Here is a 114,673-nt window from a genome sequence, read left to right on the forward strand (position 1 = left end):
AGCCCTTGGCGATGTTCTGGAAGCCGTCAGGGAAGGGGGCGAGCGACTGCCCCTCCAGGACGATCTGGGTGAGACCGCGGAAGAGCAGCATGCCGGCCAGCGTCACGATGAACGACGGGATGCCGACGTAGGCGATGAAGAAGCCCTGCCAGGCGCCCGCGACCGCGCCGATCAGCAGCGAGAGGACGAGGGCGAGCACCCACGGCATGTCGTGTTTGACCATCATCACCGCCGACATGGCGCCGACGAAGGCGACCAGCGAGCCGACGGACAGGTCGATGTGGCCCGCGATGATGACGATCATCATGCCGATGGCCAGGATGAGGATGTAGCCGTTCTGTTGGATCAGGTTGGAGACGTTGTTCGGCAGCAGCAGCGTGCCGTCGGTCCAGATCTGGAACAGGGCGACGATGAAGGCCAGGGCGATCAGCATGCCGTACTGGCGCATGTTGGAGCGCATGCTCTCGATCAGCAGCGCACCGGCCGACCGCACGGCGGGCGGCGGCGCGGAGGACGAGTCCCGTGGGGGCGTGGTCGTGGTGGTCATGGCGGGCCTCAGCTCTTGCTTCCGGTGCTTCTGGTCTTGGTCATATGGCGCATCAGGACTTCCTGGGTGGCCTCCGCGCGCGTGACCTCGCCGGTCAGGCGGCCCTCGGCCATCGTGTAGATCCGGTCGCACATCCCGAGCAGCTCCGGCAGCTCCGAGGAGATGAACAGGACCGCCTTGCCCTGCGCGGCGAGCTGGTCGATGACGGTGTAGATCTCGTACTTGGCGCCCACGTCGATGCCGCGCGTCGGCTCGTCGAGGATCAGCACCTCGGGGTCGGCGTGGATCCACTTGCTCAGGACGACCTTCTGCTGATTGCCGCCGGAGAGCCGGCCCACCTGCTCGAAGACGGTGGGGGTCTTGATGTTCATCGACTCGCGGTAGCGCTCGGAGACCTGCCGCTCGTGGTGTTCGTCCACGAAGCCGCCGATGCCGCCACGCCGCCGCATGCCCGGCAGCGAGGCCAGCGACACATTGCGGTTGATGTTGTCGATGAGGTTCAGGCCGTAGCGCTTGCGGTCCTCGGTGACGTACGCGATGCCGGCGTCGACCGCGGCCGGAACCGTCTTGGTGACCACCGGGCGGCCGTTCACCGCCACGGTCCCGGCGACGTACTGCCCGTAGGAGCGACCGAAGACGGACATGGCGAGTTCGGTGCGGCCCGCGCCCATCAGGCCCGCGATGCCGACGATCTCACCGCGCCGCACCGTCAGCGACACGTCGTCGACGACCGTGCGCTGGTGGTCGACGGGATGGCGCACCGTCCAGCCCTCCACCGCCAGGGCGAGTTCGCCCGCGTCGGCACCCTCGTACGGCGTGCGCTCGGGGAAGCGGTGGTCGAGGTCGCGGCCGACCATGCCCCGGATGATCCGGTCCTCCGACAACTCCGGCTCATGGTCCGGGCTCTGGCGGACCGTCAGCGACTCGATGGAGCAGCCGTCGCGCAGGATGGTCACGGCGTCGGTGATCTGCCGGATCTCGTTGAGCTTGTGCGAGATGATGATGCTGGAGATGCCCTGCTCGCGCAGTTCCACGATCAGGTCGAGCAGCTTCGCGCTGTCCTCGTCGTTGAGCGCGGCCGTCGGCTCGTCGAGGATCAGCAGCTTCACCTCCTTCGACAGCGCCTTGGCGATCTCCACCAGCTGCTGCTTGCCCACCCCGATGTCGGAGACCGGCGTCTGCGGCTTCTCGCGCAGCCCGACCCGCTTGAGCAGGGCGCTCGCCCGGCGCAGGGTGTCGTTCCAGTCGATGAAGCCACGCCTGGTCTGTTCGTTGCCGAGGAAGATGTTCTCGGCGATCGACAGATAGGGGACGAGCGCCAGTTCCTGATGGATGATCACGATGCCATGGCGCTCGCTGGCGCGGATGTCCTTGAAGGACATCGGCTCGCCCTCGAAGAGGATCTCGCCCTCGTAACTGCCGTGCGGATACACGCCGCTGAGGACCTTCATCAGCGTCGACTTGCCCGCGCCGTTCTCACCGCAGATCGCGTGGATCTCCCCCGGCCGCACCGTCAGGTCCACACCGGAGAGCGCCTTGACACCGGGGAACGTCTTGGTGATGCCCCGCATCTCCAGGATGGGCGCGCTCACTTGAGCTGCCCCGCCGTGAAGTACCCCTCGTCCACGAGGAGTCTGGTGTTGGACTTGTCGACGCTGACCGGCTCCAGGAGGAAGGCCGGCACGGTCTTCTCCCCGTTGTCGTAGTCCGTGGTGTTGTTGACCTGGACCTTCTTGTCCGTGAGGACCGCGTCACCCATCTTCACCGTCTGCGCGGCCAGCTTGCGCGTGTCCTTGAACACCGTCTGCGTCTGCTCGCCCCGGATGATCGACTTCACTGACGCCAGCTCCGCGTCCTGCCCGGTGATGACCGGCAGCGGCTGGCTCTTGCTGCCGTAACCCGCGCTCTTGAGCGCCGAGATGATGCCGATGGAGATCCCGTCGTAGGGCGAGAGCACCGCGTCGACGCGCTTGTCGCCGTAGCTCTTGCTGATCAGGTCGTCCATGCGCTTCTGTGCCGTGCCGCCGTCCCACTTCAGCGTCGTGGCCTGGTTCAGCCGCGTCTGCTTGCTGCGCACCACGAGCTGACCGGACTCGAAGTACGGCTTCAGCACCTTCATGGCGCCGTTCCAGAAGTACTTGGTGTTGTTGTCGTCCGGGTCGCCCGCGAACAGCTCGATGGACCGCGTGTCGTCGGCGTCCTTGTCGGGCTTGCCGAGCTTCAACTTGTCGACCAGGTACTGGCCCTGGAGCCGCCCCACGCGTTCGTTGTCGAACGACGCGTAGTAGTTGACGTTCTTCGTGCCGAGGATGAGGCGGTCGTACGAGATCACGGGGATCCCCGCCTCGTGCGCGCGCTTCAGTACGTCGGTGAGCGCCGAGCCGTTGATCGCTGCGACCACCAGGAGCCGGTGCCCCTTCGTGATCATGTTCTCGATCTGGGCGACCTGGTTCTCCACCTTGTCGTCGCCGTACTGGAGGTCGGTGTCGTAACCGGCCTTCTTGAACTGCGCCGCCATGTTCTTGCCGTCGGCGATCCACCGCTCGGAGGACTTGGTGGGCATGGCGAGACCGATGGTGCCGCCCTTGCCGTCGTCCGGCTTGTAGCGGCTGCCGCCCTTGGCCTCCTGCCCGCAGGCGGTCAGCGAGGCGGCGAGCAGCGCGGTGGTGACGGCGATGCCGAGAGTGCGGGTGCGCATGGGTCAGTCCCCTTCCGGGACGGGGAAACGGCACAGCTCGCCCGGCAGCCGCGAGCCGAGCGGCGACATGCCGCCGTCCGCGCCGTGCCGGACCAGCAGATCCAGGGCGAGACGGCCGCGCCTGACCCGCTCCCGGGCCGTGGCGAGGGCGTGCTCGCGCAGGTGGGCGCCGTACGGGTAGATGCCGGTGGCCTTGGCGAGGCCGAACTTCACATACAGCGGGGCGCCGCGCCGGATCAGCTCGGCGACCTCGTACATCCGTACGTAGCCGCCGAGGTCGTCGGGGGCCTCGACGTACATGTCCATCGGCGCCCGGCTGACCCGGCGGATCTCCGTGAGGTGGGCGAGGGTCAGATCGGACGGCACGTTCAGGGAGTCGGCGCCAAGACGCTCGTACACCGCGTACGAGGCCGGGTTGACCGGACCGGTCAGCGCGGACAGCTTGAAGGTGGTGTCGGCGGGGAGCACCCCGGCGGCGCGGAGTCTGTGCAGCGTCCACAGCACGCCCTCGTCGGCGACGAGCAGGCACTTCACGCCGAGCCCGGTGGCGCGCACGGCGTCCTCGACGCAGCCCGCGAGCGCGTCGTGGCCACGGGCGCGCAGCCCCGCGCCGCCGGAGTCGGTGCGGGTCGAGCCGCCGATGTCCCAGGTGCCGCGCGGCCCCGTGAACAGGCACAGCTCGATGTCGCGCTCGGCACAGGACTCCACCATCTCGGTGATCTCGTCGTCACCGAGCATCCAGACACCGCTGCCCTGGCTGATCCGGTGGACGGGCAGGTCCAGGCGCGCGCTCTCCTTGAGGACGACGGCGAGCGCCTCGGGACCCTCGACGGAGGGGATCTCGGTGCGCCACGTGCCGCCGTCGGGGAACGTGTGGGGGGAGGCGTCGGCCGGGTCGGCGGCGGGCACCGGATGACCGATGCGGGCGAGGGCGTCGGCGCCGGGGCGCCGGGTTGCTGACGGGGCGGTCACGGGACTCCAATGATCGGTGTGTCGATGTGGTTCGGGTGGATCGTCGTGCTGTGCCGCCCGGTTGGGTGTACGGCGGCACGGGGCGGTCAGGCGCGCCCGTACCGCCGTACGTACAGGGGGAAGGACCGCCGGGGACATGGCCCGGCCGGGCTCAGGGCCGCAGCAGCACCTTCCCGGTCTTCTGATCGCCGCCGCCGACCAGCGCGACGGCCTCGCCGAACCGCTCCAGCGGGAACTCGTGCGTGATCAGCGGCGCCGGGTCGAGCAGTCCGAGGCCGAACGCCCGCACGGCGTCCGACCAGGCCGAGGAGGACGCGCCGAAGACGGAGCGCACCTCCAGCTGGCTCAGCGACAGATGCACCGGGTCGATGCCGACCGCCCCCGGCGTGAACATGCCGGTGAGCACGACCCGGCCGCCCCGGCGGGCGAGCAGGCACGACGAGGCCGCGGTGGTCGGCGCGCCCGCCGTCTCCACGACCAGGTCGAAGCGGCCGTGCGCCGAGCGGGCCTCGTCGGGGGAGAGGGCCGCGGTGGCCCCGAAGTCCCGTGCCTGCTCGCCGCGGGCCGCCCGCGGGTCCACCACCGCCAGCTCGGCGGGGCTCGACGCGGCGAGCAGCTGCACCGCGAGCAGCCCGAGGGTGCCCGCGCCGACCACCGCGACGCGCTCACCGGGCGCCGGACGCCCCGCCCGCACCGCGGCGGCGATCACCGCGGACGGCTCGAGCAGGGCGGCCGCGCGCAGGTCGGCGTCGTCCCGCAGCGGGTGCAGGAGCCGGGCGGGCACGGTGAGGTGGTCGGCGAAGGCGCCCGGCTCGGTGAACCCGGTCTCGGCATAGCCGCCGGTGCACAGGCTGGTCTCCCCGCACCGGCAGCGCTCGCAGACACCGCAGGCCCGGAACCCCTCCGCGACGGTCCCGCGGCCGACGAGGGCGGGGTCGACGCCCGCGCCCACCGCCGCCACGGTCCCGGACCACTCGTGGCCCGGCGTCACGGGGTAGCGCACATACGCGGCGTCGCGGTGGCCGTCGTACACCTCGCGGTCGCTCATGCAGATCCCGGCGGCGGCCACCCGCACGAGAACCTCGCCGGGGCCCGGCTGCGGCGTGTCACCGGTGACGAGGCGGTGTTCGCCGGGCCGGTCGACGACGATCGCGCGGCTGCTCACTTCTTGGCCCCGCCGGGGGAACGCTTCTCCCAGCCCTCGGCCCACAGGTCGAACCGGGCCTGCTGCTGCGGGAACTCGGCGGCCGCGTCGGTGTCGAGCTCGACGCCGAGGCCGGGCTCGTGCGACAGCTCGAAGCAGCCCGTCTCCGGGTCGACCTGGGGCGCTCCCTTGACGACCTTCTTGATGTCCGCGTCGGCGAAGTCGTTGAAGTGTTCGAGGATCTTGAAGTTCGGCGCGGTGAAGCCGACTTGGAGCGAGGCGGCGGTCAGCACGGGCCCGCCCACGTTGTGCGGGGCGACCAGCATGTAGTGCGTCTCGGCGGTCGCCGCGAGCTTGCGGGTCTCCCAGATGCCGCCGATGTGACCGACGTCCGGCTGGATGATGTCCACGGCCTGGCTCTCGAACAGCTCCCGGAACTCGATCCGGTCGTGGATCCGCTCACCGGTGGCCACCGGCATGTCCACCTTGGCGGCGACCTTCTCCAGGGCCTTGAGATTCTCCGGCGGCACCGGCTCCTCCAGCCAGGCAGGGCGGAACGGCGCGAGGTCGCGGGCGAGGCGGACCGCCGTGGCGGGCGAGAAGCGGCCGTGCATCTCCAGCATCAGCTCGGCGTCAGGGCCGATCGCGTCCCGCACGGCCTCGATCAACGACACGGCGTACAGGCTCTGTTCGTGGTCCAGCTCGTAGTGCCCGGTGCCGAAGGGGTCGATCTTCAGCGCGCGGTAGCCGCGCTCCATGACCCCCTGGGCCGCCTTGTGGTACGCCTCCGGGGTGCGCTCCGTGGTGTACCAGCCGTTCGCGTACGCCTTGACGCGGTCGGTGACCTTGCCGCCGAGCAGCTGCCACACGGGGACGCCGAGCGCCTTGCCCTTGATGTCCCAGCAGGCCATCTCGATGACCGCGATGCCCGACATGACGATCTCGCCGGCCCGGCCGTAGTCGCCGTACTTCATCCGGCGCACGAGGTCCTCGACCGCGAACGGGTCCGACCCCTTGATGTGGTTGGCCTCCGCCTCACGGAGGTATCCGATGAGTGCGTCGGTGTGGCCGAGCATGCGCGTCTCGCCGATGCCGGTCAGGCCTTCGTCGGTGTGGACCTGGACGTAAGTGAGGTTACGCCAGGGGGTTCCGACCACATGCGTGCTGATTCCCGTGATGCGCAAGGCAGTTGTCCCTTGACTTGTTCGGTATTTCGTCACACGTTCGAAATGTTGGCGTGACGGTATTCACGGTGGCCGGAACGTGTCAATGGTTCGCGCGAAACGGTCTTGAGAGGGTGGTGAGGACGAGCCGCCGGAGCCCCGAAGCGGCCCGGCGGCCATTGCGCCGCGAACGGCACCATGCCTAACCTGTGTTCGTCATACCGATCAGCGGCCGAGGTTTCGGACGCCACAGGGTGGGAGGCCTCATGGGACGACTGGTTCCCGCGGTGACAAGGTCGCTGGACATACTCGAACTGTTCCTGGAAGGGGACGGGACGTTCTCCGCGCCAGAGGTGACCCGCAGGCTTCAGCTGCCGCGCACCACCGTGCACGAACTGCTCACCACCCTGGCGGCCCGTTCGTACCTCGCGCAGATCCCGGACCAGCCGGGCCGCTACCGCCTCGGCGTGCGCACCTACCAGCTCGGCAGCCGCTACGCCGAGCAGCTCGACCTCGCGGCCGAGGGGCAGCAGGTGGCCCGCGAGGTCGCCGAGACCTGCGACGAGACCGTCCACGTCGCCATTCTCGAGGACACCGACGTCATCTACATCGCCAAGGTCGACTCCACGCACGCCGTGCGCATGGTCTCCGCGGCGGGCCGCCGGCTTCCGGCGCACTGCACCTCGGTCGGCAAGATGCTGCTGGCCTCGCTGCCGCAGCCGGAGCTCGAATCCCGCCTCCAGGGGCGGGAGTTCGTGGCGATGACCCCCGCCAGCATCACCGACCCCGACGAGCTGGCCGCCGCGCTCGCGGACATCCGGGAGCGGGGCGTCGCGGTCGAGCATCGGGAGTCCAACCCGGACGTCAGCTGCGTGGCCGCGCCGGTGCGCGACAGCGCGGGACGGGTCGTCGCCGCCCTGTCCATCTCCGTGCCGATGATCCGCTGGAGCGAGGAGCGCGAGCGGGAACTGGCCGAGCTGGCCGCCAAGGGAGCCGGTGACCTCTCGGTCCGCCTCGGTCACCGGGGCCGGCGATGAACGGCGGGTACGAGGTGGCGGTGCGCGAGCAGGCCCTCCTCGGCGAGGGCCCCACCTGGGACGCGGCCGGCGAGCGCCTCATCTGGGTCGACATCCTCGCCGCACGCGTCCATACGTACGCACCCGGCGACGGCCGCCGTACGGTCATGGCCACCGAACAGCACGTCGGCGCCGCGAAGCCCCGGGCGGGCGGCGGCCTGGTGGTCAACCTCCGCGACGGGATCGGCCTGTACGGGCCCGGCGGCGCGTCCTTCTCCTGGCTGGTGCGCGACCCCGTGCCGGGCCGCCGGGGCAATGACGCCGCCGTCGCGCCCGACGGCGCGCTCTGGGCGGGCACCATGCGCTACGACGAGGCGCCGGGTGGCGGCGGCCTCACCCGCGTCGACCCCGACGGCACCGCCACCGAGCAGTCCGCGTCCCTCGGCGACGTCGCCGTCAGCAACGGCACGGGCTGGAGCCCCGACGGGCGGCTCATGTACTACGCCGACAGCCCCACGCGCCGTGTCGACGTCCTCGACTTCGACGGCCGGCACGCGCGGAACCGGCGTCCGTTCGTGGTGATCGAGGACGGCGCGGGCGACCCCGACGGACTCACCGTCGACGCCGACGGCTGCGTCTGGATCGCCCTGTGGAACGGCGGAGCCGTCCGCCGCTACACCCCCGACGGACGGCTCGACCGCGTCATCGCCCTCCCGGTGCCCCGGCCCACCGCCTGCGCCTTCGGCGGCCCCGGCCTGCGCGACCTCTACATCACCACGGCCCGCGCCGGCCAGGAGCGCCCGCACCCGCTGGCGGGGTCGGTGCTCGTGGTGCCGGACGCGGGCCAGGGGCTGCCGGGCACGCCCTTCGCGGGCTGACCGGCCGGCCGCAAGAGGGTCAGCGCTTCAGCTCGCGCAGGTACTTCCCGAACTTCTCCAGGCCGTCGATGTTGCGGGGCCCGCTGATGCCCTCGTTGTAGTCGAGGACGAAGAAGTTGTTCTTCTTGACGGCGGGCAGCTCCTTCGTGTGCGGGGACTTCTTCAGGAACTCGATCTTCTTCTTCGCGGGCTGGTCGCCGTAGTCGAAGATGATGACGACCTCGGGCTCGGCCTTGGTGACCGCCTCCCAGTTCACCTGCGTCCAGCGCTCGTCGAGCCCGTCGAAGACGTTCTTGCCGCCCGCGGTCTTGATGATGTCGTTCGGCGGGACCTGGCTGCCCGCGGTGAAGGGCTGGTCGGTCCCTGAGTCGTAGAGGAAGACCGGCACCGGATCACCCTTGGGCGCCTTCTCCTTCACGGCCGCCACGCGCTTCTTCAGGTCCCCGACGACCTGACCGGCCTTCTTCTCGACGTGGAAGATCTTCCCGAGCCGCTCAAGGTCGCTGTAGAGCGCGTTGAACGGGGTGACCTTCTGCGGATACCCGGGATAGTTGAAGCAGCTCTCCGTGTGCATGAAGCTCTGGACGCCGAGCTTGTCCAGGATCTTCGGGGTGATGCCGCGCTGGTCGCTGAAGCCGGAGTTCCAGCCCGCCACGACGAAGTCGGACTTGGCCTCGACGACGATCTCCTTGTTGAGCAGGTCGTCGCTGAGCATCTTCACCTTGGCGTACTCCGACGCCCAGGGCGACTCGCTCACCGGCGGATTGGCGGGCGGCATCACGTACCCGTGGACGTGCTTCGTCAGGCCGAGGCTGAACAGCTTGTCGGCGCTGCCTCCCTCGTAGGCCACGGCACGCTCGGGCACCTTGTAGGAGACGGGCTCGCCGCACCGCTTGACGGTGACCTTCTCGGACGCCTTGGCGTCGCCGTCCGCCTCGACCTCCGCGCCGCAGCCGCTCAGCAGCAGCGCGGCCGCGAGCGCGGAGCCCAGGGCGATGGACCGGGTGTGTGACATGGGTATGTGGTGCCTTTCGAATTCGAAGGGTGGGGCGGGGCGGGGTGGTCAGAGGGCGGGGTGGAGGGAGTAGAGCAGCTGGGGGCCGCCCGTCAGCGGATGCGGTACGACGGTGGCCTTCACGCCGAACACATCGGCGACCAGCTCCTCGGTGAGGACTTCCTCGGGCGTCCCGGCCGCGACCAGGCTCCCCTGGGACAGGACCCCGAGCCGGTCGCAGGCGGCGGCCGCGAGGTTGAGGTCGTGCAGCACGACGAGGACGGTCGGCCCGGCGCCCCGCAGATGCGACAGGACCTCGATCTGATGGCGCACGTCCAGGTGATTGGTCGGCTCGTCGAGGACGAGCACCCGCGGCTCCTGGACGAGCGCCCGGGCGAGCAGCACGCGCTGGCGCTCCCCGCCGGACAGCGTCAGGACGCCGCGCTTGGCCAGATGCCGGATGTCCAGCCGCTCCATGGCGCGTACGCACAGCTCCCGTTCGCGCCCGCTGAGCGCCTGGTTGCCCCGCTGGTGCGGGGCGCGGCCGAGCGCGACGACCTCCTCGACGGTGAAGTCGAGCTCGACGGCGCCGTCCTGCGTCATCGCAGCGACGAGCTGCGCGCTGCGCCGCATCGACAGTCCCGCGATGTCGTCACCGCCCACCCGCACCGCCCCGGTGGCCGGCCGCAGCGCGCGGTAGACGCAGCGCAGCGCGGTCGACTTGCCGCTGCCGTTCGGGCCGACGAGGCCGACGACCTCGCCGCTGCCCGCGTCGAGCGAGAGGTCCCGCACCAGGCTCTTGCCGTCGATGACGACGCCGAGCCCCTCGATTCGCAAGTCCATCTCAACGGCCCCCGAACACATAGCCCTTGCGGCGCATCAGCGCGATGAACACCGGCACTCCGACGAGCGCGGTGATGACACCCAGCGGCAGTTCGCGCGGCGCGACCACCGTCCGGGACAGCAGATCGACCCAGACCATGAAGAGGGCGCCGACCAGCGGGGCCACGGCGAGGACCCGGGCGTGCCCGGCGCCGACCACCATGCGCACCAGGTGCGGCATGACGAGCCCCACGAAGCTGATGGCGCCGCTCACCGCCACCATCACGCCGGTGACCAGCGAGACAAGGACGAGCAGCGACCTGCGGTGCCGGTCGGGGCTCAGGCCGAGGCTCGCCGCGGTCTCGTCGCCGAGCGCGAGCACGTCCAGGGCCCGGCCGTGGCGGTACAGCACGACGAGGCCGAGCAGGACGACCGCGGCGACGACGGGCAGCGCGGCCCAACTGGCGGCGCCGAAGCTGCCCATGGTCCAGTACAGGACCATGCCGGTCGCCTCGCTGTCCGGCGCGAAGTAGATGATGACGCTCATCACGGCCTGGAAGCCCAGGGACATGGCGACACCCGTCAGGACGAGACGCAGCGGTGACAGGACGCCCCCGCTTGACGAGGCGACGTACACGAGGAACGACGCGACGAGCGCGCCGATGAACGCCCCCGCCGACACCGCGTACACCCCGAGCGCGGCCAGGCCGCCGGTGACCGTCACCGCGACGGCGCCCACCGACGCCCCGGAGGAGACGCCGAGCACGAAGGGGTCGGCGAGGGCGTTGCGCACCATGGCCTGGATGGCGACGCCGACGGCGCTGAGCCCGGCGCCCACCAGCGCGGCGAGCAGGACACGCGGCGTGCGGATCTGCCAGATGATCTGGTACGTCGTCGTCTCGTCGGCGCCGATGCGCCCGCCCGTGAGCGCCGCCCACAGATAGCGGGCGGTCTCGGCGGGCGTCACGAAGGCGGCGCCGAGCCCGATGGCCACGACGACGGACGCGACCAGGACGAAGAAGAGCGCGACGCAGGTCAGGACCAGGGCGCCGGGTGAGGCGAGCCGGTCCCGCACGGCGGCCCTGGGGCGCGCGGGTGCCGCCTCCGTGACGGTGCTCATGCTGTTCCCGCCTCCGTTTCGGCTTCAGCTTCGGCCTCGTCGTCGCTCGGGGACCCGCGCCGCACCAGGACGGCCGCGCCGAGCGCCGCGACGACCAGGGCGCCGAAGACGGCGGCGGTGCCGGGGTATCCGGCGAGGCCGAGGCCCGCGCCGCCGAGCGCCGCGCCGACGAACACGCCGAGGCTCTGCCCCGCGGCGTTGAGACTCAGCGCCGAGCCGCGCAGCGTCGTACCGCAGCGCCGCACGATGAGGCTGACCACGCACGCGGCGACGACCGCGTGGCTCGCCGCGTGCAGCGCGGTCATGGCGAGGGCGAGCGGCAGCCAGTGCGTGAAGTAGAAGCCCACGACGGAGACGAGGGCGGCGACCAGACCGATGCCGAGCATGCGTTCCGTGCTGACGCGCGGCGCGGCGGAGTTGGTGATCCGGCCGGTGAGGAGGTTGCTGACGAAGAACGACGCGCCGCTGAGCGTCCACACGAACGCGAAGAGACCGGCGTCGAGGTCGAACCGCTCCTCGTAGAAGGCCGCGAGGTACGACAGGTAGCCCATGAACACGGCGGTGCGCAGAAAGCCGATGAGCAGCAGCGGCACCGCACCACGGACGGCCGCCAGGGCCTTGAACGAGGCGAGGTAGCCGAGGCGTCGCGCGTCGGGGGCGTCCTGCGGGGAGGTGTCCTTCTTGCGGCGGGCCACGAAGACCACGGCGAGCAGCAGCGACACCACCGTCACGCCGAACAGGTCGCCCTGCCAGCCCCAGAACAGCGCGGGCAGCGCGATGACGGGCGCCGCGAGCATGGCGGTCATCGACTGCGTGGCCGTGACGAGGGTCGCCGCGCGCCCGGCGGCCTTGCCGGTGCCGAAGCGGTCGGCGGCGGCGGCCGTCAGCGCCGGGTTCAGGACGGACGTACTCGCGCCGATGAGAAGGCAGAAGACGGCGAGCAGGACGAAGTCGCCGCTGGCGCCGAGCGCGGAAGAGGCCCCGAGGGCGACCAGCGCGCCCGCCGCCGCCCACTCCTTGGGCACCCGGTCGATCAGCGGGGCCAGGGCCGTGCCCACCAGCAGGGCGGCGAGGCCGCCGAGTCCGCGCAGGCCGCCCATCGCGGCGACGCTGCTGTCCGCGTCGTCGGCGATCGGCACGAGGTAGGTGCTGAAGACGGTGAACGGCAGCAGGCCCACCGCCGAGGCGAGCAGGACCGGCCACAGGGTGCGGGCCATGCGCAGATCGCCCGGGACCGGCTCCTCGGCCCTGTCCGTCGCGGGGCCCTTCACGGCGTCGACGCTCACGCACCCGCTCCGTCCGCGAGGGCGGCGCGGTAGCGGTACATCGGCGTGGCGTCCGCGCTGAACTGGGAGAACGTGAACGGCTCGGCGTTGAGGCCGGTGACTCCGGCGCCGAGGAACGCGCGGGCGACAGCGCTGCCGCTCTGGGCGTAGACGGTCAGCGGGACGCGGTGCTCGACGCAGTGCCGCAGGATCAGGTCGAAGGTGCCGTTGCTGAGCGTCATGCCGGTGGCGACCACCGCGTCGGCCTGCGCGAGGACCTCGGTCATGTCGTCGGTGACGGGGTCGCCCCACGCGGTCGTCCGCAGGTTCAGGTCGCAGGGCAGGCAGACGCCGCCCCGCTCCCGGATCGCCGCGACCAGCGGGTTGACGACGCCGATCAGGGCGACCTTGGCGCCGGGCTCGATGTCGAGCAGCCCCGCCACGGCGGCGTCGCGCGCCTCGGCGCGGACCTCCGGCGTGCCGGTGGGCAGCATGACGCGCTCGGCGTCATCGGCGTCCCGGTGCGGGAGCACCCGGGCCAGATAGGCGTCGAGTGCGGCGGTCCGCACCGGCGCGGACTCGTCGCGCAGCAGCTTGTCCAGACAGTGGCCTGAGGCGTTCTCGCAGAATTGCGGGGCGAGTTCACCCGCCTCGAAGGAGCACGCGCCGAAGGAGTCGCCGACGCGAAGCAGCAAGTAGTGGTTGTGGTAGGTGACATCACCGCCGGCAAGGCGGGTCGTGTTGTACAGCCAGAACGCGCTGGTGACGGTGAGGCCGGCCGGGTCGGGGCCGAGCTCGCCCGCGAGGACGGCCTCCGTCAGCTCCGCGACGGATGTGTGGGATATGGGACGCGACATGGTTTCTCTCTTGGTCTACAGGGGTGTTGAAGGCGGGGCGGCGGCACGCTGCCGGGACGTCAGGCGGTGGCGGGCCAGGCCGTGGTGGACCAGGGGTGGCGCAGCTGGTCGAGCGAGGTGATCTCGTGCGGCTTCAGCGTCTCGATGTCCAGGGCCTGTTCGTGCCGGGCGTAGGCGCTCTCGACGTAGCGGTGGCCCGTGTCGGCCGCGATGAAGACGTAGGTGCGCGAGCCGTCCCCGCGCCGCTCCCACAGGGCGCTCAGATACGCGGCGCCCGCGGAGAGCCCGGCGAAGATGCCGCTGGTGCGCAGCAGGGCGACGGCTCCGGAGACGGCGCTGTCGAAGTTGACCCAGTGCACGCGGTCGTACAGGTCGTGCCGGACGTTCTGGAACTCGATGGCGCTGCCGATCCCGGCGATGATCATGTCCGGGTCCGCGACGTGCTCGGAGCCGAAGGTGACACTGCCGAAGGGCTGCACGCCGATGAGCGCCACGTCACGGCCGGCCTCGCGCAGATACGTGGCGAGGGCCCCGGTGGAAGCACCCGACCCCACGCCGCCGACGAGGGCGAGGGGGCCCGTCGGGATGTCCGCGTCGATCGACTCGGCGACCTCGCGGTAGCCGTAGTAGTGGATGGCGTCGTGGTACTGCCGCATCCAGTGGTACGAGGGGTTGGCGGCCAGGATCTCGGCGATGCGCCGCACCCTCAACTCCTGGTCCAGGAGCAGGTTTTTGGAGGGGGCGACCTGTTCCAGGGTGGCGCCCAGTATCTCCAGCTGGACGCGGGTCGAGCGGTCCACCGTGGTGGAGCCGACGATGTGGCACTTCATGCCGTAGCGGTGACAGGCCAGTGCCAGGGCCTGCGCGTAGATGCCGCTGGAGCTGTCGATGAGGGTGTCGCCGGGTCGGACGGCTCCCGTTTCGAGCAGATGGCGGACGGCTCCGAGAGCCGAGTAGATCTTCATGGTCTCGAACCGAAGGCAGGCGAGGTCCGGTTCCAGGGATATGAGATCGGGTTTCTTCACCGCTTCGGCGATGTGTGGGTGCATGGCGTGGATCCCCCCGTTGGGACGTCGGAGCGGAAGACGCCGAGAGCATCACACTAGATGAAAATGATTGTCAAGACCGGGTAAGGTCGTCACACTGTCCCTGAGGGCGGTGCGTCCCGAGGGGCGGTGTGTCCATGAGAGGCGGTGCGCCGTGCTGTGCCCCGCCGTGTCGAGAGGAGCCGCGTGAAGCTGTCCCAGGAGCCCGGAGCCAGGGCTCGCCCGCCGCGACAGGGGGTGCGTCCGGGAGGGGTCGGGCCGGGGGTGGCCACCGGTGTGGGCACCGCCTTCGGCACCTTCGGTGAGCTCCTCCAGGGCGTGCTGCCCGAGGAGGACGGCGACTTCCTCGTGACGCTGCCCGTCGCCCGCTGGAGCATGGCCACCTACCGGCAGGAGTCCGACTCCGGCGAGCTGGAGGTCTGGCCGCCGCGCAAGACGAAGGCGCTCCAACTGGCGCGGATGATCGCCGACTTGGCGCCACGAGGCGCGCGGTCCGCGTGTGGCGGGACCCTCACCGTCAGCAGCGTGATCCCCGAGGGCAAGGGGCTCGCCAGCTCCTCCGCCGACCTCGTCGCGACCGCGCGGGCGGTCGGCCGGGCCCTCGGCGTCCCCATGCCGCCCGTCCGTATCGAACGGCTCCTGTCCCGCATCGAACCCACCGACGGCGTGCTCTACCCCGCGATCGTCGCCTTCCACCATCGCAGCGTGCGGCTGCGCGCGGTCCTTGGGTCGCTGCCCGCCATGGCCGTGGTCGGCGTCGACGAGGGCGGCTCGGTCGACACCGTGGACTTCAACCGCATCCCCAAGCCGTTCACCGCGGCGGACCGGCACGCGTACGCCGCCCTGCTCGCGCGGCTCACCGACGCCGTGCGCGCCCGGGACCTCGCGGAGGTCGGCCGCGTCGCCACCTGCAGCGCCCTGATGAACCAAGGCCTGCGGCACAAACGGCTGTTGGAGCCGATGCGGGCCGTCTGCCGTGAGGTCGGCGGCCTCGGCGTGGCGGTCGGGCACAGCGGCACGACCCTCGGCGTCCTGCTCGACGCCACCGATCCCGCGTACACGCGCCGTGTGACGGCGGCCTCGCAGGCGTGCGCGGAGCTGGCGGGCGCCGTCTCGGTCTACCGGACGCTGAGCTTCCGGGGCGCCTCGCGCGCGGCGGTGACGGCGGGGGAGGGCGTGCCGTGACGGGCGGGTCGGCGGGCGGGCGCGCGGCGACCGGCGTACGCAGGACACCGCAGCGCGCCGCCGTGCTCGAAACCCTCGGCCGCTGCCGGGAGTTCGTCTCCGCCCAGGAACTGCACGCCCTGCTCGCCGGACTCGGCAGCACGGTCGGACTCACCACCGTCTACCGCGCGCTGCGGGACCTCGACCGCGCCGGCCTCGTCGACGTCGTACGGGACGAGTCCGGCGAGCGGCTCTACCTCCGGCGCCCCACCGGCGAGCACCGCCACTACCTCATCTGCCGCAGCTGCGGCCGCAGCCAGCCGGTCGACGCACGCGAGGTCGAGACGTGGGCGGAACGCCTCACCGAGAGCACGGACTTCGCGGAACTGGAACACACCCTCGAACTCACCGGAGTCTGCGGGCGGTGCCGCCGTCCTCCCGGGTGTGGGTCAGCGGATGGTGAGGCTGCCCCGACCCTCGATGTAGCTGACACCCCTGCTGTAGCAGCGGCGCACGTTGTTGGTGGGCACCGCCGTGCCGGAGAAGGAGCGGTTGGCCATGCGGCCGGAGGCGACGGTTCCGTTGAGGAAGGAGTCGGCCGCGGTGTATCCGCGCGTGCCGTGCGGGGCCGGGCGGAGTGTGGAACGTCCGAGAATCCGACCGGTGCGGTGGGGGCCGGAGTACCAGGTTACCGTGGCCTTGCCCTTGATCGACCTGGCACGCGAGCAACTGGCCCGCGCACTGCCCTTCATGGTGAGCCGGCCGGAGCTGATGCGGGGCTGGCGGCCGTTGGGAGAAGTGCAGTTGTCCAGATTCGCGCTGCCACGGGCCGAGATCTTGCGAGGGGTGCTGGTGACGGCGGGGCTGAAGGTGATGCGCTGACCGGGGCCGGTCCGCAGGGAGCACTTGAGGGTGGCCCGGGGGGCGGCGACGGCGGCTGACGGGGCGCCGGCCGTCTGCGGTCCGGCCTGGCTGGTGGTGCCCGTGGCGAACAGGGTCAGGACTGCGGTCGCCGTCACGGCGGCGGCTCGCAGGTGATGCACGGCACGCATGCGGTTCTCCTCTGGTCGGGGTGACAACACGTGGTGTGGTTCCCATCGTTCGCGTTCTATGCGAGTAAATCTCCCTCAACGTGAAGTTCGGTGCTACTCGTCACTCTTCAGGCCTAATGAGTGTTTGACCCTTGAATGCCGCTTTGGCCAGGATTGCCGCGTCGAGGAAAGGACCGTCATGCGATGGTTTCCCGGAAGCGGTCTGCTCGGCCGGAGGCGAGATACCGCTCGCGGGTGGTGCGGGACGGTTCCACGGAGCGCGCGGCGCCCGTGGTGGGTGCTGCTCGCCACCGCCGGCATCGGCACCGTGCTGGCACTGACCGCGTTCGCGGCGCCGGGCCGGCTGTCCAACGGCGGTTACATCGCCGAGGGGACCGAGGCCACCCGCACGGACGCGCTGATCCAGCAGCGCTTCGGCGCGGGGATTCCCGACCTGGTCCTGTACGCGCGCGCACCCCAGCCTGCCGACGCCCCTGAAGTGCGGCGCGCGGGACAGGAGTTCGCCGACCGGGTCGCCCACGAACCAGGCGTACGGGAAGTCGTCTCCTACTGGGCCGTGGGGGACCGCAGGCTGCTCAGTGAGGACGGCAGGGCCGCCCTGGTCACCGTGGACCTGCGGGGGAACGAGGACGCGGCGGCGCGCCGGGCGGCGGACCTGGTGCCACGGCTGACCGGTGGGCAGGGTCCGTTCACCGTCACGGCGACCGGGCCGGCCTGGGTGATGGCCGAGGTGACCGAGTTGAGCCGCGAGGAACTGATCCGCGCCGAACTCATCGGCGCCCCCCTCGCCGTCCTCGTGCTGCTGTTCGCCTTCGGATCACTCACGGCGGCGCTGCTGCCCGCGGTGGTCGGCGCGCTCTCCGTGGCCGGCACCTTCGCCGTCCTCCAGGTGCTGGCCGCGTACATGCCGCTGTCGGCGTTCGCCTTCAACCTCACCACCGCCCTCGGCTTCGGACTGGCCGTCGACTACGGCCTGTTCGTGGTCAGCCGCTACCGCGAGGAGCTGGCCGCGGGCGCCACGCCGCCCGAAGCGGTCGGGACGACCATGCGCACGGTCGGCCGGACCGTGCTGTTCTCCGCGGGCACGGTCGTGGTCTGCCTCGCCGCGCTCCTGCTCTTCCCGCTGGGGTTCCTGCGCTCCTTGGCGCTGGCCGGCATCAGCGTCGTCGTGCTGGCGGCCGTGGCCACGCGTGTGGTGCTGCCCGCCATGCTCCTGGTCATCGGTGGTCGGATCGACCGGCTCGACCCGTTCGCTCCCCTGCGGCGCGGCGCACGTGCCGACCGGAGCCCGTCGTGGTCACGCGTGGCACGCCTCGCCACCGGCCGACCGGTTCTGGCGGGCGGCTGCGCGGCCCTGTTCCTGCTGGCCCTGGCTGTGCCGTTCACCCACGCCCGCTTCGGTGTCACCGACGAGCGGGTGCTGCCCGAGAAGGCGGAGTCCCACGCCACGGCCACGCGCGTCGGCCGCGAGTTCCCCCTGCCGTGGACCCGGACGCTGGCCGTACTGCTGCCCGACACCGACGCCGTCGACCAGCGGCAGGCCCTGGACGCCTATGCCCGCAGGGTCTCCGCCCTGCCCACGGCGGGCGAGGTCGGCACCGCTCTGGGCACGTACCGCGACGGACGCCGCACGACCGGGCCGTCCATGGACGCGCTGCTCCACGTCACCAACGGATCGACCTGGCTCTCGGTGACCGCCGACGGGCCGCCTTCGGCCGACGAACCGCTGGTGCGGGAGCTGCGCGCACTGCCCTCTCCCGGTCGGCATCAGGTCTCCGGACGCCCGGCCCGCGTACTGGACACCAAGGACGCCGTCCTCGGGGCCCTGCCCGCGGCCGCGGCCCTCGTGGTCGGAGCGGTGCTGTTGCTGCTGTTCCTCTTCACCGGCTCGGTCCTCATCCCCGTGAAGGCCGTGATCATGGGCGCGCTGAGCCTGAGCGCCACCTTCGGGGCGATGGTGTACGTCTTCCAGGACGGACATCTGCGCGCTCTCGTGGGGGACTTCACCGTGACCGGTGAGCTGGAGACGTCGATGCCGATTCTCGTCTTCGGCGCGGCGTTCGCCCTCTCCGTCGACTACGAGCTGTTCCTCATCTCCCGTATCCAGGAGGAGTACCGGAGCACCGGTGATCACCGGACGGCGATCGTCACCGGGCTCGCCCGCACCGGCAGAATGATCACTGTGGCGGCGGTGATCTTCGCGGTCGCCCTGCTGCCCCTGATCTCCTCCGGCATCACCCTCCTCAAACTCGTCGGCTGTGGGCTCGCGCTCGCGGTCCTGGTCGACGCCACCGTCGTACGCGGCGTGCTGGTCCCGGCGTTCATGCAGCTGACCGGGCACGCCAACTGGTGGGCACCGCGCCCTCTCGCCGCACTCCACCGGCGCGTCGGCCTCGACCGCCGGCACCACCACGCGAGCTCCGGCACGCACGCGCGGCTGCCCGCGGCGCGCGACCGCGGACCCGAGCCCGCGCCTGTGCCCGACAAGTAGCCGACACATCCGCGTGACGGGGAGAGCCGCATGTACGCCAACCCAGTGGACGCCGTTTACCACCGGTCCCAGAGCTCGCACCCGCAGATCGTGGGGACCTTGCTGCGGTTCCGGGGCGCGGCTCCCGGTCTCGGCCGGCTCCGGGACCACTTCGCCGCGCACCTCGCCGACCAGCCCGTCCTGCGTCACCGGCTGGAGGACGTCGGGGGCCGTACCTGTCGCGTGCCGGCCGATGTGCGTCCGCAGGACCATGTACGGCACCATGCGGCGCCTTCCGGCCGGTCATGGGAGGAGGTGGCCGACGCACTGCGTGCCCTGCCCCTGCCGCCGTCTCCGGCTGCGCCATGGGATGTCTGGCTCGCCGACGGTCACCGCGCCGACGAGTGGCTGCTCTTCTTCCGCTCCCACCATGCGCTCACCGACGGGACGGGGCGCGCACATCTGATCAACAGCCTGTTCGGGAGCGCCCCGCGGCCCGGCCCCGCGGTGTCACGGGGCGGGGTCTCCCTCAGGTGCGCGGTGCGGCTGCTCGCCGATGCCGTGTCCGGGCTGTTGCCCGGCCCCGGCCCCGCCGTCGCCCCGGTCTGGCGGTGGCTGCACGGGCCCGCCAGCGGCTCCTCCCGCCTGACCTGCGTCTCGCTTCCCTACGAGCGGCTCTCCCAGGTGGGTCGGGCCGCGGGGGTCACCACCAATGACGTCTACCTCGCGGCCATGGCCGGCGTGCTGCGCCAGTTGGCGCTGGACCGGGGGAGCGGCCCCGACCAGTTGTGCGACCTGCCGGTGTCCATGCCCATGTCGACACGGCGCGCGGACGAGGAGAGCCTGCCGGGCAATCATCTGGCGATGGCCCGTGTCCTGCTGCCCTGCCACCTGCCCGACCCGTGGGAGCGGCTGGCCCGGGTCCACCGGGCGACGGCGCGTGCGAAGCGGCAAGGCCGTGCGGCCACGTCTCGCTTCCTCCAGGAGCACGCCCCGCACCGGATCTCCGAGGCCACGGCCAGGGCGCTCATGGACGCGCGCACCGCGCCGGTGTGCTGCAACTACGTGCCCTACCGCGAGCCGGAGCTGTCCTTCGACGGCAGCCGCGCCCTCGACGTCACCTCGGTGGGGGCGCTCATGGACGGGCATCTGCTCTATACGGCCCTCACGTATCACCGTTCGGTCGCGCGGCTCGCCGTGGTGCACGATGCCACCCTGCCGGACGCCGCCCGGGTGGGAGAACTGTGGAACGCGCAGGTCGACGCCCTGTGCGGGGCCCCCGGCCCAGGGACTCACACGTGCAGCGGCGCCTTGGCTCCCCCGAAGGCGCGTACCAGGTAGTCGTGGTCGACGGGGTCAGGGGCGGGAAGGTCACCGACGGCCGCCAGGAGGTTGCTCCGGTCGTACGTGCGCCGGTGGGCGCTGAACGTCAGCAGGCGCGTGCCGTGCTTCGCGAGGAGCCGCTCCGGCATCGTGGGGTGCGGCAGTACCGGGGTGAAGTGGACCAGCAGGCCGGGGAAGCGGGTTCGCAGGGCGGTGGCCATCGTCGACAGCCTTACGCTCTGCGGATGGGTGACGTGCAGTGTGCGGACGCCTGGCGCGGGTTCGTCGCGTGATGCCGCCAGCACCATGGCATGGGCCGCGTAGTCGGCCTGGAGCAGGTTGAGAGCGCCCTCGGGGTCGCCCTCGACGCGGTACTGCATGATCTCGGGCCGCCGGGTGTCAGCGCTGCGCGGGCCACCCAGCAGCGCCCGCATCGCGTCCTGCTCGGCCGCACGGCCGAGCAGGACGTTCTCGATGAGCCGGACCGCCACGTCGGTCGGCTGTCCGGGCAGTCCCTCGGGCGCCGGGCGGTCGGTGACCAGCAGGCTGGGGCGGAACACGGTGGCGTCCCGGCCCCCCTCGCGCGCCCAGGCGTGCAGCAGGCGCTCGGCGGTGTACTTGGACTCCTCGTACAGTGTCTGGAACCCGTCCCCGTCCCGCAGGTCGGTTTCCCTGACGTGCCCTGCGCGGCGCCGTCCGGCCACGTACGCGGTGCTCACGAAGAGCACGCGCGCCCCAGGAGCCTCGTCCGCCAGTTCCAGGACGCGCCGGGTGCCGATGACGTTGACATGGTGCAGCGCGGCCGGCTCCGCCTCGAGGGCGATCATCGCGGCGCAGTGCCACAGAGCGGTGAGGCCTTCAGTGACGCGGGCCCGGTCCCCCGGTGTCAGGCCGAGGCCCGGCTGTGTGAGGTCACCGCTGACGTAGCGGACGCCGGCGAGGGCGTCGGCGGCCAATGGCGGGGCCTCCAGCCACGTCACGGCGGCGTCGACGCGGGCGCGCAGTTCGTCGGGTGTGCCACGGCCCAGGACGGTGACCTCCTCGCCGTGGGCGAGGAGTTCGCGCAGGATGCGGCAGCCGAGGAAGCCGGTCGCGCCGGTGAGCAGGACGGACAACGGGGTCTCCTGAGGAAGAGGGGGGGGAGTGACGGCACCCGACGCTACGGCGCCGCCTCGGGTCCGAACCGCCGCTCAGGTCGCGCCTCGACACAGTCACTCGGACGAGTGGTCGGCGTCGGCGCGGGGCCGCCTTCACTCGTAAAGGTGATTGCGAGGAATAGACCCGAACTCCGGTGATTTCTAGCAGCGTTCGAGCCGGAGGTGGCTACGGTGCTGAACGATCTGTGGCGTTTTGCCGCCTGTTGCCGTTCATTGCCGCCCATTGCTTCCCGTTGCTGCCCGCTGCTCGCTGAAAGGCCGCCCCGTGACCGAGGATCTGGTTTCTGCCGCACCCGAGAGAGCCATCGCCGTCGTCGGCGTCTCCTGTCGCCTGCCGGGCGGCATCCACGACATGGACGGGCTGTGGACGGCTCTGTGCGAGGGGCGGGACGCGGTCGGCGAGGCACCGAAGGACCGGTTCGACGCCCGCCGGTTCGCGTCCGGCGACATGCCGCGCACCGGCCGGAGCTACACCTCGGCCGGCGGTTTCCTCGACGACATCGCCGGCTTCGACGCCGCGTACTTCGGCATCTCGCCCAAGGAAGCCGCCCACATGGACCCGCAGCACCGGCTGCTGCTGGAACTGGCGGCCGAGGCGCTGGACGACGCGGCCATCGCGCCCGAGCGCATCGCCGGCACCGACACCGCCGTCTACGTCGGCATCTCCGACGCCTCCTACGGGGCGCTCCAGATGATGTCGCTGGAAACGGTCAGCCCGTACACGATGGCGGGCGCGGCCTCCTCCATCGCGGCCAACCGCCTCTCCCACGCGTTCGACCTGCGCGGCCCCAGCATGGCGGTGGACACCGCCTGTTCCTCCTCCCTCGTCGCCCTGGACCGTGCCTGCCACACCCTGTGGGCGGGCACGAGCCGGGTGGCCCTGTGCGGCGGAGCCAACATCCTGCTCAGCCCCTACCACTACGTGGGGTTCTCGCAGGCGTCCATGCTGTCGAGGCGGGGGCACTGCGCCGCGTTCTCCGCCGAGGCCGACGGATTCGTACGCGCCGAGGGTGGCGGCATGGTGGTCCTCAGACCACTGGCGGACGCCCTGGCCGCCGGTGACCGGGTGCTCGGCGTCATCCTCGGCAGCGGCAGCAACAGCGACGGCCACACGATGGGCCTCGCGCTGCCGAGCGCCGAGGCCCAGGAGGAGCTGCTGCGCCACGTGTACGCGCAAGCGGGCGTCGACCCGGACGAGGTCGTCTACTTCGAGGCCCACGGCACCGGCACCCCCGTCGGCGACCCCTTGGAGGCGCAGGCCATCGGACGGGCGCTCGGCGTACGCCGCATTAGCGGGGCGCTGCCCGTCGGTTCGGTGAAGACGAACCTCGGCCACCTCGAACCGGCGTCGGGCATGGCGGGGTTGTGCAAGGCCCTGCTGGTGCTGCGGCACCGCACCATTCCTCCGATGCTGCACGCCGACACCCCGCATCCGGACATCGACTTCACGGGTCTCGGCCTCGGTCTCACCACCTCTCGGACGCCGCTCCCGGCGAGCCCGACCGGCCGGCCCGTCGTCGGCGTCAACTCCTTCGGTTTCGGCGGGGCCAACGCCCACGTCGCGCTCACCTCGGCACCGCCGCCCCCGGGTCCCGTGGCGTACACCCCGCCGGCCGAGGGGCTGCCCCTGGTGGTCAGTGCCCGCACGCCACGGGCGCTGTCGGCCGCCGCCGCGGCCATGGCCGAACGGCTGCGCGACGCGGACGACGACACGTTCTACGACCTCGCCTACACCTCGTGCCTGCGCCGTGGCGCGCACGAGCATCGCGCGGCCGTCCTCGCCCGGTCGCCGCGGGAAGCGGCCCGCGGCTTCGCGTCGCTGGCCGGGGACGCGCACGCGGACGTGCGGGAGGTCGACGAGGTGCCTGGAGCGGGCGGCGCCGACGCCGTGTCCGCCGCCGTCGCCCAGGCCGCGACGTGCGGACGGGTCGCGTTCGTCTTCTCCGGCAACGGCTCGCAGTGGGCGGGCATGGCGACCGACCTGCTGCGCGAGGAGCCGGTGTTCCGCAAGGCCGTCGAGGAGGCGGACGCCGCACTCGCGCCCCGGCTCGGCTGGTCGGTCCTGGACGAACTCGCGCTGCCCGCCGAGAAGTGGTCCCTGGCCGCCACCGAGGTGGCGCAGCCGCTGCTGTTCGCCGTGCAGATCGGCATCGTGGCCGTTCTGCGCGACCGGGGGGTCACGCCCGCGATGGTGCTGGGGCACAGCGTCGGCGAGGTGGCCGCCGCGTACGCCGGCGGCGCCCTGACGCTTGCCCAGGCGGCCCGGGTGATCGCCGAACGCAGCCGGGTCCAGGCTCGGACGGCGGGCCTCGGGCGCATGGCGGCCGTCGGACTCGGGCCCGAGCAGGCGGCCGAGGAGATCGCCCCCTGGGGCGGTGCGCTGGAGATCGCCGGTGCCAACGGTCCCAAGGACGTCACCATCGCCGGTGACGCCGACGCGCTGGCCGACCTCGGCGCCCGACTCACCGAACGCGGCGTGTTCGTCCGTGACCTGGGCCTCGACTACGCCTTCCACACCCGGGCCATGGACGGTCAGCGCGAGCCGCTCGACACCGCGCTCCAGGGACTCGCCCCCCGCGAGAGCGACATCGCGCTGTACTCGACCGTGACCGGAGGCCGCATCTCGGGCACCGCGCTGGACGCCTCGTACTGGTGGCACAACGTACGGGAGCCGGTGTGCTTCACGGCCGCCGTCGAGCGGGCCCTGGACGACGGCGGAGACGTCCTCGTCGAGATCGGCCCGCACCCCGTGCTCCGCACCTACCTGCGCCGGATCATCGCCACGCGGGCCGGCACGCAGGCGGTCGTCGTGCCCACCCTGAGCCGCGACACGAGCGGCGGTCGGCAACTGGCCGCCGTCCCCGCCGCGTTGGTCGCCGCCGGAGCCACCACGGACTGGGACCGGTACTTCCCCCGGCCCGGACGCGTCGCGACCCTGCCCGCCTACCCCTGGCAGCGCGAGCGGCACTGGAACGGCGACGCGGACGCCTGGCACCGCAACGGCGCCCTCGTGCACCCCCTGCTCGGCGGACGTGTCACCGCACCGCACCCCGTCTGGGAGGGGAGCATCGAACCCGCGCTCCTCCCGTGGCTGACCGACCACCGCGTCGCCGGCTCCGTCGTCATGCCCGCCACGGGCTATGCGGAGATGGCCCTCGCGGCCGGGAGAGCCACGTTCGGCCACGCGGTCGAGGTGAAGCACCTGGACATCCTCACCGCTCTGGTCGTGCCCTGGGCCGAGGCGCCCGGCACCCGGACCCAGGTGGCGCTGCACCCGGACGACGGGATGCTGACGGTCACCAGCACCACCCACCACAACCCGGAGCCACGCGCGCACGTCAGGGCCCGCGTGCGGGCGTTGCTGGGCACCCGCCCCACGCCGCTGGAGCTCGACGCGCTGGCGGAGCGCTGCCCGCGGCACCTCACGGGCGAGGAGCACTACCGGGCCTGCGCGGACGGTGGTCTCGACTACGGGCCGACCTTCCAGGTCCTCACCGGCCTCGACACCGGCACGGGCCACGTGCTGGCCCGCTACCGGCACGACGCGCCGGGCCGCCCGTACACGGCCCACCCCGCCCTGCTCGACGGGGCCCTGCAGGCGGGGGCTCCGCTGCTCGGGGACCTCGTCGAGGACGGGGCCGCGTTCCTGCCCGCGGCCATCGGCGCCGTCCGCGTGTGGGACGAGCCGTCACCCGAGGGCGTGGTGTGGGTCAGCGAACGCAGCCGCACACCGGACGAGGTGTGCTGGGACATCGTCCTGGCCGATGAGAACGGCCAGGTGTACGTGGAGTTGGAGGGCTGCCGGCTGAGGCGCGTCGCGGCGATGCGGCGCGTCCCGGTCCTGGTGCACCGCACCGAACTGCGCGCGGCCCCCCGCCTCGACAGGCCGGCCGCGCCCTCTCCACTGCCCCCGCCCCGGCGCATCGCGGAAGGGGCGGCCAGGACGATCGATGAGTTGACGGAGCGGCGCGCAGGCCTGGCGGTTCCGTCGGAGCTGGTGAAGGAGCACTTCGCGCGGCGGACGGCACAAGCCGTCGCCGGGCTGGTGTCCGACCCCGCGCAGCCCTTCACCACGGCGGACCTGGTGGCGGGAGGAGCCCTTGAGAAGCACGCGCGTCTCTGGCCGATCCTCTTCCCCCTGATGGAACAGCATGGACTGCTCACAGCCGTCGGTGCCGGGCGGTGGCAGTTGACCGCGTCGCGGTTCCCGACCGAACACCTGGCGCGTCGGGCGGTCGCGGACAGCCCGGGCTTCGCCTGCGCGCTCGGCCTCGCCGCCCACCAGGGGCGAGCGATGGAGCGTGTCCTGCGCGGGCAGGCCGACCCCATGGAACTCTTGGTGGCCGATCACAGCGCCCAGGCGATGGAACAGTTCTACGACGTCCTGCCGGTCACCCGATTCCTCAATCAGGTCGCTCAGGCCCTCGTCCGTGAGATCGTCGCCCAGTGGCCGCGGGGACGGACCCTGCGCGTCCTGGAGGTCGGTGCCGGGACGGGCGGCGCCACCGCCGCGCTGCTGCCGCTGCTGCCAAGCGACCGCACGCACTACTGCTTCAGCGACGTCTCCAGCTTCTTCTTCCCCCGCGCCCAGAGCCGTTTCGCCGCCTACGACTTCGTCGAGTACCGCACCCTGGACCTGGCCCAGGACCCCGCGGGGCAGGGGTACACACCGCACAGCTACGACCTCGTCGTCGCCGGATACTCCCTGCACACGGCACCGGACCTGGCCGACGCCCTGCGCAACGTGGCCACGCTCCTGGCACCCGGCGGGCACCTCCTGGCCATGGAACCCCACGACCCGGTGGAGCTGGTGAGCTACTTCGGGTTCCTGGACAGCTTCTACGGCAACACCGACACCGAGCTGCGCCCTCACTCCTTGCTGCTGCCCAGCGAGGCCTGGCCCACCCTGTTGCGGGACTGCGGCTACAGCCAGGTTTTCCAAACGGGCCACGAGACGCCCTCGGGACAAGGCGACATCTCCGTCCTGCTCGCCGCCACCCCCTTCGAGGGCGCGGCCGACGCCCCCGCGGCCACCGGTCTGCCCGCCGAGGCCGCCGCCGACACCGCCGACACCGAAGCAGGGACGGAACCTCCGTATCGGAGCGGCACCGCCTTCGTCGTGGCCATCGAGGCGGAGGCCGAGCGGGACCTGGCCGCCGCCACCGCCGACGCGCTGTGCCGGCACGGCAGCCCGGCCCGCGTCATCGCCATGACCGACGACGGTCCGACCTGGACACAGGTGCTACGGGAGGCGCACGGTGAGCCCGGCACGGACACCGTCGCCGTCGTCCTCGTCCTCGGCGACACCTCCGGAACCGCACCGCGCGAACTGACGGCCCAGGCCGTCCACCGTGCCGAGATGCTGCGCTCGCTGACCGCCGCGACGGACGAAGCGTCCTCCGCGAACCCTCCGCAGCTGTGGCTCGTCACCCGGCCCTGCGGCGCCATTCCCTCACCCGAGGTCACGCACGAACTGGACGCCGCCCTGTGGGGGATGACCCGCAGCCTGGTCAACGAGGTGGTCGGGCTGGTCAGCCGCCGAGTCGGTCTGGAACGCACCGCGGACCCGGCAGCCGACGCACAGCGGCTGGCGCGGGAACTGCTGCGGCCCACGGAAGAGGACGAGGTCCTGCTCACCGTCGCGGACCGCTTCGTGCCCCGGGAGCTGCCGCGTCCCCTCGCCCAGCCCTGTGACGGCACCGTGCCGTTCGCACTGCGGGTGGACGACCCCGGCCTGTCCTACCGGCTCGCCTGGGAAGAGCGCCCGCTGCCGCAACCCGGCCCGGGCGAGGTGCTGGTGGCCGTGCGGGCCACCGCGCTGAACTACCGCGATCTCATGCAGAGCGTCGGCCTGCTCCCGATGGAAGCCGTCGAGGGCACACCGACAGCCGACGGCCTCGGCATGGAGTGCTCGGGCACCGTCATCGCCTGCGGAGAGGGCGCCACGGACCTGGCACCCGGCGACCGGGTGGTGGGCCTGGCCCCCGCCTCGCTCGCCTCCCACGTGGTGGCCGACCAACGCGCGTTGTGGCCGCTGCCCGACGACATCGGTTTCGCCGAGGCCGCCACCTTGCCCGTCGCCTGCTCGACCGTCCGCTACGGTCTTGGCACCCTCGCGCGGCTTCAGCCGGGTGAAACCGTCCTGGTGCACGGCGCGGCCGGTGGCGTCGGCCTCGCCGCCCTCCAGTACGCGGAAGCATGTGGCGCCCACGTGATCGCCACCGCGGGCAGCGAGGTCAAGCGCGACCTCCTGCGCTCACTCGGCGTGCGGCACGTACTGGACTCCCGCACCCTCGACTTCGCCGCGGAGGTCCAGGAGATCACCGAAGGCCGCGGCGTCGACGTGGTCCTCAACTCGCTGGCCGGGGAAGCCATGGTCCGCAGCCTGGAACTGCTCAGGCCGGGCGGCCGGTTCGTCGAGCTGGGCAAGCGGGACATCTACGAGAACAAGTCGCTGCCGCTGCGCCCGTTCCGCAAGAACATCGCCTTCTTCGGTCTGGACCTCATCCAGGTGCTCCAGGACGAACGGGAGGCCGAACAACTGCTCGCCACGACGAAGAAGGAGCTTGCGGACAAGTCCTTCCGTCCGCTGCTGCACACCGCGTACCCCGCGACACGCGTCGATGACGCCTTCCGCCTCATGCAGCACTCCCGGCACATCGGAAAAGTCGTCGTCACCTTCGACCCACTGGACGAGCCGCCTCTGATCGAACGGACACCGCCGGTCACCCGCCTCGACGCGACGGCCACCTATCTGGTCACCGGGGGCACCGGCGGATTCGGCGCGGCCACCGCTCAGTGGCTCGCCGGACTCGGCGCACGCCACGTCGCGCTGGTCAGCCGCCGGGGCGCCGAGGCACCGGAGGCGGCGGACGTGCTGGCGGCGCTGACCGGGCGGGGCGTGACCACCACGGCGTACGCGGCCGACGTCACGGACCCGCACGCCATGCGTGAGGTCGTGGCCCGCGTCGATGCCACCGGGCATCCCCTGCGCGGCGTCGTGCACTGCGCGATGCACCTCGACGACGCCCTGCTCACCGAGCTGACCGGGGAGCGCCTGGCCGCGGTCATGGCACCCAAGATCACTGGGGCGGCGGTCCTCGACCTCCTGCTGCGGGAGCGGGAGTGCGACCTGTTCCTGATGTACTCCTCCGAGACGGCGACCTTCGGCAATGTCAAGCAGGCGCCGTACGCGGCGGGCAACCTCTACCTCGAAGCCCTCGTCCGACGCCGGCGCCGCGACGGTCTGGCCGGCCTGGCCCTCGCCTGGGGAGCCGTCGGGGAGACCGGTTATGTGGCCCGCAACGGCCTGGGCCACTCCCTGTCCACCATGGGCTTCGGACTGCTCCGCCCGGAGGAGGCCTTCACCGTCGCCGGGACCCTCCTGGGGAGCGATGCCGAGGTCACCGGCGTCTTCCGGGGCGAGTTGGGCCGGTTGATGAAGGTCATGCCGTCCGTCTCCAGCCCACGCCTGTCGCCACTGGTACCGGAACAGGGCGAGGAAGGGGACATGGACCAGGAGGAGATGCTGCGCACGCTCTCCCAGATGTCCGGCGAAGAGGCCATCGCCTACCTGACCGAGGCCCTCGCCAGAGTCCTGGCGGGGATCTTGCAGATGGACGCCGACCAGATGGACCCGCACCAGCGATTGGACTCCTACGGGATGGACTCCCTGATGGGGACCGAACTCCTGCTCACCCTGAACCGGCGCTTCGGAGTGGACATCCCGCCCATGGATCTGCTGCGCAGCAGCACGGGCACGCTCACCGACGTCGCTCAGACGCTGTACCTCCGGTTGGGCCTGCGCTCCTGCGAAGGGCCCGCGCCGAGCCTGCCCACCGTCCCGCATCAGGCACGTAAGGCCCGCGTGGAGGAGACGAGCGTGCCGGCCACCTGAGGGCGCCCGGCACGCGCGGCCCGGCCCCCGTCAAGGGGCCGGGCGCCGGGTCAAGGTGTGGTCCTGCGGGCGGAAGGTGCGGAGCAGGTTTCGGTACGCGATGACGGATCGCGGCCACAGCGCGGTGTTGTGCCCTGTCCGCGGGTCGAGGTACCAGCTGTCGCAGCCGGTCGTCCACGTCGAACCGGACGTGTGGTCGCGCAGCTGCCGTCGGTACGTGTGCCACGCCTCCCGGGTGGCTTCGATCGCCTGGGCTCCGGTGCGCTCCAGGTGACCCAGGCAGGCCAGCACATGGTCGAGTTGCGCCTCCAGCATGAGGACCAGGGAGGAGTGGCCCAGTCCGCTGTTGGGGCCGAGCAGGAGGAACAGGTTAGGGAAGCCGGGCACGGTGACGTTGTTGTGCGCCGCCATGCCCTCGCCCCAGTGCTCCGCCAGCGTCCGGCCGTCCGTACCGGTGACGCGGTGGGAGACCGGAGGGTCGTAGGCGCGGAAGCCGGTGGCGAACACGATGACGTCCGCGGGCCGCCGGCTGCCGTCGGCGGTGGTGATGGTGCGGGGGCCGATCCTCTCGACGCCCTGGGCGACGACGTCGACGTTGGGCTGCCGGAGGGCCGGATAGTAGTCGCTCGCGAGCAGGATGCGTTTGCAGCCGACGCGGTACGAGGGGCGGGTGGGCCCGCGCAGTGCCGTGGCCCGCAGTTGCAGGAGCCGGTGCAGATGGGCCGCGGTGGCGGCCAGCACGCGCGCCCAGGGGTGACCCGGGACGAAGGCGAGGGTCCACAGTTCCCGGCTCCAGTAGGCGGTGTGCCGCAGGAGGCGCGGCAGGCCGGGCACATGCCGCAGCGCGGCCCGCTCCAGGGCCGTGGTGCTGCGGCGCAGGCGTGGCAGGACCCAGGGAGGTGTGCGCTGGTAGACGTCGAGATGAGCGGCGCGGCGCTGAAGGTGGGGGATGCACTGGACGGCGGAGGCGCCGGTGCCGATCACGGCCACGCGCTTGCCGGTCAGATCGGCTTCGTGGTCCCAGCGGGCGGTGTGGAACGCGGGGCCCTGGAAGGTCTCCAGGCCGGGCAGCCCGGGAATGTGGGGGGTGCTGAGCAGGCCGGTGGCGACCACGAGAACCGAAGCGGTGTAGGTCCCCCGGGTCGTGTCCAGTCGCCATCGGCCCTCGTCCGGGTGCCAACGAGCCGAGATCAGTTCGCAGTTCAGGCGCAGATGGGGATGGAGGGCGTAACGGGTGGCGCAGTGCTCCAGGTAGGCGAGGACTTCCGGCTGCGTGGGCAGTGTGGTGCGCCAGGCGGTGTTGGGCGCGAAGGAGAACGCGTACAGATGGCCCGGTACGTCGCAGGCGGCGCCGGGATAGGCGTTGTCGCGCCAGGCGCCGCCCAGCTGTGGGGCCTTCTCCAGAATGACGAAGTCGTCGGTACCGCTCTGTTTGAGGCGGATGGCGGTGCCGATGCCGGAGTACCCGCTGCCGATCACGGCGGTGTGGACATGGGGGTGGTGGGCGGCGGCGGTCATGAGGCGGCGGCCGTGGTGCGGCGGCGCGAACGCGGCCTTTGGGAGGTGGGAACGAGCACGGGACGGCACTCTTTCAGGCCCTGTCGCGGGCGGGGCCGTCCACTGGTGCATCCGGGCGACATACGGTCGGCGCTTCGCTCGCATGGAGCAGGCACGCACGGCCGGGCCGCCCCCCGCCGGCGCCACCTCGAACGACACGGCGCCCCTCAAGTCGTGGCGCCCCCCTGCCGCCACGCCGAACTCCGCAGCAGCCGCAGGCCGTTGAGGCCGACCAGGATGGTCGAACCCTCGTGGCCCGCGACGCCGAGCGGCAGCGGCAAATGGCCCGCCAGGTCCCAGATCACCAGCGCGCCGATGCAGACGGAGGCGATGACCAGGTTCTGCACCACCACGCGGCGGGCCCGCCGGGAGAGGGCCACGACGGCGGGGACCGTGGCGAGTTCGTCCCGGACCACCACCGCGTCGGCGGTCTCCAGGGTCAGGTCGGAGCCGGTCCTGCCCATGGCGATGCCGCTGTGCGCGGCGGCGAGCGCGGGCGCGTCGTTCACGCCGTCGCCGACGACGAGCACCCGCTCGCCCCGCTCCTCCCACTCCCGTACGGCCGCCACCTTGTTCTGCGGCAGGAGCCCCGCCCGGATGTCCTCGATGCCGGTCTCCCGCGCGAGGCGCGCCGCGGCGTCGGAGGTGTCGCCGGTCAGCAGTACCGGTGAGGAGCCGGTCAGTCCACGCAGGCCCGCGACCGCCTCCGCGGCCCCGGCGCGCGGCAGGTCGGCGAGGCGCAGCAGGGCCGCGGGGACGTCGTCGACCACGACCAGGACGACCGTGCGGGCGTCGCCGTCCGCCGCGGGCCGCGTCATCGCGTCCACGGCCATGACCGACGTACGGGAAGCCTCGTCGGCGGTGGCGAGGAGCCGGTCCGGGCTGCCGACCCGGACGACGCGGCCCGCGACGACCGCGCGCACGCCGCGTCCCGGAGCGGCGGCGAAGTCGCCCGCGGCCGGCAGGGAGAGACCGCGCTCGCGGGCGGCGCGGACCACGGCGCGGGCGAGCGGGTGTTCGCTGGGGTGCTCGGCGGCCGCGGCCAGCGCCAGCACCTCGTCCTCGGTGAGGCCGGCGCCCGGCAGCGTCCGGATGTCCGTGAGGCGGGGCGCGCCTTCGGTGAGCGTCCCCGTCTTGTCCAGGGCGACCTTGGTCACCGCGCCGAGCCGCTCCATCACGACGGCGGACTTCACGAGAACGCCGTGCCGGCCCGCGTTGGCGATCGCGGAGAGCAGCGGCGGCATCGTCGCGAGCACCACCGCACAGGGCGAGGCCACGATCATGAAGGTCATGGCGCGCAGCAGCGTCTCGGTGAACGCGGCACCGAGGGCGAGCGGCACGGCGAACAACGCCAGGGTGGCCACCACCACGCCCACCGAGTACCGCTGCTCGACCTTCTCGATGAAGAGCTGCGTGGGAGCCTTGGTCTCGCTGGCCTCCTCGACCATCGTCACGATGCGGGCGATGACGGAGTCCGCCGGGTCCCGGCCGACGCGTACGCGCAGCGCCCCCGTGCCGTTGAGGGTGCCCGCGAACACCTCGTCGCCCACCTCCTTCGCCACCGGCAGCGGCTCGCCGGTGATGGTGGCCTGGTCGACCTCGCTGCCGCCGTCGAGCACGGCCCCGTCGGCGGGCAGCCTCTCGCCGGGCCGTACGAGAACGATGTCGCCGATCCGCAGCGCGTCCGCCGCCACCCGTTCCTCGCCGCCCGCGGCGCCCACCGCGCTGTCCGCGCCGTCCGCACCGCCCGCGCCCTCAGGGCGAAGCCGCACCGCCATCGCGGGCGCGAGGTCCAGCAGCCCACGCACGGAGTCCGCCGTGCGCCGGGTCGCGAGGGCCTCCAGGGCCCCGGAGACCGCGAAGATCACGATGAGCAGGCCGCCGTCGAGGAACTGCCCGATGGCCGCGGCGCCGAGGGCCGCCACCACCATCAGCAGATCGACGTCCAGGCTCCGCTCCCGCAGCGCCCGGAGCCCCGCCACGCCCGGCTCCCACCCGCCGGCCGCGTAACAGAGTGCGTAGAGGGGACCCCACGCCCAGGCGGGGGCCCCGGCGAGGTCCAGCGGGAACGCGAGCAGGAACGCGGCCGTGGCCAGCGCGGCCCAGCGGACCTCGGGCAGGGCGACGAGCCGGGTGCGGCGCGCCGGTGCGGGCGCGGCGGTGGCGGCGGCCGGACCGGGCCGGTCGCCCACCAGGGCGGAAGACATCGGGGCACACCTCGTCTTCGGGGACGCTTCGGGGGACGGTCCTTCCACCATAGCGGAACACATGAAGAGGTCTTCAATTATGCGACGAGTAGGATTGCCGCATGGGACACGGAGCCGACAGCGAGATCACCCCTGCGACACACCTCGACGCGGACTCCGCCGCCACGATCGCCGCCACCCTGCAAGCGCTCGCCACACCGTCCCGCCTGATGATCCTCACCAAGCTGCGCCAAGGCCCGTGCGGCGTCGGCGCGCTCGCCGAGGCGGTCGGCATGGAACAGTCGGCGGTCTCCCACCAGTTGCGCCTGCTGCGCGCCCTCGGCCTCGTCACCGGCTCCCGGCAGGGCCGCCGCATCGTCTACAGCCTCTACGACAACCACGTGGCCCAGCTCCTTGACGAGGCCGTCTACCACATCGAGCACCTGCGCCTCGGCGCGCGGGACCTCCCGTGACCAGGGAGCCGACGGCCTCAGCGGTGTACGCCGACTCCTGACCGGCCCGGGGCGAACTCCGGCCGCAGCACCAGATCCTCGTCGTACGCCCCCGCGTTCTCGTGGTGGAAGGGCAGCGGCCGCTCGGTCGGCAGTGTGCGCAGGCGTTCGCGCAGGGCCGCCGCGTCCCGCGCGTGGTCCGCCGCCGTGAGCCGGTCCGCGCTGTACACCACGAACGGCGGGAGCGCCGCCATGCCGGTGTACCAGAACGTCCCGTGCAGCAGCGGGAACAGCACCTCCTCCAGATGCCCGTGGATGCCGCGCGGGCCGAAGCCGGACTCCCGGGCGCCGACCGACGTGACGATCAGCGCGCGCTTCCCCGCCAGGCCGCCGTCGCCGTAGCGCAGGGCACGGCCGTCGGGCCCCGCGACGCCGAAGCCGAAGCCCTGGACAAGGACGCGGTCGAACCAGCCCTTGAGGATCGCGGGCGGCCCGAACCACCAGAGCGGGAAGTGGAAGACGAGTGTGTCCGCCCAGGCGATCTTCTCCTGCTCGCCGACGATGTCCGCGCTCAACGTCCCGGACGCGTGGGCGCGTTCCTGCTCCGCCCCCACGAAGAGACGCTCGCGCGGCGGGTTCCCGAAGTCGTCGGCGTCCACGGTGGCCTTCCAGCCCATGGCGTACAGATCGGAGACGCGGTGCTCGTGCCCGAGCGCCTCCAGGGTGCGCAGCCCGTCGCTCATCAGGGAACCGTTCAGGGAGTGCTGTTCGGGGTGGGCGAAAATCCAGAGAACCTTCATGCCCCGATCGTGCGGCGGCCCTCTCGGCGGCAACGAGTGGCCACAAGGCCAGGTGCTGCAAGGATCTGGCCACTCCCGCCGTGCCGCGTGCCCCACGTGCGGCCCTGGTTAGGGTTGGTGTTCGACCGGCAGGTACGAGACACGGCAGTGAAGAGAGGGACGGGTGAAGATCCTCATCAGCGCCGACATGGAGGGCGCCACCGGAGTGACCTGGCCGGCCGACGTGCTGCCGGGCACCGCGCAGTGGGAGCGGTGCCGGACGATGTTCACCTCGGACGTGAACGCCGCCGTGCTCGGGTTCTTCGACGGCGGGGCCGACGAGGTGCTCATCAACGAAGCCCACTGGACCATGCGCAACCTGCTCCTCGAAGAGCTGGACGAGCGGGCCCAGATGCTCACCGGACGGCACAAGTCGCTGTCCATGGTCGAGGGCGTCCAGCACGGCGACGTGGACGGCATCGCGTTCCTCGGCTACCACGCGGGCGCCGGCATGGAGGGCGTCCTCGCGCACACCTACCTCGCCAACCAGATCACCGGCGTCTGGGTCAACGGCGTACGCGCCAGCGAAGGGCTGCTCAACTCCCATGTCGTCGCCGAGTACGGCGTCCCCGTGGTGCTCGTCACCGGCGACGACCTGGCCTGCGAGGACGCCCTCGGGTACGCGCCCGGTGCCTTGAAGGTCGCCGTCAAGGACCACGTGTCACGCTACGCCGCCGTCTGCCGCACTCCGGCCCGCACCGCCGCCGACATCCGGGCCGCCGCCAAGGACGCCGCCGCACTCGCGGTGCGCCACGAACCGGTCGTGGGCGGACCGTTCACCGTGGAGGTCGAGTTCGACGCCGAGCACCTGGCGATGGCCTCGACGGTCGTGCCGGGAGTGCGCCGTACGGGGGAGCGCAAGGTCGCGTACGACAGCGAGACGATGTACGAGGGGATCCGTACCTTCAAGGCGGTTACGACGATCGCCTCCGCCGCCGTGGAGGAGCAGTATGGCTAGCCAGCAGCAGGAGCCCGGGGATCAGGCCGACCACGACCAGGTGGACGCGCGGGCGCTCGACGAGGTCGTCACCTTCACCTCCGAGCTCATCCGCATCGACACCACCAACCGCGGCGGCGGCGACTGCCGCGAGCGGCCCGCCGCCGAGTACGCCGCCGAACGCCTCGCCGAGGCAGGCCTCACCCCCACACTCCTGGAACGGGCCCCGGGCCGCACGAACGTCGTCGCCCGCATCGAGGGCACCGACCCGGGCGCCGACGCGCTGCTCGTCCACGGCCACCTCGACGTCGTACCCGCGGAGGCGGCCGACTGGAGCGTGGACCCGTTCTCCGGCGAGATCCGCGACGGCGTCGTATGGGGCCGCGGCGCGATCGACATGAAGAACATGGACGCGATGATCCTCGCGGTCGTACGGAGGTGGGCGCGCGCCGGGGTGCGGCCCCGGCGGGACATCGTGGTCGCCTTCACCGCCGACGAGGAGGCCAGCGCCGCCGACGGCTCCGGGTTCCTCGCCGACCGGCACGCGCCGCTCTTCGAGGGCTGCACGGAAGGCATCAGCGAGTCGGGGGCCTTCACCTTCCACGACGGGCGCGGCAACCAGCTGTACCCGATCGCGGCGGGCGAGCGCGGCACGGGCTGGCTCAAGCTGACCGCCCGCGGCAAGGCGGGCCACGGCTCCAAGGTGAACCGCGCCAACGCCGTGAGCCGGCTGGCCGCCGCCATCGCCCGCATCGGCGAGCACCGCTGGCCGGTCCGGCTCACCCCGACCGTGCGCGCCTCGCTCGTCGAACTGGCCGCGCTCTACGGCCTGGAGAGCGACCCCGAGGCGCCCGGCTTTGACGTCGACGCCTTCCTGGAGAAGCTCGGCCCGACCGCCGCGCTCGTCGAACCCACCGTCCGCAACAGCGCGAACCCGACGATGCTCCAGTCGGGTTACAAGGTCAATGTGATTCCTGGGGAGGCCGTGGCCTACGTCGACGGCCGCTTTCTGCCCGGCGGCGAGGAAGAGTTCCGCCACACGCTTGACCTGCTCACCGGCCCTGACGTCGACTGGGAGTTCCACCACCGCGAGGTGGCGCTCCAGGCGCCGGTCGACTCGCCGACGTACGCGAGGATGCGGGCGGCCGTCGAGGAGTTCGCGCCCGAGGGGCACGTCGTGCCGTACTGCATGTCGGGCGGTACGGACGCGAAGCAGTTCTCGCGGCTCGGCATCACCGGCTACGGCTTCTCGCCGCTGAGAACACCGGAGGGCTTCGACTACCAGGCGCTCTTCCACGGAGTCGACGAGCGCGTCCCCGTCGACGCACTGCACTTCGGCGTCCGTGTCCTCGACCGCTTTCTGCGCACGGCCTAGGAAAAATGGGGGAAGTACAGGACATGATGCAGACCCGCGCGTACGGATCATGGCCGTCGCCGATCGACGCCGAGCTCGCCGCCACCCACGACGGCGCGCCGGGGTACGTGGGCTTCGTCGGCGGCGAGGCGTGGTGGACCGAACCGCGACCCACCGAGGGCGGCCGCCGCGCCCTGGTGAGACGGCTCCCCGACGGCGCTGAGCGCTCGGTGCTGCCCCCGCCGTGGAACGTGCGCAGCCGCGTCGTCGAGTACGGCGGCCGCCCCTGGACCGGGGTCGAGGGCCCCGAGGGCCCGCTGCTCGTCTTCGTCGACTTCGCCGACCAGCGCCTGTACGCGTACGAGCCCGACGCCCCGGACGCCGCGCCCCGCCCCCTGACGCCGCTCGGCGACATCGGCGGCGGCCTGCGCTGGGCCGAACCGGTGCTCCGCCCCGACCGGGCCGAAGTGTGGTGCGTCCTGGAGGAGTTCACCGGGCCGCACTCCACCGACGTGCGCCGCGTCATCGCCGCGGTGCCCCTCGACGGCTCGGCGGCCGAGGACCGCGGCGCGGTACGCGAACTGTCCGACGGCGCCCACCGGTTCATCACAGGCCCGCGTCTGTCGCCGGACGGGACCCGCGCCGCCTGGATCGGCTGGGACCATCCCCGCATGCCGTGGGACGGCACGGACCTGGTCCTCGCCGACGTGCGGGACGACGGCACCTTCACGGCGGCCCGCACCTTCGCCGGCGGCCCCGAGGAGTCCGTCGCGCAGGTCGAATGGGCGCCGGACGGACGCCTGCTGTTCTCCAGCGACCGCACCGGCTGGTGGAACCTGTACCGCGCGATGCCGGACGACGCGGGCAGCGTACGCCCGCTCTGTCCGCGCGAGGAGGAGTTCGCCGGGCCCCTGTGGCAGACCGGCCTCACCTGGTTCGCGCCGCTGGACAGCGGACTGATCGCCGTCGTGCACGGCAAGGGCGCCACCGCGCTCGGCATACTCGACCCCGAGACCGGCGAGGTCGTCGACGCGGCGGGCCCCTGGACGGAGTGGGCCTCCACCGTCGCCGCGCACGGCCCCCGCGTGCTCGGCGTCGCCGCCAGCCCGCGCAGCGCGTACGAGGTCGTGGAACTGGACACCGGCACCGGCCACGCCCGCGTCGTCGGCGCCTGCCACGACGACCCGGTGGACCCCACGTACTACCCCGAACCCCAGATCCGCACCTTCGAGGGCCCCGCCGGACGCACCGTCCACGCCCACATCTACCCGCCGCACCACCCCGGCCACGTCGCGCCCGACGAGGAGCTGCCGCCGTACGTGGTCTGGGCGCACGGCGGCCCCACCGGCCGCTCGCCGCTCGTCCTCGACCTGGCCATCGCCTACTTCACCTCGCGCGGCATCGGCGTCGCCGAGGTCAACTACGGCGGCTCCACGGGGTACGGGCGCGCCTACCGCGACCGGCTGCGCGAGCAATGGGGCATCGTGGACGTCGAGGACTGCGCGGCCGTCGCCCTGGCGCTGGCCGACGAGGGCACGGCCGACCGCGCCCGCCTCGCGATCCGCGGCGGCAGCGCGGGCGGCTGGACCACGGCCGTGTCCCTGGCCACCACCGACGTCTACGCCTGCGGGACCATCATCTACCCCGTGCTCGACCTCGCGGCGTTCGCCTCGGGGGAGACCCACGACCTGGAATCGCGCTACCTGGAATCCATCGTCGGTCCGCTCGACGAGGTGCCGGGCCGGTACGCGGAGCGGTCGCCGCTGGAGCACGCCGAGCGCGTCACCGTCCCCTTCCTGCTGCTCCAGGGGCTCGACGACGTGGTCTGTCCGCCCGCCCAGTGCGAACGGTTCCTCGCCAAGATGGAGGGGCGCGGCATCCCGCACGCCTACATCGCCTTCGAGGGGGAGGGGCACGGCTTCCGCCGCGCCGACACGATGGTCCGCGCCCTGGAGGCCGAACTCTCCCTCTACGCCCAGGTGTTCGGAATCGACCTCGCGGGACCGCCGCCGACCCTGGAGCTCGCCAAGTGAGACCCCTCGTACGGCCCGCGCGCCTGACCCCCGGCGCGCGCGTCGCCGTCGTCGCGCCGAGCGGCCCCGTCCCCGAGGAACGCCTGGAGGCGGGCCTGGACATCCTGCGCGGCTGGGACCTGGACCCGGTCGTCATGCCCCATGTCCTTGACCGCCACCCGGAGTTCGACTACCTCGCGGGGACGGACGCCGACCGCGCGGGCGACCTGGAGCGGGCGTGGTGCGATCCGGCCGTCGCCGCCGTGTTCTGCGCCCGCGGCGGGTACGGCGTCCAGCGCATGGTCGACCTCGTCGACTGGACCGCCATGCGGGCGGCCGGGCCGAAAGTGTTCCTCGGCTACAGCGACATCACCGCGCTGCACGAGGCGTTCGCCACGCGGCTCGGGCTCGCCACCCTGCACGGCCCGATGACCGCCACGGCCGACTTCCTCAAGAACGCGGACGCCCAGGACCACCTGCGCGCCACGCTGTTCACCCCCCAGGACGTGCGGGTGATCACCGCGCCCGCGCGCGCCACGGCCCTGGTCGGCGGCCGGGCCAGGGGCGTCACGCTCGGCGGCTGCGTGTCGCTGCTCGCCGCCGAGATCGGGACGCCGGGGGCGCGGGCCGGCGCGCGTGGCGGCCTGCTGTTCCTGGAGGACATCGGCGAGGAGGCGTACCGCCTGGACCGCATCCTCACCCAGCTCCTGCGCGCCGGCCGGCTGGACGGTGTCGCGGGGATCGCCCTCGGCTCCTGGGAGCGGTGCACGCCGTACGACATGGTGCGCCGCCTCTTCGCCGACCGGCTCGGCGGACTCGGTGTGCCCGTGGTCGAGGAGTTCGGCTTCGGGCACTGCGACGGGGCGCTGACGGTGCCGTTCGGGGTGGTCGGCGAACTGGACGCGGACGCGGGGACGTTGACGCTGGACGTCCCCGCGCTGGTCTGACACGCGCGCTCCGGAAGAAACCGTTGTCACGGTCGTTGACCTGGCTCTGACACGTGTCACAACATGAGCGGGGCCGGCACTTACCGGTCAGTAGTCGCCGGTCAGTGGTCGTCAGGCCCGTAGTCGTCACTCCGTAGTCGCCAGCTGTCGGATGTCCTCAGCGTGGAGGTCCCCTTGTCCCGTCGCCGTGCCCTGACCCTCGCCGCAGCGGCGGCGCTCGCCGCGCCGCTCGCCGTCGCCGCGCCCGCCCCGGCCGGCGCGGCGGGGCAGTACACCGTCACCGCGCTGAAGTTCACCGTCCAGGCGGGCGGCAGGAGCTGCACCGTCGACGCCGACCTGTACCGGCCCGCCGGGGTGGACGCCGCGCACCCCGCCCCCGCGGTGCTCTCCACCAACGGCTTCGGCGGCAGCAAGTCCGACGGTTCGACCGCCGCGGTCGGCAAGGCGTTCGCCGAGCGCGGCTACGTAGGTCTGGTCTACTCCGGCCTCGGCTTCGGCAGATCCGGCTGCCTGATCTCCCTCGACGACCCGGAGATCGACGGCAGGGCCGCCTCCGGGCTCGTCGACTTCCTCGCCGGTGAGCGGGCCGCCGACGACGGCACCAAGGTCGACTACGTCACCGCCGACCGTGCGGGCGACCCGCGTGTCGGCATGATCGGCGGTTCGTACGGCGGCGCCGTCCAGCTCGCGACCGCCGCCGTGGACCGACGGGTCGACGCCCTCGTCCCGATGATCACCTGGCACGACCTGGCGTACTCCCTCGACCCGAACAACGCCGCCGACCGGAGCGTCCCCGGCGCCGCCAAGTGGCAGTGGATGAACGGCTTCTACCTCATCGGCGAGGGTCAGCCGCTACTCGTCCCGAACCTCGATCCGTCGCGCGTCAACCGCCTCGGCTGTCTGCACTTCGTCACCAAGGCCTGCGAGACGATCCGCACGCTCAACTCCGGCCGCTATCCGGCGGACCGCACCAAGGCCCTCCAGGAGTTCGCGCGCGGCGTCTCCCCGGTCTCGTACCTCGGCAAGGTGAAGGCGCCCACACTCCTCGTGCAGGGCCAGGCCGACACTCTCTTCAACCTCAACGAGGCCGAGGCGACGTACAGGACGCTCACGGCCCAGGGCACCCCGACGAAGATGATCTGGCAGTCCTGGGGCCACAGCGGCGGCGTGCGGGACGCGGCAGCGGGCGAACTCAACCTGGACGAGGGGAACTTGGAGACGTCGTATGTGGGGCGGCGGATCCTCGCCTGGTTCGACCGCTACCTCCAGAAGAAGAAGGGCGTCGACACCGGCCCCGCCTTCGCCTACCGCCGCGACTGGATCGGCGACCCGGACACCACCTACGCCACCGCCTCCAAGGTCCCGCCGCTCAACCGCGAGCTGTACCTGTCCGGCGACGGCAAGCTGGTCGACAACCGCGCGAAGGTGGCGCGCGGCAGCCGCGAGTACCGCAACCGGCTCGTCCCGACGAGCCATTCGGAGTCCTCACTCGCGGGACTGATCGGCCTGCCCGACCCCGCCCCGTACGACATCAGGGGCACCTACCTGGACTGGACGACCGAGCCCCTCGCGGAGGACATGGACGTCGTCGGTGCCCCCAGGGCCACCCTGAAGGTGATCTCGCCGAGGACCGAGCGCGTGCAGCACTCCGGTGACGCGGCCGACAAGCTGGTCCTCTTCGCCAAGCTCTACGACGTGGCGCCCGACGGCAAGAAGACACTCGTCCACCGGCTCGTCTCGCCCGTGCGGGTGCCGGACGTGACGAAGCCGTTCACCCTGTCGCTGCCGGGCATCGTGCACCGCTACGAGAAGGGCCACCGGCTGCGGTTCGTGGTGGCGGCGAGCGACGGCGCGTACCTCGGCAACAAGGGCGTCAAGCCGGTCACGGTGACCAGCGCGCCCAAGGACACCGGCGTCCTCGAACTGCCCGTGGTCCGCCACTGACGCCACCCGCCCCGCCGTGGAGGACGCGGGTCAGGTCGCGGCGACGCGGCGGTCCACGTACTCGAAGACGGCGCCGTCCGGGTGCATCGCGATGAGGTTGCGCCCGGCGGGGGTCGGGACCGGGCCCGCGATGACCCGGGCGCCGGAGGCGTTCAGCACGGCGTACGCCTCATCCACGTCCCGCACCGCGATGGTCGCCGCGACCTTGCGGAGCACTTCCAGTTCCTGCTCGGGACCGCTCATCAGCAGGAAGCAGCCGACCGCGGCCACGGACACGCCGCCGCGTTCGAAGCGCATCGCCTTGCCGCCCGCGAGGCGCTCGTAGAACGCGACCGAGGACTCCAGGTCCTCGACGCAGACGCGCAGCGTGGTTCCCAGGATCTCCATGATTGGAACGCCCTCACCTCTGTGACCGGCCAACGGCTCAGCAACGATTTCATGATTGCCCACCCCCTCGCCACCGCCTCCGGCGAGGAAGCCGCCCCAACTCGCCGGTCCGCCGGGCGCGATGGAGGGCGGCACCGTCCGGTGCCGCCCTCCGACCGTCTCGCCCGCCGTTCAGGACTGGGGACGGCTGCCGTGGTTCGCGCCGTTCTTGCGGCGGGCCTTCTTCTTGCGGCGTCGCTTCGAGGACATGGATACCTCCGTGTATCTGTGGTGCTTCCCGGGTGCGGACCCAGGCGATCACGCGCCGCCTACCCAGTCGGCGAACCCGCCAAGGTGTGGCCTGCGTCACGCCGCCGCGTGCCGCGCCGTGGCGTGCCGTTACCGGCCGGGGCCTTCGGGTACCCGGCGGCCATGACTGGCCCCGAGAAACCTCTGACCGGCCTCGACAAACAGCCGTTCGACAAGGCCCTGACCGACGAGCTGGTCCGTACGATCCGCAGCGAACTGCGCGAGGAATTCCGCGAGCAGACCAAGAAGCAGCGGCGCAAGGCCACGCTGTACGCCGCGTCGGGCGCCACCGCGCTCTACGCGGGTGCCGCGGTCGCACTCGCCGCCGGGCTCGCCCTGGCCCTCGCCCTGCCGGGCTGGGCGGCGGCCCTGATCGTGGCCGCGCTGCTCGGCGTCGCGGCGCTGCTGCTGCGCAACGCGGCACGACCGCGTGCGGGGCGCCCCGACGCCGGCCGGTACGCGGACCCCGCGGCCGGCATACCGGTCGCCCCCGGCCTCGCCCCGGACGGCCTCACCGCCCCCGGCGCCCCCCAGGGCGGTCCCTCCGCCCCCGAGGCCCCGCCGATGCCGTCCGCGGCCCCCACCGTCCCCCGGCAGACGCCGGGCGGAGGTGACGGGGAGCGGGGGGAGCGCTGAACAGACACTTCCCGCGGGCGGCTGCGGCACGCATCGCACGCCCCGGACCGGCCCCCCGGGTGAGCGGGTGTTCACACCACCCGGAACTCCTCCACCTCGTCCGTGCGCAGCTCCAGGCCGAGCCCGACGCCGCCCTCGGGGCGGACCACGCCGCCGGTCGGGTCCAGCGCGCCGTCGAAGAACATCGACTCGATCCGCACATGGTCGTGGAACCACTCGACGTGTCGCAGATTGGGCACGCACGCGGCGACCGCGGCATGCGCGTGCGGCGCGCCCAGTGCCGAGACCTCCAGGCCGTGCGCCTGCGCCAGGGCCGCCGCGCGTAACCACTCCGTCAGACCGCCGCAGCGCGTCGCGTCGACCTGAAGGCAGTCCACGGAGGGGATCATGCGCGCGAAGTAGGGCAGGTCGTAGCCGTACGCGCCCGCCGTCACGTCACACACCAGCGCGTCCCTGACCTGCGCGAGCCCTTGCAGGTCGTCCGAGGACACCGGTTCCTCGAACCAGCCCACGCCGTGCTCGGCGAGCACCCTGCCCACCCGCACCGCCTGCTTGCGCGTGTAGCCGCCGTTGGCGTCGACGTACAACTCGGCCTGGGGCCCGATGACTTCACGCGCGGTGCGGACCCGTGACACGTCACGGGCCGCCGCCCGCCCCCAGCGCTCCCCGACCTTGATCTTGACGCGCGGGATGCGCTGACCGTGCACCCAGCCGTTGAGCTGCGCCGCCAGATGCGTGTCGTGGTACGTGGTGAAGCCGCCGCTGCCGTAGACGGGCACCTCGTCGCGGGCCGCCCCGAGGAGGCGTACGAGAGGCAGCTCCAGGAGGCGGGCCTTCAGGTCCCACAGGGCGATGTCGACCGCCGAGATCGCGCAGGCCGCGGCACCGGGGCGGCCGGTGTTGCGGACCGCCTGCACCATGGCGTCGTGCGCGGCGGGCACGTCGAGGGCGTCGCGCCCCACGATGACCGGGGTCAGCTGCTCGTCGACCAGGGCGGCGACGGAAACGGGTGCGTAGGTCCAGCCGGTGCCCGTCGCGTCGCCCGCGGTGATCTCGACGATGACGACCGTCGTCGTGTCCCAGGCGAAGGTGCCGTCCGCCTCTGGCGCGTCCGCGGGCACCGTGTACGCGGAGACGACGGGCCGTTCGATGGAGACTGCGTCCTTCATCTGGACTTCCTCGGTTCATGGTTCATGGCGCGGGGATGCGGTGGCCGTACGGGGCGAACACCCGGAGGAGCGGGGGAGGGGGGCGGGCAGGGCGCGGCGGCCGAGGGCACGGAAGGGTGCCTCCGGTGCGGTGGGCGGAGCTGGTCGGATACGGCTTCGGGTAACCCCGAGGAGCGGCGACAAACAGCGTCCGCAGCGGTGCCGACCTCGGATTTCGACACCCCCGCGGGCAGGCCCGAACGCGCACCGCCCCGGCCCCCCGCGCGCCTGCCCGCCCCCGAGTTTGGTGCCCGCCGGGCCGGGCACGCGGGAGGTTCCGACCTCCCACCTGGGCGGCCACGCCGGGCGAGCGTGTGAGCGCCCCCGCAGACTGGCTCCTGGAGCCGTACCTCCGCGCCCCGGAGGCCGCCGCACACCAAGGAGACCCCCCATGACCAGCAGCGATCTGAAAAGCAGTGAACTGAACAGCGATGAACTCGCCGCCCTCGCCCAGCAGCTGCGCGTCGACTCGGTCCGTGCCGCGGCCGCCGCCGGCTCCGGGCACCCCACCTCCTCGATGTCCGCGGCCGACCTGATGGCGGTGCTCCTCGGCCGCCACCTCCGCTACGACTTCGACCGCCCCGACCATCCGGGCAACGACCGCTTCATCCTCTCCAAGGGCCACGCCTCACCGCTGCTCTACGCGGCGTACAAGGCGGCCGGCGCCCTCACCGACGACGAACTGCTGACCTTCCGCAAGGAGGGCAGCCGCCTCCAGGGGCATCCGACGCCCCGCGCCCTGCCCTGGGTCGAGGTCGCCACGGGCTCGCTCGGGCAGGGCCTCCCCGTCGCCGTCGGCATGGCGCTCTCGGGCAAGCGGCTCGAACGGATCCCCTACCGCGTCTGGGTGATGTGCGGCGACAGCGAACTGGCCGAGGGCTCCATCTGGGAGGCGGCCGAGCACGCCGGGTTCGAACACCTCGACAACCTGACCGCGATCGTCGACGTCAACCGCCTCGGCCAGCGCGGCCCGACCCGCCACGAGTGGAACCTCAAGGCCTACGCGGACCGCTTCAAGGCCTTCGACTGGCACGTCGTCGAGATCGACGGCCACGACGTCGACGCCATCGACCGCGCCTGCCAGGAGGCGGGCTCCACCGCAGGGCAGCCGACCGTGATCCTCGCCCGCACCCGCAAGGGCAAGGGCGTCGCCGCCGTGGAGGACCGCGAGGGCAAGCACGGCAAGCCGCTGCCGGACGCCGAAGAGGCCATCGAGGAGCTGGGCGGCGTACGCGAGGTGAACGTGGAGGTGCGCAAGCCCGCCGCGGCGCGGACCATGCACACGGTGCGCAGCGGCCACCTCGAACTGCCCCGCCACGAGGTGGGCGAGGACGTCGCCACCCGCGACGCCTACGGTCAGGCGCTCACCGCGCTGGGCAGCGCGCGCGGCGACGTGGTGGCCGTCGACGGCGAGGTCGGCGACTCCACGCGCACGGAGTACTTCGCCAAGGAACACCCCGAGCGGTACTTCGAGTGCTACATCGCCGAACAGCAGCTCGTCGCCTCCGCCGTCGGCCTCGCGGCGCGCGGCTGGGTGCCGTACGCGACGACGTTCGCGGCGTTCCTCACCCGTGCCCACGACTTCGTACGGATGGCGGCGATCAGCGGTTCGGGCATCAACCTCGTCGGCTCGCACGCGGGCGTCGCCATCGGCGAGGACGGCCCCTCCCAGATGGGCCTGGAGGACCTGGCGCTCTTCCGCGCGGTACACGGCTCCACCGTCCTGTACCCGTGCGACGCCCACCAGACCGGGCGGCTCATCGCCCAGATGGCCGAACTCGACGGCGTGCGCTACCTGCGTACGTCGCGCGGGGCCACGCCCGTCATCTACGGCCCCAACGAGGAGTTCCCCATCGGCGGCTCCAAGGTCCTGCGTTCCAGCGACGCGGACCGGCTCACGCTCGTCGCCGCCGGAGTGACCCTCCACGAGGCGCTGTCCGCCGCGGAGCTGCTCGAAGGCCAGGGCATCGCGGTGCGCGTCATCGACCTGTACTCCGTCAAGCCCGTCGACCGGCGCACCCTGCGCGAGGCGGCCGAACAGACCGGCTGCCTCGTCACCGTCGAGGACCACCGCGAGGAGGGCGGCCTCGGCGACGCGGTCCTCGACGCGTTCACCGACGGCTCTCCCGTGCCGCGCCTGGTGCGGCTCGCCGTCCGTACGATGCCGGGCTCGGCGTCGCCCGAGGAGCAGCTGCGCGCGGCGGGCATCGACGCCCAGTCGATCGCGGCGGCGGCGCGGCTCCTGGTGGAGGAGGCGGTGGTGCGCTGACACGGCCGCCGGGCGGCGCCGCCGTCAGGGGCGGGGGCGGCGGGCCGCCCTGAACCACGCGTTCGCCGAGGGACGGAACATCAGGGCCACCGCAGCGAGTACGGCCGCCACATGCAGCGCGCGGCTCCCGCCGAACAGTACGTCGACCGCTCCGAGGTCGCGGATGGCGGCGCCGAGCGCATGCCCGTCGGCGAGCCACCGGACGGGTTCGATCACCAGGGACAGCGTGCCGAAGACGCCGAGCACGCCCGCAAGGGCCAGCCGTGCGCCGTTCCCGCCGCGCCGCATCCGCACCGCGACCAGTACGACCGCCGAGTACACAGCGACGCGCAGCGCGAGGCCGCCCGCGAGGTCGCCGGTGGACGCGTCGCCGTCCGTCATCGCCCTGATGACCGCGAGCACTGTCTCGAAGACGCCGGCGGCGACCGCGGTGAGCCAGAGCGCGAAGGCCGCCCTGACGGTGGTGGGCGCCGACGGCTCGTCGGCTCCCGGCAGCATCCGGGGCAGCGGGCGCGGGTCCTGGGAGCGCGGGCGGGGGCGAGGCGGGCCGGCGTGGCGGGGGCGTGACTCGGGGGCGTGTGTCATGGCGTTGCCTCACTGCGGGGTCGCTGTTGGGTGGCGTGATGGCGCGATGGCGTGGTGCCGAGGTCCGGCGGTCGCCGAACCGGGATGCGACGACTGTGCGATGCCGTCGATCCTTCCGGGCCGGGCGCCTTGGGACACGCCCGCCGCCCCCCGGATTCCGGGTAGGGCCAGCCACCCTCCCGACCTGGGTGAACACCACCGCGCCCGGGGGGCCAGGGCGACTACCGGGGCGGCCTCCGGGTACCCGCCCGGCCCGTCCGACCTGACGGACCGAGCGAAGGGAACCTCCCATGAACGACGCACGGACGGTGCGGGTCGGCCGCCGCACCGTGGCACTCCACCGGCCGGAGAAGATCCTCTTCCCGGCCCGCGACGCCGACGCCCCGGCCCGCACCGACCCGGGCTACACCAAAGCGGATCTCTTCGACTACTACCGGTCCGTCGCCCCTTTCATGCTGCCCCACCTGCGCGGCCGCCCCCTGATGCTGGAGCGCCACCCCGACGGCGTCGACGGCCCCCGCTTCATGCAGAAGGAAACCCCGGAGCACTACCCGGACTGGATCACCCGCGCCGAGGTCGCCAAGCAGGGCGGCACCGTCACCCACACCGTGTGCGACGACACCGCGACCCTGCTCTTCCTCGCCGACCAGGCCTGCCTGACCCTGCACCGCTGGCTCTCGCGCACCGGCAGGATCGACCACCCCGACCGGCTGGTCTTCGACCTCGATCCCGCCGAGGACGATTTCGGCGCCGTGCGCGACGCGGCCCGGCTGCTCGGTGAACTCCTCGACCACATGGGCCTGTTCTCGGCCCTGATGACGACGGGCTCACGCGGACTGCACGTCGTGGTGCCCCTCAACGGCCACCAAGACTTCGATGAAGTACGCGACTTCGCCAAGGACGTCGCCGACACCCTCGCCGCCGCTCACCCCGAGCGCTTCACCACGGCCGCCCGAAAAGAGGCGCGCGGCGACCGGCTCTACCTCGACGTGCAGCGCAACGGGTATGCGCAGACCGCCGTCGCCCCCTTCTCCGTACGCGCCGCGCCGGATGCGCCGGTGGCCGTACCGATCGCCTGGGAGCAGCTCGACGACCCGGCCGTGCACGCCCGCCGCTGGACCATCGAGAACGCCGTGGAGCAGGCCCGCTCCGACCCGTGGGCCGGCGTCCCACGTACCGGACGCGCCCTTGGACCGGCCCGCCGCAAGCTGAGCGCCCTGCGCGGCTGAACACGCCCGTCCCCCGGCCGCGGATACGGAACGGCGGGGTTTGGCCAAGGGCCGTCGGGACACACGTACCGGGAGGTGGACATGGCCAATACACCACGTAAGACGACAGAGCAGAACCAACAGAACCAAGAGAACGAACAGAACCAAGAGAACGAACAGAACGAACAGAACGAACTGCCGGGTCCGATGGCGGTTCTGCGGGCCGCCCAGACCCAGCTCGCCGAACTCACCGGCATGACGGCCGAATCGGTGTCGTCCTTCGAACGCACCGAGGAGGGCTGGCTGTTGGAGATCGAGGTCCTCGAACTCGCCCGTGTCCCCGACACGATGAGCCTGCTCGCGAGCTACGAGGTGAGGCTCGATCCGCAGGGTGAACTCACCGGCTACCGGCGGATCCGCCGGTACGAGCGCGGACGTTCGGACCCGCACAAGAAATAGGCAGAGCAAGACAGCCAGGCAAAGAGAAGCACGGACAAGCAAGGAGGCACAGTCGGTATGACCGTGGTCCCGGCACAACAGTCCGGCGGCGGAGGCGGCTCCAGCGGCCTGTACGACGTCGTGGAGCTCATCCTCGACCGAGGACTCGTCATCGACGCCTTCGTACGCGTCTCACTCGTCGGCATCGAGATCCTGAAGGTCGACGTCCGTGTCGTCGTCGCGAGCGTCGACACCTATCTGCGTTTCGCCGAGGCGTGCAACCGCCTCGACCTGGAATCCGGGCCGAAGAAGGACCCGGGCCTGCCCGACCTCGTGGGCGAGATCACGGAGTCCGGCGCCAAGGGCAAGTCCAAGGGCGCGCTCTCCGGGGCGGCCGAGACCATATCGGACGCCTTCAAGCAGTCCCGTGAGGAAGGCCAGCGCCAGACCGAGGACCGTCCGAGGGCCCGGCGTTCCACGACCTCTCGCCGGAAGGAGGAGAAGGAGTGACGACCTACGTCTACGGCATCGCCGCCGCATCCCATCCGGGCCTGCCGGACGGCATGGAAGGCATCGGGAAGCCGGCGTGCCCGGTGCGCATCCTCAAGCAGGGTGACCTCGCCGCGATCGTCAGCGACGCCCCCGAGGACCTCAAGCCCAAGCGGCGTGACCTGCTCGCCCACCAGAACGTGCTGTCGGAGGCGGGCGCCGCGGGCTCCGTGCTCCCCATGCGCTTCGGCAGCCTCGCGCCGGACGACGAGACCGTCGTCAGCGTCCTCGGAGAGCGGGCCGACCACTATGCGGAGCGGCTGCGCACCCTCGACGGCAGGGTCGAGTACAACGTGAAGGCCTCGCACGACGAACAGGCCGTGCTGCACCAGGTTCTCGCGGAGAACCCGGAGCTGCGGGCCATGGTGGAGGCCAACCAGCGCGAGGGCGGCGGCAGCCACGAGCAGAAGCTGAAGCTCGGCGAGGCGGTCACCTCCGCGGTGCGGGCCCGCGAGGCCAGCGACTCCGTCGAGGTGCGGCGCGCGCTGGAACCGGCGGCCGAAGCGGTCGCCGAGGGCCCTGAGGGCACCGGCTGGCTCGCCAACGTCTCGTTCCTTGTGAGCCGCAAGGCAGCCGACGGCTTCGTCGCCGCGGTGGAGGAACTCAAGTCCACGCAGCCGCACCTGGACCTCAAGGTGCACGGGCCGCTGCCGCCGTACAGCTTCGTCGACCCGGGGCCCGCCGAGCCCGCGGAGTGACAGCAGTGACGGGAGTGACGGCATGGGACTGCTCGGAGAACTGCTCCTGCTGCCCCTGGCCCCGGCCCGCGGCTCCCTCTGGGTGCTGAGGCAGGTGGTCGACGAGGCGGAGCGGCAGTACTACGACCCCTCGGCCATCCGTCGTGAACTCGCCCGGCTCGAGGAACTCCTTGAGTCGGGCGAGATCGACGAGGACGAGTTCGAGCGGGCCGAGGACGAGCTCCTCGACCGGCTGCAACACAGCACAGGACAGGACTTCAGACAATGAACCGAATGGCAATGGGCCTGGCCGTGGGCGCGGGATATGTCCTCGGCCGCACGAAGAAGGCGAAGTTCGCGTTCGCCGTGGGCACGATGGTCGCCGGCAAGAAGCTGAACCTGAGCCCGAAGGCGCTGGGGTCGCTGGTGACCCAACAGCTGGAGAACAACCCGCAGTTCAAGGAGATCGGCGACCAGCTCCGGCAGGACCTGCGGGGCGTGGGCAAGGCGGCCACCGGCTCCCTCCTCAACCGGCAGCTGGAAGGTCTCGCCGACCGGCTGCACGACCGCACGCTCGACGTCCAGGACCGCATCTCCGGTGTGGTGCCGGAGGGCGCCAAGGGCGCGACGACGAGGGATGAGGACGAGGGCGAGGACGACGAGGCGGACGGCGAAGCCGACGCCGAAACCGACCCTGACTTGGACGAGGACAGGGACGAGGATCAGAGCGAGAGCAGGGACGAGGACCAGGGCGACGACTCGGACGGCGACTCGGACGGCGACACGGACAAGAAGCCGTCCGCCCGGAAACCGGCGTCACGCGCCGCGCGCGGAACCGCTGCGAAGAAGACGGCCGCGAAGAAGGCCCCGGCGAAGAAGACCGCCCAGCAGACCGCCCGGAAGTCCACCCGGGAGACGGGCCGCAAGACGGCCCAGAAGCCCGCGCGCAAGACCGCCGCGAAGACCGCCCAGAACGCGAAGACCGCCCAGAAGAAGACCGCGTCGGCGGCCCGCACGGGCGGCAGGGCGAAGGGAGGCCGCGACCATGGCTGAGTCACCCCTGAAGGACATCACGCGCAGCCCCGCCGCCGACCGCCTGAAGGAGGAGGCACAGGCCTACCTCATGGCCCAGGTCGAGCGCGTGCTCGTCGGCGTGGGCCACCGGCTCGGCGACGCCACCGTCAAGCTGAACGACATCGCGGACGGCAAGAGCCCCGGCTTCGGCAAGCTCGCGCTGAACGCGGGCAAGAAGGTCGCCGAGGGCAAGGGACCGGTGCGCGGCGCGCTCGAACTGGGCGGCAGCCACCTCAAGGACAAGGTCACCGAGGCCGTCAAGGGCATCGGCGGCGGCAAGCGCAAGAAGGGCGGCGCGGGCCAGAAGCCCACGGTCATCCTGGAGTACGTCGATGTCGGCGTCCCGGTCCGTGAGGCGTACGACCAGTGGACCCAGTACCAGGAGTTCTCCACCTTCGCCAAGGGCGTCAAGAGCGTCACCGTGGCGAACGACACGGACTCCGACTGGAAGGCCAAGGTCTTCTGGTCCAGCCGCAGTTGGAAGGCGCACACCACGGAGCAGGTGCCGGACCAGCGGATCACCTGGACGTCGGAGGGCGCCAAGGGGTCCACGAAGGGCGTCGTGACCTTCCACGCGCTCGCGGAGAACCTCACCCGGGTGCTGCTGGTCATCGAGTACTACCCGAAGGGTCTCTTCGAGAAGACCGGCAACATCTGGCGCGCCCAGGGCCGCAGGGCACGCCTGGACCTCAAGCACTTCGCCCGGCACATCTCGCTGCGCGGCGAGGCGAGCGACGGCTGGCGCGGCGAGATCCGCGACGGCGAGGTCGTCCGCAGCCACGAGGACGCCGTGGCCGAGGAGGAGTCCGAAGAGCCCGAGGAGTCCGAGGAGTCGTCCGAGGAGTCCATGGAGCCCGAGGGCCGGGACGAACGCGACGCCGACACGGACGCCGAGTACGAGGAAGAGGACGGCGAGCCGGACGAGGAGTTCGAGGACGAGCCGGAGGGCGAATACGACGACCAGGCCGAGGACGAGGCCGAGGCGGACGACGAGCCGGAGGACGAGTACGACGACGACATCGAGGCCGAGGACGTCGAGGCCGACGAGGCCGACGAGCGCGAGACCGACGCAGACGCCGAAGCCGACGCCGACGAGTATGAGGACGAAGCCGAAGCCGACGCCGACGAGGACAAGCATCGCGAGTACGCCGATTCGGCCGGTGCCGGACGGGGGCGTCGATGACTTCGTCCGCGGGGGGACTGCCCGGTCCCTACGGCGGCGGTGGCAGCGGAGCCAACCTCGCCGACATCCTCGAACGCGTCCTGGACAAGGGTGTGGTCATCGCCGGCGACATCAAGATCAACCTGCTCGACATAGAACTGCTCACCATCAAGCTGCGCCTCATCGTCGCCTCGGTCGACAAGGCCAAGGAGATGGGCATCGACTGGTGGGAGCAGGACCCGGCGCTGTCGTCCGGCGCGCGCCACAAGGAGCTCTCCCAGGAGAACGCCGAGCTGAGGCGGCGGCTGGAGGAACTGGAGTCCCAGGCAGCCCTGGCCCCCGCCGAGAAGGAGTCACGTGAGCCTCGCGAGTGAGGAACTGCGCTACGTCTACGCGGTCTGCCGCCCGCTGGACGCGCCGCTCGCCGCCGACCTGACCGGGGTCGGCGGCGTGCCGCCCCGCCAGCTCGCCCATGAGGGCCTCATCGCCGTCGTGGGCCCGGTGCCGGAGCGGGACTTCGCGGAGGAGCCGCTGCGCAGGCACCTGGAGGACCTGGACTGGCTCGCCGACACGGCCCGCGCCCATCAGCGGGTGATCGCGGCGCTCACCAGCGTCACCTGCCCGCTGCCGCTGCGGCTCGCGACCGTCTTCCGGGACGACAGCGGCGTACGCACCATGCTCCAGGAGGGCGCGGACCGCTTCCGGCGTGTGCTGGAGCGGATCGACGGGTGCGTGGAGTGGGGTGTCAAGGTCCATCTGGAGAGCGAGGATCCGTCGCGCGAGCGGTCCGCCGGGACGTCGGCTCCGGCGCCGGACAAGCCGCGTACGGGCCGCGACTACCTGCGTCAGCGGCGCAGCCGCCAGACGGCCCAGGAGGAGGGCCGGCAGCGGGCCGAGGCCTTCGCCCAGGGGCTGCACGAGAAGCTGGCGCGGCGGGCCGACGATGCCCGGCTGCACGCCCCGCAGAACTCGGCGCTCTCCAAGGCGCCCGGGCAGAACATCCTCAACGCCGCCTATCTGGTGCCCCGTGCGCACTCCGAGGAATTCGTCGAACTCGTGGACGAGACGAAGGACGAGGAGCGGGAGTCGTCGGGCCTGCGGGTGGAGCTGACGGGACCCTGGGCGGCCTACTCCTTCACCACCGATGACGCGACCGGCGACGAGCCCGCCGCCGGGGGAACGGAGCGCTCGCGATGACGGTCGTCGAGCGCCGGGAGATAGCCCTGGTCGACCTGCTCGACCGCCTCCTCGCGGGCGGGGTCGTCATCACGGGTGACATCACGCTGCGGATCGCGGACGTGGACCTCGTACGCATCGACCTGAACGCCCTGATCAGCTCCGTGAACGAGCAAGTGCCCTCACCGTGGCCGGAATTGGAGTGACCCATGGAGTCCACTGAGCCCGAGCCCGAGCCCAGTGACCTCACGGACGAGCGCACGGACGCGGAAACGGAGACGGGCCGCGGCAACCGCACCCGCATGGACCTCGACCCGGACACGGTGGAGCGGGACCTGGTGAAGCTGGTCCTGACCATCATCGAGCTCCTGCGGCAGCTCATGGAGCGCCAGGCCGTGCGCCGCTTCGACACCGGTGACCTGACCGAGGACCAGGAGGAGCGCATCGGGCTGACCCTGATGCTCCTGGAGGACCGGATGGCGGAGCTGCGGGACCGGTACGGGCTGCGGGCCGAGGACCTGAATCTGGACCTCGGCCCGCTGGGCCCCCTGCTGCCCCGGGACTGACCGCCGTCCCGCCCACGGCCCCGCCGCATCCCGGGTGCTACGTCCAGCGTCGGGGGGCCTGGCGCGTCACCCGGTGCACCGCCCACACGGCGAGCGCCCACTGAGCCGCGGCGCCGTAGCCCCCGAGGGGGCCGCCGCGCCCCGCACCGCCGGTACCGTGACGGGGCGAGGGGTTCCCGCGCACGGTGCTCTCCTGGCCGCCGAGCACCCGCAGCGCGGCCCGCGCCTCGTTCATGGCGCTGTCACCGACCGCCAGCAACTCCACCCCCCGGCGGGCCACCTGATCCTGTGACAGGTGCTGCCGGGCCAGTTCGCCCATGACGTCCATCAGCGCTTCCCGGAACACCTCGGTGGCCGACAGGCCCGGGGCCATGCCGCGCACCGTGCCCTCGACGTTGGCCATGGACTTGCCCAGCATGCCGATCATGGGGTTGGTGTGGATCCCGCGCCGGGCGGCGCAGCGCAGAATCGTGGACAGGGCCGCGCCGAAGTCCATGTCTTCGAGCCGGCTCATGGCCAACCGCGGTACGAGACGCGTGAGATCGTCACGGAAACCCGGCAGGTCCGTGCGCGGGGTCGACCGGCCGAGTTCGAGCCAGGCGGCGGCCAGCCCGCGCGCGTCGTTCTGGGCGATGGCGGCGAACGCGAGCGCTCCCAGCGTTCCGGTGTGCCGGTCGATGCGTCCGGCCATTCCCCAGTCGATGAGGGTCGCCCCTGTCCCGGGGTGCAGGAAGACGTTGCCCGGGTGGGGATCGGCGTGAAAGAAGTGCTCGACGAAGTAGCCCCGGTACATGTACTTGAGGAGTTCCGCGCCCACCCGCTCACGCTGCTCCTCGCACAGGTCGCCCGCCGCCCCCGCGCTGAGCGCCCGCCCGGGGGCCACGCTCTGGATCAGCACCCGCCGCCCGGCCCGCCGCACCTCGGGCACCGTGAGGTACGTGAAGCCCTCGGCCGCCCGGCGCCCGGCCTCCATGTGGGCTGCCTCGGCGGTGAAGTCCAGCTCGGGGCGCATGCAGTCGAAGATGCCCTGGAGAACCGCGTCCAGGTCAAGCACCTCCGCCAGCCGGGGGACCGCCCGCCCCGTCATGCGGGCCGCCCGCCTCAGCGCCGCCATGTCCGCCCGCATCCGGCCCTCGATCCCGGGCCGCTGCACCTTGAGCACCGCATGGCTGCCGTCGTGCAGCACCACCGGGTACGCCTGCGCCAGGGACGCGGAACCGCAGGGCCGGCCGGTGTCGACCTCGCGGAACAACCGCCGCCAGCCGCGGCCCAGTTCCCGCTCCAGGACCGGCTCAAGAACGGCGAACGGCGCGGCCGTCACCGTGCCGTGCAGCCGCTCAAGCTCCGCCGTCAGGGCGCCGGAGACCAGATCCGGCCGGGTGGCGAGCACCTGCCCGACCTTGACGTAGAAGGGCCCCAGCGCCTCCATCGTCTCCCGGATCCGCCGCGCCCGGCGGCGGTGCGCCTCCTCCTTGCCCGCGGCCGCGTCGGCTCCGTCCCGTGCCGTGAGCACGTCGTGCGCGAGCAGTCCGGCAAGCCGGACCACATGAACGCCCCTTACCGCCTCCATGACCGCTGCCCCTCGCCTCAGGCCCGCCCCAGCAATTGGGCTCCGGACACATTCGACTCCCGGGCCATGAAGAACGCGGTGAAACCGTCCAGGAGTTCGGAGAGGCTGATCGTGCCGTCCTTGTCGACGTCGAGTTCGTCGAAACCGCGGTCGAGGTCACCGGGGTCGATGCGGCCGCCCGAGAACACCGTGCGGTATTCGTGCCGGTCGATACCCCCGCTGCCGTCGGTGTCCACCGCCTCGAACATGGCGCGCACTGCGTGGTGCACGCCGTCGCGCACATACGCCGGGTCCGCGTCGCAGTTGCGGAGGGTGGCCGCGACCCACTCCTCCTTGCTGATGTGCGCGTCACCGTCCGTGTCCATGGTGGAGCGCATGTGTTCCCACCACGCGGTGAAACCGGCGTACACCCTGTCCTCCTGTTCCGGGGAGAGCTCCAGCGGCCAGCACACGGCACGGGCCATCGCCTGGAGGTCGTGGGCGTCGATCCTGCCGTCGCCGGTCTGGTCGAGCACCTGGGAGAAGAAGCGGCCGAGCCGGTCCGCCCTGGAGTCGCGCTCCGGCCCGCGGACGGCCGCGGAAGCCACCGCTCGGACCAGCCCGAGGGGTCGCGCCAGGAGGCCCGCGCCGGGCAGGCCGAAGCCGCCGGAGCGGACGTCCGCCGTCTTCTCCAGAGCCCGGCCCGACATCGCGGCGGCGGCGATCGGCATGTACCGGCTGCGCACGGGCAACGGCTCCATCGCGGTGCGCGCCGTGCGGTGCACGGTCCGCGACAGCGTCAGATCGGCCTGACCCACGTGCAGGTGGAGCCGCTCCCGGTAGGTCCGCGGCAGTTGCGCGGCCACCGCGCCGGGCATCAGCATCGCGGCCGAGGAGCGCATCAGCGCCCACAGAGACGGACACCACTCCAGTACCGACGGTGTCGCGGCGCCCCGGTACATGTCCCGCATCAGGAAACGGACCTCGGTGTTGTCCTCCAGCACGTCGCGCTGCATCCGCTCGAAGTACTCCCAGAACCCGTCGAGATCGGGCGGCAGCAGGTCGTGCTCCAGACCGAAGGCGCCCAGCGTGGCACGCCACTCGCCGTACAGCCTCGTCTCGTCGGCGGCCGTGAGCGGCCGTCCCGCGAGCCGCTCCATGCTGCTCATCGCCTCGAACACGGTGCCGAGCACCCAAGCCCGAACCTCCGGCTGCCCGGCGGCGTAGGCGCGGCCCCGCTCGTCGGTGCCCTTGATGCGCCGGTGGGCGCGCAGGATCCGCTCCACCTCCTTGTGCCGCTGCTCGGGCGGTGCGTAGACGAAGCGCTGGAGGCTGATCAGGGTGTGATCGACGCGCCGCCAGGGGTGGGTGCGGTAGGTGGAGTGCTTGGCCAGACCGGCACCGACCACGGGGTGCGCCGCTTGCAGCACCAGCAGGCGGGGCATGACCAGCGCCATCCGCCACTGACCCAGCAGAGTCCAGGTCACCGACCCCGGGCCGGGGAAACCGCTCAGCTCGATGGGAGCGTCGGACGGGGAGGCCGGCAGAGGTGCGGTCATGACAGGGCGCCTTCCATGTGCTGTCGCCGGGCGGCGAGGAGGACCCTCAGCGAGGGCATCAGGGGGGTCCGGACGGTGTTCCGCGTCAGGCGGGGTGCGGCTCGCTCGACCGCCCGCAGCTGGATCCGGTGCACGTCGAGGAAGGCCGTCATGACGGGGACGAACTCGGCCGGCAGGAGCGGCAGGACGGCACGGGCCCGGCCGAGGGCCACGTCGGCGAGTTCGATCTGCCCGCGCAACTGCCGTCCGGTGTGCGGCAGGCAGGGCAGCCCCGCCCGTACGTCGTCGGCGAGGTCGCTGAGGCAGTCGATGCGCTGCGCCGCCTCGGCCGCGTCGCGCAGCGCGCGGACCACCTCGTGTGTGCGGCACCCGGGGTGGACCCCGCTGAGCAGGAGCATCAGCGGGTGCGAGACGCGGTCCACGTACGCCTGGAAGCCGCCCTCCGAACCGAAGTCGCGGTAGCCGAGGTCGCCGGCCATGCCGTCCATGAAGGTGCCCACCCACGTGTCGGGCAACCCGGTGCGGTCCAGGGTGTGCAGCAGCGCGGCCAGCCGGGGATCATCCGCACGGCGGTCGGCCAGAGCGGCCCGTACGGCTGTCTCCCACGCGCGGAAGCGGTGCGGGCGCCCGGCGGCCGGGCCGCTGTCGGCAGCCGTGTCCGTCGCGTGGGCGAACGCGTACAGGCACAGGATGTGCGGTTGCAGCCGGGCGGGAGCGAGGAGCCGGGTGGCGGCGTAGTAGGGGGGTTCGAGGCGGCGGACCTCGCGGGCGATGTCCCGGTAGGTGTTGCGCACCGCGAGCTCGTGGACCCCGGCGCGGTCCAGCGTGGCCCGGTAGGAGGCGGGCGGCACAAGCCTCATTCAGGCCGCCCCCGCGCTTCCGAAGCGGCGCTCGCGCCCGGCGTAGTCGGCCACCGCCTGCCACAGGGCGAAGCGGTCGAAGTCCGGGAAGAGGACGTCGGTGAAGTACAGCTCCGCGTAAGCGCACTGCCACAGCAGGAAGTTGCTGATCCGGTGTTCGCCCGAGGTGCGGATGAGCAGGTCCACATCGGGTACGCCGGGCTGGTACAGCCGGCTGGCCAGTGACGCGACGTCGATGCGGTCCGGGCTCAGCCGTCCGTCGGCGGCGTCCCGTGCCAACTCGGCGGCCGCGCGCAGTAGTTCGTCGCGGGCGCCGTAGTCGACGCAGAAGACCAGGTCCAGGGTCCGGTTGCCCCGGGTGAGCTGTTCGAAGTCGGCGAGGGTACGGCCGAGGGCGGCGGGCACACGGTCGCGCCGGCCGCACCACAGGGCACGTACACCCTTGGCGTGCAGCGTGGCGCGATGGTCGGTGACGAAGCCGCCGATGATCTCCAGGGTCCTTGCGACTTCCTCCGGTTCGCGTCGCCAGTTCTCGGTGGAGAACAGATAGAACGACAGGTACCGGACCCCTGCCTCCACAGCGCCGTCGATGGTGTCGAGCAGGCGGGGCACGGCGGCGGCGTGCCCGTCGTTGCGGGCAAGGCCACGGCGAGCGGCCCACCGGCCATTGCCGTCGACGATCAAGGCCACGTGTGCGGGCACCCGCTCCGGTGCCGGGAGAGGCGGCCGGCCTCTGGACGGATGAGACTCCGATGTCAATGACGGCAATGACGGCAATGACGGAAATGACGACGATGAGGCACCGGCCACTTTGTTCCACTCTCTTTCACGCTGCTCCCGGCCTCGTTCGTACCCAGGCCTCCGTACGCTGAATCGCCCCGAATTCAGGCGCGAATTACGTGGAGAAGAGCAGCAGGAAGAGCTGCGGGAAGGGGCACCAATGGAACGCACGCGCGAAATAGGCAGGCGATTTCACTCATGCGGGGTGAATTTCAGAGTTCCTCCCCGCACTGAACTGCCGAAGGAGTAATTGGCGCGTCATTTCCGGCACAGGATCTCGCCGTGGAGCACCACGAACCAGCCGTCCTCCTGGCCGCCCCATGCCCGCCACGCCGCCGCGATGTCCCGCAGCTGTCGTGCGTCCGCGTGGCCGCCCGAGAGCGCGCGCTCGGCGTACGAGGAGGCGACGGTGCGGTCCGCCCACAGCTCGCTCCACCAGGTGCGTTCCTCCTCGGAGGAGTAGCACCACGTGGCGGCGCTCGCGGTGATGTCCGTCAAGCCGGCCTCCAGGGCCCAGGACTTGAGGCGGCGCCCGGCGTCGGGCTCGCCGCCGTTGGCGCGGGCCACCCGCCGGTAGAGGTCCAGCCAGCCGTCCATGGCCGGCGCGTTCGGGTACCAGGTCATCGCCGCGTAGTCCGCGTCACGGACCGCGATGAGACCGCCCGGCTTGCAGACCCGCCGCATCTCGCTCAGTGCCCGCACCGGGTCGCCCACGTGCTGGAGCACCTGATGGGCGTGGACGACGCAGAAGGTGTCGTCGGGGTAGTCGAGGTCGTGCACGTCGGCGACGGCGAACTCCACGTTTTCCAGGCCGCGTTCGGCGGCCGTGGCGCGCGCCGTGCCGAGGATGTCGGGCGCGTGGTCCACGCCCGTGGCATGGCCGTCCGGGACCAGCTCCGCCAGGTCGGCGGTGATGGTGCCGGCGCCGCAGCCGATGTCGAGGATCTTCATGTGCGGCTCCAGCGAACCGATGAGGTACGCGGCCGAGTTGGCGGCGGTGCGCCAGGTGTGGGAACGCAGGACGGACTCGTGGTGCCCGTGCGTGTAGACGGCGGTCTCCTTCGGCATGGCGGAACTCCTCAAGGTTCGCTGCGTGCTTGCTGCGGTACGCCGAACCGTATGCCGCCATGCCGAAATATGAGACCCGCGTATCACTATGTGGTCAACGTGTGGTCAATGCGTGTGGTCAGCCAGTGGTGGGGAGCGGCCGGTAGACCGTCAGCGCCTCGGGCAGCTTGTCGAGCACCAACGCGCCCCGGACTTCGGCGACTTCACCGTCGTACGCCACGACCGTGCCGGGGCTGACGCCATCCACCCGCAGGCCGCGCAGCCGCAGCGACGCCTGGGCGGGGGAGCGGACCGCCGGACCGGCGAGCGCGGCGGCGAGCAGCCGTGCGCGCGGCCGGTGACCGCCGTGCACGATCCGCAGGTCCAGCAGCCCGTCCGCCATGTCGAGCCGGCGGCCCGGCCCGAGCCCATAGCGGTGGTACGTGCCGTTGCCCGCGAAGAGCAGCCACAACGGCCGCTCTCGCCCACGGAATTCGGCGGTCATCGGCTCCCGCGCGGACCGCGGCACCCGGAGGGCGGCGAGGACGGCCGCGGGCCGGTCGCCGAGACGGTGGGCCCAGCGCTCACGCCCGCGCACGAGTTCCGGATGGACGCCGATGCTGAAGGTGTTGAGGAAGATCCCCTCGGCCCGGCCCTGCGCGGCGGCGAGGCCGCCCCCGTCATCCGGCGAGGCGAAGCGCCCCACGTCGACCGCCACCGCACCGCCCTCCTCCACGGCGCGGCACAGGTCACGCGGCTCCTCCACCCCGATGTCGTACGCGAAGTGGTTCGGGGCGCCGCCCGGCAGCACCGCGAGCGGCAGCCCGTGGCGCAGGGCGACACCGGCCGCGGCGTTGACGCGGCCGTCGTCGCCGCACACTCCGAGGGCCCGCGCGCGAGCCGCCGCCTTCTCCAGCTCGCCGGGCATCGCCTCCCGGTCGCAGGTGATGACCTCCGCGAGCGGCAGGGCCTCGCGCAGGGCCTTCGTCCGCTCGTCCGCGCGGCCCCCGGCCTCGGCGACCAGGACCAGGCCGTCGCCGCCCGGCAGCGCGGGGGCATCGGCGCGCGGCCTGCCGGGCGAGGGCAGCTGGGTGCGGGTCGGCGCGAGGCCACGCACCGCGAAGGCGGCGCCCGCGCCGAGGGCCGCGCCCGCGAGGACGTCGCTCGGGAAGTGCACGCCGGTGTAGACGCGGGAGAGCGCCACCGCGCCCGCGACGGGCGCGACTCCCGCGCCCCAGCCCCGCGACTCCAGCGCCACCCCGGTCGCGAAGGCCGCGGCGGAGGCGGAGTGGCCCGAGGGGAACGACGTGGTGATGGGCTGCCGCTTCAGCTGCCGGATCAGCGGCACCGAATCGAGCATGGGCCGGGCGCGGCGCACCGAACGCTTGCCGAGCGTGTTGATGGTCGCGGAGGCCAGCGCGAGCGAGGCGACCCCGCGCACGGCGGCGCGGCGGGCCCGCGGCGAGCCGGTCGCCGCGATGGCCCCGGCCGCGGCGAACCACAGCACTCCGTGGTTGGCGCTGCGGCTGAGCCGGGGGAGGAAGCGGTCCGCGCCGGGCCAGTGCCGGGAGGCGACGGCTTCGAAGGCGCGGCAGTCGAGCGCGAGCAGCCTGGCACGCAGACCGTCCTGACGTGGAGCGGAGACATCTGTGGTCATACGGTGCGGGTACCCCGGGGCGGGCGCCGCCACCACCGCGGGGAAACCGGTTTGCCCTTGCGGGTGCCCGGCACGGACAATCCGGCCCATGGGACATCTGGAAGCCGCGCACCTGGAGTACTACTTGCCGGACGGGCGGGCGCTGCTCGGTGATGTCTCCTTCCGGGTCGGCGAGGGCGCCGTCGTCGCCCTCGTCGGGGCCAACGGCGCGGGCAAGACCACCCTGCTGCGGCTGATCTCCGGCGAGCTCCAGCCGCACGGCGGCAGCGTCACGGTGAGCGGCGGGCTCGGCGTGATGCCGCAGTTCGTGGGCTCAGTGCGGGACGAGAGCACCGTGCGTGACCTGCTGGTCTCGGTCTCCCACCCGCGGATACGGGAAGCCGCGAAGGCGGTGGACGCGGCCGAGCACGCGATCATGACGGTCGACGACGAGGCCGCCCAGATGAGCTACGCCCAGGCGCTCTCCGACTGGGCGGAGGCGCAGGGCTACGAGGCCGAGACGCTGTGGGACATCTGCACCACGGCCGCCCTCGGCATCCCCTATGACAAGGCCCAGTTCCGCGAGGTCCGCACCCTCTCCGGCGGCGAACAGAAACGCCTCGTCCTGGAGGCGCTGCTGCGCGGCTCCGACGAGGTCCTGCTCCTGGACGAGCCGGACAACTACCTCGACGTGCCCGGCAAGCGCTGGCTGGAGGAGCGGCTGCGGGAGACCCGCAAGACCGTGCTCTTCGTCTCCCACGACCGGGAGCTGCTCGCCCGCGCCGCCCAGAAGATCATCAGCGTGGAGCCGAGCCCCGAGGGCGCCGACGCGTGGGTGCACGGCGGCGGCTTCGAGACGTTCCACGAGGCCCGCAAGCAGCGCTTCGCCCGCTTCGAGGAGCTGCGCCGCCGCTGGGACGAGAAGCACGAGCAGCTGAAGAAGCTGGTGCGCACCCTGCGCCAGGCCGCCGACGTCAGCCACGAGATGGCCTCGCGCTACCACGCGGCGCAGACCAGGCTCCGCAAGTTCGAGGAGGCCGGGCCGCCGCCCGAGCCGCCGCGCGAGCAGGACATCACGATGCGCCTCCAGGGCGGACGTACCGGCGTACGGGCCGTGACCTGCGAGAACCTTGAGCTCACCGGCCTGATGAAGCCCTTCGACCTGGAGGTCTTCTACGGCGAGCGGGTCGCCGTCCTCGGCTCGAACGGCTCGGGCAAGTCGCACTTCCTGCGCCTGCTCGCGGGCGACACCGACAACCCGGTCCCGCACACCGGCCACTGGAAGCTCGGCGCGCGCGTCGTGCCGGGCCACTTCGCGCAGACCCACGCCCACCCGGAGCTGGCCGGCCGCACCCTCCTCGACATCCTGTGGCGCGAGCACGCGCAGGCCCGCGGCGCCGCCATGTCCCGGCTGCGGCGCTACGAGCTGACCGGTCAGGCCGAGCAGAAGTTCGAGCGCCTCTCAGGAGGCCAGCAGGCCCGCTTCCAAATCCTCCTCCTGGAGCTGGAGGGCTGCACGGCCCTGCTCCTCGACGAGCCGACCGACAACCTCGACCTGGAGTCCGCGGAGGCTCTCCAGGAGGGCCTCGAAGCCTTCCAGGGCACGGTCCTCGCCGTCACCCACGACCGCTGGTTCGCCCGCTCCTTCGACCGCTACCTGGTCTTCGGCAGCGACGGCCGGGTCCGCGAGACGCCCGAGCCGGTCTGGGACGAGCGCAGGGTGGAGCGCGCCCGCTAGGGCCTGTCTGACAATTCCCGCCTGCCTCGCGACGCCATGCACGCACTCTCGCCGCACCGGGCGCAGAGCCAAGTACATCCAGTACGAGGCCCTACGCCCGGCACGCCGAGAGCACGCACCTGACGCCGCGAGGCCGCCCTCCGGGCGACGACGGGAATTGTCAGACAGGCCCTAGGCGGCCGACGCGCCGCGCGCGCCCGCGCCGGGCGCGGTGCATCCTGGGGTAGTACGCGCCGAGGGGGTACCCGGGGGGCACCGGAGCGACGCGACAAGGAGCGATCCATGAGCAACGGAGTCGACCCGGGTCAGCTGGACGACCAGCAGCTCGTCAAGGAGCTGGAGGCGATTCACCGGACCCGGCACACCACCTTCCTGCACGGCTCGGACGACGCCCTGCAAACCCATGACGAACGGATGGCCGAGCTGGAGAGCGAATACCTGCGCCGCCATCCGCGCAGGTCCATCGCCCCGGGGCGGACCCGCTCAGGGGCGAGGGAGAGGGGAGGAACGGAGTCATGACAGCCGACCGCCCGCCCGTGCTGGCCCGGCACGGCGAGGCACTCGACCTCTTCACCGAGCGGGTGCACGCCGTGCGCGCCGACCAGTGGGACGCGCCCACCCCGTGCACCGACTGGACCGTGCGCGACCTGGTCAACCACCTCACGGCCGAGCAGCTGTGGGTGCCGCCCCTCCTCCGGGACGGCGCGACCGTCGACTCCGTCGGTGACTCCTTCGACGGTGACATGCTCGGCCCCGACCCGGTCGCCTCCTGGGACACCGCGGCCGCCGCGTCCCGCGCCGTGTTCCGCGAGCCGGGCGCCCTGGACCGCGCCGTCCACCTCTCCTTCGGCGAGACCCCCGCCACGTTCTACTGCGGTCAGATGACCACGGACCTGGTGGTGCACGCCTGGGACCTGTCCCGGGCGATCGGCGCCGACGAGACGCTGCCCGATGCCCTGGTCGACTTCTCCTTGGGGGAGATCTCGCCGTACGCGGAGGAACTGGCGAAGAGCGGCCTCTTCGACCCACCGGTGGAACCCCCGCCGGGCGCCGACGCCCAGACACGACTGCTGAGCATGGTCGGGCGCAGGGACGGACCTCGCGCCCCCGGCGCGGCTGCGGTCGGCGGCTGATTCTTTTCGCGCGTACCCGGGTACCCCACCCTCCATGAGAGTGGGCGTGGTGGACGTGGGGTCGAACACGGTGCGGCTCGTTGTCGCTGATGCCGACGGGCAGGTGCCGCTGCCGGTCCACACGGTGAAGCGGCGGCTGCGGCTCGCCCAGGACGTGGACCGGGACGGGCGGCTCGGCGAGGAGCCCGTCCACAGGCTCACGGACGCGGTGCGCGACGTCCAGGAGGAAGCGCACCGCTGGGGAGTGACGGAGCCGTTCGCCTTCGCCACGTCCATCGTGCGCGACGCGCCGAACCGGGCCGAGGTGCTCGACGCCGTGGAGGCCGGGACGGGGCTGCGGCTGCGCACGCTCTCCGGTGAGGCCGAGGCGGAGCTGACGTTCCTCGCCGCCCGCCGCTGGATGGGGTGGCGGGCGGGTCCGCTGGTGCTCTTCGACATCGGCGGCGGCACGTTCGAGGTGGCCTTCGGCCGCAGCAGGCTGCCCGACTACGCGGCCTCGCTGCCGCTGGGCGCCGGCCGGCTGACCCGGGAGTACTTCGACGTCCAGGACCCGCCGCGCCCCCGGGACATCAAGGCCGTACGCCGCCAGGTGCGCCACCAGCTGCGGGACGTGGCCGCGCGGATCCGCTGGGAGATGCCGCACACGGCGGTCGCCACCTCGCGTACGTTCCAGCAGCTGGCCCGCCTGTGCGGCGCCGCGCCGGGGCGCTACGGCCCGTTCGTACAGCGGGAGCTCGGCCGCCGTGAACTGGGCGTCGCGCTCCAGGAACTCGCACGGCTGCCCGCCGAGCACCGGGCGCAGCTGCCGGGGATCTCGGCCGCGCGGGCCGGCCAGTGCCTGGCGGGCGCGGTGGTCGCGCACACGGCGATGAAGCTGACCGGCCTCGAAGTGATGACCGTCTGCCCCTGGGCCCTGCGCGAGGGAATCCTGCTGCGCTACATCGAGGACGGCGACGCCGCCTGGTGGACCCAGGAGGACCACAGGGCCCCCAAGGGCGCGCGTGGCGGCGGCACGCCGCTCCGCCTCGCCGGCTCGACCTGACCCGGGCCGTGCCCGGGTCAGGCCTGGTGGATCCCCGGCCAGCTGTCCGGGTCGGCGCGGCTGATGTCCGCCAGCGCGGACGACGGGTCCTGGGAGAGCGCCAGATCACCGAGGCTGACCATGCCCACCGGGTGACCGTCCTCGACGACGGGCAGCCTGCGGACCGCGTGGTCCCGCATCAGTCCGACCGCGTCCGACACCGGGTCGTCAGGGGCCACCACCACGGGGTTGGGCGTGCAGACGGCCTCCGCGCTGACCGTCAGCGGATCGGCCCCGTCGGCCACGGCACGCAACGTGATGTCCCGGTCGGTGAGCACGCCGACCACCTGCCCGTCGGCGGCGACCAGCACGTCCCCGATGTCCTGGGCGCGCATGAGCTGCGCCGCTTCGACGAGAGAGGCATCGGGGCGCACCGCCACGACCCCCGGGGTCATGACGTCCCTTACGTAATCGGCCATGGCAGAGCCTTTCCTGGATGCGTGCTGCGTGCGTTCACCTGAGGTTCGTTCGTCGGTGGAGGTCCGTCTTCCGTCGGGGGACCCCACCCGCAGTACCCCTGTCGGGCGGGGCCATACCTCGGTGCCGGCCGTCACCTCGGTGCTAGGGCCTGTCTGACAATTCGCGTCGCGTCGCGAGGCAGGCGGGAATTGTCAGACAGGCCCTAGTCGTCTTCGCGCCCGCGCCGCTCGCCCACCCCCGGCAGGAACTCCTGCATCTTCGTCTTCAGGCCCTGCTTCAGCACCGAGGCCCGGTCCGCGTCGCCCTTGACGAGCGACTCCGCCGTCGCCTCCATCTGCTCCCACGTCGCGTGCGGAGGGATGGGCGGCACCGCCGGGTCGGTGCGGAAGTCCAGGACCGCGGGGCCCTCCGCGGCCAGGGCTGCCCGCCACGCGCCCTCCACGTCCTCGGGCCGCTCCACCCGGATGCCGGTGAGGCCGATGGAGCGCGCGAAGTCGGCGTACGGCACATCGGGCAGCGTCTGCGACGGCAGGAAGGACGGGGCGCCGCCCATGGCCCGCAGCTCCCACGTGACCTGGTTCAGGTCCTGGTTGTTCCAGACGGCGACGACCAGCCGCGGATCATCCCAGCGGTGCCGGTACTTGGCGGCCGTGATCAGCTCAGCCATGCCGTTCATCTGCATCGCGCCGTCCCCGACCAGGGCGATGACGGGACGGTTGGGGTGCGCGAACTTCGCCCCGATGGCGTACGGCACACCGCACCCCATCGTGGCCAGCGTCCCCGAGAGCGAGGCGCGCATGTCACCGCGCATCGTCAGATGGCGCGCGTACCAGTTCGCCACCGAGCCGGAGTCGGACGTGATGAGCGCGTTGTCGGGCAGCAGCGGATCCAGGGCGTGCGCCACGTACTCCGGGTTGACCGGGTCGGCGGACTGCTCGGCCCTGCGCCGCATCACCTCGTGCCAGCGCCTGACGTTCGCGCAGATCTCCGCCTGCCACTCACGGCTGACCGACCGGCGGTCCTTGTCGATCAGCGGGATCAGCTCGCGCAGCGTCGCCCGCGCGTCGCCGACGAGATTCACCTCGTAGGGATAGCGCATGCCGACCATGTGCGGGTCGATGTCGATCTGCACGCCCCGCGCCGAGCCGAACTCAGGCAGGAACTGCGCGTAGGGGAAGCTCGACCCGATCGTCAGGAGCGTGTCGCAGTCGCGCATCATCTCGTACGAGGGCCGGGTGCCAAGGAGGCCGATCGAACCGGTGACATAGGGGAGTTCGTCGCTCAGCGCGTCCTTGCCGAGCAGCGCCTTGGCGACGCCCGCGCCGAGCAGCTCCGCGATCTCCTCGACCTCGGCGCGCGCGCCCGCGGCGCCCTGGCCGATCAGGATCGCCGCCTTGTCGCCGGCGTTGAGGACCTCCGCCGCGCGCTCCAGGGCCGTCGGCGAGGGCAGCGCCGTCCAGCCGCTGCGGTCCAGGCTGGAGGGGACCATCTTGAACTCGTGGGAGGGCGGGGAGTAGTCCAGCTCCTGCACGTCACCGGGGATGATCACCGCGGTCGGGCAGCGGCGTGCGTACGCGGTGCGGATCGCCCGGTCGATGACGTTCGGCAACTGCTCGGGCACCGTCACCGTCTCCACGAAGTCGGACGCCACATCCTTGAACAGGGTGTGCAGATCGACCTCCTGCTGGTACGAGCCGCCCATCGCGCTGCGGTGCGTCTGCCCGACGATGGCGAGCACCGGCACATGGTCGAGCTTCGCGTCGTACAGGCCGTTGAGCAGATGAACGGCGCCCGGTCCCGACGTCGCCACGCACACGCCGAGGCGCTTGCCGAACTTGGCGTACCCCACCGCTTCGAACGCCGCCATCTCCTCGTGCCGCGCCTGCACGAACCGCGGCTGGTCCTGCGCCCTGCCCCACGCGGCGAGGAGGCCGTTGATGCCGTCGCCCGGATAGCCGAAGACCTGCTCGACGCCCCAGGCACGCAGCCTTTCCAGAATGTGGTCGGCGACCTTGACGCTCATGACGTGGCCTTCCGCGGTGATCGGGATCGAGGGTCACCCCTCCGGGTGTCCGGCGGGACCCGGAGGGAAACCTACGGCGGGACCCGGGGCGTTTGGCCCAGCACACGCGGGGCAGGCGAAGAAACAGTGCTTCGGACCGGAGGCACGTCCGTGGGAGCGGCCGCATCGCGCCCCGGGTGTGCCCCGTCGTGGTTCGAACGTCCGCGCGCACTCCCACGGTGACTGTCCATCCCCAGGCACCCCCCATAGGGAGTTGCGACGCACCATGCGATCCCACCCGAACACCGCGGTACCCACTCAGAGCAAGCGTCACACGCACGATGACGCACCGGACACCGCCGCCGCCTTCGAGCGCCTGGTCGAACTGGAGGAGGGACCGGAGCGGGACGCCCTGCGCCAGGAGATCGTCGAGGCCTGGCTGCCCATGGCACAGCGCCTCGCGGGCCGCTTCCGCAACCGAGGCGAGTCCCTCGACGACCTGCGCCAGGTCGCGGCCCTCGGCCTGGTCAAGGCCGTCGACCGCTACGACCCGCGGCGCGGCACCGCCTTCGAGAGCTACGCCGTACCGACCGTGACCGGCGAGATCAAGCGGCACTTCCGTGACCACATGTGGACCCTGCACGTGCCGCGCCGCGTCCAGGACCTGCGCAACCGCGTGCGCTTCGCCCGCCAGGACCTCTCCCAGGTCTCCGGGCGCGTCCCCACCACCGCCGAGATCGCCGAGCACGCGCAGATGAGCGAGGAGGAAGCCAAAGCGGGCCTCGAAGCGCTCGACAGCTTCACCGCGCTCTCCCTGGACGCCGAACTCCCCGGCAGCGAGGACGGCTACTCGCTCAGCGACGCCCTCGGCGGCCCCGACCCCGCGCTCGACATCATCGTCGACCGCGAGGCCGTCAAGCCGCGCCTCGCGCAACTGCCCGAGCGCGAACGGACCATCCTCTACATGCGCTTCTTCGGCGACATGACGCAGAGCCGCATCGCCGACGAGATGGGCATCTCCCAGATGCACGTCTCACGGCTCATCAGCCGCTGCTGCGACCGCCTGCGCGACCAGGTGATGCGTGACGCCGCCTAACGCCCGGCCCGCCCGGTGCCGCCCTCGCGCCGCCGCAGGGCCAGGGCCAGGTGCCGGGACAGCACGTCGACCGCGCGCGCCTCGGCCATCGAGAAGGCGAGCCGCGCACCGCACCGGAACAGCGTGAGGACCCCCTCCACGGGCCCGTCGGCGCGGGCGGCGAGCGGCACGCACAACAGGGACGTGACCTCGGCGCGGACCAGGACGTGCGCGCCACTCGCGTCCCGGCCGAAGGCGTCCGGGTCCGCCGGGCGCACCTGGAGCGACGCGGCCCCGCCGCGTGCCGCCTCGACGACGAGGGGGCACGCGGCGGGGTCCTGCGCGTGGATGTCGGCGACCGGCGCGTCCGGCGGCCCGAGCACGGTTCTTCGCCGCGGCCGCGTCGCGCCGTCGTCCGCTATCACCCAGTCGGCGAACCGCCCGTGCAGCACCGCCGCCGCCCGCTCGAATATCGCCGCACGGTCCCCGGCGGGCGCCGTGAGCAGCGCCGTCGTCATCGCGTCCGCCAAGTCCAGCTGGGCCGCGTGCCGGGTCGCCTCGCCGAGGTCGGGGGCGGGCCGCGGCGCGCTCGGCGGCTGCTGCGCGCGGGTCACCGAGGGCTGGAGCACGACGAGGACCGCCGTGCGCGGCTCGGTGCCGGGCCGCAGCGCCGTGAGGGTCGCGCGGACCGGTGTGCCCGGGCTGCGCTGGAGGTGGACGACGAGGCTGCGGTCGCCCTCGCCGCGGGCGACGGCGGCGGTCTGCGAGCGGAACGCCACCCGGTCCGCGTGCACCAGGAGCCCGGTCAGCGGCCGGCCCGCGGCGAAGCCCGCGCGGACACCGGTCAGCGCCGTCCCCGCGACGTTCATGCGCCGCACCACGGTCTCGCGGTCGGTCAGCGCCACCGGCAGCGGCATCCGCTGGAAGATGGTCCGCAGCAGCCGCTGCTCGTCCCGGTCCGGCGCGCCGGCGCCCGGCAGTCCGTCGGCGCTCAGACGCTGGTACGTGGGCCACAAGTGCTCGGCCACATGGTCCAGTTCGAAGATCGCCGCGTCGAGCACCGTGCCGAGGTCGTCCGGCGGAAGGGACCGCGCCGACTTCAACTCCGCGACGCGGCGCACGAAATCCGCGAGGTCTTCACCGAACTCCTCCGTCTGGGACATGCGTCGAACCTAGCCGGTGCGGCCGTTTTCCGGAGGAGCAGGAGGGAAGCCGGAAAGAGAGGAGGAACCCCCATGGCGCCCTTGCCGGACCCGGACCTGCTCCGACCGGAGACCGCACTGCCCGGACGCAGGCTCTCCGAACTCTCCGAACAAGCCGTGCGCTGCACCCACGGGTGCTGCGGCGCGAGCACCACCGTCACCGACGGCGGCGACGAATACCCCGTCGCCGTCACCCACCCCGACCTGGCCGGGCTCGTCTCGGTGCAGCTGCGCACGGGCGAGGGCCCCATCCCCGCCGCCGAGCAGGGGGGTGCGCCGGTCGACTCCGAGGATCTGCTGCGGGACGAGCGCTGGCCCGCGTACCGCGCGCTGGCCCTCGACTCGGGCGTACGTTCCAGCGTCACGCTGCCCTTCCAGCGCGCGGGGCTCACGGTCACCCTGACCCTGTTCAGCTTCCGCCCCGGCGCGCTCGACGACGCGCGGCACGGCCCCGCCCAGGCCCTCGGCGACCTCGCCACGGCGAGCTTCGTGCGCGACCGGCACTACCGCGCCGCCCTGACCGAGCTCGACCAGATGGGCACGGCCCTGCGCACACGGCCCGTCGTGGACCAGGCGTGCGGGATCGTCATGCACGTCCTGGGCTGCGAGGCGGACGCCGCGTTCTCGGTGCTGCGGCGGATCTCCCAGACGACGAACCGGAAACTGGCCGACGTCGCGGCGGCGCTGGTCGAGACGAAGGGACGCGGCCTGGAACGCGAACTGGTCTCCCTGGCCCGCTGAGCCCCCCGTCCAGGGGCCTGACCCCGGTCGCCACCGACCGGGGCCGGGCCCCTTCCGCGAGCCCGGCCCGGCCCTTGTCCCCGGCCGGACGGAGGCAGGGGCTGGAATGCGCGCCGCCCATGGGTCCGCGCCACCCCTGTCCGCGTGTACGGCGTGTACGGGCCGGATCGCGTCCGGTCGTTCGCACCGCGCCGGGCGGTCGAGTCGAGGCGAGGCGAACCGCGTCGCGTTGAGGCGGGACCGGTCAGGCGGGGTCGGTCGGGTCGTGCGGAGGCTTTCCGGGGTGACCGGGGGGGGAGGGGGAGCGGGCGCCACTCGTGGGCCGGGGACGCTCACCCGGCCGGGGCCCAGCGCGGGCGCCGGGCGGGGGAGCGCGCTGTGATGGGCGGGTACGGCCATGCCCTGGGTACACACCCGTTCGACGGGGCAGGAGACAGTCACGCGAGGGCACGGAGGTACGCATGAGGCGGACGGACACCGAGGGCCGCGGCCCGGTGCGGTACGGCCCGCCCGCGCCGGAGTCGGGCCTTCCGGTCCTGCCCGGGCCGGCGTCCGCCGCCGCCTCGGCCGCCGCCCGCCCGCACGGCGAACCTCCCGGCGGCAGCCCCGCCCTCCTGGACGCCGCGAGCGGCTACTGGAGCCGGCGCGGACTGCCCGTGGAGCGCGACCACGTCGCCGCCGCCCCCGGCGCCCCGCCCCTCCTGCTCGCACTCACCGCCGCCCTCGGCGGCGACGTCCTGCTGCCCCGCCCCTGCCCCGCCTGGTGGGCGCCCCAGGCACGGCTGCTCGGCCACGGCGTCTACCACGTGCCGACGCCCGCCGAGTGCGGCGGTGTCCCGGACCCGTACGCCCTCCTGGAGACCGTCCGCCGTGTGCGCGCGGAAGGAGGCAGGCCCCGGCTGCTCGTGCTCAGCGTCGCCGACGACCCGACCGCCACCGTGCCGCCCCCGGAAGTGCTGCACGAGGCCGTCGAAGCCGCCGCCGACGAGGGCCTGCACGTCGTCAGCGACGAGACCTGGCGCGACACCCTGCACCGCCCCCACGACACCGTCCTGGTCGGCCCCGCCGAGATGGACCACGAGCGCGTCACCGTCGTCTGCGACCTCGCCGGGCCCTTTCTGCCCGCGGCGCTGCCCGCCGCCGTCGCCCGCTTCCCCGACACCCCGCTGGGCGCCGTCCTGCGCGCCCGCACCCTCGACGTGCTCACCGCGCTCGGCGCGACCCTCGCCGCCCCGGCCGCCGCCGCGGCGACGTACGCGCTCGGCGAACCGGACGACGTCACCGAGCGGCTGACCGCCGCCGTGCGCCTGCACGCGCGTGTGGCCGAGGCCGCGCGGCACGCCGTGCTCGCCGCGGGCGCCCTGGCCCGGCCCCCGCGGGCGGGCCGCCACCTCTACGCCGACCTCGGCCCCCTGCGGTCCGCGCTCGCCGCGCGCGGCGTCGGCGACGCGCAGGACCTGGAGGACTTCCTCGGCGAACGGCTCGGCATGCCCACACCCGGCGGCCACCGCTTCGGCGACGACATCGACGCCCTGCGGGTCCGCCTCTCCACGGGCCCGCTCCTCGGCGCGACCCCCGAGGAGCGCCTGGCGTCCCTCGGCGCGCCGGACCCCCTGGAATCGCCGCACGTACAACGAGCGTTGAACATGTTCGGATCGGCCTTCGACGATCTCCGCGCGGAAGCACAGCGAATGGAGCCTCCTCGGTGACCCAGCAGGCGGAGCGGCGGACGACAACACCGCAGACGAGGACACGGCAGGGCCCTGGCCAAGGCCCCGGCCCGCTCGTCCCGCCACGCCCGCCCGGCGGCGCGCGCCGGTGGCCGCGGTCGTTCGCCGACCGGCTGACCGCACCGCTGCCCGGACTGCGCGCGTTCGCCCGGTTCGCCCGCGAGGGCGCCCTGCGGCCCGGCCCCGAAGGCCTCGCCGACATCCGGCGGCTGCCGTACGAACCGGGCCCGCTGCCCCGCGTCGACCACCGCACCGTCGCCGTCACCTGGGCCGGGCACGCCAGTTGGGTCGTACGCATCGGTGGCCTCACCGTCCTCACGGACCCCGTCTGGTCCCGCAAGATCCTCGGCACGCCGGCCCGCGTCACCCCCGTGGGCGTCGCCTGGAGCGCGCTGCCCCGCGTCGACGCGGTCGTCATCAGCCACAACCACTACGACCACCTGGACGCCCCGACCCTGCGCAGGCTCCCGAGGGACACGCCCGTTCTCGTCCCCGCCGGGCTCGGCCGCTGGTTCACCCGCCGCCGCTTCAGCCGCGTCACCGAGCTCGACTGGTGGGAGGGCGCGGAAGTGGACGGCGTGCGTTTCGACTTCGTGCCCGCCCACCACTGGTCCAAGCGGAGCCTGCTCGACACCTGCCGCACGCTGTGGGGCGGCTGGGTCATGACGGACGCCCAGGGGCAGCGTGTCTACTTCGCGGGCGACACCGGCTACGGCCACTGGTTCGAGCGGATCGGCGACCGCTACCCCGGCATCGACCTCGCGCTGCTGCCCATCGGGGCGTACGACCCGCGCTGGTGGCTCAGCGACGTCCACTGCGACCCCGAGGAGGCCGTCCGGGCGGCGGTCGACCTGGGCGCGCGGCGGATGGCCCCCATGCACTGGGGCACGTTCCTGCTCTCCGCCGAGCCGGTCCTCGAACCGCTCACCCGGGCGCGGGCCGCCTGGGAGCGGACGGGGCGCCCCCGCGAGGACCTGTGGGACCTGCCGGTGGGAGCGTCGCGGGTGCTGCATCGAAGCTCCGCAGCTGCCGGGTGAGCGCGTCCCCCAGGGCCTGGTCCAACGGGCCGCCGTGCTCGATGCCCAGCTGACCGGCCAGCTCGACGGCGTGCAGTCGGACAGCGGCCTCCAGCAACTGGGCGTATGCCTCGACCGCACCGCGGAGCCGGGACCTCGCGGTCAGCGCGAGCACGCCCGCGACCGGCGCCGCGGGCCACCACCACACCGCGAGCGGCGCGTACAACACCCCCCAGCCGCCCAGCGTGGACGCACGCGTGAGCGACTGCTCGGCGGCGGTGATCTCCGCGCGGGTGGTCTCGGGCAGCATGAGCCACAGGTGCGGCCAGAGCACCGGCAGGTCCAGGTGGTGGTCGCGCTCCAGACGGACGGCGACGGCGTGGACACGATCGCCGCTCCACGTCGGCCGGTCCGGTTCCTCCGCGCCGACGCGCCGCATGGCCTGGTGCGCGGCGTGACGCGGCGCGGGGTCGGCCCGCTCGCCCCGCAGCGCCAGGGACCGGGCGTCGGCGTCCAGTTGCCGCCGGTAGCGCAGCGCGGCGTCCCCCCAGCGCGCCCGGCGGCGTACGACACGTCCGTACGCCCACTGCCGGAACGGCCGCGGCCAGGCCCGCCACCCGGCGGCAAGGACGGCGCGCCGGAGCACCGAACCCAGCCCTTGGGCGGCAAGACCCGCCGCCCCTGCCGCGGCGAGAACCGCGCCGAGCAGCACGACCTGCCCGCCGGCACCGGAGGCGACGGGGGACTGGGCCCACCGGCCGATCCGGTCGACGAGGCGCTGGTGGTCCAGGGCATGGGCGTGGCCGAGGGAAGCGGCGACGGTGGCCGTGGCGAGCAGGAGAGCCCCGGGCAGCACCAGCAACGTGAGCCAGCGCTCGGCGAGCTTCTGCCCCAGTGCGCCGAGGAATCCGTTCACCGCGCTACAGCCGTTCCCCGCGCAGCGGTCGGCCGCTGACGCGGCAGCGCGGCGCGTCGGAGCCGTCGGGCCAGGCGTACCGGGAGCACTGGCGCGTGGGGCAGAGCAGCACCCGCTCGTCGGGCAGGGCGGGGTCGACCCCGAGCGGGGTCATGCCCCGGGCGGCGCCGCCGTGCACCCCCACGGCGTCGCCCGCCGCGAGCAGAGCCTCGTGCAGGGCGTCCAGCGCGGGGGCGGGGTCCTCTCCGGCGCGCAGGTCGGCGAGGAGGCGTTCCAACGGGGCGGCGCCCTCGGTCGCGTACGTCTCCAGGTCCGCACGGATACGCTCCAGACGCCCGCAGACGTGGGCGATCGCCTCCCGCACCCTCGTGTCGACACCGCTGTGCTGTTCCGCCACTTCCGAGCCCCCTGTCCGTACCGACGCGGCCATGCTGTCCGAAGCCACCCGTCCGCGGCAACAGGCGATCTAGTCTTGCCGGTTGACGAGCCGTCAACGACCGGGGGGCCTGATGGGACAGCGCGAAAGGCTGCTGGCAGCGGTCATGAGCGGCGTGGAACGGGCGGGCGACAGGCGGGACCTGTCCCACGCCCTGGATCCGGCCGCGCTGACCGCCGCGCGCGATCTGTCGGCGTTCGCCGCCGAAGGCGACCTGGAAGCCGCGCACGCCTTGGCCTGGCTGCATTACCTGCGCTCCCAGGCACTCCCGCGGGCGCGGGCCGAACGGGAGTGGACAGAGGCGGTCCGCCTCTTCGGGCAGTGCTTCGTCGTGGCGGAGGAAACCGTGCCGGAGTCCCTGCGCCCAGCCGTCGCCGAGCGGGCGGTCCCCGACCTGATGGACCTGCTCACCCGCTCGTTCACCACCACTGATCCGGCACTCCTGGACACCACCGTGGACCTGGCACGACGTATCGAGCGCAGGCTGCCCGAAGGCCATCCGCGCCACGCGCACACCCTTTCCCTCCTCTGTGCCGCCCTGGACACACGATTCGCGCATGGCGGGGACCTGACGGACGCGGACGAGGCGGTGCGGGCGGGCCGTGCCGCCGTCCGGGCCACCCCCGACGGCCGGCCGCAGCGCGCGGGCTACCTGTCCAACCTCTGCGCCGCTCTGCTGAACCGCTCCAAGCGCACCGGTGACCTGGGGGACATGGACGAAGCGGTGGCCACCGGCCGCGCCGCCGCCCGGGGCGGCGGCGCGGACGACTCCGAGCGGGCCCGGCACCTGACCAACCTCGGTGCGGCCCTGCGGGCGCGGTTCCAACGGACCGGCGAGCCGGGCGACATCGACGAGGCGGTGGAGGCAAGCCGCGCCGCCGCCCTGGCCGCAGGCGCGGACGACCCTCGCCGGGGCCTGTTCCTGACCAACCTCGCCGTCGCCCTGCAGTCCCGGTTCCAGCACACCGGGACGCTCACGGATGTGCACGAGGCCGTGGAGGCGAGTCGCGCCGCCGTCCGAACCGGCGCGCGGAGTGCGGGCTTCCTGTCCAACCTCTGCGTCGTCCTGCTGGACCGCTTCAACCGCACCGGGATGCTCGCGGACGTGGACGAAGCGGTGGAGGCGGGCCGCGCCGCCGTCCGGGCGGCGCCCGACGGACACCCCGACCAGGTCGTGAGCCTGACCGGTCTCAGTTCCGCCCTGCGGTTCCGCTTCCAGGGCACCGGGATGCTCGCGGACGTGGACGAGGCCGTGGAGGCGGGCCGCGCCGCCGTCCGGGCCACCCCCGACCAGCACCCCGAACGCGCGGCACGCCTGGCGGGCCTCGGCGCCTGCCTGCGGATGAGGTTCGAGCGCACCGGTGCCCCCGGGGACCTCAGAGACGTGGACGAGGCCGTGGAGGCGGGGCGCGCCGTCCTGCGGATCGTCCCCGACGGCCACCCTCGACGCGCGGCGTACCTGGCCGAGTTCGCGGCCGCCTCGCAGCTGCGGTTCGAGCGCGGCGGGGACCCGCGCGACCTGGACGAGGCGGTGGAGGCGAGTCGCGCCGCCAGCGGGCTCACTCCTGACGGCCACCCCCGGAGCATGCACCTGGTCAGCCTCTGTATCGCCCTGCGGAGGAGATTCGAGCGCGGTGGGGACCCGCGTGACCTGGACGAGGCGGTGGAGGCGGGCCGCGCGGCCCGCCGGATGATGCCCGCCGACCACCCCCACCGTGCCGGCGCCCTGATGAACCTCGCGAGCGTCCTGCGACTGCGGTTCGAGCGCACCAGAGCGGCGGCCGACTCGACGGAGGAGCGGTCCGTCTGGGAAGGCGCTGCCGAGTCGGCCGCCGCTCCACCGTGGATACGCATCCGTGCGGCGCGGGGGGCGGCGCGCCTGGCCGCGTCCTCGGACCCCGGCCGGGCGGCCGCGTTCCTGGAGCGGGCCGTACTGACGCTGCCGCAGGTGGCACCGCGCCGCCTGCGGCGAGGCGACCAGCAGCACGCCCTCGGCACCGACGCCGTCGATCTCGCCGCCGACGCGGCGGCCCTGGCCCTGGCCGCCCCCGGTGGCACCGCGTCAGAACGGGCCGCGCGGGCGCTGCGCCTGGTGGAGGCGGGCCGGGCCGTGCTCCTGTCCCAGGCACTGGACACCCGGGACGACCTGTCCGAGTTGCACGTCCGGCATCCCGAACTGGCTTCCCGCTTCGTCGACTTGCGTGACCTGCTGGACCGGGAGCAGAGCGCGGCGGAGGAGGCGGCCGCGGGCGCGGGCCAGGAACGGCACCGTGTGGCGGCCGAGTTGGAAGAGCTGATGGACCGCATCCGGACCCTCGAAGGATTCACCGGCTTCGGCCTGCCCCCGACCCTCGACGCCCTCCTGAGCGAAGCCGCCCACGGCCCCGTGGTGACGTACAACATCAGCCGCTACCGCAGCGACGCGCTGCTCCTCACCGGCGAGGGCATCACCTCCTGCCCCCTGCCCCTCCTCACGGAGAAGGCCCTCTACACCCAACTGGAGACCTTCCACCAGGCATTGGGCGAGGTGACAGCGCCCGACGGCGACCGGATCGCCGCGCAGCGGTCCCTGCGCGGCGTACTGGAATGGCTCTGGGAGGCGGCCGCGGAGCCGGTCCTCTCGGCCCTGGCGGCGACGCCGGACATGGCCGCGAGGGCTCGGCCCGGGGAGCTGCCGCGGGTGTGGTGGGCGCCGGGCGGTCTGCTGGGACTGCTGCCCCTGCACGCGGCGGGCTTCCACACCGACCAGGGCGACGCGGCACCGCGCCGCACGGTCCTGGACCGGGTGATCTCCTCCTACACGCCCACCGTCCGAGCCCTGCGCCACGCCCGCAGGAGCCGCCTCCGGTCCTCGCCCGCCGACGAGCCCCGGTCCCTGATCATCGCCATGCCGAACACGCCCGGTCTCAGCCCCTTGGCGCACGCCGCCGAGGAAGCCCGCCGGATCCACCCCCTGCTGCCCCGCCCGGTCCACCTCACGGCACCCGGTCCCACCGCCGACGGCGCCCCGCCCCCGCCGAGCCGCGACACCCCGACCACGGACACCGTCCTCGCCTGCCTTCCGCAGTACGCCGTGGCCCACTTCGCCTGCCACGCCGAGAGCGACCACACCGACCCCGGCCAGAGCCGCCTGCTCCTGAACGACCACGCCACCACCCCGCTGACCGTCGCCGCACTGGCCCGGATGAACCTCACCCACGCACAGCTGGCCTACCTGTCGGCCTGTAGCACCGCGGACCCCGGCAGCTTCGATCTGCTGGACGAGGCCATCCATCTCACCAGCGCGTTCCAGCTCGCGGGCTTCCCCCACGTCATCGGGACACTGTGGCCGGTCAGCGACCGCCTGGCCGCCGACATCGCCGAGTCCTTCTACACCCACCTGACCAGCATGCACCCGACCCCCGACCCGCCCGGCGGCACGCTCACCCCTGCCCGGTCCGCCACGGCCCTGCACCACACCATCCGGGCGATCCGCGACCGCTACCCGGCGACGCCGTCCCTCTGGGCGGGCCACCTGCACGCGGGCGCGTAGGCGACGGCCCCGGCTCCGACGTCCTGCGGCTACGCCGGGGCCCGCCGGACCTTGCGCCACACGGTCGGCGCCGCGCTGATCAGCACCGTCAGCGCGACCGCGAGCACGACACCCTCCCACGGCTCCTTGAACAGCGAGCCGCCGAGGATGCCGATCAACTGGTACGTCACCGCCCACGCGAGGCACGCGGGCACGTCCCCGCGCGCGAACTGCCGCACCGGCATCTTCGCCATCAGGCACGCCAGCATCACCGGGATCCGCCCGGCGGGAACCAGCCGGGACAGCACCAGGACCATCACCCCGTGGTCCTCCAGCTTGGCCTGAGCCTGCGCGAGCCGCTCCTCGGGCGCCCGGTCACGGATCGCCTGGAGCCAGCGCGAACCGTTCTTCGACCGCATGCCGCGCCGCCCCAGCCAGTACAGGGCGATGTCGCCGAGGAACGCCGCGAGCGCCGCGACGCCGAAGACGACGGGCAGCGAGAGCGACGGCGTCTCCTGGTGCAGGGCCACGACCGCCGCCGAACTGACCAGCGCGCCCGTCGGCACCACCGGCACCAGCGCGCCGATCACCACCAGCAGGAACAGCGACGGATAGGCGACCGCCTGCTGGGTGCTCGCGGGCGCCACCTGGGCCGCCGCGGCGAGGTTCACCGGGCCGCCTTCGGCAGCACGCTCTCGCCGTGCAGGAGCCGGTGCACGGCCACCGCGGGCGCGAGACGGGCCGCCTGGCGCACGAACTCCAGGCCGGGCGCGTGGAATTCGTGCGGGCGCACCGCGTCCATGCCGATCGGCCAGTACGTGCCGTAGTGCACCGGGACCGCGCTGCTCGGCGCGATCCGGGCGAGCGCCTCGGCGGCGCGCCCCGCGTCCAGATGCCCGTGCCCCAGGTAGGGGCCCCAGCCGCCGACCGGAAGCAGCGCCACGTCCACGTCCCCGACCTCCGCGGCCATCGAGTCGAAGAGCCCGGTGTCGCCCGCGAAGTAGGTGCGCGCCTCACCGCTGATCACATAGCCGAGGGCCGGGGCGAGCCGCGGTCCGACCGGGAGCCGCCGCCCGTCGTGCAGCGCCGGCACCGCCCGCACGACGACGTCGCCGACCGGGACCTCGTCACCCGGCGCGACCTCGGTGAACCGCAGCTGGGGCAGTCTGCGGGCGAGACCGGGCACCGAGCGCGCCGTGCCGCGCGGGACCAGCGCGCGGGTGCCGGGGGCGAGCCGGGCGAGCGAGGGGACGTGCAGGTGATCGGCGTGCAGATGCGAGATCAGCACGACATCGGCGACGGCGGCGCGGGGCGGCGGCAGCGCGCCCCTGCGGCGCCGCAGATGCGCGAGGCGGCGGGCGAAGAGGGGGTCGGTGAGTACGCGGACGCCCGAGTCCTCGACCGTGCAAGTGGCGTGACCCCACCATGTGACCTCGACGGGCACCCGGTTCCTCCTTATGGCGACTGTCTCCGAGCGTACGGCCAGGAGTAGGGTCGGCGGCCAGGACCGAGGTGAGGGGGACGCCATGGGAGAGGTCGTGGGCATGGACACCGCCGTGGTGCGGGTGGCGTCGATCGCCAGCCTGACGCCCCTGGAGGAGCTCGACGCCGACCCCTTCCTGGTCGACTCGCGCAGCCAGCACGCGATGTGCGCGCGGTGGGCGGCCGACCACGGCTACGTCGTCACGCGGGAACTCGTCGCACGAGAGTTGCGCGCCGACCACGTGGTGCTGTGGGGCGACGTCGAGGCGGGCCTCGTGGACCTCTTCGTCGTACCGAGCCACCGGGTCCTTGAGCGAGCGCTGCGGTGCCCTGAGGAGTTCACCGCGGAGTGCGCGCGGCGCGGGGTGCGGGTGGAGACGGCCGGGTTCGCGGAGCCCGCGTACGACTCACGGATGAAGGCGAGGGTGCATCGCCGTCTGTCCATGCCCACCGCGGGTTACGACGGCCGCTGAGCCGCCCCCGTCCACCGGTGCCGTCCACGCGCCGCTCCGCACCCCCTCGCGACCCCTTCACGGCACCCTTCCCTTCCGCGCGCCCGGCGCCGCGGCGTGGTCGGCGTCGCGGGACGGGGTAGGGACGGGGGCGTGGGCCCCTGGACAGGGGCCTGTGACACGCTGGTGTCCGGTTCCGGGTGAAAAGCGAAGGGGTGAGGCGTGGGGAGAGGGCGATGGCGCAAGGCCGGCAGTGCTCTGTGGCGGGTGGTCGCCGTATGGGCCGTCAGCACGCTGACGATGCTCGTACTCGCCGGGATCCTGCCGGACTTCAAGCTCCAGTCCGACGACGGCGACAGCGCCACCCGGATCGCGGTCACCGCCGCCTGGGGCGCGGGCGCCTTCGGCCTGCTCTCCGCGCTGGTGTGGCCGCTGCTGGTCCGCGCCCTGCTGCTCGTACCCGCGCTGGTGCTCGGCCTGCTCGCCTTCTTCCTCAACGGCTCGCTGCTGCTGCTCGCCCTGAGCCTCATCCCCGAAGACCGCGGCGAAGCCGGCGCGGAGACCGCCGTGGTCGTCGCCGCGGCCATGTCGGCCGTCGCCTCGGCCGCCGGCGGCGCCCTCGCCGTGCGGGACGACGACGCCTACCGGCGCCGCCTCTACCGCCTCGCCGACCGCCGCAGGCGGCGCGGCACCCCGGGGCAGCCGGGCCCCATCGCCCCCGGCACGGTCTTCATCCAGCTCGACGGCGTCGGCCACGACGTCCTGACCGCCGCCGTCACCAAGGGCCTCATGCCCACCGTCGCCCGCTGGCTGGGCCAGAGCCCCGCGGGCGGCCTCCCCACCCACCGGCTCACCCCCTGGCGCACCGACTGGTCCAGCCAGACCGGCGCCAGCCAACTCGGCATCCTGCACGGCTCCAACTTCGACGTGCCCGCCTTCCGGTGGTACGAGAAGGACACCGGCGAGGTCATGGTCAGCAACCGCCCCGCCTCCGCCGTCGAACTCCAGCGCCGGGCCGTGCGGCGCACCGGCGACAGCGGTCTGCTCACCGTCGACGGCGCCAGCCGCGGCAACCTCTTCAGCGGCGGCGCCGGACAGCTCGCCCTCGTGCTCTCCGTGGCCGCGAGGCGGGGCAAGGAGAACCGGTCGCGGGCCGGGTACTTCGCCTACTTCTCCGACCCCGCCAACGCGGTGCGCACCGCCCTGTCCTTCGTGGCGGAGGTCTTCCGCGAGATCGGCGAGTCCACCCGCGCCCGCGTCGAGCGGCGCCGCCCGCGCGTCGGCCGCGGCGGGCTCTATCCGTTCATCCGCGCCTTCGCGACCGTCGTGGAACGGGACGTGGTGGTCGCCGCCGTCATCGGGGACATGCTCGCCGGGCGCAGCGCCGTCTACGCCGACCTCGTCGCGTACGACGAGGTGGCGCACCACTCGGGGCCCACCGGCCGCGACGTGGAGAAGGTCCTCAGGCGCCTGGACCGCTCGCTCGCCCTGCTCGCCCAGGTCGCCGAGCACGCGCCGCGCGCCTACCGCATCGTGCTGCTCTCCGACCATGGCCAGAGCCCGGGGGAGACCTTCCGCGCCCGCTACGGCCTGACCCTCGCCGACCTCGTCCGGGCCGGCTGCGGACTGCCCGTGCCGCGCAGGGCGCAGCGTACGCACAGCGGCGCCGAGGCCCGTGCCGCGGTGCGGGCCGCTCTGCGCCGCCCGGTCGAGGAGGGCGCCGACGAGCGCCGCCCGGTCCGGCGCGCGGAGCCGATCGTGCTCGCCTCCGGCAACCTCGGGCTCGTCTCCTTCCCTGACGTACGGCACCGCATGACCCGCGAGGAGATCGACCGCCGCCACCCGGCGCTGCTGCCGACACTCGCCAACCACCCGGGCATCGGCTTCCTCCTCGTACGCAGTGCGGAGCGCGGCCCGCTGGTGCTGGGCGCGCGCGGGGCCGAGGTGTACCTGGACGAGGACCCGACCGACCTCGGGCCGCTCGCCGACTTCGGGCCGGGCGCCCTGGAGGCCGTGCGGCGCACCGACGGCTTTCCGCACACCGCCGACATCATGGTCAACTCCTGGTACGACCCGCAGGACGGTGAAGTCCTCGCCTTCGAGGAGCAGATCGGCTCGCACGGCGGGCTCGGCGGCGCGCAGTCCCGCCCCTTCCTCCTGTCACCGCTCGTCCTCTCCGACCCGGTGGCGGACGGCGAGGAGCTGGTCGGCGCCGAACACGTCCACCGCGTCCTGCGACGCTGGCTCGGCGAGGCCCTGGAGCCCCTGATGCCGGTGACCGGCGCCGCCCCGCTCCCGGCGGAGGCTTCCATTCCGGTGGATGATTCCCCGTCCGGCGCCCCCACGGGCGCAGCTCTTGCGGTCGTCGACCATGCCCCGCAGGACAAAACACGCTGATTTGGAGCGGCGCCCGCCGTGCCCGACCATGGCTTCCGCCCGGCGATCCCGGGCACCTGGCACGACGAGAGGCGCACGACCCCATGCACGACACCGGAACCGCACCGCAGTCGGCTCCGGCCCCCGAGCAGGACCCGGTCTCCGGGCAGGCTCCGGCCTCCGAGCAGGAAGGGCAGAGCAGGCACGCCCGGCGCTTCGGGCTCCCGATCGCCACCTGCCTCGTGATGGGCAACATCATCGGCGGCGGAATCTTCCTGCTCCCGGCCTCCGTCGCCCCGTTCGGCACGATCAGCCTGGTCGCCTTCGGCGTGCTGACCGCGGGGGCGATAGCCCTGGCGCTCGTCTTCGGACGCCTCGCCGAGCGCGATCCGCGGACCGGCGGGCCCTACGTCTACGCGCGCGAGGCCTTCGGTGACTTCGCCGGGTTCCTGGCCGCCTGGTCGTACTGGATCACCACCTGGGTGTCCAACGCGGCCCTCGCCGTCGCGGCCGTGGGCTACCTCGACGTGCTCATCCCCGTCGGCGAACACAAGTGGACCGCCTGTCTGGCCGCCCTGACCCTGCAACTCCTGCCCGCCCTCGCGAACCTCGCGGGCACGCGGTACGTCGGCGCGGTCCAGCTCGTCGCCACCGTACTGAAGTTCCTGCCGCTGCTGCTCGTCGCGGTCGGCGGTCTCTTCTTCTTCGACAGCGCCAACCTCGGGCCCTTCCAGGCGAGCGACGACAGCGCGGTCGGCGCCCTCTCGGCGTCCGCCGCCATCCTGCTCTTCTCCTACCTCGGCGTGGAGTCGGCCGCCGTCAGCGCGGGCGAGGTCCGCGACCCGCGCCGCAACGTCGGACGGGCCACCATCCTCGGCACGCTCGGCGCGGCCCTCGTCTATCTGCTCGGCACGCTCGCCGTCTTCGGGACCGTCGCGCACGACAAGCTGGTGGGCTCCACCGCGCCCTTCTCGGACGCCGTCAACGTCATGTTCGGCGGCTCCTGGGGCGGCACCGCCGTCGCGCTCGCCGCGCTGGTCTCGATGGTCGGCGCCCTCAACGGCTGGACGCTGCTGAGCGCCCAGACGCCGTACGCCGCCGCGAAGGACGGCCTGTTCCCGAGCGCGTTCGGTCGCAAGAAGCGGGGCGTGCCGACCGTCGGCGTCCTCGTCACCGTCGTCCTCGCCTCGCTCCTGACCGTCTACAACTACGCGGCGGGTTCCGGCGGCGTCTTCGAGTCCCTGGTCCTGATCACCACGTTCACGGCGACCGTGCCCTATCTCCTGGCCACTGTCGCCCAGATCTACTTCCTCGTCTCCGGGCAGGGCGCGCGCGTCCACCGGGGGCGGCTGGTGCGGGACGCGGTCCTCGCGGGCATCGCCTTCGCGTTCTCCATGTGGCTGGTCGCCGGGTCCGGATACGCGGCGGTCTACCAGGGCGTGCTGTTCCTCTTCGCCGGCGTGCTCGTGTACGCGGTGATGTCGGCCCGCAAGCAGCGGACCGCCACCTCTCACGCCTGACCGGCACCCGGGCCGGTCAGGCCGACCCGGCTACCGCGCCGGCGGCGCCACGACCGCAGGACTACGTGCAACCGAGCGACGGCAAGGGCCTGTTGTGGAAGTTGGTTCGTGCCGTCGACGGACGCCCAGTAGATGTACGGATAGACGTCGTTGGGTTCCATGCCGATCGCCGAGCCGTTCGTGCCGATCGCCCGCAGCCGTGCCGCGTTCAGGACGATGCGCGGCCCCTCGGCGGCGGTCTGCACCGTGGCGCCGGTGGTGATCTTGCCGTTGATCGCGTCCGCGTCCAGGAGGTCCGCGGTGATCGCCCCAGCAGCAACATGATCACGCCGCACAACCCTTTGGCCCCGGTCCTCGCACGCGGCCCGGCGCGCTGTGGCCTCCACCGCCTCGGACGGCGGCCCGGGAGTGCCGGAGGTGTTCACAGCGGCCAGGCGCACCCGCACGGGCCCGTAGTGGTTGACCGCCACGGTCACCGACGCCCCCGACGCGGCTTCGACACGGCGCCCGTCAACTCTGAGGCGCGGCTCGTCTCGACCAGCCGCGTGTCTCTCCCTCGTCGATGAGGCGCTGGCCGGCCCGCCACAGGGAGGCGGAGGCCTCGCCGATCACAGCCTTGCGGGCCCGGACATCATCAGCGGTGACGCCCGGAGTGCGCCATGTGCCGCCACGCGCCATCCAGTTGAGGAGGAGTGGCTGCAGCCGGTCCATTGCCTTGGCGAACTTGGCTTCGGGAGTGCGACGTTCCTCGAACTCGTCCCACAGAAGCCGCATACGCTGAGCCTGATCTGCCGGAAGCAAGCCGAAGAGCTTGTCGGCTGCGGCCACTTCACGTTCATTTTGATCGTCCCCCGCGGCGCTGTCGTACAGGGGCGTGTCGCCGGCGTAGATCTCCACGAGATCGTGCAGGAGAACGAGCTGAATGGTGTGGCCTACGTCGATAGGCCGGTCGGAGTACTCGGCGAGGATCGCAACCATCATCGCCAAATGCCACGAGTGCTCCGCGTCGTTCTCACGGCGGTCCGCCGCAGCAAGGGGAGACTGCCGAAGGATGGTCTTGAGCTGGTCGATCTCGACAAGAAAAGTGAGCTGTGCATGCAGTCGATCATCGAGGTCGTCGGGGAAGGGCGTCTTCTCGGCAAGTAGCCTGCGGCGCTCATCACTCATGGGTTCATCGTGGCATGCACTGACCCACTCGCAGAGTGAACCTCGCTCCGAAACCACCGCGCAGCTCTACTTGGCGTTATCGGTGGGGCGGTGGCGTTCGGCGTGCGGCACTCCGGGAGTGAGCCCCGGCAGGTTGCGCCGGGACTCACCGGGGATGGCGGCGGGGTCAGCGGTCCATCAGCACGAACACTCCCCACCCCACGTATTCGCGCTGGTACCGGGCGTGGCGGACGGGGCCCGTGGTGAGCTCCGCGCGCAGCTCGTCGGCCAGCTCGTCCTCGGGGTTGGCGTCGAGCCAGCGGCGGATGTTGAGCCACTGCGCGGCGGCGTACCGGTCCCAGCTGTCCTGGTCGGCGAGCACCATCTCCACGACGTCGCAGCCCAAGTCGCCGAAGCGCGTCAGCAGCTCCGGCAGGGAGAGCAGGTCGTCCGCACGGGAGAGACCGCAGGCTTTGGCGGTCGCCTCGTCCTCGGGCTCGCGCCGCCAGTACGGCTCGCCGATCAGCATCATGCCGCCGGGCGCCAGGCTGCGCCGGAGAAGCCCGACGGTGCCGGGCACGCCGGAGCCGATCCAGGTGGCACCGACGCAGGCGGCGATGCCGACCGGATCGTCGGAGACGTGGCCCGACGCGTCCCCGTGGACGAAGCCGACGCGGTCGGCGACGCCCAGCTCGACGGCCCGCGCGCGGGCCGCGTCGAGGAAGACGGTGCTGATGTCCACACCGGTGCCGGTCACGCCGTGGTCCCGTGCCCAGGTGCACAGCAGCTCGCCCTTGCCGCAGGCCAGGTCGAGTACGCGCGTACCCGGCGACGGGCTGATGGCCTGCCCCAGGAGGGCCAGCTTCTCGATGGTGAACGGGTTGAGCACGCGGTGGCCGCTCTCGCGGATGGTGAAACTACGTGGCAGATCCACTTTGGGATTCCTTTGGTCCGGAAGAAGTCAGAACGGCCGGGGCGGCTGCGGAGCACAGCTCCTCAGCCGCCCCCAGGCCGGGATCACTGCTGGGACGGAGCCGGTGCCGTGGTGGAGAACCGGGCGATGGTGGCGTCCTCGCTCCAGCGATGCAGGCCGGCCTTCTCCAGTACGCGGACGGAGGCCGGGTTGGACAACTCCACGTCTGCGCAGACGGTGTTCACGCCGGGTGCGGTCAGGGCGAACTCAACGATGGCGCGGGTGGCTTCGGAGGCATAGCCGTGGCTTCGGTGGGAGGCGACAATGCCGTAGCCGACCTCAAGGGAGCCGCTACTCGGCGGCCAGAACAGACCGATGGAACCGACCACCAGACCGCTGGCCCGCTCGATGATCTGGCGGTGGCCGTAGTCGGTGAGGCCGTCGGGGTGTTCGGTGAGGAATCCCGCGATGACGCGGTCGCCGTCGGCGGGGAAGTCCTCGGCCCAGTGCGTCAGCCGGACGCCGTTGAGGACGGCGGCGAGTTCGTCGGTGGACCATGGCCGCAGCACGAGGCGGTCAGTGGTCAGATCTGTACCGGTCAATGAGAAGGAAGACACGCGACACTCCTGGTCGTTTGAGACGACCGGGCCGCTGGTTATCCTCGTGCGGCCCGGACAAGGGCATGCTGATGAAGCGCCTGGCGGGCCATATTCATCAACCTCCCTTGCCGCAGTTGTGATCGCGAGTCTCGCGCGTCAAGGGAGCGTATCAAGAGGTCGGGGGCGGCTGAGCACTCACCCTTGCGGCAGGACTCGTGGGTGAAGCCCGACCGCCACCTGGTGGTGCCGCCGTTGTGAGTGATCCGGTCACTGGGCCGCAGCACAGGTCCGTGCTGGTCGGCCGTCACCGAACCACCCCCAGGCGACACCAGCGACTCGGAGTGCAGCGGCGCCGACATCCACGGCCGACTGCGGCCGGCGCCGTGAGGCGTCCGGCCGAGAGCCCTCACTTCTCGATCTCGCTCGTCAATCGGTCGATTGACGAGCGGCGCTGACGAGCCCTGACTCGTAGGCGCTGATTACCAGCTGCGCGCGGTCCCGGGCACGCAGCTTGCTCAGCAGCCGGCCGATGTAGGTCTTGACGGTGCCGTTGCTGAGGTGGAGGTACTCGGAGATGTCGGCGTTGGAGAGGCCACGCGCCACGAGCCCGAGGACCTCGCGCTCGCGCTCCGTGAGGTCCTCGAGCGAGGATCCCGGCGCATGGTGAGCATGGGGAAGACGAGCGAACTCGGCGATCAGGCGTCGGGTCACCGAAGGGGCGAGAAGGGACTCTCCGGCGGCGACGGTGCGAATGCCTGCCAGCAGCACCTCGGGAGACGTGTCCTTGAGGAGGAATCCCGCCGCCCCGGCACGCAGCGCGCCGTACACGTACTCGTCGAGGTCGAAGGTGGTGAGGATGAGGACGTGTGTCCCGGCTGTCTGGGGTGATCCGGCTATGCGCCGTGTCGCCTCGATGCCGTCCATGCCGGGCATCCTGATGTCCATCAGCACCACGTCCGGGCAGAGCCGCTGCGCGCTCTCGACGGCTTCGGCTCCGGTGCCGGCCTCGCCGACCGCTGTCAGCCCGGGAGTGGTGTCGATGAGTACCCGGAAGCTGCCTCGGAGCAGGGACTGGTCATCGGCGACGAGTACCCGGATGGGTTCGGTCACGCGGTCCTCTCTCTGTGGTTCGCGGCCGTGCCGTGAGTGGGTTCGGGCGGGAGACGAGCCGACACGGTGAACCCGCCGCCGGGCCGTGGCCCGGCGGCCAACGTCCCGCCATACATCGTCACGCGTTCGCGCATTCCCACGAGTCCGTGGCCACCCCTGAGTTCGGCCCGGTCGGATGCGGCCGGGTTCCCGGCTCCGTCATCCGCCACCTCGATTCGCACTTCTCCTCGCGAGTCGACTGTGATCGTCACCTGGCAGTGCGTTCCGTCGCCGGCGTGCTTAACCACGTTCGTCAGAGCCTCCTGCACGATCCGGTAGACGGCCAGCGCCGTCCCCGCGGGGAGGCCGGCGGCCAGCTGGGTGCGGAGTTCGGTACGGACGCCCGCTCGCTCGGCACGCTGGATGAGGGCTGGCAGGTCGTCCAGTCCGGGAGGGGGAGCGGTCTGCGCCGAACCGGGCTCTCGCGTGCGCCGACCAGCAGTGTCGCCGCGCAGCACTCCCAGGGCACGGCGCATCTCGGTGAGCGCCTCCCGGCCGGTCTGCTCGATCGCCTGGATGGCATCGCGCGTCTCTTGGGGGCGTGCCTCGGCCACATGGTTGGCCACCGCTGCTTTGACGACGATCACGCTGAGGCTGTGCGAGACGATGTCGTGCAGTTCTCTGGCGATGCGCAGGCGTTCTTCGGCCAGTGCCTCCTCCGTAAGGCGACGGTCTCGTCGGGCCGCTCGGCATCTGCGTTCGCGCACGACACGCCCTGCGGCCCACGCTGCCCCGATGACCAGCCAGACGAGGGCGGCAGTGCCGGTGGCTTCCGGCCACGGGCCGGAGGGCGTCAGGGCCGCTTCACCGGTGATGACCGCGGCCGCCGAGACAACCAGGATCAGGGCGAACGCCGCCAAAGCCCGGTGTGTCGGCTCAGTGAGCGCCACCGCGTAGACGGCCAAGGCCGCAGAGATGTACGGGTCACGGGTGATGTCGAGCAGTGTCGCCGTCGCCGAAGCGCCCAGAACCACGGCCAGGGCAGGCAGGGGCCACAGGCGCCGAACGGCCAGCGGCATTCCCACACAGACGGCCACCAGCCAGCCCAACCACCACGGGCCGGAGAACCGAGGCAGACCGTCTGAGGCACCCTGGTCGGCCAGTGCCACGTACCCGGCTGTCACGACGGCCGCCACGCAGGCGTCGATCGCCAGCAGATGCGCGCCGGTCCGTAAACGCTGCCTCACTCCGTGCATCGCTCGACGATACCGATGGGCGCTCATCCGGCTTGCCCGAAGAGGAACATCGCGGCTCCCACGGCGCCCACCAGGAGAAGCCTTCCGGCGACCGTGGCCGCCCGTGGGGTCGGCCCGTTGCGCAACGCGGCCACGCCCAAGGGAACGAGCGCGATGCACAGTCCCTCAGCGGCGGCGACCGATAGAGGGGTCGTTCCCTTCAGCACCCCCAGCGGCATCGCCGATGCCAGAGCCAGGGCCGCCGCACGCAGCGGTCCCAGCACTTGGGAGCGGTAGGCGCCGATAGCCAGCAGGAGCCAGCCGCCCATGATGGCTGCGTTCAGCGTGCTGAAGCTGTGGAACGCGCCGTAGGTCTCGCTCACTGTTCGCGTCGCTGACGCCGCCCCTTGCACCGCAACCAACTGAAAGGCCAGGTGGTCCACACCGGCGTGAAACGTGCGGGCGAAGAGGCCGAGGACCGTGAGTGCTCCGCCCCACAGAGCCAGTTCCCGGCATCTCTCGCCGATCCTGGCGGCGAGAAGCACGACTCCCGGCCAGAGCAGCACCCACCCGGCGGACACAAAGCTGTACGAGGCTGTCATGAGGTCCGGATGGTGTCCGTACGCGCTCAGTTGCGCGGGGAAGAAGAAGTCGAAGCGCAGGCGCAGCAGCATGCCGGTGAGCAGTAGCAGGGGGCCAAGGACGAGAGAGGCGCCGCCCACCCAGCGTCCCGGAAAGACAGGGCGGGGAACGGCGGTTGACGCAGTCGTGACGGTCATGGGGCAACGATGCTGCCGTGACACGTTCCGCGTCGTCGGAGCGTGGACCACACTTTCGAATCGGACCGTGGTCGTACGGGCGACGAACTCCACCACCGCCCGGTAGCTCGAACCGGCCTCGGGGAAACCGGCCGTACTGCGTGTAGAGCTTCACCCCGCGCAGCTCCACGACCTGGCGACCTCAGCGGCCCCTGTGGCGCGGCAGAGGACGGATCCGGGTGATCGTGGCGGCGACCGCCAGCCCCAGCGTGGCACCGACGGCGGCGGCGATGGTCGCTGCCCAGGCCGCGTCGAGGGAGGCGGGCAGTACGGCTCTGGTGAGCCGGCTCGTGCCCCACAGGAGTGCTACCGCGGCCAGCGCGGCCGGCCAGCGGTTCCGTACCCCTTCGACGATGTCGTCGACGACGTGGAAGAGAAGCATCATCGTCATGAGGTGGGAGCCGTTGAGCGCGTCGTCCCACCGCAGTGCGGTGAGTCCGGCTCCCAGGGCGAGCATCGACAGCCAGAGTCCCGCCAACCGCCTGACCGGCATGGGGCGGCGTCGTTCCGCGCCCCGGGGGATCCAGAAGATCCGCGTGACGCGCCGGACGACCGAGTGTTTCCGCATGGCTCGCGTCCCGCCCCCGCCGTGGCCGGCCGGCTCTTCCTGCCGGCACTCAGTACTTGGACACGCGAAAGGTCGCCACGGTTGCGCCGGGCCGCCGCGGTGCCGGAGCGCGACGGAGGTGGAGGCCGGCGGTGGCCTCCACCTCGCCGGGACCCGGCCGGGTGATGGGTTTCGGTCAGCCGCCGACGTACCAGCTGAACTCGCCGGACGCGGCGAGCACCATCAGGACGATGAACAGGATCACGTCGATGACGCCCAGGATGACGGCGGCCTTCGCCATGCCGCCGCTGCCGGTCCTCTGACGCAGGGCGACCGCACCGAAGATGATCGCGAGCGGTCCGAGGATGATGCTGAGAAAGAACAGTCCGACGATGCCGCAGACGAGTCCGGCCACCGCGAGGCCGTTCGTGCGGGACCCGGAAGAAGCCGCTGACGGACTTCCGTAAGCCGACATGGTCACACTCCTTGGAGGTCGCGTTCCAGTCGTGCGTGACGGGACCGCGAGTGCCCCGGAACGCGCCGCCTACTCCCGCGGACCGGCGACCGCGCCCGCTTCCGGAGCCGTCCCGTGCCCCGATCGCGCCCCGAGTGTGATCGGATGGTGGCAACGGAACCTCCGATCACGGAACCGCACTGAAGGGAACTGCATCGTGGCAACCACGCGCTCCGCGCACACGGTCTGGGAAGGCTCTCTGATGGAGGGCTCGGGCACCGTCACCTTCGACTCCTCGGGCATCGGGGAGCAGGCGGTGTCCTGGCCCGCCCGCGCCGAGCAGCCGAACGGCAAGACCAGCCCGGAGGAGCTCATCGCCGCCGCCCACTCCAGCTGCTTCTCCATGGCTCTGTCGCACGGCCTGGCCGGCGCCGGCACCCCGCCGAGCCGCCTCACCACCTCGGCCGACGTCACCTTCCAGCCGGGCACGGGCATCACCGGCATCCACCTCACGGTCGAGGGCACCGTGCCGGGCATCGACGAGGACACCTTCGTCGCCGCCGCCGAGGACGCCAAGGCCAACTGCCCGGTGAGCCAGGCGCTGACGGGTACGACGATCACGCTCACGGCCAAGCTGGCCTGACGCGACGGCGCCCACGGACGATGCCGCCGCCCCGCTCCGGGGTGGCGGCATCGTCACGTGCGGCATTGACAAGAGACCGCTCAAGTTTTGTGATGGAAGATGGAGTAGACCTGGTTACGGGGGACGTGAGCTCGCGGCGGAAGGGACTGGACCATGGCACGAGCGGTCGGGATCGATCTCGGGACGACGAACTCAGTGGTGGCCGTACTGGAGGGCGGTGAGCCCACCGTCGTCGCCAACGCGGAGGGCGCGCGCACCACCCCCTCGGTCGTCGCCTTCGCGAAGAACGGCGACGTCCTGGTGGGCGAGGTCGCCAAACGGCAGGCGGTCACCAACGTGGAGCGCACCGCACGCTCCGTCAAACGCCATATGGGCGAAGGGGGCTGGCGCTTCCCGGAGAGCGGCTCCGTGGACGGCACCCGCTACACCGCGCAGGAACTCTCCGCGCGCGTCCTGCAGAAACTCAAGCGGGACGCCGAGTCCTACCTCGGCGAGGACGTCACCGACGCGGTGGTCACCGTCCCCGCGTACTTCGACGACACGCAGCGCCAGGCCACCAAGGAGGCCGGCGAGATCGCGGGCCTCAACGTCCTGCGCATCGTCAACGAACCGACGGCGGCGGCCCTCGCGTACGGCCTGGACAAGGGCGAGGACCAGACCGTCCTCGTCTTCGACCTGGGCGGCGGCACCTTTGACGTATCGCTCCTGGAGATGGGTGAGGGTGTCATCGAGGTGAAGGCCACCAACGGCGACACCCGGCTCGGCGGCGACGACTGGGACCAGCGGATCGTCGAATACCTGGTACGGCAGTTCAAGAACGCGCACGGCGTGGACCTCGGCAAGGACAAGATGGCGGTCCAGCGGCTGCGCGAGGGCGCCGAGAAGGCGAAGATCGAGCTGTCCTCGTCGAGTGAGACGGACATCAATCTCCCCTACATCACCGCATCCTCGGAAGGCCCCCTGCACCTGGCCGAGAAGCTGACGCGGGCCCAGTTCCAGGAGCTGACGTCCGACCTGCTCGACCGCTGCAAGGAACCCTTCCACCAGGCCGTCAAGGACGCGGGCGTCAAGCTGTCTGCCATCGACCACGTGATCCTGGTGGGCGGCTCGACCCGGATGCCCGCGGTGACCGAGCTGGTCAGGGAACTCACCGGCAAGGACCCCCACAAGGGCGTCAACCCGGACGAGGTGGTGGCGCTCGGCGCGGCCCTCCAGGCCGGTGTCATCCGCGGCGACGTCAAGGACGTGCTGCTGCTCGACGTGACCCCGCTCTCCCTCGGCATCGAGACCAAGGGCGGCATCATGACCAAGCTGATCGAGCGCAACACCACGATTCCCACCCGGCGTTCGGAGACGTTCTCCACCGCCGAGGACAACCAGCCCTCGGTCGGCATCCAGGTCTTCCAGGGCGAGCGGGAGATCGCCGCGTACAACAAGAAGCTCGGCGTCTTCGACCTGACCGGGCTGCCGCCGGCCCCGCGCGGTGTCCCCAAGATCGAGGTCACCTTCGACATCGACGCCAACGGGATCATGCACGTCTCGGCGAAGGACGAGGCGACCGGCCGCGAGCAGCGCATGACCGTCACCGGCGGCTCCGCGCTGCCCAAGGACGACATCAACCGCATGGTCCAGGAGGCCGAGCAGCACGCGGAGGAGGACCGCAGGCGGCGCGAGGCGGCCGAGACCCGCAACCAGGCCGAGCAGCTCGTCTACCAGACGGAGCGGTTCCTGCGGGACAGCGGCGACGGCGGTGACAGTGGTGGCGCCCGGATTCCCGCGGAGACCAGGGCCGAAGTGGAGGCCGCCGTCGCCGAGGTGAAGGGCCTCCTCAAGGACCGCCCCGACGACACGGCGGCCCTGCGCGCCGGCACCGAGAAGCTGGCGACGGTCAGCCAGAAGATGGGCCAGGCGATGTACGCGGCCTCAGGCGGCGACGCACAGCAAGGGGCGGCCACGGCATCCACCACCGAGGAGGGCGTGGTGGACGCCGAGATCGTGGACGAGGACGACAAGGGCAAGGAGGGGGGCCGGAGCGAGACGCCCTAGGGCCTCGTCCGTTCCCAGCCGCGCCGCTCCGGCCGCGCCCCGATCCGCTCCGGGTCCCGGGCGCGGTAGACCACGTAGGGCCGGAAGAGGTACTGGAGCGGCGCGCTGAACATGTGGATCAGGCGGGTGAACGGCACCAGGGCGAAGAGCACCATCCCGACCACCGCGTGGATCTCGTACATCAGGGGCACGCCCGTCATCGCGTCGATGTCGGGCCGGAGCGTGAAGAGGCTGCGGGCCCAAGGGGCGATGGAATCACGGTAGTTGTAGCCGTCGCCGGAGGTGTGCATCAGCTTGGCGACCATGCCGAGCACGATCGCCGCGAACAGCACCAGGTACATGAGCTTGTCGTTCGCGGTCGTCGCCCGGAACACCGGGGTGTTGGTCCGCCGCCGGTAGAGCAGCAGCAGGATGCCGAGGACGAGCAGGACGCCGGCCGCGGTGCCGCCGTACAGCGAGAACAGGTGGTACGTGTGCTCGCTGACGCCCACCTTGTCCGTCCACGACTCGGGGAGGAACAGGCCCACCAGGTGGCCGACGAGCACGAAGAGGATCCCGTAGTGGAACATCGGCGAGGCGATGTTCAGGAGCTTGGACTCGTAGACCTGCGAGGAGCGGGTCGTCCAGCCGAACTTGTCGTAGCGGTAGCGCCAGATGGTGCCCGCGACGAGCAGGACGAAGGCGATGTAGGGAAGGGCGCCCCACAGCAGCGTTTTCATCAGTGCTCCCCGATGAGTGCGGAGGATGAGGAGGAGGTGAAGGCCGCGAACGGTACGAGGCCCACGTCCTCGCGTGGCGGCCCCGAACGGGCCAGCGCGAGCGCCTCCGCGCGGTCCTTGGGGGTGGGGCCCGGAAGGCTCGCGCACACCGCCTCCAGCACGCCCGCGTACGGCGTGCCGTGCTCGCGCAGCGCGAGCCGCAGCAGCTCCAGGCCGCTGCGGTGCTCCAGCAGCAGCACGGGCCCCGCCCGCGCCGAGAACTCAAGGACCGCGGGCAGGAAGTCCGGCAGCTCCTCGCCGGTGAACTCCAGGCCGTGCTCGCGGTAGACCTCCTTGAAGCGGACCAGGGCCATGCCGCGCCGCCGGGTGTCGCCGTCCCGCCACCAGCTCAGGTACAGGCTGTGCCGGTTCTTGAAGTCGAAGACCCGTACGTAGTGCGCCGCCAGCTCCTGGGGCGCGGTGGTCGTGGCGTACGCCAGGAAGTCGCCGAGCTGCGGGGGAGCGGCGGCGCGCAGCAGGGGCAGCCGCTCGTGGAACTCGTCGTCGGGATAGCCGAGGCAGAGCGCCGCGGCCTGGTGGAGGGCGGCGTGCTCAGTCACTGTCGTCCTCCTTGGCCGCGTTGGCCTTCTCGGCCGCGCTCGGCTGTTCGTCGGCGGTCTGGCGGGCCCGCAGCGTGTGGAAGTTCTCCAGGGTGACCAGCGGCAGGTTCCGGCGGCTGCCGGAGTCCTGGCCGAACGGGCCGTCGCCACCCATTCCCGGACCGTCCTGGTGATCGAGGCTGCACGTGTCGGGGACCGCCGACTCCTCCAGGCGCCGCGCGTCGCCGACCGCGGCGGTCGGGATGACGTACCGGTCCTCGTACTTGGCGATGGCCAGCAGGCGGTACATCTCCTCGATCTGCGGACCGGACATCCCGACCGAGCGCGCCACGTCACCGTCCGGCGTGTCACCGAGGTTGATGGCCCGCATGTGCGCCCGCATCGCGGCCAGTTTCTCCAGGCTGGACCGCACCGGGCCGACGTCCCCGGCGGTGAAGATCTCCGCGAGGTATTCGAGGGGGATGCGCAGGGTGTCGATGGCGCCGAAGAGGTTCGCCGCGTCCTCGCCGTCGTGCCCGGTCTCCGTCAGCGCGTCCACCACCGGGGACAGCGGCGGGATGTACCAGACCATCGGCATCGTGCGGTACTCCGGATGCAGCGGGAGCGCCACCTTGTATGTGCTGATCAGGGCGTGTACGGGAGAGCGGCGTGCCGCCTCGACCCAGTCGTGGGAGATGCCGGCCCGCTCGGCCTCGCGGCGCACCTCGGGGTCGGCTGGATCCAGGAAGACGTCCAACTGAGCCTGATACAGCTTGTGTTCGTCCGGCTCGGAGGCCGCCGCCGTCACCTTGTCGGCGTCGTACAGGATCACCCCGAGGTAGCGCAGGCGGCCCACGCACGTCTCCGAGCAGACGGTGGGCAGGCCCACCTCGACGCGCGGGTAGCACATCGTGCACTTCTCGGCCTTGCCGGTGCGGTGGTTGAAGTAGACCTTCTTGTACGGGCAGCCGGTCACGCACTTGCGCCAGCCCCGGCAGTGGTCCTGGTCGACGAGGACGATGCCGTCCTCCTCGCGCTTGTACATCGCCCCCGACGGGCAGGACGCCACGCACGACGGGTTCAGGCAGTGCTCGCAGATGCGCGGCAGATAGAACATGAAGGTCTGCTCGAAGGCGAACTTCACCTTGTCGGAGGCCTGTTGGCGGGTCCTGGCGACCATCGGGTCCAGGTGGCCGTGCTCGGTCGCGCCACCGAGGTTGTCGTCCCAGTTCGACGACCACTCGATCTTCATGGGCTTGCCGCTGATCAGGGAGCGCGGCTCGGCCACCGGGTAGTCGTCACCGAGCGGGGCGTCGGTGAGGTTGCGGTACTCGTACGTCCAGGGCTCGTAGTAATCCTTGATCTCGGGCAGCTTGGGGTTCGAGAAGATCTCCAGGAGCGACTTGACGCGTCCGCCGTTCTTCAGCTTCAGAGCGCCGCGCCTGTTCAGCTCCCAGCCGCCGCGCCACTTCTCCTGGTCCTCGTAGCGGCGCGGATATCCCTGTCCGGGGCGGGTCTCGACGTTGTTGAACCAGACGTACTCCATGCCGTCCCGGTTGGTCCACGCCTGCTTGCACGTGACCGAACACGTATGGCAGCCGATGCACTTGTCGAGGTTCATGACCATCGCGATCTGTGCCATGACGCGCATCAGTACGTCACCTCCTGGCCGCGGCGGCGGATGACGGTGACCTCGTCGCGCTGGTTCCCCGTCGGACCGAGGTAGTTGAACGCCCATGACAACTGCGCGTAACCGCCGATGAGATGGGACGGCTTGAGGATGAGGCGGGTCAGGGAGTTGTGGATGCCGCCGCGCTTTCCGGTGGTCTCCGTCTTCGGTACGTTCACCGTGCGCTCCTGCGCGTGGTGCATGTAGACCGTGCCGGCCGGCATGCGGTGCGAGACGATCGCGCGTGCCACCACGACGCCGTTGCGGTTGACCGCCTCGATCCAGTCGTTGTCCCGTACACCGATCGCGTCCGCGTCCTGCGGCGCCATCCAGATGGACTGCCCGCCGCGCGAGAGCGACAGCATGAACAGGTTGTCCTGGTACTCGGAGTGGATCGACCACTTGTTGTGCGGGGTGAGGTAACGCACCGTCACCTCCCGCTCCCCGTCCGGTCCGAGGCGCGGCTCGCCGAAGAGGCGGTTCATGTCCAGGGGCGGCCGGTAGACGGGCATCGCCTCGCCGAGCTCGTGCATCCAGTCGTGGTCGATGAAGAAGTGCTGGCGTCCGGTCAGGGTGTGCCACGGCTTCAGATGCTCCGTGTTGAGCGTGAACGCGGTGTAGCGGCGCCCGCCCGACTCGCTGCCCGACCACTCCGGCGAGGTGATCACCGGCACGGGTGCGGCCTGCGTGTCGGCGTACGTGATGCGCTTGCCCTCGTGCTCGGCGGCCAGGTGCGCCATCTCCTGGCCGGTGCGCTCCTCCAGGGTGTGGAAACCCTGCGTGGCCAGGCGTCCGTTCGTCGTGCCGGACAGCGCGAGGATGGCGTTGGCCGCCTTCACGGCGGTGTTCAGCGCGGGGCGGCCGTCGGCGGGCCCGCCGAGCACCACGCCGTTGCGTTCCTTCAGCTCCTCGACCTCCCTGTCGGGGTGCAGGGCGATGCCCTTGGCCGGCAGACCCAGCCGCTCCACCAGCGGTCCGAGCGCCGCGAACTTCGCGCCGATCGCCGTGTAGTCGCGCTCCACGACCGCGAGGTTCGGCAGGGTCCGCCCGGGGACCGGCTCGCACTCGCCCTCGCGCCAGTCCAGGACGACCCCGCCGGGCTGCGCCGTCTCACCCGGCGTGTCGTGCTGGAGCGCGGTGGCGACGAGGTCCCTGCGGACGCCGAGATGGTCCACCGCCAGCTCGCTCAGCCGCTCCGCGATCTCGCGGAACGTGTCGAAGTCGGTCCGCGCCTGCCAGGGTGGGTCGACCGCCGGGGTGAAGGAGTGCACGTACGGATGCATGTCGGTGGTCGACAGGTCGTGCTTCTCGTACCAGGTCGCGGCGGGCAGCACGACGTCGGAGAGCAGCGTGGAGGACGTCTGCCGGAAGTCGAGGGAGACGAGGAGGTCGAGCTTGCCCTCGGGCGCCTCGGCGCGCCAAGTGACCGTTGACGGCCGCTCGTTCGGTGCCGCCTCCTCGGCGCGCAGCGACGAGTGCGTGCCGAGCAGATGCTTCGTGAAGTACTCGGCGCCCTTCGCGGACGACCCGAGGAGGTTGGCGCGCCACAGGGTCAGCACGCGCGGCCAGTTCTCCGGGGCGTCCGGGTCCTCGCAGGCGAACTTGAGGGTGCCCGCCTTGAGTTCGGCGACGACATTGGCCACCGGGTCGTCCGTCGTCTCCGCGAGGTCCAGGGGGTTGCGGTCGAACGTCGGGTACGACGGCATCCAGCCGGAGCGCGCCGACAGGGCCAGGCAGTCGGCCCCCGTCATCCCCGCGAAGCGGCCCTCGCCCAGCGGTGAGGCGAGCACGTCGGCGGCGAACCTGTCGTAGCGCCACTGGTCGGTGTTGAGGAACCAGTAGGCGGTGCCGATCATCTGCCGCGGCGGCCTGCTCCAGTCGATGCCGCCCGCCAGCGTCGCCCAGCCGGTCACCGGGCGGCACTTCTCCTGCCCGACATAGTGTGCCCAGCCGCCCCCATTACGCCCCTGGCAGCCCGTCAGCTGGAGCAGTGCGAGGAAGGCGCGGTAGATCGTCTCGGAGTGGAACCAGTGGTTGGTGCCCGCGCCCATCAGGATCATGCAGCGCCCGCGCGACTTCTCCGCCGTCGCGGCGAACTCCCGCGCGATCTTCACGCACTTGGCGGCGGGCACGGAGGTGTGCGCCTCCTGCCAGGCGGGCGTGCCGGGCGCGTCCGCGTCATCGTACGAGGAGGGCCACGTGCCCGGCAGCCCGTCGCGCCCGACGCCGTACTGCGCGAGGAGCAGGTCGAAGACGGTGGTGACCAGCGGCCCGTCCTGCCCGCCGAGCCGCGTCGCGGGCACCCCGCGCCGCACCACCTCACCGCGCCCCTGGCCGTGCGCGCCGCCCTCGGTGTCGAAGCGGGGCAGCAGCACCTCGACGCCTGCCGCGACCGGCGAGCCGTGCAGCGACAGGAGCGGCTTGATGTCGCCGAGGTCGAGGTTCCACCTGCCCTTGCCGGATTCGGTCCAGCGGAAGCCGAGCGAGCCGTTGGGCACGGCCGGCCGGCCGGTGTTCTCGTCGAGCACCGCCGTCTTCCAGTCGCCGCCCTCACCATCCTCGCCGAGGTCGGTGGCGCGCAGGAACTTCGAGGGCACGTACGCGCCGTCGCGTTCGGTCAGCGTCACCAGGAAGGGCAGGTCGGTGTACGTGCGGACGTACTCGGTGAAGAAGTCCGTCGGCCGGTCGACGAAGAACTCCTTGAGGACGACGTGCCCCATGGCGATGGCGAGCGCACCGTCCGTGCCCGGGTGCGGGTGCAGCCACTCGTCGGCGAACTTGGCGTTGTCGGCGTAGTCGGGCGCGACGACCACGACCTTCTGTCCCCGATAGCGGGCCTCGGCCATCCAGTGCGCGTCGGGCGTCCGCGTCACCGGCACATTGGAACCCCACATCATCAGATACGCGGCGTCCCACCAGTCACCCGACTCCGGTACGTCGGTCTGGTCGCCGAACACCTGCGGCGAGGCCACCGGAAGGTCCGCGTACCAGTCGTAGAAGGAGAGCATCGGCGCGCCGATCAGCCCCATGAAACGGGCCCCGGCGGCATGCGACACCATCGACATCGCGGGGATCGGCGAGAAGCCGGCCACCCGGTCAGGGCCGTACGTCTTGATCGTGTGCACGTGCGCGGCCGCGATGATCTCGACCGCCTCGTCCCAGCTCGCCCGCACCAACCCGCCCTTGCCGCGTGCCTGCTGGTACCGGCGGCGGCGCTCCGGGTCGCCCTGGATGTCCGCCCAGGCCAGCACCGGATCCCTCAGGCGCGCCTTGGCCTCCCGGTACATCTCCAGGAGGACCCCGCGCAGATAGGGGTAGCGGACGCGGGTGGGGGAGTACGTGTACCAGGAGAACGCGGCGCCCCGGGGGCAGCCGCGCGGCTCGTACTCGGGGCGGTCCGGACCGACGCTCGGGTAGTCCGTCGCCTGCGACTCCCACGTGATGATGCCGTCCTTGACGTACACCTTCCAACGGCACGATCCGGTGCAGTTCACGCCGTGCGTGGAGTTCACGACCTTGTCGTGGCTCCAGCGGTCCCGGTAGAAGGCGTCCGCGTCGCGGCCCCCGGTCAGCGCGACGCTGTGCAGGTCGGGGGCGGTGGTGCCGCGCCGGAAGAACTTCCCCGCCCGCAGCAGGGCGGCGGCGGGCTCGGTCGTCTCTGTCACCGTGGAGCTCCCTAGGTCTGCCTTTCAACGAACCTAGGGGCGAGGGCGGCGGGGCACCCTTCGGCCGCCGCCGTATGGGTTGCGGGGGCGGGGGTGTGCGCGACCGGGGGCCGCGGGCGGCATGACCCGGTGCGAGGGGCGGCACTGGCCGGGGCCGCGGGCGGCATTACCTGGGACGTAATCGACCGGGTGGCGCGGGGGCGACACAGTGGTGTCAACGGATCGGGACCGCACTCCGGAGAAGGACCGCACTCCGGAGAAGGACCGCACCGGATCCGCCCACCGAAGCCCGCCCGTCCCCGCGCCTGGAGGCAGCCCGCCATGACGACCTACCAGCTCACCGCCCTGGCCCGCACCACCGACCCGACCACCATGCTGCGCCGCTTCCTCGGCCTCGACGCGGTGGTGACCGCCGGCAACGGCCTCGCGTACGTCGCCGCCTCAGGGCCCCTCGGGCGCTTCCTCGGCGTCGACTCCGGCCTGCTGCTCGGGCTCGGCGTCTTCCTCACCCTCTACGGCGCGGGCGTCGGCTACCTCGCCGCCCGCAAGAGCCCGCCGACGCTCGGCGTGCGGGCGGTGATCGAGGGCAACGCCGCCTGGGCGCTGCTCAGCGTCGTCGCCCTCGTCGTCTGGCTCTCGCCCAGCACGGCCGGAGCGGTCTGGATCCCGCTCCAGGCCCTCACTGTCGGCGGCTTCGCCGCCCTGCAGTACGCGGCGCTGCGGGCGCCGCGGGACTGAGCCGCCCGGCGGCCGGGACGCCCCCGAGGCTCCCGGCCGCTAGGGCCTGTCTGACCATTCCCGCCTGCCTCGCGGCGCCACCGCGAGGCCGCCCTCCGGGCGACGACGGGAATGGTCAGACAGGCCCTAGGCCATGCGGGTCTGGAGGTACTTGACCGTCGCCGGGTCGGCCGGGAGCAGCGTCTCGATGGCCAGCTCGGCGACGGTCACGTCCATCGGGGTGTTGAACGTCGAGATCGACGAGATGAAGGACAGGATCTGCCCGTCGTGCTCGACCCGCAGCGGCAGCGCGAAATACGGCACGTCCGTCCCCGCCTCGAAGGCGTCCACCCCCGGATCCGCCACCGGATACGCGGCCACCTCCTCGTACACCGCCCGCAGGCCGTCCGAGCGCTGCAACGCGATCTGCCGCTCCATCTGGTGCAGCAGATGGCCGCGCCACTCCCGCAGGTTGCGGATCTTCGGGGCGAGACCCTCGGGGTGGAGGGTCAGCCGCATCGCGTTCAGCGGCGGCGTGAGGACGTGCTCCGGGACGCCTTCGAGGAACATCGCGATACCGCGGTTGGCCGCGATCACGTCGTACCGCGCGTCGACGACCAGCGCCGGATAGGGCTCATAGCCGGTCAGGAGCTGTTCGAGGCCCTCGCGCAGCGTGCCCATCGACGGGTCCGCCAGCGGGGTCTCGCGAAAGCGCGGGGCGTAACCGGCCGCCAAGAGCAGTGAGTTGCGGTCCCGCACCGGTACGTCGAGGTGGTCGGCGAGGCGCAGGACGAGCTCCTCGCTCGGGCGGGACCTGCCCGTCTCGATGAAGCTGATGTGCCGGGCGGAGGAGTCGGCGCGCAGGGCCAGCTCCAGCTGGCTGACCCGGCGCCGTTCGCGCCAGCCGCGCAGCAGCGGGCCGACTCCCGTGGCGTTCCCCTTGGTGGTGCCCCTGGCCTTGCCTTTGGTGTTCCCCTTGGCGGGCGCGGCGGTTGTCATACCTAGACGGTAATCGAAACGCGTTGTGGCAAGGTGAAGTGATTCCGTGGAAGGAGCCCTGACCATGACCTCCGAACCGCTCTCGCAGAAGGAGATCGAGGACCGCCTCGGCGAACTGCCCGGCTGGTCCCTCGACGGCGGCAAGCTCACCCGATCGTACCGGCTCGGTTCGCACTTCGCGGCGACCGGCCTGGTCGTGCACATCGCGCGGACGCAGGACGAGCTCGACCACCACTCCGACCTGACGCTCGGCTACCACACCGTCACGCTGTCCGTGCACACGCACAGCGCGGGCGGCGCACTCACCGCCCTGGACTTCGAACTCGCCCGCCGCGTCCAGGAGTTGGCGCCCGCTCACGGCGCTGAGTGAGCGCAGGCATGCTGGACTACAGCAAAGAGGCCGACCGCTACGACGCCTCGCGCGGCGGCGAACCCCGCGCGCGGGCCGCGGCGGCCGCCGTCCTCGGTCTCATACCCTCCGAGGCCCGCACCCTGCTCGACGTCGCCTGCGGCACCGGCCTCGTCACCCGGCGCCTGGCCGCCCGCGAGGGCCTGCGCGTGACGGGCGTGGACGCGGCCCACCGCATGGTCCGGATGGCGGCGGACCGGGTGCCGGGCGCCGTCGTGCTCGGTGACAGCCGCCGGCTGCCCTTCCCCGACGGGGCGTTCGACGCCGTCAGCACGGTGTGGCTGCTGCATCTGCTGTCCGGCCCCGAGGAGACGTCGTCGGTCGTCGGGGAGTGCGCTCGGGTGCTGCGGCCCGGCGGGGTCTACGTCACCACCGTCGACAAGGCCGCCTCGCACGACGTGGGCAGCGACATCGACACCGTGCTCGCCCCGCGCCCGGTGCGCCCCGCCGTCGACCGCGGGCCGGCCGTCGAGGTGTACGCCGCCGAGCACGGCATGGCGCCCGCGGGCCGCGCCGGGTTCACCGGCCACGGCCAGGGCCGCTCGCCCCGCTCCACGGTCGACGACATCCATCGAGGCTGGTTCACGCAGCTCCCGCCCGACGGCCCCCTGGCGGCGCGGCTGGCCGCCGGGCTCGCGACGCTCCCTGACCAGGACGTACGGCGCCCGGACCCCCGGTTCACCCTGCGCGCCTTCCGGAAGCGGGGCTGACGGCAGGCGGGCGCACGCCCTGCCACCTTTTGCGGAAACGGCAACGTCGCTGGCCCGAAACCGGAAAGCGGGAGCAGGCTGGTCCCTGTTACGACGACGGCAGCAGCGGAACCGGAAGGCGGCACAGCGATGGGGCACCACCACGGGCACGGGCAGGGGCACGGCCACGCGCACGGAGAGGGCCACGGCCACGGTCATGGTCATGGCGAGGACCACGACATGGACTGGGCCGCCATGGGCGTCATGCTGGAGCGGTACGCGTGCATCGCCGCGCCCATGTACGGCGAGATGGCGACCTGGCTGCGCCGGTGGACCCCGGACCCCGGAGTCGTCGTCGACGTCGGCAGCGGCCCCGGCGCCGTCTCCTTCCTGCTGGCCGAGGCCTTCCCCGAGGCACGGATCGTCGCGGCGGACCCCGAGGAGCCCCTCCTGGAGCGGGCCCGCGACCGCGCCGCCCGCGAGGGCCTGACCGACCGCTTCGACACGGTGCGCGCGGCGCTCCCGGACGCCATCGACGACGTACCGACCGCCGACCTGCTGTGGCTGTGCAGGTCCCTCCACCACGTCGGCGACCAGGGCGCCGCGCTCACCGCACTCGCCGACCGCCTCGCACCGGGCGGCGTGATCGCCCTCGTGGAGGGCGGCCTCAACGCCCGCTACCTCCCGCGCGACATCGGCTTCGGCCGCCCCGGGCTCCTCTCCCGCCTGGAGGCCTCCGACGAGGAGTGGTTCGCCGGCATGCGCGCCGGTCTGCCGGACTCGAAGGACGCGGCGGAGAACTGGCCGGCACTCCTGACCGACGCGGGCCTGCGCCACACGGCCACGCGCACCTTCCTCCTCGACCTGCCGGCCCCGCTCTCCGAGGACGCCCGCGCCCACATCGTGGAGGAGTTCACCCGCCGCCGGGAGATGCACGACGACCGCCTGACCCCCGACGACTTCACCACCCTCGACCGCCTCCTGGACAAGGACGACCCACAGAGCCTGCACCACCGCCCGGATCTGTTCCTGCTGGCGGCGCAGACGGTGCATGTGGCGGTGAAGGACGCCTGAGGCCGCTGCTCCCCGCCCCCTTCCCGACGCTCGCTGTTCCGTCAACCGGCCTGTGCGGCGCGGCCGGTTGACGTAAGTTCGTCGCGAGCGCCGTGCGTCATGTGCCGGCCGAGTGAGCGAGGGAGCCGCCGTGACCGACCTGATTCGCTGGGAGTCCGACGAAGGACCCGTCGTGGTCGAGGTCGACTCCCGGGACCCGGGGTTCAGGTCGGTGTCGCGGCGTGGGGACAGCGGCGAGGTGCACGACGTGGAGGGACGGTTCGAGTCGGCGTTGGGGCATGTGCGCGGTGCCGCGCTCTCCGCGCTGCGGACCTTCCGGGAGCGTGCGCTCGATCCCGACGCGATCGAGCTGGAGTTCGGCGTCAAGCTCACCGCGGCCGCGGGCGCCGTCATCGCCAAGACGTCGGCCGAGGGGCATCTGACGGTCCGGCTCACCTGGTCACGCGAGCGTGAGGAGCAGCGGGCCGGCCTCCCCGCCCAGTCGGGCGTGCGTCAGGACGTACAGCAACGCGTACGGGATGACGTACAGCAACGTGTACGGGATGACGTACAACGAGACGTACGACAGGACGCGCAAGGCGAATAATGGCGGGCATGCACTGGCGGGCCCGCATCGCCACGGTCGACGGCGTCCCGCGAGGCGCGGGCGTACTCGTCGACGGCGCGCGGCTCATCACCTGCGCACACGTCGTCGACGGGCTGACGGAGGTCTCCGTGACGCTGCCCGGCGTCGCCGAGGCGCTGCCCGCGGCCGTGGCGTGGACCGGGGACTGGCGGTGCCTCGGCGACCGCGGCGATGTGGCAGTCGTTGAGCTCGGCGAACCCGCGGGCGTACCGCCGTGCGCCTTCGCGCCCCTCGACCTGCTGCGCCCGCGCGAGGGACAGGGCACCCGCGAACTGCGCGCCCTCGGCTTCCCGTTCGGCCACGAGAAGGACGGCACGCACGTCACCCTGCGCACCAGCGCCGACCGGCTGCTCGGCCAGGAGTGGCTGGAGATCGACGTGGAACAGGCCCATCTCCAGCGCCTCGGCGAGGGGTTCAGCGGCGCCGCCGTCTATGACCCGGGCAGCCGCCTCGTCGTCGGCATCGTCACCGACGCGCTGCTCGACGGCGACCAGGAGGGCTACATCGGCCGGATGCTGCCGCTTGACACCATCCGCCGCCACTGGGAAGCCCTGGACGACCTGCTGCCACTGGACTGGCTGCCGGACATGCCGCGCCGCGAGTTGCGGGCCCTGTTCGACGGCGTACGCCTCGACCCCGGCACCCTGGAGCTGACCGTCCGCCGCGCCTTCCCCACCTTCCGCCGCCCGCTGCCCGCCTTCCGCTCCGCCTGGCACGCCATCCGGTACGTCGGCGAGGAACTGACCGGCGAGGAGCGGCTGTCGCGGCTGCTGCGCGAGCTGGGCCGGACGGGCGCCGCCGGTGTGGACGCCGGCCCATGGCTGCGGCGCTGGATGCCCGAGCGGTACGACGAGGCCGCCCACGCCGGGCCCGCCGCGCGCCCGGCGGCCCCGCCCACCGGCTCCGTCGTGTTCCGTGCTCAGTCCATGACCCGCGGGGGCACCATCGACCTCTCCGTGTCGACGGTGGTCGACGGCGTGCCCGTCGGCAGGGCGGGGCCCGTCAGGGTCCGCCGCCAGCATCTGCGCACGAAGACCGAGGCGTTGCTCGCCGAGCAGATCGGCGGCGTCCACGGCGTCGACTGGATGCTGGAGTTCGTCGTCCCGGAGGGCCTGATGAGCGAGCCCTTCGAGGAGTGGCAGATCCGCGAACCGGGCGCCGCACGCCCCCGCCCCATGCGCACGGTGCCCGTGGTGGTCCGCCACCTGGACCGCCTGGAGCCGCTCCTCGCCTCCCATCTGGCCGGGCGCCGCTGGGCCACCGTCCGCGCCCGCGGTGAGACCCGCCCCCGGCGCGTGGAGTGCGGACTGCCCTACGGCTACGAGGAGTTCCACGACTGGCTCGACGCCGACGACCAGCTGTGCGCCCTCGCGTACGCCGCGACGCCCGCCCCCGACTGGCTCTCCGCGGCGCTCGACACCGGCGTGCCCATCATGCTGTGGCGGCGCCGCGACTGCGGGGTGGGGAACGGCGAGGGCAATCACGCGCACTGCGCGCCCGAGAAGTTCCTGGACCGGATCACGGAGGCGGTCGCCTCGCTGGACCCGGCCCGGCTGCCCCACGAGGTCATGCGGCTGCGCAAGGAGGCCCGCTCGCCGGACAAGGGCGACGCCGAGCACTGCGGACACCGGCTGACCCTGTTCTGGGACGGCGCGGAGGGCAGGGCGGACCCACCGCTCGCGGCGGGTATCACTGGCACGCAGAGCACGAGCACGGGAAGCGGAAGCGGAAGTGGAAGTGGCTGAGATGACCGAGACGCCCTGGCAGATCTACTCGGGAAGCCGCGTCCCGCACGACGGCATCGACCGCCTCCCCGCCCCACCCCCCTGGCGCACCTTCACGGGCGGCCCGCCCCTGCGCACGCCGCCCGGCGACTGCGGAAACCCCCACGCCGCCACCAGCTACCGCCCCGGCACGGACGCCGTCCGTCAGGTCAACGCCGCGCTCTACCTCCGCAGGCCGCTCCTCGTCACGGGCGCCCCCGGCACCGGCAAGTCCTCCCTCGCCTATGCCGTGGCACACGAGCTGCGCCTCGGCAAGGTCCTGCACTGGCCCATCACCAGCCGCGTCACCCTGCGCGACGGCCTCTACGAATACGACCCGCTGACCCGCCTGTACGCCGCCGACCGCGCCCGTCACGCGGGTGCCGGGGCGAAGGACGACGACATCGGCGACTACCTGCGCCTCGGCCCGCTCGGCACGGCGCTGCTTCCCTACGACCGCCCCCGCGTCCTGCTCGTCGACGAGATCGACAAGAGCGACATCGACCTGCCCAACGACCTCCTCACCATCTTCGAGAAGGGGTCGTACGAACTCGTCGAGCTGGCCCGCCGCGCGGCCCCCACCGCCAAGGTGATGACGGCCGACAGCACCACGGAACGCGTCGAGATCCGCGATGGCACAGTCACCTGCCGGGCCTTCCCGCTCGTCGTCATGACGAGCAACGGCGAACGCGAGTTCCCGCCCGCCTTCCTGCGCCGGTGCGTGACCGTGGACCTGAAGCAGCCGGCGAGCATCGGGGAGCTGACCGCGATCGTCCGCGGGCACCTCGGCCCGGTGATCGGCGAGGAGGACGCAGCGCTTCCCGCCGCCGCCCAGGAGATCATCCAGCGCTTCTTCGAGCGGCGTACCAGCGGCCTGCTCGCCAACGACCAGCTCCTGAACGCCATCTACATGTGCCACCACGCCTCCTTCAGTGAACAGCCGGAGACTGTGCGGGAGTTGGCGGACCAGGTGATGCCCTTCCTGAGCGGCGAGGTGGCACGCGCCGATGACGATTGACCGGCTGCGGGACGCCTTGGAGGCCCTTGGGCCGCCGGTCACGCCGCTGGAGCTGGCGGAGATGCTGTGGCTCGCGGAGCGGCTGCCGTCCGGCGAGGACGCCGAGGGGCGGGGCGAGGGTCGAGAGGAACGCCAGGGGGTTGGCCGGCCGTTCGGTCTTCGCGGCACGGTCGGTGCCCTCGACTCCGGCCTGGCGCGGAGCGCCGACTTCGCGTCCTGCCCGGTCGCCCGGGACGGGAGCGGAGCCGACGACGGGCACGACGGCGGGCACGACGAGGGGCACGACGACACGGACAGCGGCGCGCCCCGCGCCGCCCTGCACGTCCCGCGAGGCGGCCCGCACCCCGGCAGCGACGCCGACGAAGTCCTCGTCCCCGCCCCGCAGGCCCTGCGTCACGAACTCGCGATCCAGCGCGCCCTGCGCCCCCTCAAGCAGCGCGTCCCCGACCGGCACCGCCGCACCCTGGACGAGCGGGCCACCGCCGAGCGAGCCTCCCGCCACCCCCGGCCGCGCCCCTGGGCCCCCGTCATGGTCCCCGCCACCGACCGCCTCCTGAGCCTCGCCCTGGTCGCCGACACGGGCCCGGCCATGACGGTATGGCGCCCCCTCGTCCGAGAGCTGCGGGAGGCGATGCAGCGCACCGGCGCGTTCCGCGACGTACGCGTGTGGCAGCTGACCGACCTCGGGGGGCGCGTCGGCGTCCGGTCCTCGCCCGGCGGTCCGGCACGGGATCCGGCGGCCCTCGTCGACGCCACGGGCCGCCAGGTCACCCTGGTCCTCAGCGACTGCTCGGGCCCGCACTGGTGGGCCGGCCACGCGGCCCCCGCCCTGCACCTGTGGGCGCGGCGCGGCCCCACGGCGATCCTCCAGCCGCTCCCGGAACGCCTGTGGCGCCGCACCGCCGCCCCCGCCGTCCCCGGCAGGGCGATCGCCTCCCGCGCCGGCGCCCCCAACACGGTGCTGCGCTTCACCCCGCACGACGGCCGCGTGCGGCTCCCGGCGGCCGACGCGCTCCCCGTGCCGGTCCTCGAACTGGCCCCGGAGTGGCTGGCCGACTGGGCCGGCCTGGTGACCGCCTCCGGTGACCACCGCCGGGACACGGCGGTCACGTACGTCAGCTGCGCGCCCGCTCCCCCTGGCCGCCCGCTCACCGCCGAGGGCGACCTGCCGATCACCGAACGCGTCCTGCGCTTCCAGGCCGCGGCCTCGCCCACGGCGGCGGATCTGGCGGCGCATGTCGCGCTTTCGGTGCCCGCGCTGCCGGTGATGCGGCTGATCCAGCAGCGGGTCACGCCCGGTTCACGTCCCAGCGACCTGGCCGAGGTCCTGCTGAGCGGCCTCCTGGAGCCCGTCGACGCGGAGCGCGGCCTCTACGACTTCGTGCCGGGTGCGAGAACCGCCCTTCTGGAGACCCTGCCCCGCCCCGAATCGCTGGCGGTGGCCGACCTCCTGGGGCGCCTCGGTGAGGAGATCGAGGCCAGGGCGGGGTCGGCGAGCCGCGCCTTCCGGGCCGTGGTGGAGGTGGCGCAGGGCACCGGGAGCCGTGGCCTGGGCCCGGCGGCACAGCCGTTCGCGCTGGTCAGCGAGGAGGCGTTGGGGCTGCTGCGGGGGCGGGCGATCAGGGTGGCGGAGCGGCCGGTGGAGGACCCCCGGCACGGGGCCGTGCCGGGGGTGCCCGCCGGGGACGAGGAGTTGCCGTGGCCACCCGGCGGGGTTTCGAGCCCGACGGGGCTGACGAATGTCGCCAGGGCGTTGCATTTCACCGGCAGGGCCGACGAACTCCGCCTGCTCGACCTTGAGTTGCTTGGCTCGCGCTCACCGGTCGGCCATCCCCGGGCGATCGTCGTCCAGGGTCCGGCAGGCATGGGCAAGTCGGCGCTGGCGACCGCGTGGGCGAGGGGAGTGGCCGACGGTGACTTGCCCGGCCCCGTCTGGTGGGTGACGGCGAACTCACCCGCGTCGATCGCCGACGGCCTCTCGGGCCTCGCCCGCGCCTTGCGGCCGTCCGTGCCCGATGCCTTCTCCGGGGGAGAAGGCGCGGAATGGGCCGTGGGGTGGCTGTTCGGCCACTGGGGCTGGACCCTGGTTCTCGACGGTGTGGAGGACCCGGCCGACGTATCGGACCTCTTGCCCCGCCTCGGCACGGGCGGCGCCGTCCTGATCACCAGTCGGGCCGTCGACGGCTGGGAAGGCATCGCCGAGCCGCTGGAGCTGCGCGTACCCGAACTGGACCAGGCCGTCGCGCTGTTGAACGAGTACGCGGGCAGAGAGGTGCCCGGCGCGGACGTCCTGTGCGAAGAACTCGGCCGGCTGCCGCTCGCCGTGGTGCACGCCGGGATGTACCTCGGCGAGACAACCGGCTCCGCCGACCGGTACCGGGCGGAGCTGGCCATGCTGGAGGTCGGCGAAGACCTGAGCGTCGAGGACGGCATCAGGGCGCGGCTGCGCGCCGTCGCCGCCGACACCGTGGCGGGCCGGATCCTCCAGGTCCTCGCCTGGTACGGCCCAGAACCCGTCCCCCGTGACCTTTTGCCCCCCGCGGCGTCCGGGCGCGACGGTCTCCACGCCCTGGATTTCCTGGCCGCCCGCGAGCTGATCCAGCTGTCCTCCGACGCGGTGGTCCTGCCCGTCCTGGTCGCCGCCGAGGCGCGTACCCCGGACGACGACCACCGCGTCCGTGGTCCGGGGATGATCGACGACGCCCGGCTCACGGCGGCCCTCTGCCTCCGGAACGCGCTCCCGCAGGAGGTGGAGGACCCCCGGACCTGGCCCCGCTGGCGGCAGTTGCTGCCGCACATCGACGCCCTGCTCGAACACGGCAGGTCCGTGGACGACAACCGCCACTTCGTCTCGCTCCTGACGCGTTCGGCCCAATTCCTGTTGTCCCAGGGCGAATCGGAGAAGGCCGTGGCCTTCTTGCGGCGGGCGGTGCGCGACCGCGAGAGGCTGTCCGGCCCCCAGGCGCCGAAGACGCTCGCGGTGGCGGCGCAGCTCGCGGGCGCGTACCGTGCGAACGGCACGACGATCCGGGCGATCCGCCAGTACGAGAACGTCCTGGACGCGCTGCGCGCCAAGGGGCGCGGCGAGGACGACCCCGACGTCCTGGAACTGAGGGCGGAACTCGCCGTCACCCACCACCTGTCGGGAGAGCCGGACCACGCCGTGAGCGAACTGCGCGAGGTGTGCCACATCGCCGACCGCGTCCTCGGCGAGGACCACCCGAAGAGCCTGACGATGCGGGCACGGCTCGCCGACGCCCACCTGGCGGCGGGGGAGCCCGGCACCGCCGTCGCCCTGTACGAACAGACGGCCGCCGCCTGTCGGCGGATCTACGGAGACGAGGCCCCGCACACGCTCGCCGTGCGCACGGAGCTGGCCTTCGCTCACGGGGCGGCCGGCGACATGCCGCACGCGACGGAGCTCCTCAGGCAGGTGGCGCTGGACTGCCGGCGACTGCACGGCGCGGACCATCCCCGCACGTTCACGGCCCTGTCCGATCTGGCCTCGTCCTATGCGCGCGCCGACATGACCGGGCCTGCCGTCGAGTTGTACGACGAGGTACTGGCCCGCGGTACCGCCCTCTTCGGGGAACTCCACCCGTACACGCTCGCCGTGCGGCAGTCACTGGCCGAGGCCTGGCTGAGCCACGGGGACGCGGCACGGGCGGTCCCGCTGCTGGAGCACGTCCTCTCCGCCAGGGAACCGGCGCTGGGGGAAGACCATCCGGACACGCTCCTGACCGTCGACTCCCTCGCGGCGGCATACGGGGCCGCCGGCGCCCGGCACAAGCAGGTGGTCCTCTACGAACGCGCCCTCACCGCTCGCCTCAGGGTGCTGGCGGAGAACGACCCCGAGACCCTGAAGTCCTACGACCGGCTCGCCAACGCCGTGGACGCCGGGGACGGCCGGGAGATCGCGCTCCGCTCCAAGGCCCATCACGGCCGGGTGCGGACGCTGGGAGAGGACCATCCGGAGACCCTGGACGCGCTGGACCGACTCGCGCACGCGCGGCTGGAGGCGGGCGACACGGCCGAGGCGCTCTCGCTGCTGAGGCACTCCCTGGACCTGCGGCGTGCCACCGGGAGGCCCGCCGACTCCGCCGCCCTGCGCGTGCTCGGGACACTGGCGCAGATCCACTTGAGCGACGGCGACCCCTCGCGCGCGGCCGCCGTGTACGCGGAAGCCTATGAATACGCGAGGACCGTCCTCGGGGAGGGGCCGGCGGCGGACGTCCTGCTGGAGCGGGCCCTGGCGCACCTGAAGTCCGTCCTCGGCCCCCGCCACCGCGAAGTGCGCGCCCTGGAAAAGCGGTTGGCCCGCCCCCGCTGACCCCGAAGGGCCGGCGCGGACGGGCCGTACGCGACCAGAGGGTTACACGACGTCGAACGTCGCCGGGTCCGGGCCGATGCGACGGTCCTCGTTCAGGGCGGAGATGGCCGCCATGTCCTCGGGGTCGAGCTCGAAGTCGAAGACGTCGATGTTCTCCTTGATCCGGGACGGGGTCACGGACTTGGGGATCACGACGTTGCCCAGCTGGATGTGCCAGCGCAGGACGATCTGCGCGGGCGTGCGGCCGTGCTTGCGCGCGATCGCGACGATCGCGGGGACCTCCAGGAGCCCCTTGCCCTGGCCGAGCGGCGACCACGCCTCGGTGGCGATGCCCTGCTCCGCGTGGTACTCGCGGGAGACGCGCTGCTGGAGGTGCGGGTGCAGCTCGATCTGGTTGACGGCGGGGATGACCGACGTCTCGGCGAGCAGCCGCTCCAGGTGCTCGGGCAGGAAGTTCGAGACACCGATGGACCTGGCGCGGCCATCGGCATGGATCTTCTCGAACGCCTTGTAGGTGTCCACGTAGCTGTCCTTGGAGGGCAGCGGCCAGTGGATCAGGTACAGGTCGACATAGTCGAGACCCAGCTTCTCCAGCGAGGTGTCGAAGGCGCGGAGCGTCGAGTCGTAGCCCTGGTCGCCGTTCCAGAGCTTCGTGGTGACGAACAGCTCCTCGCGGGCCACGCCGGAGGCGGCGATGGCCTTGCCCGTGCCCTCTTCATTGCCGTAGATCGCCGCGGTGTCGATACTGCGGTACCCGGCCTCCAAGGCCGTCGCGACCGCCGTCTCCGCCTCGTCGTCCGGCACCTGCCAGACACCGAAACCGAGCTGGGGCATCTCGACGCCGTTGTTCAGGATGATCGGGGGGACCTTGCTCACGAGCTCTCGATCCTTAAGTCGTCGGGTGGTACTCCCATGGTCAACGATCAGGACCGGTGCCGCATTCCTGACCCGGGCGACGCGATCTTGACCGCCGATTGGCCGGATGTCGAAGCGACCCGGAGGTCAAGTCGGTCCGGACCATTGACGGTGTCCCGTCATGCCGAGACGCTATGACACGACACTGAACGCGGGACACTCATGTGAACGCTACAAGCATGTCCCGGCCCCGCGCTCCGTGGCTCGTCCTGAAACCCCACCTCTTCAGGAAAGGCGGCGTCATGCCGATGTCTATGTCCATGCCTACACCCACGACGTCCATGCCCGCGTCCACCATCATGCCCACCATCCGGCCCGAACAGTCCCGGCCGACGCTCCCGCACCGTGCCGCTCCCGCCCCCCGGGCCACCGACCGGCCCGCCCCCGCGCACGCCGACTGGCACAGCCCCGACTACGCCGTCGTCGACACCGCGCTCGAAGTCACCGCCTACCGTCTCGCCGACCGGTAGACCCGCCGCCATGCTGCTGCAGGTGCTCGGCACCGCGGCGGGCGGCGGACTGCCCCAGTGGAACTGCGCGTGCCCCGGTTGCGCCGGGGCACGCGCCCACCCGGCACGCCGCCGCCGGCACGCCGCGCTCGCCGTCCGCGCGGGCGAGGACCGCTGGTACCTCGTCAACGCCACCCCCGACCTCGCCGACCAGATCGAGGCAACCCCGGACCTGCACCCCGGCGCGGGATCCGGTACGGGCTCCGGTGCGGGCCCCGCCGGTCAGGCCCCCGACACGCGGCGCACCCCCGTCGCCGGAGTCGTCCTGACCGACGCCGAACTCGACCACACCCTGGGCCTCGCCCGGCTCCGCGAGGCCCGCGACGGCGTCGACGTCATCGCGACCGCGCCCGTGCGCGACGCGGTGCGCGAAGGGCTCCGGCTCGACGCGCTCCTGGAGCCCTACACGCCCGTACGGTGGCGGGAGCTGACCGCCGACCCCGGAGTGCCGCTGGACGGGAGCGGCGGGATCCACGTCGCCGCCGTACCGGTTTCGGCCAAGCGGCCGCGGTACGCCGCCGGGACAGGGCCCGAGACCGACACCTGGTCGGTCGCGCTGTGCCTGACCGAGACCGCCACCGGCCGCACCGCGCTCTACGCCCCGGCTCTCGCCGTCTGGAGCGAGGCCTTCGAGAAGGCCGCCCGGGACGCCGACTGCGTCATCGTCGACGGCACCTTCTGGGACGACGACGAACCGGTGCGCGCCGGATTCACCGACCGCACCGCCACCGCGATGGGCCACCTCCCCGTCGCGGGCCCCGCCGGAACGGCACACCGCCTGGCCGAACTGCCGGGCCGCTGTCTCTACACCCACCTCAACAACACCAACCCCCTCGGCGACCCGCACGCCGAGCAGCACGGACTCCTCGCCCGGTGGGGGCTGGAAGTCGCCGCCGACGGGATGGTGATCGAGCTGTGACGACCACGGCCACCCTGACGGACGAGGCCCCCTGGACCCCGGACGAACTCACCGACCGGCTGCGCGCCGTCTCCGCCGCGCGCTACCACGACCGGCACCCCTTCAACGTACGCATGCACGAAGGCACCCTCACCCGTGAGGAGCTGCGCCGCTGGATCACCAACCGGTTCCACTACCAGCGGCACATCCCCGTCAAGGACGCCCTGATCCTCGCCAAGTTCGACGACCCCGCGCTCCGCCGCGGCTGGCTGCGCCGGATCCAGGACCACGACGGGGAGCGGGACGGC

98 protein-coding genes and 2 pseudogenes (2 of these 100 cut by a window edge) are annotated in these 114,673 nt (G+C 72.4%); 51 read left to right on the plus strand and 49 right to left on the minus strand.

Annotation, left to right across the window (positions count from 1 at the left end; genetic code table 11):
- The 6 genes from mmsB to ACF062_RS10695 form a co-directional block, all read right to left on the minus strand.
- Window positions 1–547, minus strand: partial view of a multiple monosaccharide ABC transporter permease gene (mmsB, locus tag ACF062_RS10670; RefSeq protein ID WP_392137378.1) — the beginning only. It extends 686 nt beyond the left edge of the window; 547 of the gene's 1,233 nt are visible here — the first part of the coding sequence; its start codon is at window positions 545–547; its stop codon lies off the left edge, out of view.
- An 8-nt stretch (window positions 548–555) separates the two neighbouring features.
- Window positions 556–2,118, minus strand: a complete 1,563-nt coding sequence (gene mmsA, locus ACF062_RS10675) for a multiple monosaccharide ABC transporter ATP-binding protein (RefSeq protein WP_392137710.1) — start codon at window positions 2,116–2,118, stop codon at window positions 556–558.
- A gap of 17 nt (window positions 2,119–2,135) precedes the next feature.
- Window positions 2,136–3,245, minus strand: coding sequence for a multiple monosaccharide ABC transporter substrate-binding protein (gene chvE / locus ACF062_RS10680; RefSeq protein WP_392137379.1), 1,110 nt, complete (start codon window positions 3,243–3,245; stop codon window positions 2,136–2,138).
- Between the two features lie 3 nt (window positions 3,246–3,248).
- Window positions 3,249–4,217, minus strand: a complete 969-nt coding sequence (locus ACF062_RS10685) for a hypothetical protein (RefSeq protein ID WP_392137380.1) — start codon at window positions 4,215–4,217, stop codon at window positions 3,249–3,251.
- A 151-nt stretch (window positions 4,218–4,368) separates the two neighbouring features.
- Entirely contained in the window at window positions 4,369–5,382 is a 1,014-nt protein-coding gene (locus ACF062_RS10690) for a zinc-binding dehydrogenase (RefSeq protein ID WP_392137381.1), read from the minus strand.
- Entirely contained in the window at window positions 5,379–6,545 is a 1,167-nt protein-coding gene (locus ACF062_RS10695) for a mandelate racemase/muconate lactonizing enzyme family protein (protein WP_356581332.1), read from the minus strand. The genes ACF062_RS10690 and ACF062_RS10695 overlap by 4 nt, the downstream gene beginning before the upstream one ends.
- Window positions 6,546–6,790: 245 nt before the next feature.
- Between ACF062_RS10695 and ACF062_RS10700 the strand changes: the two genes are divergently transcribed.
- Window positions 6,791–7,561, plus strand: a complete 771-nt coding sequence (locus ACF062_RS10700; RefSeq protein ID WP_392137382.1) for an IclR family transcriptional regulator — start codon at window positions 6,791–6,793, stop codon at window positions 7,559–7,561.
- The gene (locus tag ACF062_RS10705) at window positions 7,558–8,418 is read left to right on the plus strand and encodes an SMP-30/gluconolactonase/LRE family protein (RefSeq protein ID WP_392137383.1); all 861 of its coding nucleotides are present in this window, start codon (window positions 7,558–7,560) and stop codon (window positions 8,416–8,418) included. The genes ACF062_RS10700 and ACF062_RS10705 overlap by 4 nt, the downstream gene beginning before the upstream one ends.
- A gap of 19 nt (window positions 8,419–8,437) precedes the next feature.
- Here ACF062_RS10705 and ACF062_RS10710 read toward each other — a convergent pair whose 3' ends face one another.
- From ACF062_RS10710 to ACF062_RS10735, 6 genes are read right to left on the minus strand one after another with little or no spacing between them, the layout of a single operon-like run.
- Entirely contained in the window at window positions 8,438–9,433 is a 996-nt protein-coding gene (locus ACF062_RS10710; RefSeq protein WP_392137384.1) for an ABC transporter substrate-binding protein, read from the minus strand.
- A 48-nt stretch (window positions 9,434–9,481) separates the two neighbouring features.
- Window positions 9,482–10,255: an ABC transporter ATP-binding protein gene (locus ACF062_RS10715; protein WP_392137385.1), complete on the minus strand. Its 774-nt coding sequence runs from the start codon at window positions 10,253–10,255 to the stop codon at window positions 9,482–9,484.
- Window position 10,256: 1 nt separating this feature from the next.
- The gene (locus tag ACF062_RS10720; protein ID WP_392137386.1) at window positions 10,257–11,354 is read right to left on the minus strand and encodes a FecCD family ABC transporter permease; all 1,098 of its coding nucleotides are present in this window, start codon (window positions 11,352–11,354) and stop codon (window positions 10,257–10,259) included.
- Window positions 11,351–12,640, minus strand: a complete 1,290-nt coding sequence (locus ACF062_RS10725; protein WP_392137387.1) for an MFS transporter — start codon at window positions 12,638–12,640, stop codon at window positions 11,351–11,353. Before ACF062_RS10725 ends, ACF062_RS10720 begins: the two co-directional genes overlap by 4 nt.
- The gene (locus ACF062_RS10730; RefSeq protein ID WP_392137388.1) at window positions 12,637–13,476 is read right to left on the minus strand and encodes a Rossmann-like domain-containing protein; all 840 of its coding nucleotides are present in this window, start codon (window positions 13,474–13,476) and stop codon (window positions 12,637–12,639) included. The genes ACF062_RS10725 and ACF062_RS10730 overlap by 4 nt, the downstream gene beginning before the upstream one ends.
- A 59-nt stretch (window positions 13,477–13,535) precedes the next feature.
- Window positions 13,536–14,525, minus strand: coding sequence for a pyridoxal-phosphate dependent enzyme (locus tag ACF062_RS10735; RefSeq protein WP_392137389.1), 990 nt, complete (start codon window positions 14,523–14,525; stop codon window positions 13,536–13,538).
- Between the two features lie 261 nt (window positions 14,526–14,786).
- Between ACF062_RS10735 and ACF062_RS10740 the strand changes: the two genes are divergently transcribed.
- Together ACF062_RS10740 and ACF062_RS10745 are read left to right on the plus strand one after the other, a co-directional pair.
- A complete protein-coding gene (locus ACF062_RS10740; protein ID WP_392137390.1) occupies window positions 14,787–15,707 on the plus strand; it encodes a kinase in 921 nt (306 codons plus the stop codon).
- 62 nt (window positions 15,708–15,769) lie between these two features.
- A pseudogene (locus ACF062_RS10745) lies at window positions 15,770–16,033 on the plus strand (transcriptional repressor); the annotation flags it as partial.
- 102 nt (window positions 16,034–16,135) lie between these two features.
- Here the strand turns inward: ACF062_RS10745 and ACF062_RS10750 are convergent.
- Window positions 16,136–16,738, minus strand: coding sequence for a hypothetical protein (locus ACF062_RS10750; RefSeq protein ID WP_392137728.1), 603 nt, complete (start codon window positions 16,736–16,738; stop codon window positions 16,136–16,138).
- A gap of 277 nt (window positions 16,739–17,015) precedes the next feature.
- On the opposite strand from ACF062_RS10750, the gene ACF062_RS10755 reads away from it, so the two are divergent.
- Both ACF062_RS10755 and ACF062_RS10760 read left to right on the plus strand, forming a co-directional pair.
- Entirely contained in the window at window positions 17,016–19,229 is a 2,214-nt protein-coding gene (locus tag ACF062_RS10755; RefSeq protein WP_392137391.1) for an MMPL family transporter, read from the plus strand.
- 30 nt (window positions 19,230–19,259) lie between these two features.
- Window positions 19,260–20,549: a wax ester/triacylglycerol synthase domain-containing protein gene (locus ACF062_RS10760; protein ID WP_392137392.1), complete on the plus strand. Its 1,290-nt coding sequence runs from the start codon at window positions 19,260–19,262 to the stop codon at window positions 20,547–20,549.
- On the opposite strand, the gene ACF062_RS10765 is transcribed toward ACF062_RS10760, so the two are convergent.
- Window positions 20,501–21,646, minus strand: a complete 1,146-nt coding sequence (locus ACF062_RS10765) for an SDR family oxidoreductase (RefSeq protein WP_392137393.1) — start codon at window positions 21,644–21,646, stop codon at window positions 20,501–20,503. The two genes, ACF062_RS10760 and ACF062_RS10765, sit on opposite strands and share 49 nt — an antisense overlap.
- A gap of 307 nt (window positions 21,647–21,953) precedes the next feature.
- On the opposite strand from ACF062_RS10765, the gene ACF062_RS10770 reads away from it, so the two are divergent.
- On the plus strand, window positions 21,954–29,585 hold the full coding sequence (locus tag ACF062_RS10770) for an SDR family NAD(P)-dependent oxidoreductase (protein WP_392137394.1): 7,632 nt from the start codon (window positions 21,954–21,956) through the stop codon (window positions 29,583–29,585).
- A 30-nt stretch (window positions 29,586–29,615) separates the two neighbouring features.
- Here the strand turns inward: ACF062_RS10770 and ACF062_RS10775 are convergent, their stop codons facing one another.
- Window positions 29,616–31,103: a flavin-containing monooxygenase gene (locus ACF062_RS10775; protein ID WP_392137395.1), complete on the minus strand. Its 1,488-nt coding sequence runs from the start codon at window positions 31,101–31,103 to the stop codon at window positions 29,616–29,618.
- Between the two features lie 206 nt (window positions 31,104–31,309).
- Entirely contained in the window at window positions 31,310–33,349 is a 2,040-nt protein-coding gene (locus ACF062_RS10780) for a heavy metal translocating P-type ATPase (RefSeq protein WP_392137396.1), read from the minus strand.
- Between the two features lie 101 nt (window positions 33,350–33,450).
- On the opposite strand from ACF062_RS10780, the gene ACF062_RS10785 reads away from it, so the two are divergent.
- Window positions 33,451–33,801, plus strand: a complete 351-nt coding sequence (locus tag ACF062_RS10785) for a metalloregulator ArsR/SmtB family transcription factor (protein ID WP_223777891.1) — start codon at window positions 33,451–33,453, stop codon at window positions 33,799–33,801.
- A 17-nt stretch (window positions 33,802–33,818) separates the two neighbouring features.
- Here ACF062_RS10785 and ACF062_RS10790 read toward each other — a convergent pair whose 3' ends face one another.
- Window positions 33,819–34,580, minus strand: a complete 762-nt coding sequence (locus ACF062_RS10790) for an NAD(P)H-dependent oxidoreductase (RefSeq protein ID WP_392137397.1) — start codon at window positions 34,578–34,580, stop codon at window positions 33,819–33,821.
- Between the two features lie 163 nt (window positions 34,581–34,743).
- Between ACF062_RS10790 and ACF062_RS10795 the strand changes: the two genes are divergently transcribed.
- From ACF062_RS10795 to ACF062_RS10815, 5 genes are all read left to right on the plus strand, one after another.
- The gene (locus ACF062_RS10795) at window positions 34,744–35,577 is read left to right on the plus strand and encodes a M55 family metallopeptidase (RefSeq protein ID WP_223777893.1); all 834 of its coding nucleotides are present in this window, start codon (window positions 34,744–34,746) and stop codon (window positions 35,575–35,577) included.
- On the plus strand, window positions 35,570–36,931 hold the full coding sequence (locus ACF062_RS10800) for a M20/M25/M40 family metallo-hydrolase (protein WP_392137398.1): 1,362 nt from the start codon (window positions 35,570–35,572) through the stop codon (window positions 36,929–36,931). The genes ACF062_RS10795 and ACF062_RS10800 overlap by 8 nt, the downstream gene beginning before the upstream one ends.
- 26 nt (window positions 36,932–36,957) lie before the next feature.
- The gene (locus tag ACF062_RS10805) at window positions 36,958–38,943 is read left to right on the plus strand and encodes a prolyl oligopeptidase family serine peptidase (RefSeq protein ID WP_392137711.1); all 1,986 of its coding nucleotides are present in this window, start codon (window positions 36,958–36,960) and stop codon (window positions 38,941–38,943) included.
- Window positions 38,940–39,869: an LD-carboxypeptidase gene (locus ACF062_RS10810; protein ID WP_392137399.1), complete on the plus strand. Its 930-nt coding sequence runs from the start codon at window positions 38,940–38,942 to the stop codon at window positions 39,867–39,869. Before ACF062_RS10805 ends, ACF062_RS10810 begins: the two co-directional genes overlap by 4 nt.
- Before the next feature lie 174 nt (window positions 39,870–40,043).
- A complete protein-coding gene (locus ACF062_RS10815) occupies window positions 40,044–41,813 on the plus strand; it encodes a CocE/NonD family hydrolase (protein WP_392137400.1) in 1,770 nt (589 codons plus the stop codon).
- A 30-nt stretch (window positions 41,814–41,843) separates the two neighbouring features.
- Here ACF062_RS10815 and ACF062_RS10820 read toward each other — a convergent pair whose 3' ends face one another.
- Together ACF062_RS10820 and ACF062_RS10825 are read right to left on the minus strand one after the other, a co-directional pair.
- Window positions 41,844–42,200, minus strand: a complete 357-nt coding sequence (locus ACF062_RS10820) for a VOC family protein (RefSeq protein ID WP_392137401.1) — start codon at window positions 42,198–42,200, stop codon at window positions 41,844–41,846.
- Window positions 42,201–42,371: 171 nt separating this feature from the next.
- Window positions 42,372–42,449: a 50S ribosomal protein bL37 gene (locus ACF062_RS10825; RefSeq protein ID WP_370443954.1), complete on the minus strand. Its 78-nt coding sequence runs from the start codon at window positions 42,447–42,449 to the stop codon at window positions 42,372–42,374.
- Between the two features lie 162 nt (window positions 42,450–42,611).
- Here ACF062_RS10825 and ACF062_RS10830 point away from each other — a divergent pair, with 162 nt between their 5' ends.
- Window positions 42,612–43,124, plus strand: coding sequence for a phage holin family protein (locus ACF062_RS10830; protein WP_392137402.1), 513 nt, complete (start codon window positions 42,612–42,614; stop codon window positions 43,122–43,124).
- A 71-nt stretch (window positions 43,125–43,195) separates the two neighbouring features.
- Here ACF062_RS10830 and ACF062_RS10835 read toward each other — a convergent pair whose 3' ends face one another.
- A complete protein-coding gene (locus tag ACF062_RS10835; protein ID WP_392137403.1) occupies window positions 43,196–44,293 on the minus strand; it encodes an enolase C-terminal domain-like protein in 1,098 nt (365 codons plus the stop codon).
- Window positions 44,294–44,663: 370 nt separating this feature from the next.
- On the opposite strand from ACF062_RS10835, the gene ACF062_RS10840 reads away from it, so the two are divergent.
- A complete protein-coding gene (locus tag ACF062_RS10840) occupies window positions 44,664–46,601 on the plus strand; it encodes a transketolase (protein WP_392137712.1) in 1,938 nt (645 codons plus the stop codon).
- A 24-nt stretch (window positions 46,602–46,625) separates the two neighbouring features.
- On the opposite strand, the gene ACF062_RS10845 is transcribed toward ACF062_RS10840, so the two are convergent.
- Window positions 46,626–47,186 carry a hypothetical protein gene (locus ACF062_RS10845; RefSeq protein WP_392137404.1) on the minus strand — a complete coding sequence of 187 codons (561 nt, stop codon included), beginning with the start codon at window positions 47,184–47,186 and terminating at the stop codon, window positions 46,626–46,628.
- A 290-nt stretch (window positions 47,187–47,476) separates the two neighbouring features.
- Here ACF062_RS10845 and ligD point away from each other — a divergent pair, with 290 nt between their 5' ends.
- From ligD to ACF062_RS10900, 11 genes are all read left to right on the plus strand, one after another.
- Complete coding sequence (gene ligD / locus ACF062_RS10850; protein ID WP_392137405.1) at window positions 47,477–48,415, plus strand: non-homologous end-joining DNA ligase; 939 nt, start codon at window positions 47,477–47,479, stop codon at window positions 48,413–48,415.
- A gap of 81 nt (window positions 48,416–48,496) precedes the next feature.
- Window positions 48,497–48,853: a gas vesicle protein gene (locus ACF062_RS10855; RefSeq protein WP_392137406.1), complete on the plus strand. Its 357-nt coding sequence runs from the start codon at window positions 48,497–48,499 to the stop codon at window positions 48,851–48,853.
- Window positions 48,854–48,910: 57 nt separating this feature from the next.
- Window positions 48,911–49,342: a gas vesicle structural protein GvpA gene (locus ACF062_RS10860; RefSeq protein ID WP_223777904.1), complete on the plus strand. Its 432-nt coding sequence runs from the start codon at window positions 48,911–48,913 to the stop codon at window positions 49,340–49,342.
- Window positions 49,339–50,079, plus strand: coding sequence for a GvpL/GvpF family gas vesicle protein (locus tag ACF062_RS10865; RefSeq protein WP_392137407.1), 741 nt, complete (start codon window positions 49,339–49,341; stop codon window positions 50,077–50,079). The genes ACF062_RS10860 and ACF062_RS10865 overlap by 4 nt, the downstream gene beginning before the upstream one ends.
- Before the next feature lie 22 nt (window positions 50,080–50,101).
- Entirely contained in the window at window positions 50,102–50,347 is a 246-nt protein-coding gene (locus ACF062_RS10870; RefSeq protein WP_223777906.1) for a gas vesicle protein GvpG, read from the plus strand.
- Window positions 50,344–51,111: a DNA primase gene (locus ACF062_RS10875; RefSeq protein ID WP_392137408.1), complete on the plus strand. Its 768-nt coding sequence runs from the start codon at window positions 50,344–50,346 to the stop codon at window positions 51,109–51,111. Before ACF062_RS10870 ends, ACF062_RS10875 begins: the two co-directional genes overlap by 4 nt.
- Complete coding sequence (locus ACF062_RS10880) at window positions 51,104–52,315, plus strand: SRPBCC family protein (RefSeq protein ID WP_392137409.1); 1,212 nt, start codon at window positions 51,104–51,106, stop codon at window positions 52,313–52,315. The genes ACF062_RS10875 and ACF062_RS10880 overlap by 8 nt, the downstream gene beginning before the upstream one ends.
- Window positions 52,312–52,668 (plus strand): gas vesicle protein, encoded by a 357-nt coding sequence (locus tag ACF062_RS10885; protein WP_223777909.1) that lies wholly within the window; start codon window positions 52,312–52,314, stop codon window positions 52,666–52,668. Before ACF062_RS10880 ends, ACF062_RS10885 begins: the two co-directional genes overlap by 4 nt.
- Window positions 52,652–53,491 (plus strand): GvpL/GvpF family gas vesicle protein, encoded by an 840-nt coding sequence (locus ACF062_RS10890; protein WP_392137410.1) that lies wholly within the window; start codon window positions 52,652–52,654, stop codon window positions 53,489–53,491. The genes ACF062_RS10885 and ACF062_RS10890 overlap by 17 nt, the downstream gene beginning before the upstream one ends.
- Window positions 53,488–53,676 carry a gas vesicle protein gene (locus ACF062_RS10895; protein ID WP_219688115.1) on the plus strand — a complete coding sequence of 63 codons (189 nt, stop codon included), beginning with the start codon at window positions 53,488–53,490 and terminating at the stop codon, window positions 53,674–53,676. The genes ACF062_RS10890 and ACF062_RS10895 overlap by 4 nt, the downstream gene beginning before the upstream one ends.
- Window positions 53,677–53,772: 96 nt before the next feature.
- Window positions 53,773–54,036, plus strand: a complete 264-nt coding sequence (locus ACF062_RS10900) for a gas vesicle protein K (RefSeq protein WP_320591881.1) — start codon at window positions 53,773–53,775, stop codon at window positions 54,034–54,036.
- A 37-nt stretch (window positions 54,037–54,073) separates the two neighbouring features.
- On the opposite strand, the gene ACF062_RS10905 is transcribed toward ACF062_RS10900, so the two are convergent.
- The 6 genes from ACF062_RS10905 to ACF062_RS10930 form a co-directional block, all read right to left on the minus strand.
- The gene (locus ACF062_RS10905) at window positions 54,074–55,606 is read right to left on the minus strand and encodes an ABC1 kinase family protein (protein WP_392137411.1); all 1,533 of its coding nucleotides are present in this window, start codon (window positions 55,604–55,606) and stop codon (window positions 54,074–54,076) included.
- A 17-nt stretch (window positions 55,607–55,623) separates the two neighbouring features.
- Window positions 55,624–57,144 carry an oxygenase MpaB family protein gene (locus ACF062_RS10910; RefSeq protein ID WP_392137412.1) on the minus strand — a complete coding sequence of 507 codons (1,521 nt, stop codon included), beginning with the start codon at window positions 57,142–57,144 and terminating at the stop codon, window positions 55,624–55,626.
- Window positions 57,141–58,004, minus strand: a complete 864-nt coding sequence (locus ACF062_RS10915; protein WP_392137413.1) for a phytoene/squalene synthase family protein — start codon at window positions 58,002–58,004, stop codon at window positions 57,141–57,143. Before ACF062_RS10915 ends, ACF062_RS10910 begins: the two co-directional genes overlap by 4 nt.
- Entirely contained in the window at window positions 58,005–58,694 is a 690-nt protein-coding gene (gene uppS, locus ACF062_RS10920) for a polyprenyl diphosphate synthase (RefSeq protein WP_392137414.1), read from the minus strand.
- A 348-nt stretch (window positions 58,695–59,042) separates the two neighbouring features.
- Window positions 59,043–59,852, minus strand: coding sequence for a class I SAM-dependent methyltransferase (locus ACF062_RS10925; RefSeq protein ID WP_392137415.1), 810 nt, complete (start codon window positions 59,850–59,852; stop codon window positions 59,043–59,045).
- A gap of 118 nt (window positions 59,853–59,970) precedes the next feature.
- Complete coding sequence (locus tag ACF062_RS10930; RefSeq protein WP_392137416.1) at window positions 59,971–61,488, minus strand: bifunctional phosphatase PAP2/diacylglycerol kinase family protein; 1,518 nt, start codon at window positions 61,486–61,488, stop codon at window positions 59,971–59,973.
- Between the two features lie 88 nt (window positions 61,489–61,576).
- On the opposite strand from ACF062_RS10930, the gene ACF062_RS10935 reads away from it, so the two are divergent.
- The 4 genes from ACF062_RS10935 (at window position 61,577) to ACF062_RS10950 (ending at window position 65,380) form a co-directional block, all read left to right on the plus strand.
- Window positions 61,577–63,205 carry an ATP-binding cassette domain-containing protein gene (locus ACF062_RS10935; protein WP_356581260.1) on the plus strand — a complete coding sequence of 543 codons (1,629 nt, stop codon included), beginning with the start codon at window positions 61,577–61,579 and terminating at the stop codon, window positions 63,203–63,205.
- Window positions 63,206–63,487: 282 nt separating this feature from the next.
- Complete coding sequence (locus ACF062_RS10940; RefSeq protein WP_392137417.1) at window positions 63,488–63,724, plus strand: DUF6158 family protein; 237 nt, start codon at window positions 63,488–63,490, stop codon at window positions 63,722–63,724.
- Window positions 63,721–64,338 carry a TIGR03086 family metal-binding protein gene (locus ACF062_RS10945; protein ID WP_392137418.1) on the plus strand — a complete coding sequence of 206 codons (618 nt, stop codon included), beginning with the start codon at window positions 63,721–63,723 and terminating at the stop codon, window positions 64,336–64,338. The genes ACF062_RS10940 and ACF062_RS10945 overlap by 4 nt, the downstream gene beginning before the upstream one ends.
- A 34-nt stretch (window positions 64,339–64,372) precedes the next feature.
- Window positions 64,373–65,380 carry a Ppx/GppA family phosphatase gene (locus tag ACF062_RS10950; protein WP_392137419.1) on the plus strand — a complete coding sequence of 336 codons (1,008 nt, stop codon included), beginning with the start codon at window positions 64,373–64,375 and terminating at the stop codon, window positions 65,378–65,380.
- A 17-nt stretch (window positions 65,381–65,397) separates the two neighbouring features.
- On the opposite strand, the gene ACF062_RS10955 is transcribed toward ACF062_RS10950, so the two are convergent.
- Together ACF062_RS10955 and ACF062_RS10960 are read right to left on the minus strand one after the other, a co-directional pair.
- Window positions 65,398–65,838, minus strand: coding sequence for a CBS domain-containing protein (locus ACF062_RS10955; RefSeq protein WP_392137420.1), 441 nt, complete (start codon window positions 65,836–65,838; stop codon window positions 65,398–65,400).
- Window positions 65,839–66,041: 203 nt separating this feature from the next.
- Window positions 66,042–67,862, minus strand: a complete 1,821-nt coding sequence (locus ACF062_RS10960) for a thiamine pyrophosphate-requiring protein (protein ID WP_392137421.1) — start codon at window positions 67,860–67,862, stop codon at window positions 66,042–66,044.
- Between the two features lie 265 nt (window positions 67,863–68,127).
- Between ACF062_RS10960 and ACF062_RS10965 the strand changes: the two genes are divergently transcribed.
- Window positions 68,128–68,937 carry an RNA polymerase sigma factor SigF gene (locus ACF062_RS10965; protein WP_392137422.1) on the plus strand — a complete coding sequence of 270 codons (810 nt, stop codon included), beginning with the start codon at window positions 68,128–68,130 and terminating at the stop codon, window positions 68,935–68,937.
- Here ACF062_RS10965 and ACF062_RS10970 read toward each other — a convergent pair.
- Window positions 68,934–70,079: a PAS domain-containing protein gene (locus ACF062_RS10970; protein ID WP_392137423.1), complete on the minus strand. Its 1,146-nt coding sequence runs from the start codon at window positions 70,077–70,079 to the stop codon at window positions 68,934–68,936. The genes ACF062_RS10965 and ACF062_RS10970 overlap by 4 nt on opposite strands.
- 72 nt (window positions 70,080–70,151) lie before the next feature.
- Here ACF062_RS10970 and ACF062_RS10975 point away from each other — a divergent pair, with 72 nt between their 5' ends.
- From ACF062_RS10975 to ACF062_RS10985, 3 genes are all read left to right on the plus strand, one after another.
- Window positions 70,152–70,859 (plus strand): ANTAR domain-containing response regulator, encoded by a 708-nt coding sequence (locus tag ACF062_RS10975; RefSeq protein ID WP_392137424.1) that lies wholly within the window; start codon window positions 70,152–70,154, stop codon window positions 70,857–70,859.
- A 461-nt stretch (window positions 70,860–71,320) separates the two neighbouring features.
- The gene (locus tag ACF062_RS10980) at window positions 71,321–72,568 is read left to right on the plus strand and encodes an aminotransferase class I/II-fold pyridoxal phosphate-dependent enzyme (RefSeq protein ID WP_392137425.1); all 1,248 of its coding nucleotides are present in this window, start codon (window positions 71,321–71,323) and stop codon (window positions 72,566–72,568) included.
- On the plus strand, window positions 72,565–73,626 hold the full coding sequence (locus ACF062_RS10985; RefSeq protein WP_392137426.1) for an MBL fold metallo-hydrolase: 1,062 nt from the start codon (window positions 72,565–72,567) through the stop codon (window positions 73,624–73,626). Before ACF062_RS10980 ends, ACF062_RS10985 begins: the two co-directional genes overlap by 4 nt.
- On the opposite strand, the gene ACF062_RS10990 is transcribed toward ACF062_RS10985, so the two are convergent.
- Complete coding sequence (locus ACF062_RS10990) at window positions 73,514–74,521, minus strand: hypothetical protein (protein ID WP_392137427.1); 1,008 nt, start codon at window positions 74,519–74,521, stop codon at window positions 73,514–73,516. The genes ACF062_RS10985 and ACF062_RS10990 overlap by 113 nt on opposite strands.
- 4 nt (window positions 74,522–74,525) lie before the next feature.
- Window positions 74,526–74,918 (minus strand): hypothetical protein, encoded by a 393-nt coding sequence (locus ACF062_RS10995; protein ID WP_392137428.1) that lies wholly within the window; start codon window positions 74,916–74,918, stop codon window positions 74,526–74,528.
- 112 nt (window positions 74,919–75,030) lie between these two features.
- Between ACF062_RS10995 and ACF062_RS11000 the strand changes: the two genes are divergently transcribed.
- Window positions 75,031–78,489: a CHAT domain-containing protein gene (locus ACF062_RS11000; protein WP_392137429.1), complete on the plus strand. Its 3,459-nt coding sequence runs from the start codon at window positions 75,031–75,033 to the stop codon at window positions 78,487–78,489.
- Between the two features lie 29 nt (window positions 78,490–78,518).
- Here ACF062_RS11000 and ACF062_RS11005 read toward each other — a convergent pair whose 3' ends face one another.
- Entirely contained in the window at window positions 78,519–79,139 is a 621-nt protein-coding gene (locus tag ACF062_RS11005; protein WP_392137430.1) for a DedA family protein, read from the minus strand.
- A complete protein-coding gene (locus tag ACF062_RS11010; protein WP_392137431.1) occupies window positions 79,136–79,912 on the minus strand; it encodes an MBL fold metallo-hydrolase in 777 nt (258 codons plus the stop codon). Before ACF062_RS11010 ends, ACF062_RS11005 begins: the two co-directional genes overlap by 4 nt.
- An 82-nt stretch (window positions 79,913–79,994) precedes the next feature.
- On the opposite strand from ACF062_RS11010, the gene ACF062_RS11015 reads away from it, so the two are divergent.
- From ACF062_RS11015 to ACF062_RS11025, 3 genes are all read left to right on the plus strand, one after another.
- Window positions 79,995–80,423, plus strand: coding sequence for a hypothetical protein (locus ACF062_RS11015; protein WP_392137432.1), 429 nt, complete (start codon window positions 79,995–79,997; stop codon window positions 80,421–80,423).
- A gap of 201 nt (window positions 80,424–80,624) precedes the next feature.
- Window positions 80,625–82,799 (plus strand): phage holin family protein, encoded by a 2,175-nt coding sequence (locus ACF062_RS11020; RefSeq protein WP_392137433.1) that lies wholly within the window; start codon window positions 80,625–80,627, stop codon window positions 82,797–82,799.
- Between the two features lie 83 nt (window positions 82,800–82,882).
- Entirely contained in the window at window positions 82,883–84,298 is a 1,416-nt protein-coding gene (locus ACF062_RS11025; RefSeq protein WP_392137434.1) for an amino acid permease, read from the plus strand.
- On the opposite strand, the gene ACF062_RS11030 is transcribed toward ACF062_RS11025, so the two are convergent.
- The 9 genes from ACF062_RS11030 to ACF062_RS11070 form a co-directional block, all read right to left on the minus strand.
- Window positions 84,289–84,774, minus strand: a complete 486-nt coding sequence (locus ACF062_RS11030) for a hypothetical protein (RefSeq protein WP_392137435.1) — start codon at window positions 84,772–84,774, stop codon at window positions 84,289–84,291. The two genes, ACF062_RS11025 and ACF062_RS11030, sit on opposite strands and share 10 nt — an antisense overlap.
- A 34-nt stretch (window positions 84,775–84,808) precedes the next feature.
- The gene (locus ACF062_RS11035) at window positions 84,809–85,465 is read right to left on the minus strand and encodes an HD family hydrolase (RefSeq protein ID WP_392137436.1); all 657 of its coding nucleotides are present in this window, start codon (window positions 85,463–85,465) and stop codon (window positions 84,809–84,811) included.
- 166 nt (window positions 85,466–85,631) lie between these two features.
- Window positions 85,632–86,378, minus strand: coding sequence for an SAM-dependent methyltransferase (locus ACF062_RS11040; RefSeq protein WP_392137437.1), 747 nt, complete (start codon window positions 86,376–86,378; stop codon window positions 85,632–85,634).
- 83 nt (window positions 86,379–86,461) lie between these two features.
- Window positions 86,462–86,974, minus strand: a complete 513-nt coding sequence (locus ACF062_RS11045; RefSeq protein WP_392137438.1) for a GNAT family N-acetyltransferase — start codon at window positions 86,972–86,974, stop codon at window positions 86,462–86,464.
- Window positions 86,975–87,382: 408 nt separating this feature from the next.
- A complete protein-coding gene (locus ACF062_RS11050; protein WP_392137439.1) occupies window positions 87,383–88,066 on the minus strand; it encodes a response regulator in 684 nt (227 codons plus the stop codon).
- Window positions 88,063–89,301 (minus strand): sensor histidine kinase, encoded by a 1,239-nt coding sequence (locus ACF062_RS11055; RefSeq protein ID WP_392137440.1) that lies wholly within the window; start codon window positions 89,299–89,301, stop codon window positions 88,063–88,065. The genes ACF062_RS11050 and ACF062_RS11055 overlap by 4 nt, the downstream gene beginning before the upstream one ends.
- Before the next feature lie 23 nt (window positions 89,302–89,324).
- The gene (locus tag ACF062_RS11060; protein ID WP_392137441.1) at window positions 89,325–90,059 is read right to left on the minus strand and encodes a hypothetical protein; all 735 of its coding nucleotides are present in this window, start codon (window positions 90,057–90,059) and stop codon (window positions 89,325–89,327) included.
- Between the two features lie 181 nt (window positions 90,060–90,240).
- Entirely contained in the window at window positions 90,241–90,666 is a 426-nt protein-coding gene (locus ACF062_RS11065; RefSeq protein ID WP_392137442.1) for a hypothetical protein, read from the minus strand.
- A gap of 175 nt (window positions 90,667–90,841) precedes the next feature.
- Window positions 90,842–91,120: a DUF4190 domain-containing protein gene (locus tag ACF062_RS11070; RefSeq protein WP_392137443.1), complete on the minus strand. Its 279-nt coding sequence runs from the start codon at window positions 91,118–91,120 to the stop codon at window positions 90,842–90,844.
- A 196-nt stretch (window positions 91,121–91,316) separates the two neighbouring features.
- Here ACF062_RS11070 and ACF062_RS11075 point away from each other — a divergent pair, with 196 nt between their 5' ends.
- Complete coding sequence (locus ACF062_RS11075) at window positions 91,317–91,742, plus strand: OsmC family protein (RefSeq protein WP_392137444.1); 426 nt, start codon at window positions 91,317–91,319, stop codon at window positions 91,740–91,742.
- Window positions 91,743–91,895: 153 nt separating this feature from the next.
- Window positions 91,896–93,788 carry a molecular chaperone DnaK gene (dnaK, locus tag ACF062_RS11080; protein WP_392137445.1) on the plus strand — a complete coding sequence of 631 codons (1,893 nt, stop codon included), beginning with the start codon at window positions 91,896–91,898 and terminating at the stop codon, window positions 93,786–93,788.
- Here dnaK and narI read toward each other — a convergent pair.
- Genes narI through ACF062_RS11100 form a run of 4 tightly spaced genes read right to left on the minus strand, consistent with a single transcriptional unit; the run spans window position 93,785 to window position 100,419 of the window.
- The gene (narI, locus tag ACF062_RS11085; RefSeq protein ID WP_392137446.1) at window positions 93,785–94,507 is read right to left on the minus strand and encodes a respiratory nitrate reductase subunit gamma; all 723 of its coding nucleotides are present in this window, start codon (window positions 94,505–94,507) and stop codon (window positions 93,785–93,787) included. The two genes, dnaK and narI, sit on opposite strands and share 4 nt — an antisense overlap.
- Window positions 94,507–95,106, minus strand: a complete 600-nt coding sequence (narJ, locus tag ACF062_RS11090; protein WP_392137447.1) for a nitrate reductase molybdenum cofactor assembly chaperone — start codon at window positions 95,104–95,106, stop codon at window positions 94,507–94,509. The genes narI and narJ overlap by 1 nt, the downstream gene beginning before the upstream one ends.
- Window positions 95,099–96,736 (minus strand): nitrate reductase subunit beta, encoded by a 1,638-nt coding sequence (gene narH / locus ACF062_RS11095; protein ID WP_392137448.1) that lies wholly within the window; start codon window positions 96,734–96,736, stop codon window positions 95,099–95,101. Before narH ends, narJ begins: the two co-directional genes overlap by 8 nt.
- Window positions 96,736–100,419: a nitrate reductase subunit alpha gene (locus tag ACF062_RS11100; protein ID WP_392137449.1), complete on the minus strand. Its 3,684-nt coding sequence runs from the start codon at window positions 100,417–100,419 to the stop codon at window positions 96,736–96,738. Before ACF062_RS11100 ends, narH begins: the two co-directional genes overlap by 1 nt.
- A gap of 321 nt (window positions 100,420–100,740) precedes the next feature.
- On the opposite strand from ACF062_RS11100, the gene ACF062_RS11105 reads away from it, so the two are divergent.
- On the plus strand, window positions 100,741–101,157 hold the full coding sequence (locus ACF062_RS11105; RefSeq protein WP_223777950.1) for a hypothetical protein: 417 nt from the start codon (window positions 100,741–100,743) through the stop codon (window positions 101,155–101,157).
- 126 nt (window positions 101,158–101,283) lie between these two features.
- On the opposite strand, the gene ACF062_RS11110 is transcribed toward ACF062_RS11105, so the two are convergent.
- Window positions 101,284–102,135 carry a helix-turn-helix domain-containing protein gene (locus ACF062_RS11110; protein WP_392137450.1) on the minus strand — a complete coding sequence of 284 codons (852 nt, stop codon included), beginning with the start codon at window positions 102,133–102,135 and terminating at the stop codon, window positions 101,284–101,286.
- 64 nt (window positions 102,136–102,199) lie between these two features.
- Here ACF062_RS11110 and ACF062_RS11115 point away from each other — a divergent pair, with 64 nt between their 5' ends.
- The 7 genes from ACF062_RS11115 to ACF062_RS11145 all read left to right on the plus strand — a co-directional run bounded on the left by ACF062_RS11115 (window position 102,200) and on the right by ACF062_RS11145 (window position 112,043).
- Window positions 102,200–102,505: a 4a-hydroxytetrahydrobiopterin dehydratase gene (locus tag ACF062_RS11115; RefSeq protein WP_356582415.1), complete on the plus strand. Its 306-nt coding sequence runs from the start codon at window positions 102,200–102,202 to the stop codon at window positions 102,503–102,505.
- Window positions 102,506–102,513: 8 nt separating this feature from the next.
- Window positions 102,514–103,254, plus strand: a complete 741-nt coding sequence (locus ACF062_RS11120; RefSeq protein ID WP_392137451.1) for a class I SAM-dependent methyltransferase — start codon at window positions 102,514–102,516, stop codon at window positions 103,252–103,254.
- Window positions 103,255–103,383: 129 nt separating this feature from the next.
- Complete coding sequence (locus tag ACF062_RS11125; RefSeq protein ID WP_392137452.1) at window positions 103,384–104,307, plus strand: class I SAM-dependent methyltransferase; 924 nt, start codon at window positions 103,384–103,386, stop codon at window positions 104,305–104,307.
- 130 nt (window positions 104,308–104,437) lie between these two features.
- A complete protein-coding gene (locus tag ACF062_RS11130; RefSeq protein ID WP_392137453.1) occupies window positions 104,438–104,893 on the plus strand; it encodes a CU044_2847 family protein in 456 nt (151 codons plus the stop codon).
- 8 nt (window positions 104,894–104,901) lie between these two features.
- Window positions 104,902–106,677, plus strand: coding sequence for a trypsin-like peptidase domain-containing protein (locus tag ACF062_RS11135; RefSeq protein WP_392137454.1), 1,776 nt, complete (start codon window positions 104,902–104,904; stop codon window positions 106,675–106,677).
- A 1-nt stretch (window position 106,678) separates the two neighbouring features.
- Window positions 106,679–107,713 carry an AAA family ATPase gene (locus ACF062_RS11140; protein WP_392137713.1) on the plus strand — a complete coding sequence of 345 codons (1,035 nt, stop codon included), beginning with the start codon at window positions 106,679–106,681 and terminating at the stop codon, window positions 107,711–107,713.
- Window positions 107,703–112,043, plus strand: coding sequence for an SAV_2336 N-terminal domain-related protein (locus tag ACF062_RS11145; RefSeq protein ID WP_392137455.1), 4,341 nt, complete (start codon window positions 107,703–107,705; stop codon window positions 112,041–112,043). The genes ACF062_RS11140 and ACF062_RS11145 overlap by 11 nt, the downstream gene beginning before the upstream one ends.
- A gap of 42 nt (window positions 112,044–112,085) precedes the next feature.
- On the opposite strand, the gene ACF062_RS11150 is transcribed toward ACF062_RS11145, so the two are convergent.
- Complete coding sequence (locus ACF062_RS11150; protein ID WP_392137714.1) at window positions 112,086–112,877, minus strand: aldo/keto reductase; 792 nt, start codon at window positions 112,875–112,877, stop codon at window positions 112,086–112,088.
- Window positions 112,878–113,350: 473 nt separating this feature from the next.
- Here ACF062_RS11150 and pqqA point away from each other — a divergent pair.
- The 3 genes and pseudogenes from pqqA to pqqC all read left to right on the plus strand — a co-directional run.
- Window positions 113,351–113,428, plus strand: a pseudogene (pqqA, locus tag ACF062_RS11155) (pyrroloquinoline quinone precursor peptide PqqA); the annotation flags it as partial.
- A gap of 10 nt (window positions 113,429–113,438) precedes the next feature.
- A complete protein-coding gene (gene pqqB, locus ACF062_RS11160; protein WP_392137456.1) occupies window positions 113,439–114,386 on the plus strand; it encodes a pyrroloquinoline quinone biosynthesis protein PqqB in 948 nt (315 codons plus the stop codon).
- Window positions 114,383–114,673 carry the 5' end (the start) of a pyrroloquinoline-quinone synthase PqqC gene (gene pqqC / locus ACF062_RS11165; protein ID WP_392137457.1) on the plus strand. Its footprint extends 432 nt past the window's final position, so the window shows 291 of its 723 coding nt (coding positions 1–291); its start codon is at window positions 114,383–114,385; its stop codon lies off the right edge, out of view. Before pqqB ends, pqqC begins: the two co-directional genes overlap by 4 nt.

Source organism: Streptomyces sp. NPDC015345 (genome assembly GCF_043078805.1).
Classification (GTDB): Bacteria; Actinomycetota; Actinomycetes; order Streptomycetales; family Streptomycetaceae; genus Streptomyces.

Bases quoted from the DNA above. Each gene is read 5' to 3' on its own strand.
- ACF062_RS10940 (WP_392137417.1), top strand. From the start codon at position 63,488: ATGAGCAACGGAGTCGACCCGGGTCAGCTGGACGACCAGCAGCTCGTC.
- narI (WP_392137446.1), bottom strand. From the start codon at position 94,507: ATGAAAACGCTGCTGTGGGGCGCCCTTCCCTACATCGCCTTCGTCCTG.
- ACF062_RS10730 (WP_392137388.1), bottom strand. From the start codon at position 13,476: ATGTCGCGTCCCATATCCCACACATCCGTCGCGGAGCTGACGGAGGCC.
- pqqB (WP_392137456.1), top strand. From the start codon at position 113,439: ATGCTGCTGCAGGTGCTCGGCACCGCGGCGGGCGGCGGACTGCCCCAG.
- dnaK (WP_392137445.1), top strand. From the start codon at position 91,896: ATGGCACGAGCGGTCGGGATCGATCTCGGGACGACGAACTCAGTGGTG.
- ACF062_RS10905 (WP_392137411.1), bottom strand. From the start codon at position 55,606: ATGGAGGCGGTAAGGGGCGTTCATGTGGTCCGGCTTGCCGGACTGCTC.
- ACF062_RS10880 (WP_392137409.1), top strand. From the start codon at position 51,104: ATGGCTGAGTCACCCCTGAAGGACATCACGCGCAGCCCCGCCGCCGAC.
- ACF062_RS10970 (WP_392137423.1), bottom strand. From the start codon at position 70,079: ATGTCCCAGACGGAGGAGTTCGGTGAAGACCTCGCGGATTTCGTGCGC.
- ACF062_RS11120 (WP_392137451.1), top strand. From the start codon at position 102,514: ATGCTGGACTACAGCAAAGAGGCCGACCGCTACGACGCCTCGCGCGGC.
- ACF062_RS11025 (WP_392137434.1), top strand. From the start codon at position 82,883: ATGCACGACACCGGAACCGCACCGCAGTCGGCTCCGGCCCCCGAGCAG.
- ACF062_RS10700 (WP_392137382.1), top strand. From the start codon at position 6,791: ATGGGACGACTGGTTCCCGCGGTGACAAGGTCGCTGGACATACTCGAA.
- ACF062_RS11015 (WP_392137432.1), top strand. From the start codon at position 79,995: ATGGGAGAGGTCGTGGGCATGGACACCGCCGTGGTGCGGGTGGCGTCG.
- ACF062_RS11140 (WP_392137713.1), top strand. From the start codon at position 106,679: ATGACCGAGACGCCCTGGCAGATCTACTCGGGAAGCCGCGTCCCGCAC.
- ACF062_RS10915 (WP_392137413.1), bottom strand. From the start codon at position 58,004: ATGAGGCTTGTGCCGCCCGCCTCCTACCGGGCCACGCTGGACCGCGCC.
- ACF062_RS10910 (WP_392137412.1), bottom strand. From the start codon at position 57,144: ATGACCGCACCTCTGCCGGCCTCCCCGTCCGACGCTCCCATCGAGCTG.
- ACF062_RS10710 (WP_392137384.1), bottom strand. From the start codon at position 9,433: ATGTCACACACCCGGTCCATCGCCCTGGGCTCCGCGCTCGCGGCCGCG.
- ACF062_RS10720 (WP_392137386.1), bottom strand. From the start codon at position 11,354: ATGAGCACCGTCACGGAGGCGGCACCCGCGCGCCCCAGGGCCGCCGTG.
- ACF062_RS10965 (WP_392137422.1), top strand. From the start codon at position 68,128: ATGCGATCCCACCCGAACACCGCGGTACCCACTCAGAGCAAGCGTCAC.
- ACF062_RS10845 (WP_392137404.1), bottom strand. From the start codon at position 47,186: ATGACACACGCCCCCGAGTCACGCCCCCGCCACGCCGGCCCGCCTCGC.
- ACF062_RS10900 (WP_320591881.1), top strand. From the start codon at position 53,773: ATGGACCTCGACCCGGACACGGTGGAGCGGGACCTGGTGAAGCTGGTC.
- ACF062_RS10875 (WP_392137408.1), top strand. From the start codon at position 50,344: ATGAACCGAATGGCAATGGGCCTGGCCGTGGGCGCGGGATATGTCCTC.
- ACF062_RS10800 (WP_392137398.1), top strand. From the start codon at position 35,570: ATGGCTAGCCAGCAGCAGGAGCCCGGGGATCAGGCCGACCACGACCAG.
- chvE (WP_392137379.1), bottom strand. From the start codon at position 3,245: ATGCGCACCCGCACTCTCGGCATCGCCGTCACCACCGCGCTGCTCGCC.
- ACF062_RS10820 (WP_392137401.1), bottom strand. From the start codon at position 42,200: ATGGAGATCCTGGGAACCACGCTGCGCGTCTGCGTCGAGGACCTGGAG.
- ACF062_RS11105 (WP_223777950.1), top strand. From the start codon at position 100,741: ATGACGACCTACCAGCTCACCGCCCTGGCCCGCACCACCGACCCGACC.
- ACF062_RS10750 (WP_392137728.1), bottom strand. From the start codon at position 16,738: ATGCGTGCCGTGCATCACCTGCGAGCCGCCGCCGTGACGGCGACCGCA.
- ACF062_RS10855 (WP_392137406.1), top strand. From the start codon at position 48,497: ATGGCCAATACACCACGTAAGACGACAGAGCAGAACCAACAGAACCAA.
- ACF062_RS10790 (WP_392137397.1), bottom strand. From the start codon at position 34,580: ATGAAGGTTCTCTGGATTTTCGCCCACCCCGAACAGCACTCCCTGAAC.
- ACF062_RS11145 (WP_392137455.1), top strand. From the start codon at position 107,703: ATGACGATTGACCGGCTGCGGGACGCCTTGGAGGCCCTTGGGCCGCCG.
- ACF062_RS10805 (WP_392137711.1), top strand. From the start codon at position 36,958: ATGCAGACCCGCGCGTACGGATCATGGCCGTCGCCGATCGACGCCGAG.
- ACF062_RS10980 (WP_392137425.1), top strand. From the start codon at position 71,321: ATGAGGCGGACGGACACCGAGGGCCGCGGCCCGGTGCGGTACGGCCCG.
- ACF062_RS10760 (WP_392137392.1), top strand. From the start codon at position 19,260: ATGTACGCCAACCCAGTGGACGCCGTTTACCACCGGTCCCAGAGCTCG.
- narH (WP_392137448.1), bottom strand. From the start codon at position 96,736: ATGCGCGTCATGGCACAGATCGCGATGGTCATGAACCTCGACAAGTGC.
- ACF062_RS10825 (WP_370443954.1), bottom strand. From the start codon at position 42,449: ATGTCCTCGAAGCGACGCCGCAAGAAGAAGGCCCGCCGCAAGAACGGC.
- ACF062_RS10960 (WP_392137421.1), bottom strand. From the start codon at position 67,862: ATGAGCGTCAAGGTCGCCGACCACATTCTGGAAAGGCTGCGTGCCTGG.
- ACF062_RS10835 (WP_392137403.1), bottom strand. From the start codon at position 44,293: ATGAAGGACGCAGTCTCCATCGAACGGCCCGTCGTCTCCGCGTACACG.
- ACF062_RS10870 (WP_223777906.1), top strand. From the start codon at position 50,102: ATGGGACTGCTCGGAGAACTGCTCCTGCTGCCCCTGGCCCCGGCCCGC.
- ACF062_RS10925 (WP_392137415.1), bottom strand. From the start codon at position 59,852: ATGCCGAAGGAGACCGCCGTCTACACGCACGGGCACCACGAGTCCGTC.
- ACF062_RS10785 (WP_223777891.1), top strand. From the start codon at position 33,451: ATGGGACACGGAGCCGACAGCGAGATCACCCCTGCGACACACCTCGAC.
- mmsA (WP_392137710.1), bottom strand. From the start codon at position 2,118: ATGCGGGGCATCACCAAGACGTTCCCCGGTGTCAAGGCGCTCTCCGGT.
- ACF062_RS11035 (WP_392137436.1), bottom strand. From the start codon at position 85,465: ATGAGTGATGAGCGCCGCAGGCTACTTGCCGAGAAGACGCCCTTCCCC.
- ACF062_RS10780 (WP_392137396.1), bottom strand. From the start codon at position 33,349: ATGTCTTCCGCCCTGGTGGGCGACCGGCCCGGTCCGGCCGCCGCCACC.
- ACF062_RS11110 (WP_392137450.1), bottom strand. From the start codon at position 102,135: ATGACAACCGCCGCGCCCGCCAAGGGGAACACCAAAGGCAAGGCCAGG.
- ACF062_RS11055 (WP_392137440.1), bottom strand. From the start codon at position 89,301: ATGCACGGAGTGAGGCAGCGTTTACGGACCGGCGCGCATCTGCTGGCG.
- ACF062_RS10895 (WP_219688115.1), top strand. From the start codon at position 53,488: ATGACGGTCGTCGAGCGCCGGGAGATAGCCCTGGTCGACCTGCTCGAC.
- ACF062_RS11150 (WP_392137714.1), bottom strand. From the start codon at position 112,877: ATGCCCCAGCTCGGTTTCGGTGTCTGGCAGGTGCCGGACGACGAGGCG.
- ACF062_RS10935 (WP_356581260.1), top strand. From the start codon at position 61,577: ATGGGACATCTGGAAGCCGCGCACCTGGAGTACTACTTGCCGGACGGG.
- ACF062_RS10885 (WP_223777909.1), top strand. From the start codon at position 52,312: ATGACTTCGTCCGCGGGGGGACTGCCCGGTCCCTACGGCGGCGGTGGC.
- ACF062_RS11115 (WP_356582415.1), top strand. From the start codon at position 102,200: ATGACCTCCGAACCGCTCTCGCAGAAGGAGATCGAGGACCGCCTCGGC.
- ACF062_RS10705 (WP_392137383.1), top strand. From the start codon at position 7,558: ATGAACGGCGGGTACGAGGTGGCGGTGCGCGAGCAGGCCCTCCTCGGC.
- ACF062_RS11065 (WP_392137442.1), bottom strand. From the start codon at position 90,666: ATGCGGAAACACTCGGTCGTCCGGCGCGTCACGCGGATCTTCTGGATC.
- ACF062_RS11070 (WP_392137443.1), bottom strand. From the start codon at position 91,120: ATGTCGGCTTACGGAAGTCCGTCAGCGGCTTCTTCCGGGTCCCGCACG.
- ACF062_RS11125 (WP_392137452.1), top strand. From the start codon at position 103,384: ATGGGGCACCACCACGGGCACGGGCAGGGGCACGGCCACGCGCACGGA.
- ACF062_RS10945 (WP_392137418.1), top strand. From the start codon at position 63,721: ATGACAGCCGACCGCCCGCCCGTGCTGGCCCGGCACGGCGAGGCACTC.
- ligD (WP_392137405.1), top strand. From the start codon at position 47,477: ATGAACGACGCACGGACGGTGCGGGTCGGCCGCCGCACCGTGGCACTC.
- ACF062_RS10950 (WP_392137419.1), top strand. From the start codon at position 64,373: ATGAGAGTGGGCGTGGTGGACGTGGGGTCGAACACGGTGCGGCTCGTT.
- ACF062_RS10715 (WP_392137385.1), bottom strand. From the start codon at position 10,255: ATGGACTTGCGAATCGAGGGGCTCGGCGTCGTCATCGACGGCAAGAGC.
- ACF062_RS11135 (WP_392137454.1), top strand. From the start codon at position 104,902: ATGCACTGGCGGGCCCGCATCGCCACGGTCGACGGCGTCCCGCGAGGC.
- ACF062_RS10860 (WP_223777904.1), top strand. From the start codon at position 48,911: ATGACCGTGGTCCCGGCACAACAGTCCGGCGGCGGAGGCGGCTCCAGC.
- ACF062_RS10975 (WP_392137424.1), top strand. From the start codon at position 70,152: ATGGCGCCCTTGCCGGACCCGGACCTGCTCCGACCGGAGACCGCACTG.
- ACF062_RS10955 (WP_392137420.1), bottom strand. From the start codon at position 65,838: ATGGCCGATTACGTAAGGGACGTCATGACCCCGGGGGTCGTGGCGGTG.
- ACF062_RS11060 (WP_392137441.1), bottom strand. From the start codon at position 90,059: ATGACCGTCACGACTGCGTCAACCGCCGTTCCCCGCCCTGTCTTTCCG.
- ACF062_RS10775 (WP_392137395.1), bottom strand. From the start codon at position 31,103: ATGACCGCCGCCGCCCACCACCCCCATGTCCACACCGCCGTGATCGGC.
- ACF062_RS10930 (WP_392137416.1), bottom strand. From the start codon at position 61,488: ATGACCACAGATGTCTCCGCTCCACGTCAGGACGGTCTGCGTGCCAGG.
- ACF062_RS10735 (WP_392137389.1), bottom strand. From the start codon at position 14,525: ATGCACCCACACATCGCCGAAGCGGTGAAGAAACCCGATCTCATATCC.
- ACF062_RS11000 (WP_392137429.1), top strand. From the start codon at position 75,031: ATGGGACAGCGCGAAAGGCTGCTGGCAGCGGTCATGAGCGGCGTGGAA.
- ACF062_RS10830 (WP_392137402.1), top strand. From the start codon at position 42,612: ATGACTGGCCCCGAGAAACCTCTGACCGGCCTCGACAAACAGCCGTTC.